Origin of the sequence: Mitsuaria sp. BK037, assembly GCF_014193045.1 — a bacterium.
Classification (GTDB): domain Bacteria; phylum Pseudomonadota; class Gammaproteobacteria; order Burkholderiales; family Burkholderiaceae_C; genus Roseateles.
Genome location: NZ_JACHYS010000001.1, coordinates 2730850 through 2843206 on the forward strand (window position 1 = coordinate 2730850; position 112357 = coordinate 2843206).

The 112357-nt window shown below is 70.6% G+C and carries 103 protein-coding genes and 4 tRNA genes (2 of these 107 running past the window's edge); 47 read left to right on the forward strand and 60 right to left on the reverse strand.

Annotated features, from left to right (window positions below):
- Positions 1–205 carry the 3' end of a GNAT family N-acetyltransferase gene (locus FHT37_RS11410; protein ID WP_183481593.1) on the forward strand. Its footprint begins 368 nt before the window's first position, so the window shows 205 of its 573 coding nt (coding positions 369–573); the start codon falls outside the window, past its left edge; it ends in the stop codon at positions 203–205.
- A 135-nt stretch (positions 206–340) separates the two neighbouring features.
- On the opposite strand, the gene FHT37_RS11415 is transcribed toward FHT37_RS11410, so the two are convergent.
- The gene (locus tag FHT37_RS11415) at positions 341–1147 is read right to left on the reverse strand and encodes a YceI family protein (protein WP_183480862.1); all 807 of its coding nucleotides are present in this window, start codon (positions 1145–1147) and stop codon (positions 341–343) included.
- A gap of 141 nt (positions 1148–1288) precedes the next feature.
- On the opposite strand from FHT37_RS11415, the gene FHT37_RS11420 reads away from it, so the two are divergent.
- Positions 1289–1819, forward strand: a complete 531-nt coding sequence (locus FHT37_RS11420) for a DUF962 domain-containing protein (RefSeq protein ID WP_147241341.1) — start codon at positions 1289–1291, stop codon at positions 1817–1819.
- 154 nt (positions 1820–1973) lie between these two features.
- On the forward strand, positions 1974–2402 hold the full coding sequence (locus FHT37_RS11425) for a CBS domain-containing protein (RefSeq protein ID WP_091733960.1): 429 nt from the start codon (positions 1974–1976) through the stop codon (positions 2400–2402).
- Between the two features lie 32 nt (positions 2403–2434).
- On the opposite strand, the gene FHT37_RS11430 is transcribed toward FHT37_RS11425, so the two are convergent.
- The 12 genes from FHT37_RS11430 to apbC all read right to left on the reverse strand — a co-directional run bounded on the left by FHT37_RS11430 (position 2435) and on the right by apbC (position 17608).
- On the reverse strand, positions 2435–3013 hold the full coding sequence (locus FHT37_RS11430) for a nitroreductase family protein (RefSeq protein ID WP_183480865.1): 579 nt from the start codon (positions 3011–3013) through the stop codon (positions 2435–2437).
- Positions 3014–3081: 68 nt separating this feature from the next.
- Positions 3082–4704, reverse strand: a complete 1623-nt coding sequence (gene phnE, locus FHT37_RS11435; protein ID WP_183480868.1) for a phosphonate ABC transporter, permease protein PhnE — start codon at positions 4702–4704, stop codon at positions 3082–3084.
- 86 nt (positions 4705–4790) lie between these two features.
- The gene (locus FHT37_RS11440) at positions 4791–5606 is read right to left on the reverse strand and encodes a phosphonate ABC transporter ATP-binding protein (protein WP_183480871.1); all 816 of its coding nucleotides are present in this window, start codon (positions 5604–5606) and stop codon (positions 4791–4793) included.
- A 15-nt stretch (positions 5607–5621) separates the two neighbouring features.
- Positions 5622–6512, reverse strand: a complete 891-nt coding sequence (locus tag FHT37_RS11445; protein ID WP_183480873.1) for a putative selenate ABC transporter substrate-binding protein — start codon at positions 6510–6512, stop codon at positions 5622–5624.
- Positions 6513–6762: 250 nt separating this feature from the next.
- Positions 6763–6858 (reverse strand) — tRNA-Sec (locus FHT37_RS11450).
- Positions 6812–8989, reverse strand: coding sequence for a SelB C-terminal domain-containing protein (locus FHT37_RS11455; RefSeq protein WP_183480876.1), 2178 nt, complete (start codon positions 8987–8989; stop codon positions 6812–6814). The genes FHT37_RS11450 and FHT37_RS11455 overlap by 47 nt, the downstream gene beginning before the upstream one ends.
- Positions 8986–10551 carry an L-seryl-tRNA(Sec) selenium transferase gene (selA, locus tag FHT37_RS11460; RefSeq protein ID WP_183480879.1) on the reverse strand — a complete coding sequence of 522 codons (1566 nt, stop codon included), beginning with the start codon at positions 10549–10551 and terminating at the stop codon, positions 8986–8988. Before selA ends, FHT37_RS11455 begins: the two co-directional genes overlap by 4 nt.
- Before the next feature lie 20 nt (positions 10552–10571).
- Positions 10572–11633, reverse strand: a complete 1062-nt coding sequence (gene fdhE, locus FHT37_RS11465) for a formate dehydrogenase accessory protein FdhE (RefSeq protein ID WP_183480882.1) — start codon at positions 11631–11633, stop codon at positions 10572–10574.
- Positions 11630–12250, reverse strand: coding sequence for a formate dehydrogenase subunit gamma (locus tag FHT37_RS11470; protein ID WP_091733976.1), 621 nt, complete (start codon positions 12248–12250; stop codon positions 11630–11632). The genes fdhE and FHT37_RS11470 overlap by 4 nt, the downstream gene beginning before the upstream one ends.
- A 19-nt stretch (positions 12251–12269) precedes the next feature.
- Positions 12270–13226 (reverse strand): formate dehydrogenase subunit beta, encoded by a 957-nt coding sequence (fdxH, locus tag FHT37_RS11475; protein WP_183480885.1) that lies wholly within the window; start codon positions 13224–13226, stop codon positions 12270–12272.
- Between the two features lie 9 nt (positions 13227–13235).
- Positions 13236–16304: a formate dehydrogenase-N subunit alpha gene (fdnG, locus tag FHT37_RS11480; protein WP_183480888.1), complete on the reverse strand. Its 3069-nt coding sequence runs from the start codon at positions 16302–16304 to the stop codon at positions 13236–13238.
- 209 nt (positions 16305–16513) lie between these two features.
- Positions 16514–17608 carry an iron-sulfur cluster carrier protein ApbC gene (gene apbC / locus FHT37_RS11485; RefSeq protein WP_147241946.1) on the reverse strand — a complete coding sequence of 365 codons (1095 nt, stop codon included), beginning with the start codon at positions 17606–17608 and terminating at the stop codon, positions 16514–16516.
- A 281-nt stretch (positions 17609–17889) separates the two neighbouring features.
- Between apbC and FHT37_RS11490 the strand changes: the two genes are divergently transcribed.
- Positions 17890–18840 (forward strand): glycosyltransferase family 32 protein, encoded by a 951-nt coding sequence (locus FHT37_RS11490; RefSeq protein WP_183480891.1) that lies wholly within the window; start codon positions 17890–17892, stop codon positions 18838–18840.
- 140 nt (positions 18841–18980) lie between these two features.
- On the opposite strand, the gene FHT37_RS11495 is transcribed toward FHT37_RS11490, so the two are convergent.
- The 7 genes from FHT37_RS11495 to tolB all read right to left on the reverse strand — a co-directional run bounded on the left by FHT37_RS11495 (position 18981) and on the right by tolB (position 23266).
- Positions 18981–19056: transfer RNA gene (locus FHT37_RS11495), tRNA-Lys, on the reverse strand.
- Positions 19057–19217: 161 nt separating this feature from the next.
- Positions 19218–19293, reverse strand: a tRNA-Lys gene (locus FHT37_RS11500).
- A gap of 23 nt (positions 19294–19316) precedes the next feature.
- Positions 19317–19392: transfer RNA gene (locus FHT37_RS11505), tRNA-Lys, on the reverse strand.
- An 87-nt stretch (positions 19393–19479) separates the two neighbouring features.
- Positions 19480–20292: a ThiF family adenylyltransferase gene (locus FHT37_RS11510; protein WP_183480894.1), complete on the reverse strand. Its 813-nt coding sequence runs from the start codon at positions 20290–20292 to the stop codon at positions 19480–19482.
- Positions 20293–20314: 22 nt separating this feature from the next.
- Positions 20315–21124, reverse strand: a complete 810-nt coding sequence (gene ybgF, locus FHT37_RS11515; RefSeq protein ID WP_254783597.1) for a tol-pal system protein YbgF — start codon at positions 21122–21124, stop codon at positions 20315–20317.
- A gap of 9 nt (positions 21125–21133) precedes the next feature.
- On the reverse strand, positions 21134–21664 hold the full coding sequence (gene pal / locus FHT37_RS11520; RefSeq protein ID WP_183480897.1) for a peptidoglycan-associated lipoprotein Pal: 531 nt from the start codon (positions 21662–21664) through the stop codon (positions 21134–21136).
- Positions 21665–21940: 276 nt separating this feature from the next.
- Complete coding sequence (gene tolB / locus FHT37_RS11525) at positions 21941–23266, reverse strand: Tol-Pal system beta propeller repeat protein TolB (RefSeq protein WP_183480900.1); 1326 nt, start codon at positions 23264–23266, stop codon at positions 21941–21943.
- Between the two features lie 246 nt (positions 23267–23512).
- Here tolB and FHT37_RS11530 point away from each other — a divergent pair, with 246 nt between their 5' ends.
- A complete protein-coding gene (locus tag FHT37_RS11530; protein WP_183480903.1) occupies positions 23513–24115 on the forward strand; it encodes a hypothetical protein in 603 nt (200 codons plus the stop codon).
- Here FHT37_RS11530 and rng read toward each other — a convergent pair.
- The 9 genes from rng to FHT37_RS11575 all read right to left on the reverse strand — a co-directional run bounded on the left by rng (position 24094) and on the right by FHT37_RS11575 (position 31998).
- Entirely contained in the window at positions 24094–25578 is a 1485-nt protein-coding gene (gene rng / locus FHT37_RS11535) for a ribonuclease G (RefSeq protein WP_091733996.1), read from the reverse strand. The genes FHT37_RS11530 and rng overlap by 22 nt on opposite strands.
- A gap of 100 nt (positions 25579–25678) precedes the next feature.
- The gene (locus FHT37_RS11540; protein WP_183480906.1) at positions 25679–26335 is read right to left on the reverse strand and encodes a nucleoside triphosphate pyrophosphatase; all 657 of its coding nucleotides are present in this window, start codon (positions 26333–26335) and stop codon (positions 25679–25681) included.
- A 7-nt stretch (positions 26336–26342) separates the two neighbouring features.
- The gene (gene rlmH, locus FHT37_RS11545) at positions 26343–26813 is read right to left on the reverse strand and encodes a 23S rRNA (pseudouridine(1915)-N(3))-methyltransferase RlmH (protein WP_183480908.1); all 471 of its coding nucleotides are present in this window, start codon (positions 26811–26813) and stop codon (positions 26343–26345) included.
- 4 nt (positions 26814–26817) lie between these two features.
- Positions 26818–27678 (reverse strand): ribosome silencing factor, encoded by an 861-nt coding sequence (gene rsfS / locus FHT37_RS11550; protein WP_147242437.1) that lies wholly within the window; start codon positions 27676–27678, stop codon positions 26818–26820.
- Positions 27679–28305 (reverse strand): nicotinate (nicotinamide) nucleotide adenylyltransferase, encoded by a 627-nt coding sequence (gene nadD / locus FHT37_RS11555; protein WP_091734004.1) that lies wholly within the window; start codon positions 28303–28305, stop codon positions 27679–27681.
- 10 nt (positions 28306–28315) lie between these two features.
- Positions 28316–29251: an oxygen-dependent coproporphyrinogen oxidase gene (gene hemF, locus FHT37_RS11560; protein WP_091734006.1), complete on the reverse strand. Its 936-nt coding sequence runs from the start codon at positions 29249–29251 to the stop codon at positions 28316–28318.
- Positions 29248–29949 (reverse strand): 1-acyl-sn-glycerol-3-phosphate acyltransferase, encoded by a 702-nt coding sequence (locus FHT37_RS11565; RefSeq protein WP_221211001.1) that lies wholly within the window; start codon positions 29947–29949, stop codon positions 29248–29250. The genes hemF and FHT37_RS11565 overlap by 4 nt, the downstream gene beginning before the upstream one ends.
- Before the next feature lie 43 nt (positions 29950–29992).
- A complete protein-coding gene (gene purD / locus FHT37_RS11570; protein ID WP_183480911.1) occupies positions 29993–31276 on the reverse strand; it encodes a phosphoribosylamine--glycine ligase in 1284 nt (427 codons plus the stop codon).
- On the reverse strand, positions 31273–31998 hold the full coding sequence (locus FHT37_RS11575) for a YebC/PmpR family DNA-binding transcriptional regulator (protein WP_183480914.1): 726 nt from the start codon (positions 31996–31998) through the stop codon (positions 31273–31275). The genes purD and FHT37_RS11575 overlap by 4 nt, the downstream gene beginning before the upstream one ends.
- A 103-nt stretch (positions 31999–32101) precedes the next feature.
- Between FHT37_RS11575 and FHT37_RS11580 the strand changes: the two genes are divergently transcribed.
- The 4 genes from FHT37_RS11580 (at position 32102) to FHT37_RS11595 (ending at position 36782) form a co-directional block, all read left to right on the forward strand.
- Positions 32102–33721: a helicase HerA-like C-terminal domain-containing protein gene (locus FHT37_RS11580; protein WP_183480917.1), complete on the forward strand. Its 1620-nt coding sequence runs from the start codon at positions 32102–32104 to the stop codon at positions 33719–33721.
- Positions 33722–34157: 436 nt separating this feature from the next.
- Positions 34158–34676: a DUF6622 family protein gene (locus FHT37_RS11585; protein ID WP_183480920.1), complete on the forward strand. Its 519-nt coding sequence runs from the start codon at positions 34158–34160 to the stop codon at positions 34674–34676.
- A 41-nt stretch (positions 34677–34717) separates the two neighbouring features.
- Entirely contained in the window at positions 34718–35830 is a 1113-nt protein-coding gene (locus FHT37_RS11590) for a sensor histidine kinase (RefSeq protein ID WP_255489542.1), read from the forward strand.
- Between the two features lie 142 nt (positions 35831–35972).
- A complete protein-coding gene (locus FHT37_RS11595) occupies positions 35973–36782 on the forward strand; it encodes a LytTR family DNA-binding domain-containing protein (RefSeq protein ID WP_183480922.1) in 810 nt (269 codons plus the stop codon).
- A gap of 30 nt (positions 36783–36812) precedes the next feature.
- On the opposite strand, the gene FHT37_RS11600 is transcribed toward FHT37_RS11595, so the two are convergent.
- The gene (locus FHT37_RS11600; RefSeq protein ID WP_183480925.1) at positions 36813–41999 is read right to left on the reverse strand and encodes an Ig-like domain-containing protein; all 5187 of its coding nucleotides are present in this window, start codon (positions 41997–41999) and stop codon (positions 36813–36815) included.
- 187 nt (positions 42000–42186) lie between these two features.
- Between FHT37_RS11600 and FHT37_RS11605 the strand changes: the two genes are divergently transcribed.
- Positions 42187–44019 (forward strand): glutamine--tRNA ligase/YqeY domain fusion protein, encoded by a 1833-nt coding sequence (locus FHT37_RS11605; protein ID WP_183480928.1) that lies wholly within the window; start codon positions 42187–42189, stop codon positions 44017–44019.
- Between the two features lie 72 nt (positions 44020–44091).
- Here the strand turns inward: FHT37_RS11605 and FHT37_RS11610 are convergent, their stop codons facing one another.
- Positions 44092–45228: a hypothetical protein gene (locus FHT37_RS11610; protein ID WP_183480931.1), complete on the reverse strand. Its 1137-nt coding sequence runs from the start codon at positions 45226–45228 to the stop codon at positions 44092–44094.
- Between the two features lie 350 nt (positions 45229–45578).
- Between FHT37_RS11610 and FHT37_RS11615 the strand changes: the two genes are divergently transcribed.
- From FHT37_RS11615 to FHT37_RS11645, 7 genes are all read left to right on the forward strand, one after another.
- Entirely contained in the window at positions 45579–46847 is a 1269-nt protein-coding gene (locus FHT37_RS11615) for an efflux RND transporter periplasmic adaptor subunit (protein ID WP_183480934.1), read from the forward strand.
- A gap of 94 nt (positions 46848–46941) precedes the next feature.
- Positions 46942–47679, forward strand: coding sequence for an ABC transporter ATP-binding protein (locus FHT37_RS11620; protein WP_183480937.1), 738 nt, complete (start codon positions 46942–46944; stop codon positions 47677–47679).
- Between the two features lie 2 nt (positions 47680–47681).
- Positions 47682–49091: a TolC family outer membrane protein gene (locus tag FHT37_RS11625; RefSeq protein ID WP_183480941.1), complete on the forward strand. Its 1410-nt coding sequence runs from the start codon at positions 47682–47684 to the stop codon at positions 49089–49091.
- Positions 49092–49109: 18 nt separating this feature from the next.
- A complete protein-coding gene (locus tag FHT37_RS11630) occupies positions 49110–50423 on the forward strand; it encodes an ABC transporter permease (RefSeq protein WP_091734029.1) in 1314 nt (437 codons plus the stop codon).
- A gap of 32 nt (positions 50424–50455) precedes the next feature.
- Positions 50456–51688 carry an ABC transporter permease gene (locus FHT37_RS11635; protein WP_183480944.1) on the forward strand — a complete coding sequence of 411 codons (1233 nt, stop codon included), beginning with the start codon at positions 50456–50458 and terminating at the stop codon, positions 51686–51688.
- 31 nt (positions 51689–51719) lie between these two features.
- Complete coding sequence (locus FHT37_RS11640) at positions 51720–53060, forward strand: sigma-54 dependent transcriptional regulator (protein ID WP_183480947.1); 1341 nt, start codon at positions 51720–51722, stop codon at positions 53058–53060.
- Between the two features lie 111 nt (positions 53061–53171).
- On the forward strand, positions 53172–54560 hold the full coding sequence (locus FHT37_RS11645) for a PAS domain-containing sensor histidine kinase (protein WP_183480950.1): 1389 nt from the start codon (positions 53172–53174) through the stop codon (positions 54558–54560).
- Positions 54561–54572: 12 nt separating this feature from the next.
- On the opposite strand, the gene FHT37_RS11650 is transcribed toward FHT37_RS11645, so the two are convergent.
- Positions 54573–54818, reverse strand: coding sequence for a DUF3297 family protein (locus FHT37_RS11650; RefSeq protein ID WP_091734035.1), 246 nt, complete (start codon positions 54816–54818; stop codon positions 54573–54575).
- A gap of 70 nt (positions 54819–54888) precedes the next feature.
- Between FHT37_RS11650 and FHT37_RS11655 the strand changes: the two genes are divergently transcribed.
- Positions 54889–55485: a DinB family protein gene (locus FHT37_RS11655; RefSeq protein ID WP_183480953.1), complete on the forward strand. Its 597-nt coding sequence runs from the start codon at positions 54889–54891 to the stop codon at positions 55483–55485.
- A 41-nt stretch (positions 55486–55526) separates the two neighbouring features.
- Here FHT37_RS11655 and FHT37_RS11660 read toward each other — a convergent pair whose 3' ends face one another.
- The 6 genes from FHT37_RS11660 to FHT37_RS11685 all read right to left on the reverse strand — a co-directional run bounded on the left by FHT37_RS11660 (position 55527) and on the right by FHT37_RS11685 (position 62316).
- A complete protein-coding gene (locus FHT37_RS11660; RefSeq protein ID WP_091734038.1) occupies positions 55527–55775 on the reverse strand; it encodes a hypothetical protein in 249 nt (82 codons plus the stop codon).
- Positions 55776–55917: 142 nt separating this feature from the next.
- Positions 55918–56262 (reverse strand): translation initiation factor Sui1, encoded by a 345-nt coding sequence (locus tag FHT37_RS11665; RefSeq protein ID WP_091734039.1) that lies wholly within the window; start codon positions 56260–56262, stop codon positions 55918–55920.
- Positions 56263–56309: 47 nt separating this feature from the next.
- Positions 56310–58598 (reverse strand): alpha/beta fold hydrolase, encoded by a 2289-nt coding sequence (locus FHT37_RS11670; RefSeq protein ID WP_183480956.1) that lies wholly within the window; start codon positions 58596–58598, stop codon positions 56310–56312.
- Positions 58595–59710, reverse strand: coding sequence for a tRNA-dihydrouridine synthase (locus FHT37_RS11675; RefSeq protein ID WP_255489543.1), 1116 nt, complete (start codon positions 59708–59710; stop codon positions 58595–58597). Before FHT37_RS11675 ends, FHT37_RS11670 begins: the two co-directional genes overlap by 4 nt.
- Before the next feature lie 127 nt (positions 59711–59837).
- Complete coding sequence (locus tag FHT37_RS11680; RefSeq protein ID WP_254783599.1) at positions 59838–60374, reverse strand: M48 family metallopeptidase; 537 nt, start codon at positions 60372–60374, stop codon at positions 59838–59840.
- Between the two features lie 7 nt (positions 60375–60381).
- On the reverse strand, positions 60382–62316 hold the full coding sequence (locus FHT37_RS11685; protein ID WP_183480959.1) for a M3 family metallopeptidase: 1935 nt from the start codon (positions 62314–62316) through the stop codon (positions 60382–60384).
- Between the two features lie 33 nt (positions 62317–62349).
- Here FHT37_RS11685 and FHT37_RS11690 point away from each other — a divergent pair, with 33 nt between their 5' ends.
- The 8 genes from FHT37_RS11690 (at position 62350) to FHT37_RS11725 (ending at position 69137) form a co-directional block, all read left to right on the forward strand.
- Positions 62350–62724: a 2Fe-2S iron-sulfur cluster-binding protein gene (locus tag FHT37_RS11690; protein WP_091734045.1), complete on the forward strand. Its 375-nt coding sequence runs from the start codon at positions 62350–62352 to the stop codon at positions 62722–62724.
- Between the two features lie 217 nt (positions 62725–62941).
- Positions 62942–64486, forward strand: a complete 1545-nt coding sequence (locus tag FHT37_RS25670) for a methyl-accepting chemotaxis protein (RefSeq protein WP_091734046.1) — start codon at positions 62942–62944, stop codon at positions 64484–64486.
- 126 nt (positions 64487–64612) lie between these two features.
- The gene (locus FHT37_RS11700; RefSeq protein WP_183480962.1) at positions 64613–66136 is read left to right on the forward strand and encodes a YdiU family protein; all 1524 of its coding nucleotides are present in this window, start codon (positions 64613–64615) and stop codon (positions 66134–66136) included.
- Complete coding sequence (gene msrB, locus FHT37_RS11705; protein ID WP_091734049.1) at positions 66133–66588, forward strand: peptide-methionine (R)-S-oxide reductase MsrB; 456 nt, start codon at positions 66133–66135, stop codon at positions 66586–66588. Before FHT37_RS11700 ends, msrB begins: the two co-directional genes overlap by 4 nt.
- A 22-nt stretch (positions 66589–66610) precedes the next feature.
- Positions 66611–67258, forward strand: a complete 648-nt coding sequence (locus FHT37_RS11710) for a septation protein A (RefSeq protein ID WP_091734050.1) — start codon at positions 66611–66613, stop codon at positions 67256–67258.
- Entirely contained in the window at positions 67255–67581 is a 327-nt protein-coding gene (locus tag FHT37_RS11715; RefSeq protein ID WP_183480965.1) for a BolA family transcriptional regulator, read from the forward strand. The genes FHT37_RS11710 and FHT37_RS11715 overlap by 4 nt, the downstream gene beginning before the upstream one ends.
- A gap of 72 nt (positions 67582–67653) precedes the next feature.
- A complete protein-coding gene (locus tag FHT37_RS11720) occupies positions 67654–68451 on the forward strand; it encodes a peptidylprolyl isomerase (protein ID WP_091734053.1) in 798 nt (265 codons plus the stop codon).
- 125 nt (positions 68452–68576) lie between these two features.
- Entirely contained in the window at positions 68577–69137 is a 561-nt protein-coding gene (locus FHT37_RS11725) for a DUF2062 domain-containing protein (protein WP_091734054.1), read from the forward strand.
- Between the two features lie 138 nt (positions 69138–69275).
- On the opposite strand, the gene FHT37_RS11730 is transcribed toward FHT37_RS11725, so the two are convergent.
- Positions 69276–69971, reverse strand: a complete 696-nt coding sequence (locus tag FHT37_RS11730) for an ABC transporter ATP-binding protein (RefSeq protein ID WP_091734056.1) — start codon at positions 69969–69971, stop codon at positions 69276–69278.
- On the opposite strand from FHT37_RS11730, the gene FHT37_RS11735 reads away from it, so the two are divergent.
- The 9 genes from FHT37_RS11735 to FHT37_RS11780 all read left to right on the forward strand — a co-directional run bounded on the left by FHT37_RS11735 (position 69970) and on the right by FHT37_RS11780 (position 79017).
- Entirely contained in the window at positions 69970–70665 is a 696-nt protein-coding gene (locus FHT37_RS11735; RefSeq protein WP_254783600.1) for an arylesterase, read from the forward strand. The two genes, FHT37_RS11730 and FHT37_RS11735, sit on opposite strands and share 2 nt — an antisense overlap.
- Before the next feature lie 117 nt (positions 70666–70782).
- On the forward strand, positions 70783–72414 hold the full coding sequence (locus FHT37_RS11740; RefSeq protein WP_183481561.1) for a phosphoethanolamine transferase: 1632 nt from the start codon (positions 70783–70785) through the stop codon (positions 72412–72414).
- A 245-nt stretch (positions 72415–72659) separates the two neighbouring features.
- Positions 72660–73208 carry a cysteine hydrolase family protein gene (locus FHT37_RS11745; RefSeq protein WP_183480968.1) on the forward strand — a complete coding sequence of 183 codons (549 nt, stop codon included), beginning with the start codon at positions 72660–72662 and terminating at the stop codon, positions 73206–73208.
- A gap of 219 nt (positions 73209–73427) precedes the next feature.
- Positions 73428–73652: a hypothetical protein gene (locus FHT37_RS11750; protein ID WP_183480971.1), complete on the forward strand. Its 225-nt coding sequence runs from the start codon at positions 73428–73430 to the stop codon at positions 73650–73652.
- Positions 73653–73764: 112 nt separating this feature from the next.
- The gene (locus tag FHT37_RS11755; RefSeq protein WP_183480974.1) at positions 73765–75054 is read left to right on the forward strand and encodes an NRAMP family divalent metal transporter; all 1290 of its coding nucleotides are present in this window, start codon (positions 73765–73767) and stop codon (positions 75052–75054) included.
- 9 nt (positions 75055–75063) lie between these two features.
- The gene (locus FHT37_RS25130) at positions 75064–76161 is read left to right on the forward strand and encodes a tetratricopeptide repeat protein (RefSeq protein ID WP_221211002.1); all 1098 of its coding nucleotides are present in this window, start codon (positions 75064–75066) and stop codon (positions 76159–76161) included.
- A 13-nt stretch (positions 76162–76174) separates the two neighbouring features.
- A complete protein-coding gene (locus tag FHT37_RS11770) occupies positions 76175–76660 on the forward strand; it encodes a hypothetical protein (protein ID WP_183480977.1) in 486 nt (161 codons plus the stop codon).
- 58 nt (positions 76661–76718) lie between these two features.
- On the forward strand, positions 76719–77582 hold the full coding sequence (locus FHT37_RS11775; RefSeq protein ID WP_183480980.1) for a LysR family transcriptional regulator: 864 nt from the start codon (positions 76719–76721) through the stop codon (positions 77580–77582).
- A gap of 133 nt (positions 77583–77715) precedes the next feature.
- Complete coding sequence (locus FHT37_RS11780) at positions 77716–79017, forward strand: aspartate aminotransferase family protein (protein WP_183480983.1); 1302 nt, start codon at positions 77716–77718, stop codon at positions 79015–79017.
- Positions 79018–79035: 18 nt separating this feature from the next.
- Here FHT37_RS11780 and FHT37_RS11785 read toward each other — a convergent pair whose 3' ends face one another.
- Positions 79036–79296: a VF530 family DNA-binding protein gene (locus tag FHT37_RS11785; RefSeq protein ID WP_183480987.1), complete on the reverse strand. Its 261-nt coding sequence runs from the start codon at positions 79294–79296 to the stop codon at positions 79036–79038.
- A gap of 37 nt (positions 79297–79333) precedes the next feature.
- Positions 79334–80194 carry an IclR family transcriptional regulator gene (locus FHT37_RS11790; protein WP_183480990.1) on the reverse strand — a complete coding sequence of 287 codons (861 nt, stop codon included), beginning with the start codon at positions 80192–80194 and terminating at the stop codon, positions 79334–79336.
- Positions 80195–80347: 153 nt separating this feature from the next.
- On the opposite strand from FHT37_RS11790, the gene FHT37_RS11795 reads away from it, so the two are divergent.
- From FHT37_RS11795 to fahA, 5 genes are all read left to right on the forward strand, one after another.
- Positions 80348–81310 carry an MBL fold metallo-hydrolase gene (locus FHT37_RS11795; protein WP_183480993.1) on the forward strand — a complete coding sequence of 321 codons (963 nt, stop codon included), beginning with the start codon at positions 80348–80350 and terminating at the stop codon, positions 81308–81310.
- 76 nt (positions 81311–81386) lie between these two features.
- Positions 81387–83171, forward strand: a complete 1785-nt coding sequence (locus tag FHT37_RS11800; RefSeq protein ID WP_183480996.1) for an FAD-dependent oxidoreductase — start codon at positions 81387–81389, stop codon at positions 83169–83171.
- Positions 83162–83410, forward strand: coding sequence for a DUF2783 domain-containing protein (locus FHT37_RS11805; RefSeq protein ID WP_091734073.1), 249 nt, complete (start codon positions 83162–83164; stop codon positions 83408–83410). The genes FHT37_RS11800 and FHT37_RS11805 overlap by 10 nt, the downstream gene beginning before the upstream one ends.
- Positions 83397–84752, forward strand: a complete 1356-nt coding sequence (gene hmgA / locus FHT37_RS11810) for a homogentisate 1,2-dioxygenase (protein WP_183480999.1) — start codon at positions 83397–83399, stop codon at positions 84750–84752. The genes FHT37_RS11805 and hmgA overlap by 14 nt, the downstream gene beginning before the upstream one ends.
- Before the next feature lie 62 nt (positions 84753–84814).
- On the forward strand, positions 84815–86137 hold the full coding sequence (fahA, locus tag FHT37_RS11815; protein ID WP_183481002.1) for a fumarylacetoacetase: 1323 nt from the start codon (positions 84815–84817) through the stop codon (positions 86135–86137).
- Between the two features lie 59 nt (positions 86138–86196).
- Here the strand turns inward: fahA and FHT37_RS11820 are convergent, their stop codons facing one another.
- Positions 86197–87666: a PLP-dependent aminotransferase family protein gene (locus FHT37_RS11820; RefSeq protein ID WP_183481005.1), complete on the reverse strand. Its 1470-nt coding sequence runs from the start codon at positions 87664–87666 to the stop codon at positions 86197–86199.
- A 57-nt stretch (positions 87667–87723) separates the two neighbouring features.
- On the opposite strand from FHT37_RS11820, the gene FHT37_RS11825 reads away from it, so the two are divergent.
- The 3 genes from FHT37_RS11825 (at position 87724) to FHT37_RS11835 (ending at position 89887) form a co-directional block, all read left to right on the forward strand.
- Positions 87724–88533, forward strand: a complete 810-nt coding sequence (locus FHT37_RS11825) for an MBL fold metallo-hydrolase (RefSeq protein WP_183481008.1) — start codon at positions 87724–87726, stop codon at positions 88531–88533.
- Positions 88534–88571: 38 nt separating this feature from the next.
- The gene (locus tag FHT37_RS11830; protein WP_183481011.1) at positions 88572–88973 is read left to right on the forward strand and encodes a tautomerase family protein; all 402 of its coding nucleotides are present in this window, start codon (positions 88572–88574) and stop codon (positions 88971–88973) included.
- Between the two features lie 155 nt (positions 88974–89128).
- A complete protein-coding gene (locus tag FHT37_RS11835) occupies positions 89129–89887 on the forward strand; it encodes a YdiY family protein (protein WP_183481014.1) in 759 nt (252 codons plus the stop codon).
- A gap of 9 nt (positions 89888–89896) precedes the next feature.
- Here the strand turns inward: FHT37_RS11835 and FHT37_RS11840 are convergent, their stop codons facing one another.
- Together FHT37_RS11840 and def are read right to left on the reverse strand one after the other, a co-directional pair.
- On the reverse strand, positions 89897–91963 hold the full coding sequence (locus tag FHT37_RS11840) for a DUF6600 domain-containing protein (RefSeq protein WP_183481017.1): 2067 nt from the start codon (positions 91961–91963) through the stop codon (positions 89897–89899).
- A gap of 172 nt (positions 91964–92135) precedes the next feature.
- Complete coding sequence (def, locus tag FHT37_RS11845; protein WP_183481020.1) at positions 92136–92672, reverse strand: peptide deformylase; 537 nt, start codon at positions 92670–92672, stop codon at positions 92136–92138.
- Positions 92673–92834: 162 nt separating this feature from the next.
- On the opposite strand from def, the gene FHT37_RS11850 reads away from it, so the two are divergent.
- On the forward strand, positions 92835–93845 hold the full coding sequence (locus FHT37_RS11850; protein ID WP_310739740.1) for an MBL fold metallo-hydrolase: 1011 nt from the start codon (positions 92835–92837) through the stop codon (positions 93843–93845).
- On the opposite strand, the gene ntrC is transcribed toward FHT37_RS11850, so the two are convergent.
- From ntrC to FHT37_RS11900, 10 genes are all read right to left on the reverse strand, one after another.
- Positions 93829–95322: a nitrogen regulation protein NR(I) gene (gene ntrC, locus FHT37_RS11855; protein ID WP_183481023.1), complete on the reverse strand. Its 1494-nt coding sequence runs from the start codon at positions 95320–95322 to the stop codon at positions 93829–93831. The two genes, FHT37_RS11850 and ntrC, sit on opposite strands and share 17 nt — an antisense overlap.
- A 42-nt stretch (positions 95323–95364) precedes the next feature.
- The gene (gene glnL / locus FHT37_RS11860; protein WP_091734093.1) at positions 95365–96468 is read right to left on the reverse strand and encodes a nitrogen regulation protein NR(II); all 1104 of its coding nucleotides are present in this window, start codon (positions 96466–96468) and stop codon (positions 95365–95367) included.
- A gap of 72 nt (positions 96469–96540) precedes the next feature.
- A complete protein-coding gene (locus FHT37_RS11865; protein WP_255489544.1) occupies positions 96541–97071 on the reverse strand; it encodes a hypothetical protein in 531 nt (176 codons plus the stop codon).
- 219 nt (positions 97072–97290) lie between these two features.
- Positions 97291–98709, reverse strand: coding sequence for a type I glutamate--ammonia ligase (gene glnA, locus FHT37_RS11870; protein WP_091734095.1), 1419 nt, complete (start codon positions 98707–98709; stop codon positions 97291–97293).
- Between the two features lie 241 nt (positions 98710–98950).
- Positions 98951–99745, reverse strand: a complete 795-nt coding sequence (locus FHT37_RS11875) for a molybdopterin-binding protein (RefSeq protein ID WP_183481026.1) — start codon at positions 99743–99745, stop codon at positions 98951–98953.
- A 79-nt stretch (positions 99746–99824) separates the two neighbouring features.
- Entirely contained in the window at positions 99825–100760 is a 936-nt protein-coding gene (locus FHT37_RS11880; RefSeq protein ID WP_254783602.1) for an EI24 domain-containing protein, read from the reverse strand.
- Entirely contained in the window at positions 100757–101812 is a 1056-nt protein-coding gene (locus tag FHT37_RS11885; RefSeq protein ID WP_183481029.1) for a sterol desaturase family protein, read from the reverse strand. The genes FHT37_RS11880 and FHT37_RS11885 overlap by 4 nt, the downstream gene beginning before the upstream one ends.
- Before the next feature lie 55 nt (positions 101813–101867).
- Positions 101868–102764 carry a polysaccharide deacetylase family protein gene (locus tag FHT37_RS11890; RefSeq protein ID WP_183481570.1) on the reverse strand — a complete coding sequence of 299 codons (897 nt, stop codon included), beginning with the start codon at positions 102762–102764 and terminating at the stop codon, positions 101868–101870.
- 85 nt (positions 102765–102849) lie between these two features.
- Positions 102850–103860, reverse strand: a complete 1011-nt coding sequence (locus FHT37_RS11895; protein ID WP_141225480.1) for a YncE family protein — start codon at positions 103858–103860, stop codon at positions 102850–102852.
- Between the two features lie 296 nt (positions 103861–104156).
- A complete protein-coding gene (locus tag FHT37_RS11900; RefSeq protein ID WP_147241333.1) occupies positions 104157–104969 on the reverse strand; it encodes a TIGR00266 family protein in 813 nt (270 codons plus the stop codon).
- 83 nt (positions 104970–105052) lie between these two features.
- Here FHT37_RS11900 and FHT37_RS11905 point away from each other — a divergent pair, with 83 nt between their 5' ends.
- A complete protein-coding gene (locus FHT37_RS11905) occupies positions 105053–105859 on the forward strand; it encodes an IclR family transcriptional regulator C-terminal domain-containing protein (protein WP_091734193.1) in 807 nt (268 codons plus the stop codon).
- A 43-nt stretch (positions 105860–105902) separates the two neighbouring features.
- Here the strand turns inward: FHT37_RS11905 and phbB are convergent, their stop codons facing one another.
- The 3 genes from phbB to phaC all read right to left on the reverse strand — a co-directional run bounded on the left by phbB (position 105903) and on the right by phaC (position 109768).
- Positions 105903–106640: an acetoacetyl-CoA reductase gene (phbB, locus tag FHT37_RS11910; protein WP_091734104.1), complete on the reverse strand. Its 738-nt coding sequence runs from the start codon at positions 106638–106640 to the stop codon at positions 105903–105905.
- A 97-nt stretch (positions 106641–106737) separates the two neighbouring features.
- A complete protein-coding gene (locus tag FHT37_RS11915) occupies positions 106738–107925 on the reverse strand; it encodes an acetyl-CoA C-acetyltransferase (RefSeq protein WP_091734106.1) in 1188 nt (395 codons plus the stop codon).
- 82 nt (positions 107926–108007) lie between these two features.
- Positions 108008–109768: a class I poly(R)-hydroxyalkanoic acid synthase gene (gene phaC, locus FHT37_RS11920; protein ID WP_183481032.1), complete on the reverse strand. Its 1761-nt coding sequence runs from the start codon at positions 109766–109768 to the stop codon at positions 108008–108010.
- A 6-nt stretch (positions 109769–109774) separates the two neighbouring features.
- Here phaC and FHT37_RS11925 point away from each other — a divergent pair, with 6 nt between their 5' ends.
- A complete protein-coding gene (locus FHT37_RS11925) occupies positions 109775–110254 on the forward strand; it encodes a hypothetical protein (RefSeq protein WP_409072699.1) in 480 nt (159 codons plus the stop codon).
- On the opposite strand, the gene pgeF is transcribed toward FHT37_RS11925, so the two are convergent.
- Both pgeF and maiA read right to left on the reverse strand, forming a co-directional pair.
- A complete protein-coding gene (gene pgeF / locus FHT37_RS11930) occupies positions 110174–111019 on the reverse strand; it encodes a peptidoglycan editing factor PgeF (RefSeq protein WP_255489545.1) in 846 nt (281 codons plus the stop codon). The genes FHT37_RS11925 and pgeF overlap by 81 nt on opposite strands.
- The gene (maiA, locus tag FHT37_RS11935) at positions 111009–111647 is read right to left on the reverse strand and encodes a maleylacetoacetate isomerase (RefSeq protein ID WP_183481578.1); all 639 of its coding nucleotides are present in this window, start codon (positions 111645–111647) and stop codon (positions 111009–111011) included. The genes pgeF and maiA overlap by 11 nt, the downstream gene beginning before the upstream one ends.
- A 53-nt stretch (positions 111648–111700) precedes the next feature.
- On the opposite strand from maiA, the gene FHT37_RS11940 reads away from it, so the two are divergent.
- Positions 111701–112249: an NUDIX hydrolase gene (locus FHT37_RS11940; protein WP_147241244.1), complete on the forward strand. Its 549-nt coding sequence runs from the start codon at positions 111701–111703 to the stop codon at positions 112247–112249.
- On the opposite strand, the gene FHT37_RS11945 is transcribed toward FHT37_RS11940, so the two are convergent.
- Positions 112242–112357, reverse strand: partial view of a hypothetical protein gene (locus FHT37_RS11945; protein ID WP_147241243.1) — the end only. It continues 181 nt past the right edge of the window; 116 of the gene's 297 nt are visible here — the last part of the coding sequence; its start codon lies beyond the right edge, outside the window; its stop codon occupies positions 112242–112244. The genes FHT37_RS11940 and FHT37_RS11945 overlap by 8 nt on opposite strands.

Consider the following 112357-nt stretch of genomic DNA (forward strand, 5'->3'; position numbering starts at 1 on the left):
CCTGCTGCGACAGGCCCTGGCGCTGCTGCGTCGCGAGCCGCGGCTGGAGACGGTCACGCTCAGCGTCACGGCGGGCAACCAGGCGGCGATCGCGCTCTACCGTCAGGCGGGCTTCACCCGCTACGGCCACCTGCCCCGCGCCATCCGTCTCTCCGATGGCCGCTACTACGCCAAGGACCTGATGAGCCTCGACCTGAGGCCTTGATCGCAGCAGACGCCCAGGCCCGCCGCCAGCGAGCGTCGCTGGGGCCGGAATACCGCTTGGGGGTCCAGGAGGGATCCCCCATGCGGTGTGGAGAGCCCGCGCCTGGCGCCCCGCAGTCCTTCCGGCGCAAGGCGCTCAATCACACGCCACCGCGGGCACGGCCGCGACGTCGACGTCCACCGTCAACTCGTCCTGTATCGCGAGCAGCCCTCCGAGGATGGAGAACGGCGTGATGCCGAAGTCGCTCTGACGGAGGACGAGCGCCCCCTGCGTCCTCAGGACCGAGCCCCCCGCATCCCCCGCAGGACGGACCACCCGCACCGGCACGTCGAGCAGGCGGGTCTGGCCGTGCCAGTTGACGGCGAGCTTGAGCGCCAGCACCGGGAAGGCGCCGGCGACAGCGGTGCTGCGCATCGCGATGACCGGGAAGCGCTCGACGTCAACGGCCCGGAGCAGGTTGGCGCGGGTGCCGGCCACGTCGGACGCGGAGGGCGTGCTGGCGAACTCGGGCCCCAGCGGCGCGCGCCACTCGGGTTTGTCGATGGCCAGGTCGTCGAGCCGGAAGGCCAGTTCGACGCCGGCGCCGGCGATGCCGTCGGTGGGAACGAAGACCTGGCCGGTGAGCCGCTCGACGCCGATCACGTGGTTGTGGCCGACCTTGGCAAGGCGTCCGGCGCGAAAGACGTGGATGCGGACCTGCGAGGTGGCGGCGTCGACGCGATAGAGCCGGCCTTCGCCGCGTTGCTGCGCGGCGAGCCATGCCGTGCAGGACGACGGGCCTGGCGACGATGGGGCCTCGCTAGCGCCGGCGCCGGGCGTCGTGACTGTCGTCGCTGTCGGCGTCGTGGCCGGAGGCGCGATGCCGCACCCGGCCAGCGCGCCTCCGAGCAGCAGCGCGGCGATCGCCGACGCGGCCGACCTTCCGGCGCCGCGCCGACGCATGCCTGGAGGCACCTCATTTGCCGGCGTCAACACTTGCATAGGGGTAAACCAAGAGTGGTCAGAACTGCATTCTGAACGGCATAAACAAGCTGGTCGCACTAGCATTGCGACATCATGACGACACCTCGCACGGAGACTGCCATGGCACGCCAAGCCACCGACCTGATGGCGCAGTACGCCGCCTACCACCGCGATCGCCGCAACATCGCCACCCATTTTGTCGGCATCCCGCTGATCGTCTTCGCGATCGGCGTGCTGCTGGCGCGGGCGCAATTCCATGTCGGCGACTGGACGGTTTCCGCCGCCTGGCTGGTCTGGGGCGGCGCGACAGTCTGGTACCTGACGCGGGGCAACTTCGTGCTGGGCCTGTCCACGGCGCTGGTCAACGCGGTGCTGATGGCGCTGGCGCATCCGCTGGCGGACGGCTCCTTCGGCAGCTGGCTGGCCTGGGGCCTGGGCAGCTTCATCGTCGGCTGGATCATCCAGTTCGTCGGCCACTATTACGAGGGCCGCAAGCCCGCCTTCGTCGACGACCTGGTGGGATTGCTGGTCGGTCCGATGTTCGTCGTCGGCGAGGCCCTGTTCGCGATGGGCTGGGGCCGCGACCTGCTCGCCGAGATCGAGCGCCGCGCCGGCCCCACCCATCTGCGCGACCTGACCCACCCGGCCTGATCGGGGGCGGCTGGCGCGGGCCGAGCGGGCCGATCCCGCCCGCGCGACCGCGCGTCACCCCTTGTGGGGGTCGGGTCTTGCAGGGGCTTGCAGCCCCGGTCCAAGGCGCTTATCTTGGACGTCCGAGTTCCGTCAGATGTCGCCAGGAGGCCCCATGAAACCGGTGTCCGAACTGCTGAAGAACCGCGGCCCGAGCGTCTGGCGCGTCGCGCCGGAAGCCACGGTGTTCGATGCGCTGCACCTGCTTGCGCAGCATGATGTCGGCGCCTTGCTGGTGATGGAGGGCGATCGGCTGCTCGGCATCTTCTCGGAGCGCGACTACACGCGGAAGATCGCCTTGCAGGGGCGTGATTCGCGGCACACGCCGGTCAAGGATGTGATGACGCCCAACGTGTTCGTGGTGAAGCCCGACACCGACTGCCGCGAATGCATGAGCCTGATGAGCCAGCGCAAGATCCGCCACCTGCCCGTCGTCCAGGGCAACCAGGTCGTGGGCATGCTCTCGATCCGCGACTTGATGGACAACATCATCGCCGACGACGAAATGACGATTGCCCAACTCCAGAGCTACATCTACGGATAAGGGCGAAGCCCTGCAGGCAAGGCGCGGCGCGGTCAGCCTGGCCAGAATTGAAGCGCACTGTCGGCGCCGGACTTCGGCGGGCGTGCCTTCGGGGGCTTGTCGGGGGATGAGGGAGTGCCCATCGCGATCCAGCCGAGCAAGGTCTCGCCCGGCTCGCAGAACGCGGCGATGAGGCCCGGATCGCGCGCCTTCGCACCGCTGAGCATCTTTCCGCCGAAACCCAGCGCCTGCGCGGCATTCAGGAAATTGGTCAGCGCGCCACCGACGCAGGCCCACTGCTCATGCGCCGGCACCTGCGGATGACCCAGGTCCAGGCGCGCGACCACCGCCACCGTCACCGGCGGGCGCAGCGCGCGCTCCTCGTCCATCGCGATGCCCGTCTCGTCCTTGCCCGCCCGGCGCGCAGCCGCCGCGAACAGCGCGGCCATCGACCGGCGCGCCTCCCCGCGCACGACCTTGAATCGGAACGGCACCAGCGCCGCATGGTCAGGCGCGTGCAGCGCCGCCTCCGTCATCGCGGCCAGCGCCGCATCGTCCGGGCCCGGCTCGATCAAGTACTTCGGACCCACCGATGCGCGCGTGAGCAGCAGCTTCAGGGCTTGGTCGTTCATGGCGCCCCTCCTTCATCCAAGGGCTTGCGGCATCGTGCCGCCGAAGCGGCGACCCACGACGCCGCCAATCAATGATTCAAGCGCCGCCGCGCCGCGTAGGAGCAGGCATCGACGGCCATCACCAGCACCAGCATCGCCAGCAGCACGGTGCAAGTCTCCCGCATCTGGAACAGGCTCAGGTGCAGGCTGAGCATCTGCCCCAGACCTCCCGCACCCACGACGCCCAGCACCGTCGCGGCCCGGATGTTGTTCTCCCATCGGTACAGCGTGTAGCTGAGCAGCTGCGGCGCCGCCTGCGGCAGCGTCGCGAAGGCGAAGACCTGCCAGCGCGACGCGCCCGCCCAGCGCAGCGCCTGGGCGGTCTGCGGCGGCGCGTTCTCGAGCGCCTCGGCCATCAGCCGGCCCAGCACGCCGGTCGTGTGCAGCGCCAGCGCCAAGGTGCCCGGCATCGGCCCCAGTCCCGCCGCCACCAGCAGCAGCGACGCCCAGACCAGCTCCGGCACGCTGCGCAGCGCATTGAGCAGCAACCGCGACGCCCAGCGCAGCGGCCCCGGCGGCCGACTCGCCAGCAACGCCACCGCCAGTCCGGCGATCGCCGCCAGCCCGCTGCCCAGCGCCGACATCGCCAGCGTCTCCAGCGCGCCCTGCCCGACCCGACCGAGGAAGTCCGGCGCGAGTTGCGGTGGGAAGAACTCGGCCAGGAAGCGGCCCATCTCCGCCAACGCGCTGGCGCCGACCAGCTCGCCCCAGCGCAGCGGCAGCGTGACGACGCTCATCACCAGCAGCGCCAGCAGCGCCGCCAGCAACGCCCGCAGCCCCCAGCGCGCGGGCGGTCGGGCGGACAGCGGATGCAGTGACTCGCCGCCCTGCCCCGCGGTGTGTGCCGGCCGCAGCCAGGCGCTGATGCGGTCGGCCATGGCCACCAGCGCGATGAAGATCAGCAGGATGGTCGCCACCTCGGAGCCGGCGAACATCTTGGTCGCGTTGTCCAGTTGCTGGCCCAGCCCGCCGGCGCCGACGAAGCCCAGCACCACCGAGGAGCGGATCGCGCATTCCCAGCGGTAGACGGTGTAGCTGACCAGTTCCTCCGAGCAGCTGGGCAGCGCGCCGAACAGCAGCGCCTGCAGCCGCCCGGCGCCGCCGCGCAGCAGCGCCTGTGTCGGCGCGGCGTCGGCGCTCTCCAGGATCTCGGCGTAGACCTTGCCGAGCATCCCGCCGTAGGACAGCGCGATCGCCAGCACGCCCGCGCCCGGTCCCAGACCGATCACGCGCACCAGCATCAGCGCCCATACGAGTTCCGGCACTGAGCGCAGCACGACCAGCACCGCCCGCACCGCCCAGCGCAGCGCCGCCGGCCCCGCCGCCATGCGGCCGCTCAGCGCCGACACGGACAGCCGCGCCGTCGCCAGCAGCGCCAGCGGCACCGCGATCACCCAGGCGAGCGCCAGCCCGACCGTCGCCATCGCCACGGTGCGCCAGGTGTCGGCGGCGAGCATGGTCAGGAACTCGAGGTCCACGCGCGGCGTCAGGAACTGCCCGGCAAAGCGCATCGTCGCGCGCAGGCTGCGCTCGTCCAGCAACTCCCAGGGTCGGAACTCGCACCAGACCAGCAGCGGCCACAGCACGACCAGCACGGCGACAACAAGCCCGACCCGCTGGGCGGCCGCCGGGTCGCGCCGCCACGGCGCCATGGCCGGCGATGACGACGCGCGGTCGGCGCCACCTCCGCCGCCACGACCGCTTCCTGGGCCGTCGTGCCGTTCGGCGCTGCCGGCGTTCATCGGCACATCGCCTGCGGCGGTGCGGCGGTCATCGGCGCGTCGTCGGGCGTCGAGGGGGATTCATTCAGCAGGTCGGCGTAGATCTCGTCCAGCTGGCGGGCGCCGAGCTCCCGTGGCGGGCCGTCGTAGACGAGCCGGCCCTGGCGCAGCGCGATCACGCGCGGGAACAGGCGGCAGGCGAGATCGACCTGATGCAGGCTGCACACGAGGGTGCGGTCCTGGGCACGGGCGGCTTCCTGCAGGACGGCGAGCACCCGCTGCGCGCGCTGCGGATCGAGGGCCGAGAGCGGCTCGTCGGCGAGCCAGAGCCGCGCCTGGGACACCAGCAGTCGCGCCACGGCCACGCGCTGGCGCTCGCCGCCGGAGAGCTGGTCCACGCGCGACCAGAGCCGGGCGCCGAGCTCCAGCCGTTCCAGCGCGTCGAAGGCCAGCCGAGCCTGGGCCTGGTCGGGGCTGAACAGCATGCGCAAGCTGCGGGCCACCGAGGCACCGGGCAGCCGACCGGCCAGCACGGCGGTCACGACGCGCTGGCGCGGGGGCAGCGGTGGGTGCTGCGGCGCCAGCATCAGCGTGCGGCGCAGCTGGTGGCGTTCGCGGGAGGACAGCGCCCAGCCGTCCTGGCCGCCCAGGCGCAGCGTGCCAGCGGCGGGGCGCGAGGCCAGGGCCAGCGCATGCAGCAGCGAGGTCTTGCCGGCGCCCGAGGCGCCGATCAGCGCGACCTGCTCGCCGGGCTCGATCCGCAGCGACAGCGGCTCGATCAGCGTGCGCGCGCCGGCCTGCAGCCGCAGGCCCTCCAACACCAGCAGGGACATCGCGCTCGTCTCAGCTCACTTCAGCAGGCCGGCGTTCTCGGCGGCCGCCTTGATGCCGGCGTAGTTCTCCGGCTGCGTTGGCACGAACTTCGTCGCGCGCTGCAGCTCGAGGATCTCCTTGCCTTCCGGCGTCGAGGGGCTCAGCTTCAGGAAGGCGGCCTTGAGCTTTTCCTTCGTCGCGGCGGGCAGGTCGGCGTGGACGCTCCAGTTGTAGTCGTAATACGGCGGGGTGGTGAAGAACACCTTCAGGGTGCCGGTGTCGACCTTCTTCTCGGCGACCAGTTTTTCCCAGACGGAGATGTTGAGCGCGCCGGCGTCGACCTTGCCGGACGCGACCGCGGCAACGGTGGCGTCATGCGCGCCGGAGAAGGAGATGCGTTTGAGGTCGGTATCGGGATTGATCTTCGCGGCGAGGAGGAAGGAGCGCGGCATCAGGTGGCCGGAGGTCGACGAGGCCGAGCCGAAGCTGAGCGTCTTGCCTTTGAGGTCCTCGAGCTTGCGGATGCCGGACTGCGTATCGGTGATGAACACCGAGCGGAATTTTTCGTCTTCCTCGCGTTGCACGAGGGGGACGATCTTGCCGCCGGAGCGCACGTTCGCCTGCACGAAGGTGAAGCCCCCGAACCAGGCCAGTTCGACCTTCTTGTTGGCGAGGGCCTCGACGGCGGCGGCGTAGTCGGTGACGGGGGTCCACTCGACCTTCACGCCGAGTTCCTTCTCGAGGTACTTGCCGAGCGGCGCGAACTTGCGCGCCAGTTCGGTTGGTGACTCGTCGGGAATGGCGGTCACGCGGAGGACCGGCGGCGAGGTCTGGGCCTGGGCGGAACCGATGCTGCTCGCGATGATCAGCGAGGCGGTGGCGATCCCCTGCAGCGCACGGCTGACATGGTGGAAGAGGCTGGACATCAGAGAGCTCCTGGGGGTGAGTTATCCGCAGTCAAAGAACTGGCTACCCGAGCGGCGGCCGCATGAGCCAGCGCCAAGAGGACTGCCGGCAGTCAAAGAACTTGCCGCCCTTAGGGCGGCCGCAGTAGCCAGCGACATCGGATGGCCGTTGCGAGCGGCCCGAGGTTGCGCCGAGGAGCGGAGCCGTACTGTCGTACGGCGAGCACCGCAGGCGCAAGATCGGGCCGCGCAGCCGGCCAGCCGATGTCGCTGGCGGAGGGGCGTGGGGGTCGAACCCACCCAACGGCGCATGGCGCCATTCACCGGATTTGAAGTCCGGCCGATCCACCGGGGTCGTTGCCTCTCCGTTGTTGGGGTGTGGGGTGTTCGATGAACAACTGGCAGTCGTTCCGCAGCCGATGGGCGTCGCCCACGCGCCGGAGCAGTCCGACCTTGTCGAAGAACTCCAGCACCTGGATGGCGCGCTTGCGGCCCAGGCCGCTGCGGTCGCGGAACTCCGCGGCCTTCACGTCGCCGTCGGCTGCCGAGTCCCTGGCGATCCGTGCCAGAGCCTGGATCGCCGGGGGCGCATGGTACAGGTCCTTCACCACCTGGAACAGTTCCCCGCGCTGGGCCAGTCGTGCCAGCGTCGTGCGCACCAGCGCCTCGGGCTCGCCGGCCTCCTTGGCCAGGTCGCGGGCCCAGACGCCTTCGAAGCCGGCCGCCAGCAGCCGCGGCAGCACCTTCTGAGCCAGCCGCTCATCCAATGCCGACAGCTGCACCCCATGCGCCGGCAGATGCACGGTCGCCCCGCTGACGACGACGCGCCCTGCCGCGGCCAGCCGCTGCACGAGCGCGCGCCACAGCGGCTCGGCCATGCGCGGCGCGGCCAGCCGGCGCCAGCGCGCGAGGTCGGGCCCGAGTTCTTCCGGCTGCTCCTGGTGATAGCGCTGCAGGCGTTCCTGCGCGGTGTAGGCCCACTGGGCCGTCTGCGCGGCGCCGAGCGCCCACAGCGGCCCGTCGGCGCCCGGCACGACGGTGATGTCGCCCGCCGCCGCGGTGCCGGCGCCGCCCGCCGCCGCGTAGCCCACCGCGTTCCCCGCCCCCACGCTTGCCGCACCGCCCCCGTTCGTCCCCGCTCCACCCACGGCGCCGATCCCCGCCACCAGCGCCGCGCGGGTTCCCCCGGCAATGCCCTGCCCGGCCGCGAAGCGGACCAGGTCCACGCCCATCGGCGCCTGGCCCAGCAGCCCTTCGAGCCGCTGCAGCGGCGTGTCCGCCGTCAGCGCGACCAGTTCCGCGAGCCGCTGCGGCGTGCGTCGATAACGCGCCGGCGCCTGCGGATCCAGCACGACGCCGCCGGCCAGCGCCCGCGTCGCGGAGGCATCGCGCAGCACGATCCGATCGCCGGCCCACGCGCCGATCGGTCGGTGCAGCACCACCTGAACGAAAGCCTCGCCACCGGGCTGCAGCGCCTCGACCGGCCTGCCACCCAGGCCGCCGAGCACCGCCACTGAGCCCGTCACTTGCGCCGCGCCTACATGCACATGCACCGGCGTGCCGCTGCGCAGCGCCCGGGCCTCCTCGGGCCAGAGGCGCAGCCGCGCGTCCAGGCGCTCGGTCCACTGGGCGACTTCCGGCGCGGCCAGCCACTGTCCGTGTCCGACCTCCTCCTTCTCGAGCCCGACCAAGCCGATGGCCACGCGCTGCCCGGCCGAGGCCTTGACCGCCACCGCGTTCTGCGCATGCAGGCTGCGCACTCGCGCGCGCAGCGGCGCCTGGCCCGGCGCGGGCGGCAGCACCACGAGCTCGTCGCCGACGGCCAGCTCGCCCGCATGCGCGGTCCCCGTGCAGACGGTCCCGACGCCCGGCAGGCTGAACACCCGATCGACCGCGAGCCGGAAACCCAGCCCGGCCCCCACGCGCGGCGGCAGCGCCGCGGCTTCGGCGATCAGGTGCTCGCGCAGCGGGCGCACGCCAGCGCCCGTTGTCGCGGCGACCTCGAAGATCGGCGCGCCCGCGAGCGCCGTGTCCGCCACGAGGGCGCGGATCTCGTCATGCCGACGCGCACGGGTGGCGGCGTCCACCCGATCGCATTTGGTCAGCGCGATCGTGGCCCGCTCCAGGCCCAGCAGCGACAGCAGCGCCAGGTGCTCGCGGGTCTGCGGCATGACGCCGTCATCGGCGGCCACCAGCAGCAGCGCATGGTCGATGCCGGTCGCGCCGGAGAGCATCGTGTGCACCAGGCGCTCATGCCCGGGCACGTCGACGAAACCGATGCGCCGGCCGGCACCGTCGCCCCCTCGGCCCCCCTCGCCGCCCACGCCCTGGCCTTCGCCCCGCCCCTGGCCGGGCACAAGGTCCAGATACGCATACCCCAGCGCGATGCTGATGCCACGCCGCTTCTCTTCGGGCAGGCGGTCGGTGTCGACGCCGGTGAGCGCCTTCACCAGCGTCGTCTTGCCATGGTCGATGTGGCCGGCGGTCCCGACGATCACGCGAGCGACTCCTTCAGCAGCGCGAGCTGCTCGATGAACGCCACCTCCTCGCGCGCCTCGTCCAGGCAGCGCAGGTCCAGCCAGAGCTCGTCCGACTGCACCCGCGCGATCACCGGCAGCGGCAGCGCGCGCAGCGCGGTCTGCAGCTCGTCGAGCGCGCGCCCCACGCCGCGCTTGCCCGGCAGTTGCGGCGTCAGCACCAGCCCCGCCGACGGCAGCGTCTCCACCGGCAGCGACCCCGAGCCGATCTGTCCGCGCATCGTGCTCACCCGCACCGCGAAGCGCGGCGCGACCGCGGCCTGGACGCGCGCCAGCAGCCGGTCGGCCTGCGCCTCGATCTGATCGACCGGGCGCGTCAGCAGCCGCAGCGTCGGCAGGTCCTGCGTCAGCCGGTCCGGCCGCAGGTACAGCCGCAAGGTCGCCTCCAGCGCCGCCAGCGGCAGCTTGGACAGCCGCAGCGCGCGCTTCATCGGGAACTTGCGGATCTGCTGGACCAGGTCCTTGCGGCCGACGATCAAACCGGCCTGCGGCCCGCCGAGCAGCTTGTCGCCGCTGAAGGTCACCACGTCGCAGCCGTCCGCCAGCATCTGCTGCGGCAGCGGCTCGGCGGGCAGGCCCCACTGCGCCAGGTCCACCAGCGAGCCGCTGCCCAGGTCCGTCATCAGCGGCACGCCCGCCGCCCGGGCGATCGGTGCCAGCGCCGCTTCGCTGACCGAGGCGGTGAAGCCCTGGATCGCGTAGTTGCTGGTGTGGACCTTCAGCAGCAGCGCGGTCTGCGGGCCGATCGCGGCCTGGTAGTCCCGCGCGTGGGTGCGGTTGGTCGTGCCGACCTCGACCAGCTTCGCGCCCGCCGCCGCCATCACGTCGGGCATGCGGAAGGCGCCGCCGATCTCGACCAGCTCGCCGCGCGACACGATCGCCTCCTTGCCGCCCGCCAGCGCCGCGATGCCCAGCAGGACGGCCGCGGCGTTGTTGTTGACCACCGTCGCCGCCTCGGCGCCGGTGATCTCGCACAGCAGCGACTCGACCAGGCTGTCGCGGTCCCCGCGCTCGCCGCGCGCGAGGTCGAACTCCAGGTTGTTCGGCGATCCCATGCAGGCCAGCACCTGCTGCAGGGCCTCGTCGGCCAGCAGCGCGCGGCCCAGGTTGGTGTGCAGCACCGTGCCGGTCAGGTTGATCACGCGCCGCATCCGGGGCGCCAGCCGCTGTTCGCAGCGCCGCTCGAGCTCGGCGGGCAGGTGTCGCAATTCATGTGCCGCCAGCGTGCCCTCGACCGCGCGGCGACGCCAGGCCTCGAGCAGCCGGCGGGCCTCCCCGGCCACGAAGGCATGGCCGTGGCGCGCCATCAGGTGGGTGACGGCCTCGTCGCGCAGCAGGCGGTCGACGGAAGGCAGGTCCTTCGGCGCGGCGCCGGTCGTCCCGGTGGCCGGGCCGTTGGCGCCGTTAACGCCGTTGACGCCGCTGGTGGCCGTAGCCGCCGCCGCGGCGGTCGCGGCCGTGGTGCCAGGAGTGGAAGGGTCGGAAGCGGCTGCCGGGGAGCCTGCCGTCGGACCATGAACCATGGATGCCTCGGGCGTCATGCTCAGCGCCCTCCGGGATCGGGAGGCGGCGCGCCGGGCCGGCCCGGTGGATCGAGGCCCGCGCCCGGGCCGCCATCCAGCGAGGCCTCGGCCTCGCCCAGGATCAGCATCGGATTGAAGCCCTGGCGCACCAGGCCGAGCTCGCCGACCAGCAGGTCCAGCGTCAGCGTGGCGAGGTCGTCGGCCAGCGGTTCGACCTGCAGGTCCTTCTCCATGTGGACCTGCTTGAGGTAATGCCCGCAGGTCTCGCAGCACTCGGCGGCGACCGCCTCGGCCTTTTTCCCCTCGTCGTCGACCAGCGTCTGGAAGCTGATGCCCTTGGTGCCCTGGCAATGCGTGCACTTGATGCGCACGTAATGCCATTGCGCGCCGCACAGCGAGCAGGCCAGGAAGCGCTGCCCCGACTGCTCGGCCGCGACGCGGGTGATCGAGGCCACCGGCCGCGAGCCGCAGCACGGGCACACCGTGGGGTCGTCGATCATGCCGAAGGGGGCGACGTTCTCGCCCTGGTCGCTGCGCTCGTAGCGCTCCTGCAAGCCGGTGACCAGCCGCGTCCAGTACACCTGCAGCGCCGCGGCGACCAGGGGCGCCGCCGCCGGATCCAGGCCCGGTCCGCCGCCCGCCAGCAGCGCCGCGGCCTGCTGCTCCAGCCAGGCCTCGTCCGCCTGCGCCAGCCGGGCGACCAGCGCCTGCGCCGGTTCCGGGATCGCCGCGCCGCGCATCGCGGTCAACAGCGCCTGGAGCTCTTCGCGCCAGACGGCGTCGCGCGGATGGCTCAGCGCCTCCACCGGCGGCAACCCGCCCACCATCGCGCCATTGATCAGCACCTCGTCCGGCAGCTTCAGCGCGCGGGGCTGCTTCAGCAGCTCATGCTGGCGCTGCGCCAGCTCGGCCACGAACAGCAGGTAGTCGCGCATCGCATGCCCGTCGGCCAACTGGCGCAGCCGCAAGGCGCGCTCGGCGAAGAGGCCGGGTTCCGGCACCTTCACCGGCGCCGCGCGGGCGCCGGCATTGACGGCGATCTCTTCCGGGCTCATCACCCGGATGGGGCTGCTGGGGGTCATGCGGGGGGACGCTCCTTCACTGCCTTGTGCCACAGCGGATGATGGTGCGCGGCCCAGGTGTCGGTGACTGTGCCACGGGTCATCGCCCGGAACGAGCCCTTGACCCAGATCGCGGCGTAGACATGGATGATGATCGTCAGGATCAGGATCGCCGCCGCCGCCGCATGCAGCACCACCGCGACGCGGCGCATCAGGATGTTCCCGTCGGGGAACCAGGCGTGCCAGAACATGAAGCCGGTCACCAGCAGGATCAGCAGCGACACGACCATGATCCAGAACACGATCTTCTGGCCCGCGTTGTACTTGTGCGCCGGCTGCGTGCCGTGCTTGTGGCCGCCGAAGATCATGTCCCCGCTCTGGCGCATCCATTGGCGGTCCGCGTCGGTCCAGCGGTTGTCCCGCCACAGCTGCGCGGCCAGGAACGCGAACGCCACCACCATGCCCAGCCCCATGTAGGGGTGCAGGATGCGCGCCCACGGCCCGCCGCCGAAGAGGTGGCTCAGGAAGAACAGGCTGGGATGGAAGAAGGCCAGGCCCGACAGCCCGGCGCACAGGAACAGCAGCACGATGAGCCAGTGGTTGATCCGCTGGCTGTCGCGATAGCGTTGCAGCAACATGTCGATCTCCCGGTGAAGGTCAGAGACCACCGCCCGCCGGCGGCGCGGCGGGGTCGCGCGGCGCGTCGCCGTGCTTCGCGCGCTCGTAGGCGAGTTCCTCGTCCTCGTCCGGCTCGTCGTGTCCGGTCTTCTGCGGCCCGACCTTCATGTAATGGAAGAAGCCCGCCACCGCCGCGCCGATCATCGCGGCCACCGCCAGCGGCTTGGCCGCGCCCTTCCACAGCGACACCAGCGGACTGATGTGCGGATCCTTGGGCAGGCCGTGATAGAGCTCGGGCTGGTCGGCATGCTGCAGCACGTACATGACGTGCGTGCCGCCCACGCCCTGCGGGTCGTAGACGCCGGCGTTCTGGTAGCCGCGCTCCTTCAGGTCGACGATGCGCTCGGCGGCAAACTCGTGCATGTCCTCCTTCGAGCCGAAACGGATCGCGCCGGTCGGGCAGGCCTTCACGCAGGCGGGCTCCAGGCCCACGCCGACACGGTCGGAGCACAGGCTGCACTTGTAGGCCTTGTTATCGGCCTTGCTGATGCGCGGCACGTCGAACGGGCAGCCCGTCACACAGTTGCCGCAGCCGATGCAGTGCTCGGAGATGAAGTCGACGATGCCGTTCTGGTACTTCACGATCGCGCCGGGCGCGGGACAGCTCTTCAGGCAGCCGGGGTCCTCGCAGTGCATGCAGCCGTCCTTGCGGATCAGCCACTCCAGCTTGTTCTCGACGACCTCGACCTCCGAGAACCGCATCACCGTCCACGACTGCGGCGTCAGGTCACGCGGGTTGTCGTAGGTGCCATGGGTGTCGCCGACGTCGTCGCGCAGGTCGTTCCACTGCATGCACGCCACCTGGCAGGCCTTGCAGCCGATGCAGGACGACACGTCGATCAGCTTGGCGACCTCCGGCGTGGTGCGCCGCGCGTCGGGACTGGGCAGCGTCGTGGCGGAGCGCAGCGCGATGTCCAGGGATTGCAATGAAGACATGGCGGTTCCTCAAGCTTTTTCGATGTTCACGGTGAAGCTCTTGAACTCCGGCGTCTGGGTGTTGGCATCGCCCACGAAGGGGGTCAGCGTGTTCACCAGATAACCGGGCTTGGCCACGCCGACGAAGCCCCAGTGGTTGGGCAGGCCCACCGTGTGGACCCGCTTGCCGCCGACATCCAGCGACGCCACCCGTTTGGTCACCACCGCCACGGCCTTGATGAAGCCGCGGTTGGAACTGACCTTCACCTGGTCGCCATTGGCGATCCCCTTCTCCTTCGCGAGTTCCTCGCCGATCTCCACGAACTGCTGCGGCTGGATCACCGCGCTGGTCCGCACGTTCTTGGTCCAGTAATGGAAGTGCTCGGTGAGCCGGTAGCTGGTCGCCACGTACGGGAACTTGTCCGGCTTGCCGAAGGCCTCGCGGTCGGCCTTGAACACCCGGCCCGCCGGGTTGTTCATCGCCTTGGCGTTGTTCGGGTGCATCGGGTTGACCGTCAGCGGCGACTCGAAGGGCTCGTAATGCTCCGGCAGCGGACCGTCCACCATGCCGCTGGGCGCGAACAGCCGCGCCACGCCCTCGGCGGTCATGATGAAGGGCCGCACCGCGTCCTCGTCGTTGGGATTGGCGTCGGGCCGGATGTCCGGCACGTCCGAGCCGCCCCACTTGTCGGTGAAGGACACCAGCCGCCGCTTCGGATTCCATGGCTTGCCGGTCGGGTCGCAGGAGGCGGCGTTGTAGAGCACGCGCCGGTTCGCCGGCCAGGCCCAGGCCCAGTTCAGCGTCTGGCCGATGCCCCACGGATCGCTGTTGTCGCGCCGCGCCATCTGGTTGCCGGCCTGCGTCCACGAGCCGGTGTAGATCCAGCAGCCGCTGGAGGTCGAGCCATCGTCGCGCAGCAGGCCGAAGCCCGACAGCTGCTCGCCCGCCTTGGCCAGGACCTTGGTCGGGTCCTTCGGATCGGTCACGTCGGCCAGCGCCTTGCCGTTGTATTCCATCGCCAACTCCTCGGCCGAGGGGCTGTGCGGGATCTTGTAGGGCCAGCTCAGGTTGACGATCGGATCGGGGAAGGCGCCGCCGTCCTTCACGTACAGCGCGCGCAGGCGCAGGAAGATCTCGGCGATGATCTCGGCGTCGCCCTTGGCCTCGCCGGGGGGCTCGGCGCCTTTCCAGTGCCACTGCAGCCAGCGGCCGGAGTTGGTCAGCGAGCCCTCCTCCTCCGCGAAGCAGGTGCTCGGGAAGCGGAACACCACCGTCTGGATCTCCTCGCTCTTCACGTCGTTGTGCTCGCCGTAGTTCTTCCAGAACTCGGCGGTCTCCGTGTTGAGCGGGTCGATGATGGCGAGGAACTTCAGCTTGGACAGGCTCTCGACCACCTTCTTCTTGTTGGGGAAGGAGCCCACCGGGTTGAAGCCCTGGCAGATGTAGCCGTTGACCTTGCCCTGGTGCATCAGCTCGAAGGCCTGCAGCACGTCGTAGCCCTTGTCCCACTTGGGCAGGTAGTGGAAGGCCCAGTCGTTCTCCTTGGTCGCGGCCTTGCCCCACCAGGCCTTCTGCTGGCTGACGAAGAACTTGGGGTAGTTCTGCCAGAAGCTCATCTGGTTGGGACGCAGCGGCTTGAGCGCGCGGGTCTTGTAGTAGGTCTCGAGGTCCTGCTCCGAGTCCTTGGCCAGCGACATGTAGCCCGTCAGCGAGGTCGACAGCAGCCCCAGGTCGGTCAGGCCCTGGATGTTGCTGTGGCCGCGCAGCGCGTTCATGCCGCCGCCCGGCTGGCCGATGTTGCCCAGCAGCAGCTGCATCAGCGCGCCGGTGCGGATGATCTGCGAGCCCTGGCTGTGCTGCGTCCAGCCCAGCGCGTACATCACCGTCATCACCTTGCCGGGGACCGAGGTCTCGGCGATCTGCTTGCAGACCTCCAGGAACTTGTCCTTGGGCGTGCCGCAGATCTCGCTCACCTTCTCCGGCGTATAGCGCGCGTAGTGCTGCTTCATGACGTTGAGCACGCAGCGCGGGTGCTGCATCGTCATGTCGACCTTGGCGAAGCCCTTCTCGTCGAGTTCATAGGCCCAGGACGCGTTGTTGTAGGCGCGCTTGGCCTCGTCGTAGCCGGAGAAGAGGCCGTCCTCGAACTTGTAGCCCTCGTTGATCAGGAAGGTCGCGTTCGTGTAATGGCGGACGTATTCCTTCTGGATCCTGTCGTTGCTCAGCAGGTAATTGATGACACCGCCGAGGAAGGCGATGTCAGACCCCGCGCGGATGGGCGCGTAGTAGTCGCTCATCGCCGCCGAGCGCGTGAAGCGCGGGTCGACCACGATCAAGCGGGCCTTGTTGTGGTGCTTGGCCTCGATCACCCACTTGAAACCGCAGGGGTGGGCCTCGGCGGCATTGCCGCCCATGATCAGGACGAGATCGGCGTTCTTGATGTCCACCCAATGGTTGGTCATCGCACCGCGGCCGAACGTCGGGGCCAGACTGGCCACCGTCGGTCCGTGTCAAACGCGGGCCTGGTTGTCGAACGCGAGCATCCCCGTCGAGCGCATCGCCTTGTGGGTGATGTAGCCCGACTCGTTCGAGGACGCGGAGGCGCAGATCATGCCGGTCGAGAGCCAGCGGTTCACCGTCCTGCCATCGGCATTCGTGGCGATGAAGTTGGCATCGCGGTCCGCCTTGAGCAGCTTGACGAAGCGGTCCATCGCCTCGTCCCAGCTGACGCGCTTCCACTCCTTGGACCCGGCCTCGCGGATCTCCGGGTACTTCAGCCGGTTGGGGCTGTGCACGAAGTCCAGCAGGCCCGCGCCCTTGGGGCACAGGGTGCCGCGATTGACCGGGTGGTCCGGGTCGCCCTCGATGTGGATGATCTCCGGGGTGACGTTCTTCGCCTTGTCCCCCAGCGAGTACATGATGATCCCGCAGCCCACCGAGCAGTAGGGACAGGTGTTGCGGGTCTCGGTTGCCCGGGCGAGCTTGAACTGGCGCGTCTCGGCCAGTGCGGCGCTTGGAGAGAACCCCAAGGCCACGAGGCTGGAGCCCATCACGGCCGCCCCGCTCACCCGGAAGAAGTGCCTCCGGTTCATGTCCATCTCGTGTGCCTCCTGGGTTCGACGCCGTTGCCGACCTGGGTGAAATGCACGACCGTCACGCGGTCCGTCCAAGTATTTCGGCACAAAGCCCGGGCTTTGTCCAATACGGACTCACCCTTTGACGAGAGGACGAACCGCAGGACGCACGACCGATGGGAGAGGTTTTTCCTGAGCGCACCGTTGTGCGCTGCAGCAGCCGTCGGCGAGGGTCAGGTGTTTTTCGAGATGGTGATCGTCGGGAATTTCGACGAGTAGTCCTTGGCCTGCCCCGCCAGCTTCACCGCGATCTTGCGGGCGATCTGGCGATAGGCCTGGGCATGCGGGCCGTCGGGCTCGGCCACGACGGTGGGCTTGCCGCTGTCGGCCTGCTCGCGGATGGACAGCGCCAGCGGCAGCGAGCCCAGCAGCTCCTGGCTGTACTGGTCCGCCATGCGCTGCCCGCCACCGCTGCCGAAGATGTGCTCGGCATGGCCGCAGTGGCTGCAGATGTGGATGGCCATGTTCTCGACGATGCCCAGGATCGGCACACCGACCTTCTCGAACATCTTCAGGCCCTTCTTCGCGTCGATCAGCGCGATGTCCTGCGGCGTGGTGACGATCACCGCGCCGCTGACGGGCACGCGCTGCGACAGCGTGAGCTGGATGTCGCCGGTGCCCGGGGGCATGTCGATGACCAGGTAGTCCAGGTCGCGCCAGCGCGTCTGGCGCAGCAGCTGCTCCAGCGCCTGGGTCGCCATCGGGCCGCGCCAGACCATGGCCTGGTCGTCCTCGACCAGGAAGCCGATCGACATCAGCTGCAGCCCATGCGACTCCAGCGGCTCCATCGTCTGGCCGTCGGTGCTCTCCGGCCGGCCGTGGACGCCCAGCATCAGCGGCAGGCTGGGGCCGTAGATGTCGGCGTCCAGCAGGCCGACGGTGGCGCCCTCGGCCGACAGCGCCAGCGCCAGGTTGGCCGCCGTCGTGCTCTTGCCGACACCGCCCTTGCCCGAGGCGACGGCGATGATGTTCTTCACGCCCGGCAGCAGCTGCACGCCGCGCTGCACCGCGTGCGCGATCACCTTGCTGCTCAGCCCGACGCTGACGTTGCCCACGCCGGGCACCGAGCGGGCCGCCGCCACCAGCGCGGCGCGCAAACCGTCGATCTGGCTGGCCGCGGGATAGCCGAGTTCGACGTCGAAGCTGACCGTGTCACCGGCGATCTTCATGTTGCGCAACTGCTTCGTCGAGACGAAGTCGCGACCGGTGTTGGGGTCGATGACCTGTTGCAAGGCCTGGAGCAGCTGGACTTCTGGGATCTGGGACATGGGCGTGCGGCGGAGCGGGTCGCGAGAACCCGGGGGTCGGAAAACGGATGAACGGGCGAACGGCGGGAGCGCCCGCTCGAGCGGGGCGCACGGTCGGCGGACGCTCGGGCCGAGCAGTCTAGCCCAGCCTGAAAAGGCCTCTGGTGGGCGGCGGAACGTCCACACCCGCGGGCCCGCCTGCTCATTGAAGGAAAAGCCGTTCATGCCGAGTCAGAGGGGCGCCCAGGTCGACCGATCGAGGCCATGTCCTGCCGCCGCGCGCTCGCCCAGCATGCAGGCCCATGAAATTCAAGATCTGCGCCGCACTCCTGCAACTGATGCGCCCGGTCGCCGGCAGCCTCCACCGCCTGTGGGCGCGAAGCCCTGGCCGGCGCAAGACCTGGTCCAGCCGAGCGCTCGTCGAGCCGCCCCGACGCCCGGTCCCGCGCCTCATCTGGAGCTACTGGCATGACGCCGCCCTTCCCCCGGTCGTCGCGGCCTGCGTCGCGAACTGGCGACGCCACGCGCCCGGCTACACGATCCGACTGCTGCACCGCGACACGGCGCTGGCGGCGCTCGACGGGCTGCCGCTGCCTCGTGCCTTCGATGCCTGGCCGGCTTATCGGCAAGCGGACTGGTTGCGTGTCGCGCTGGTCGGCCGGCATGGCGGGCTGTGGCTCGATGCCAGCATGTTCCTGACGCGCTCGCCGGACTGGCTGCTCGCGCTGGCCACGCGCCAGCGGGGATTCGCGGGCTTCCACCTGAACGCCGGGGGTGCCGGCGAGCCGGTGGCCTGGCCCTACCTCGAGAACTGGTGCTTCGCGGCACCGCCGGGCGACCGATTCGTGCTGGCCTGGGAGGCCGAGTTGCGGCAAGCGATGCGCCACGGCGAGACCGCCTATCTCGCGCAGCTGGGCAACGCGCGGGATGCCCTGCTGGCAGGCATCGATGGGCCGCACTACCTGGTCATGCATGTGGCGGCTCGCGTCGTGCTGCGACGCGACGGGCCCTTCAACGTGCATCTGCTGCCGGCGGAGGATTCAGCCTTCTTCTACCAGTCCCGCACCGGCTGGCGCCGCTGGCGATTGATGCTGGCCCTGCTCGGGTGGGGGCGCCGCCAGGACACGCCGCTGGTGAAGCTGCGCGGCACGGAGCGGCATCGACTCGGCGCGCAGTGCGCGCACCGGGCTCCGTTGCGGCACAGCCTCGTCGCGACGGAATTGCCGGAGCTCGCAGTGCGCCCCCGCGCTTGAATCGCCAAGCGGCGCAAGCTTCAGGCCAAGCGGAAAAGAAAAAAGGCCGCAGCGGTTGCTGCGGCCTTTTGATGCTTTTTGGCGCCTTGCTGGCGGCTCCGGGATCGATTCAGCGTCGTGATCCGATGTCGGAGCGAATTTGGTGGGCCCTGAAGGATTCGAACCTTCGACCAACGGATTAAGAGTCCGCTGCTCTACCAACTGAGCTAAGAGCCCGAGAATCTTTTCGTTCCGCTGGATTCTCTTGAATCCGGCGAAGCGGCGATTATGTCAGATATTCAGTCCGCTTGGCACCGAATCCTCGCTGACTTCGTTTCGTCGTTCAGGAATCGCACGCGAGTTGCGATTTTCATGTCGACGATCCGACAAGGATCGGTTGGTGGGCCCTGAAGGATTCGAACCTTCGACCAACGGATTAAGAGTCCGCTGCTCTACCAACTGAGCTAAGAGCCCCCAAGAAAACCATCCGAAGTGGGTGGTGGGTCGTGCAGGATTCGAACCTGCGACCAACGGATTAAAAGTCCGCTGCTCTACCGACTGAGCTAACGACCCGAAGCCGCACTTCAAGCAGTGAAGGCCGGGTTGCCCCGACCTCCGCTACGTCGCTTCGAGGTGTTTGCCCCTCAGCAGAGCCTCAGATTATAGGATGGATTTTTGCGGCCGCGCAAGGGCCTTCAAATAACGCCGCACCAACTCCGCCGCCGCGACCATGCCGAAGCCCGCCGTGACCGCCACGCTCGAGCCATAGCCATGGCAATTCAGGTTGGCGTCCAGGTCGCAGGCCGCCACGCCCTCGGGCCGGGTGACCGGCTCGCGCGAGAACACGCAGGTCACGCCGATCTTCCCGGCGCGCGGCGCCGCATGGAACTTGCGCAGCCGCTGACGCAGATTGGCCAGCAGCGGATCGTGCGTGGTCTCGGCCAGGTCCAGGATCTCGACGTCCTGCGGCCGATGCTTGCCGCCGGCCGCGCCGATGCAGACCTGCGGCAGCTGCAGGGCCCTCGCCCAGGCCGCGATCCGCGCCTTGGCGCGCACCTGGTCGCAGGCGTCGACGATGCCGTCCACCTGCACGTCGCCCAGCAGCGCGGGCCAGTTCTGGTCGTCGACGAAATCCTCGATGGTGAGGACCTCGCAACCCGGATGGATGTCGGCGATGCGCTGCTTCAGCGCCTCTGCCTTGGCCATGCCCAGCGTGCTGCCCAGGGCCTGCACCTGGCGGTTGATGTTGGATTCGGCGACATGGTCCAGGTCGACCAGCACCAGGCGGGCCACGCCCATGCGGGCCAGCGCCTCGACCACCCAGGAGCCCACGCCGCCCAGGCCGACGACGCAGAAGCGCGCGGCGCGCAGCCGCGCGTAGTCGCGCTCGCCATGCAGCCGGCGCAGGCCGCCGAAGCGGCGCTCGGCGTCCGCTTCCAGGTCGAGGGGGCCGTGCCCGGTGTCAAGGCTCACGATGGTCGCGCGGGGGCGCGGCTCAGCGCAGGCCGGCCGCGCGTTCCTTGGCGGCCCGGGCCGCCTCGCTGCCGGGATAGGCCTTCTGCAGGTCGTCCAGCGTCTTGCGGGCGCTCTTGGTGTCCTTGAGCTCGATCTGGCAGTTGGCGATCGCCAGCAGGCTCTCCGCGGCGCGCGGGTGATCCGGATTGGCGGCGACGAAGGCCTTGAAGGTCGCGATCGCGCCCTTGTAGTCGCGCTTGCCGTATTGGGCATTGCCCAGCCAGAAGCGCACCGAATCGGAATAGCCGCTCGCCGGGAACCGGGTCAGGAAGGTGGTGAAGGCGGACACCGCCTCATTGAAGTCGCCGCGGCGGATCAGGCCCATCGCGGCATCGAACTGGCGCTTCTCTTCCGGATCGGCCTGGAATTCCTTGCCGTCCAGCGACACCTTCTGCGGCTCCAGCGGGCGCAGCCGGTTGTCGAGCGTGGCCGACTGGTCGGCCACCTTGCGCTGGGTATCGGACAGGTCGCGCGCCAGCTGCTCGTTCTGGCCGCGCATGCGGGCCAGGTCCGACTTCAGCGCCTCGATCTGGCCGGAGAGGTCCAGCAGGCCGCGCCGGGCGGTCTCGAGCTGGTTCTGCAAATCCGAGATCCGGGCACGCTGCGACTCCTCGTTCTGCGCCATCTTGGTCCGCAGGTCGAGGATGGCCTTGCGGGCCTCGTCGTCCTCGAACAGCGCGGCCCGGGCGGGACCGGCGGCGCTCAGCGCCAGCAGCACGCCGAGCAGCGCGGCACGCGCCACGGCCGTCGGCGAAGAGGGGAAGGAACGGAGGGGTCGCAGCATGCTCATGTCACCGGATTACTTGTCGCGCAGCTCGACGCGGCGGTTCTTGGCCCAGGCTTCCTCGTTGTGGCCGGTGTCGGCCGGACGCTCCTTGCCGAAGCTCACCGGCTCGACCTGGTTGGCGGCCACGCCCAGCAGCGTCAGCGACTTGGCGACGGCTTCAGCGCGCTTCTGGCCCAGGGCCAGGTTGTACTCGCGGCCGCCGCGCTCGTCGGCATGGCCTTCCAGGCTCAGCGCCAGCGTCTTCTTGTTGTTCAGGCGCTTGGCGTGGTTCTCGATCAGCGAGCGGTATTCATCCTTGACGACGAAGCTGTCGAAGTCGAAATACACGACGCGCTGGTTGGACACGGCGGCGTCCAACTGGGCGCCCAGGTCCACGGTCTGCACCGGACGCTGACCGGCGTTGTCGGTGGTCGGCGGGGTCGGGGCGGTGGTTTGCGTCGGGGTCTTGTTCTCGACCGGGGCCGGCTCGTCCAGCTTGGTCGAGCTGCAGGCGGTCAGGGCTGCCGCGGCCACCAGGCCAAGCATCAGTTTTTCGATTTTCATGGGCATACGCTCCTATGGGTCAAAGCGGGCGGGGGTTACGGGCAGGACATGGCGGTAGGACTACGCCGCCGGTGAAGCCGCAGGAAACAGCAATTGTGAAGCATCGGCCGACAGGTCCGCGAGGCAGGCCCGCGCGGGCGGCCAGTCGTCCGACACGTCGCGCTCATGGCTCGCACGCGGCGGGCGAAGCGCGACGCCAACGTAGGCAATCCATGTGCCCGGCGTTGCGAAAGCCTCGGGATTCTCGACAGGACGCAAGGCCGGCACCTGTGCCGCTCAGTTCCCGAACGGGCCCCAGGCGGGCTCTCGGATGTCGGAAACCCCGGGCGTGGCGAGCTTGGCTTTGACCTTGCCGTCGAGCGTGGTGGTCATCAGCACGTCGCGGCCGCCGGAGCGGGTCGCGTAGACGATCAGCTTGCCGTTGGGCGCGAAACTCGGGCTCTCGTCGTCGCTGGTGTCGGTGATTTGCTGCACCTGGCCGCCGGCCAGGTCCATCACGCACAGCTTGAAGGTGCCGCCGCCGACGCGGGTCACGTAGGCCAGCGTGCGGCCGTCCGGGCTGATCGACGGGCTGATGTTGTAGTTGCCGCTGAAGGTCACTCGCTCCGCGCTGCCGCCGCCGGCGGGCATGCGGTAGATCTGCGGGGCCCCGCCGCGGTCGCTGACGAAATAGATCTGCGCGCCGTCCGGCGAGAAGGTCGCTTCCGTGTCGATGGCCGAGGTCTGCGTCAGGCGCTTGGCGCCGGAGCCATCCTTGTTGATCAGGTACAGCTGGGAGCCGCCCTCGCGGGAGAGCGTCACCACCAGTTGCTGGCCGTTGGGCGAGAATGCCGGCGCGCTGTTGGTGCCGCGGAAGTCGGCGACCTTGCGACGGCGGCCGCTGCGCAGGTCCTGGATCCACACCACCGCCTTGCGCGACTCGAAGCTGACGTAGGCCACCTCGTTGCCGTCCGGCGACCAGGCCGGCGAGATGATCGCCTCCGGGCTGTTGAGCACGGTCTGCTCGCCCTCGCCGTCAGCGTCGGAGACCCGCAGCGAATAACGCGGGCCGGCCTTGTTCACGTAGACCAGGCGGGTCGCGAAGACGCCTCGCTCGCCGGTGAGCTTCTGATAAATGGCGTCGGCGATCTTGTGGGCCGCCAGGCGCAGGTCCGCGGCGACCACCGGCACGCTCTCGCTGCCCAGCTCGGTGCCCTTGACGACGTCCCACAGCCGGTAGCGCACGTCGAAGCGGCCGTCGGCGAGCCGCGTCGCGGAACCCGCGGCCAGCGCGTCGGCGGCGCGCGCGCGCCAGTCGACGAACTGGGGCTGGGAGGTCTCGGTCATGCCGGCCTGGCCGGGCACGATGCTGAACTGGCCGCTGCGCTCCAGGTCGGCGCGGATGATCGCCGCCAGCGGCTGGCCAGTGGCCGACTCGTTGTTGAAATCGCTGATCGCGATCGGCAGCCGGGTGGCGCCGACACCGGCGATCTCCACCCGGAACTGGGCCAGCGAAGGCATTGCCACTCCGGCGGCCAGGCCACCGAGCAGTCCGCGGCGCGTCAGCGCGCCCATGCCTTGAGGAAGAAGAGCGGAGGGGGAGGCAATCGTCTTGGTGCTCATCGGCTTGCGGAACGAATGGAGGCCCGATTGTGCCCGAGGCCTGTGAGGTTGTTACGAATCGGCGAGGTTACAAAGGGCAAAGCGGTCGGCAAGCGGCGCGCCAGCCCATGCAGGTCGGTGTCCCCCTCCGATGCGGGTGGCTCGAAGCCGCCGGCCCCAACTTCGGCCATGGCTGGCCCGGGGACAACTCCCCAGACTTCGCGGTTCGCCACCTTCCCCGCCCTTGCCGTCGACACGAACCGCCCGATGACCAGCACCGCCTACAAGCATTTCATCGCCGCCTCGGCCCACCTCCACCGCCTGGTCCGGGCGCAGCTCGTCGGGGACGACGGCCTGGCTCACGCGCCAACGCAGATCCTCGGCGCCGCGCGCCTGGCGGGGCTGCTGATGTTCCGCGGCTTCCGCGTCGACAGCAGCGCCCTGGCGCCCGGCATGCGGATGCTGTCCGATGAAGCCCGCCACGGCGGCCTGCGCCTGCGCGACGCGCTGTTCGCGACCTTGCGACAGCTGGGCCACCCGCTGGTCTCCGACGACCTGGACCCGCACTGCATGACACCGGCGCTGTCGCGGCTGGCCTTCGTCGAGGTCCATGAGCGCCTCACCCCGTCGACGCTGGCCTATCTGGAGCAGTCGCCGATGGGCGTGCGCAATGCGGCGCTCGCGGCGGCGGCGGCCTGCGCCGGACTGGTCCACGACCACGCCGCCGCCCTGCCCGCGCACCAGGCGGCGGCCCTGGCCTGCTGCGGTTTCGACGAAGGCCTCACCACCGTGCCCTGGCCCCTGCGGCCGGCCCAGCTCCTGGCAATGCGCGGCTGGGCCGCGACGGCTCACATCAGGACGATGTCGTAATGCTCGGTCTGGTTGGTCGGCTCGGCCGTCAGTGAGATCGGCTTGCCGATGAAGTCCGACAGCCCGGCCAGGTGCTGGCTTTCCTCGTCGAGCAGCATCTCCACCACGTTGGCCGCCGCGACCACGCGGAACTCCCTGGGATTGAACTGCCGCGATTCGCGCAGGATCTCCCGCATGATCTCGTAGCAGATGCTGCGCGCGGTCTTGACCTGGCCGCGGGCCTCGCAGGTGGGGCAAGGCTCGCAGAGCATGCGGGCCAGCGATTCGCGGGTGCGCTTGCGCGTCAGCTCGACCAGGCCCAGCTGCGTGAAGCCGCCCACCGTCACCTTGGTGCGGTCGCGGTTGAGCTGCTTGCGGAACTCCTGCAGCACCGCGGTCTTGTGTTCCTCGCGCGTCATGTCGATGAAGTCGACGATGATGATGCCGCCCAGGTTGCGCAGGCGCAGCTGCCGCGCGATCGCGCCGGCCGCCTCGAGGTTGGTCTTGAAGATCGTGTCGTCGAAGTTGCGCGCGCCGACGAAGCCGCCGGTGTTCACGTCGATCGTCGTCATCGCCTCGGTCTGGTCGATGATCAGGTAGCCGCCGGACTTCAGGTCCACCCGCCGCGCCAGCGCCCGGGCGATCTCCGCGTCGATGTTGTTCAGGTCGAAGATCGGCCGCTCGCCCCGGTACAGCTCCAGCTTCGCCGTGGCGGCCGGCATGTAGGTCTCGCCGAACTGGCGCACCACGTCGTACTGCAGCTTGGCGTCGATGCGGATCGAGTTGGTCCGCTCGCTCGCCAGGTCGCGCAGCACGCGCTCGACCAGGCTCAGGTCCTGGAACAGCAGGCTGCCGGGCGGCAGGCGCAGCGACTTCTCGCGGATCGACGCCCAGGTCTTGCGCAGGTAGGCGATGTCGGCGCCGAGCTCCTCATCGCTCGCCTCCTCGGCGTTGGTGCGCAGGATGAAGCCGCCGGTGTTGCCGTCCTGGACCCCGGCCGAGACCAGCGTCTGCATGCGCGCGCGCAGCGCGTCGCGCGCCTCGGGCGAACCGATCTTCTGGGAGATGCCGATGTGATTGTCCTGCGGCAGGTGCACCAGCAGCCGGCCCGCGATGGAGATCTGCGTCGACAGCCGGGCGCCCTTGGTGCCGATCGGGTCCTTGATGACCTGCACGGTCAAGGCCTGGCCCTCGTAGACGAGGCGCTCGATCGGGGTCGCCTGGCCACTCTCGCCGTGATGGCCGCGCGGGCTCACGCCGTTGAGGTGCAGGTCGGCCACGTGCAGGAAGGCCGCCCGCTCCAGGCCGATGTCGATGAAGGCGGACTGCATGCCGGGCAGCACCCGCGCCACCTTGCCGAGATAGACGTTGCCGACGAGGCCGCGTTCCAGCGTGCGCTCGATGTGCAGTTCCTGCACGGCCCCGTTCTCGACCACGGCCACCCGCGTCTCCTGCGGGGTCCAGTTGATCAGGATGTCTTCCATGTTCTTGTGCTCCAGCGCTCTCGTCAGCCTCGGGGCTGGCGGCAACGCTCGAGTCGCCTTCCGGATCGCCTGCCTGGGGTCTCCGGTCCTCGCGTCGGCCTCAGACCTCGAAGCCGCCCTCCCGCAACAACCGGGCCGTTTCGAACAACGGCAGGCCCATGATGCCCGAATAACTGCCGGCGATGTGTTCGATCCAGGCCGCGGCCTGACTTTGTATCGCATAGGCGCCGGCCTTGCCCATCGGCTCGCCCGAGGCCACGTAGGCCCGCAGCCGGTCCTGGCCGATCTCGGCGAAGCGCACCTGCGACACGTTGACGTCGCTGAGCACGCGCCCGTCCGGCAGACCCAGCGCGACGGCGGTCAGCACCCGGTGCGTCCGGCCGGAGAGGCGGGCGAGCATCGCCGCCGCATGGTCCGCGTCGTCCGGCTTGCCCAGGATGAGCTCGCCCAGCGCGACCGTCGTGTCGGAGCACAGCACCGGCGCGGGCGGCAGGCCGCGCGACGCGCGGCGGCGCAGCGCCGCCTGCAGCTTCGCGGCGGTGACGCGGGTCACGTAGTCGTCCGGCGATTCGCCATCGACCACCGCCTCCAGCGCCTCCGCGTCCTCGTCGGCGCCGGGCAGCAGCAGCTCGTGACGCACGCCGATCTGCTCTAGCAGCTGACGGCGGCGCGGGCTCTGGGACGCGAGGTAGAGAAAGTCGAAGGCAGCGGCGGAGGCGGCGGATGCAACCGAGGTGGCGGAAGTGGGATCGGACATGGGCGATTCACTCGCGGTGATACGGATGCCCTTCCATCACGGACCAGGCGCGGTAGAGGCATTCGGCCAGCAGCACGCGCACGAACGCGTGCGGCAGGGTCAGGTCGGAGAGGCGCAGCTTCTCGTCGGCGCGCGACTTGATGCTGTCGTCCAGGCCGTCGGGGCCGCCGATGAAGATCGCCACATCGCGGCCGTCGCCGCGCCAGGTCTCCAGCCGCTGCGCGAGCTGCTTGCTGGTGACCCGCTCGCCGCGCTCGTCGAGCACCACGCGCCGCGCCCCTTTCGGGCAGGCGGCGTCCAGGCGCTGGGCCTCGGCCGCCATCAGCTGCTCGGTCGACTTGCCGGTGGTGCGCGGTTCCGCCTTCACCGCCTTGAGCTCCAGCCGCATCTCCGGCGGGAAACGCTTGGCGAAATCCTCGTAGGCCTCATCGGCCCAGGCCGGCATCTTCTGGCCGACCGCGCACAGCACCAGCCGCACGGGGTCAGGCCTTGGCCTTGGACTTCGTGCCGGTCTTCACCGTCGTCTTCTTGGCCGCGGGCTTGGCGGCCGCCTTCTTGGCCGCCGGTCTGGCGGCCGGCTTGGCGGCGGCGACCTTGGGCGACAGCTTCTTCACCGCCGGCTTCTTGCTGCCGACCTTCACCGTCTCGACCACTTCCTTCTTCGCCGCGGGCTTGCGCGCGGTCTTGGCGGCGGTCGCGCCGGTCGTCGTCTTCTTCGCCGGCGCCTTGGCGGCGGTCTTGGTCGCGGCGGCCTTCGCGGCGGGGGCCTTCTTCGCCGCGGTCTTGGCGGCGGTCTTCGCGCCCGTGGTCTTGGCCGCGGCGGACTTGGTGCCGGTGGCGCGCGTGGGCGCCTTCTTCGACGCGGTCGCCACGGCCTCGCCATCGGCGGACTTGGCCTTGGCCGGCTTCTTCGCCGACTTGGCGGCCTTCTTCGCCTTGGGCGCGTCCTCGTCCTCGTCGTCCATCGGCTCGGAGGCCTTCACCAGCTTCGTGCCGCTGTTGCCCAGCTTGAGCTTGACCGGCTTGCCGCCCCAGATTTCCTCGAGGTGGTAGTACTGGCGGATCGCCGGCTGCATCAGGTGCACGACGGCCGCGCCGCAGTCCACGATGATCCATTCGCCGTTGTCCTCGCCCTCGGTGCGCATCACCTGCATGCCGCGCTTCTTGACCGTCTCACGCACGCTGGACGCCAGCGCCTTGGTCTGCCGGTTGCTCGTGCCCGACGCGATGATCACGCGCTCGAACAGGGGCGACAGGCGCTCGGTGTCGAAGACCAGGATGTCCTGCGCCTTCACATCCTCCAGACCATCGACGATGGCACGTTCCAGTTTCTTGATGTCCATTCAGTTCTCACTGTAGAGACGGTGCCGGGCAATATACCCCGCCACCTCGTCGCCCACCACGGGCCTCACGTCAGCGCCCTCGGCCGCCAGTCGGCGGGCCTCGGTGGATGACCATTGCAGCGCCGGCATCACCAGCCGGACCAGCCGATGCGGCCGCTCCAGCAGCGCCGCCGGCGCCCTCACCTCGTCCTGCGCGCGGGCGGCCACCGCCAGCCCCATGCGCTCGACCAGTTCCTCCCAGCCGTTCCAGCTCGGGAAGCCGGCCAGCTGGTCCTGTCCCAGGATCAGCCAGAGCGCGTCGCCCGGCCGTTCCTGCTGATACTCGCGCACCGAGTCGAGCGTGTAGCTCGGCCCGGCGCGCCGGATCTCGCGATCGTCGAGGACGAAACGCGGATCGCCGCCCTCGCCCGCGATCGTCAACCGGACCATCTCGGCCCGGTGCGCCGCGCCCGCCATCCGGCGGCCCGACTTCTGCCACGGCTGCCCGGCGACGATCCAGCGCACCTCGTCCAGCGCGAGCTGGTCCAGCGCCGCGTGCGCCAGCGCCAGGTGGGCGCGATGCACCGGATCGAACGACCCGCCGAACCATCCGACCTGTCGCGCGCGGTTCGAATGGCTGCTGCTCACTCGGGACCCTTCAGAACCAGAGGTGCGTCGGCACCTCGTCGGCCCAGTCGCGCGGGCGGAGGAAGTCGGTGTAGAGCCGGGCCTCGGGCGAGCCGTCCTCGGGCTGCCAGTCGTAGCGCCAGCGCGCCACCGGCGGCATCGACATCAGGATCGATTCGGTGCGCCCGCCCGACTGCAGCCCGAACAGCGTGCCCCGGTCGAAGACGAGATTGAACTCGACATAACGACCGCGGCGATAGGCCTGGAAGTCACGCTCGCGCTCGCCATAGGCCAAGCCGTGGCGGCGCTCGACGATGGGCTCGTAGGCCGGCAGGAAGGCATCGCCCACCGACTGCAGCAGGCCGAAGGCGTTGTCGATGCCGCCCTCGGCGAAGTCGTCGAAGAAGATGCCGCCGACGCCGCGCGGCTCGTTGCGGTGCTTCAGGTGGAAGTACTCGTCGCACCACTGCTTGAAGCGCGGATAGAGGTCCTGGCCATGCGGCTCCAGCGCGGCGCGGCAGGTGCGGTGGAAGTGCTGCGCATCGCGCTCGAAGCCGTAGTACGGCGTCAGGTCCATGCCGCCGCCGAACCAGACGACCGGATCGCGGTCGGCCGGCAGCGCCGCGAACATGCGCACGTTCATGTGGACCGTCGGCACGAACGGGTTGTGCGGGTGCATCACCAGCGAGACGCCCATCGCCTCGAACGGCGATCCGGCCAGCTCGGGTCGGTGGGCCGTCGCCGACGGTGGCAGCACCCGGCCGCGCACATGCGAGAAATTGACGCCGCCGCGCTCGAACACCGCGCCGTTCTCGATCAGGCGCACCAGGCCGTCGCCCTCCAGGCGGCCGCCGGGCTCGCGTTGCCAGGCATCGCTGATGAAGGCCTGGCCGTCCAGGCGCTCCAGCGTCGTGACGATCCGCTGCTGCAGGCCGAGCAGGTAGTCGCGCACCAACTGCGTGTTCATCGGGAATCTCCGTCCTGGCGCGCCCGGGGCGCGCCCTCATTGGGCTTGAAGCGGATCAGGCCGGCCTGGTCGGGCCGCTTGCCTTGGCGCCCCTGCAGCACCTGCGCGAACAGCGCCAGGTCCCGCGCGGGATCGCCGCTGAGCTCGACGAAGTCGGTGAAGATCACCTGCTTCGTCGCGAAGTCGAACGACGCCAGCCCCACCGGCACGCCGGCCTGCACGGCCACGTGATACGCGCCCGACTTCCAGTGGTCGACGTAGCCGCGCGTGCCCTCGGGCGCGACGATCAGCCAGAACGACTCGCCGCGCGACTTGGCGTCGAGCATCTGGCGCACGGTGTCGCCGACCAGCCCGTTGGCCGAGCGCCGGTTCACCGCCACGCCGCCGATCGCGCGCATCCAGTGACCGACCAGCGGCAGCTTGAACAGGCTGTCCTTGGCCCAGAACCGGAGCTCGAAACCCAGGCTCCACTTCGTCAGCACGCCGACCGGGAAATCCCAGTTGGAGGTGTGCGGGTACACCATCACCACGCCCTGCCGCGCCGGCAGGCCCTGGCAGACGATGCGCCAGCCGAAGAGCCGCAGCACCGCCCGCGCCAGCGCGCTGCCGCGCGGCATCGGCGTCAGCGCGCCGGTCCAGCGGCGCGGCAGGGCGCGCGCCTCGCCGTCCGCGGGGCGGGCGTCGAGGGTCTGCGGCAAGTCGAGGCTCAAGATGGGCAGCGGCGAGAGCAGTCGACCGGCTTCAGCGCTTGATGGCGCGGTAGCCGATGTCCTGGCGGTACTGCTTGCCGTCGAACTGGATCGACTGCGCGGTCTGATAGGCCAGCTGCTGGGCATGGCGCACCGCCTCGCCCAGCGCGGTCACGCACAGCACGCGGCCGCCGCTGGTAACGAGCTGGCCGTCCTCGCGCAGCGTCGTGCCGGCGTGGAAGACCATCGCGTCCTCGCCGTCCTCGGGCAGGCCGGTGATCGCATCGCCCTTGCGCGGCGACAGCGGATAACCGCTGGCGGCCATCACGACGCCCAGCGCCGCGCGGCGGTCCCACTGCAGCTCGACCTGGTCCAGCGTGCCGTCGGTCGCGTGCATCAGGACCTCGAACAGGTCGCTCTTGAGCCGCATCATGATCGGCTGGGTCTCGGGGTCGCCCATGCGGGTGTTGAATTCGACGGTGCGCGGCTGGCCGTGCGCGTCGATCATCAGGCCGGCGTAGAGGAAACCGGTGAACGGGGTGCCGTCGCGGGCCATGCCCTGGATCGTCGGCATGACGATCTCGTGCATCACCTTGGCGTGGACGTTGGGCGTCACCACCGGCGCCGGCGAGTACGCGCCCATGCCGCCGGTGTTGGGGCCCTGGTCGGCGTCGAGCAGGCGCTTGTGGTCCTGGCTGGTGGCCAGCGGCAGGACGTTGCGGCCGTCGCACAGCACGATGAAGCTGGCTTCCTCGCCTTCGAGGAACTGCTCGATGACGACGCGCGCGCCGCCCTCGTTGTGGACCACGCCGAGCTTGTTGTCGGCCAGGATCCAGTCGATCGCCTCATGCGCCTCGGCCAGCGTCATCGCCACGACGACGCCCTTGCCCGCCGCCAGGCCGTCGGCCTTGATGACGATGGGCGCGCCCTGCGCGTCGACGTAGGCATGGGCCAGCGCGGCGTCGCTGAAGGTTTCGTAGGCGGCGGTCGGGATGCCGTGGCGCTTCATGAACTCCTTGGCGAAGGCCTTGGAGCTCTCCAGCTGTGCAGCCGCCTTGGTGGGGCCGAAGATGCGCAGGCCGCGGGCGCGGAACTCGTCGACGACGCCCGCCGCCAGGAAGGCCTCGGGGCCGACCACCGTCAGCGCGATCTTCTGCTCGATCGCGAAGTCGGCCAGCGCCTTCACGTCGGTGATCGGGACGTTCTTCAGCAGCGGATCGCGCGCGGTGCCGCCGTTGCCGGGCGCCACGAACACCTGCGTGACGCGCTCACCCTGCGCCAGCCGCCAGGCCAGCGCGTGCTCGCGGCCACCATTGCCAAGGACCAGGACCTTCATTCGGACAGGCTCGCGTTGTGATAGACCTCCTGGACGTCGTCCAGGTCCTCGATGACGTCGAGCAGCTTCTGCATGCGCGCGGCGTCGTCGCCGGCCAGGTCGATGGTGTTCTCGGCCCGCATGGTGACCTCGGCGATCTCGGGCTTGAGGCCGGCGGCCTCCAGCGCGTTCTTCACCGCTTCATAGTCGCCGGGGGCGGTCAGCACCTCGATGGCGCCGTCGTCGTCGGTCAGGACGTCCTCGGCGCCGGCTTCCAGCGCCACCTCCATGACCTTCTCCTCGGACGTGCCGGGCGCGAAGACCAGCTGGCCGCAGTGCTTGAACTGGAAGGCCACCGAGCCTTCGGTGCCCAGGTTGCCGCCGTACTTGCTGAAGGCGTGACGGACCTCGGCGACAGTGCGCACGCGGTTGTCGGTCATGCAGTCGACGATGATCGCAGCGCCGCCGATGCCGTAGCCTTCGTAGCGGATTTCCTCGTAGGTCACGCCGTCGAGGTTGCCGGTGGCCTTGTCGACGTTGCGCTTGATGTTGTCGGCCGGCATGTTGGCGGCCTTGGCCTTCTCGATCGCCAGGCGCAGGCGGGGGTTCATGGTGATGTCGCCGCCGCCGGTGCGCGCGGCGACGATGATTTCACGGGTCAGACGGGTCCAGACCTTGCCGCGCTTCTCGTCCTGGCGGCCCTTGCGGTGCTGGATGTTGGCCCATTTGGAATGCCCTGCCATGTCCTCGTTCTCCTATGAACGACGGCCCGGAAAAACTCCGGGCCGGCGCTGTTGATGCTTCGTTAGACTGCGATTTTAGCTTTTTGCCTCTGGAGACTTCCGCATGGCCGACCCGATCCTGCTGGCCCGCCACGGCGACACCGAATGCCAGCTGCTTCCGGCGCTGGCCAACCGGCACGGCCTGATCACCGGCGCGACCGGCACCGGCAAGACGATCAGCCTGCAGAAACTGGCCGAATCCTTCAGCCAGATGGGGGTGCCGGTCTTCATGGCGGACGTCAAGGGCGACCTGACCGGCATCTCCCAGGCGGGCGCGCCGTCGACCAAGCTGCTGGCGGTGCTGAAGGAACGCGGCATCTCGCCGCCGGCCCCGATCGCCTGCCCGACCACGCTGTGGGACGTCTTCGGCGAGCAGGGCCATCCGGTGCGGGCGACCGTCTCCGACATGGGGCCGCTGCTGCTGTCGCGGATGCTGGGCCTGAACGAGACCCAGGCCGGCGTGATGCAGATGGTTTTCAAGATCGCCGACGACCACGGCCTGGCGCTGCTGGACCTGAAGGACCTGCGCGCGATGCTGCAGCATGTCGGGGAGAACGCCAGCGAGTTCACGACCCAGTACGGCAACGTCTCGGCCGCCAGCGTCGGCGCGATCCAGCGCGGCCTGCTGCAGATCGAGGCCCAGGGCGGCGACAAGTTCTTCGGCGAGCCGATGCTCGACATCCACGATTTCATGCAGACCTCGGATGGATTGGGCGTCATCAACATCCTGGCCGCCGACAAGCTGATGGCCGCGCCGCGGCTGTACGCGACCTTCCTGCTGTGGATGCTGTCGGAACTGTTCGAGACGCTGCCGGAGGTGGGCGACCTGGACAAGCCCAAGCTGGTGTTCTTCTTCGACGAGGCCCACCTGCTGTTCAAGGACGCGCCGGCGGCGCTGGTCGAGCGCATCGAGCTGGTCGTGCGGCTGGTGCGGTCCAAGGGCGTCGGCGTGTACTTCGTGACGCAGAACCCGCTGGACATTCCGGACACGGTGCTGGGCCAGCTCGGCAACCGGGTGCAGCACGCGCTGCGCGCGTTCACGCCACGCGACCAGAAGGCGGTCAAGGCGGCGGCGGACACGATGCGGCCCAAGCCGGGGCTGGACATCGCGATGGCGATCACCGAACTGGGCGTCGGCGAGGCGCTGGTCAGCCTGCTCGACGAGAAAGGCAGGCCCTGCGTCACCGAGCGGGTCTTCGTGCTGCCGCCCGGCAGCCAGATCGGCCCGATCACGCCGGAGCAGCGCAAGGCGCTGCTGGCCGGGTCGCTGGTGGCGGGGGTCTATGAGAAGCAGGTCGACCGCGAGTCGGCCTACGAGAAACTGACTGGCCGGGCCGCCGCGACGGCGGACGCGGCGCAGCAGCCGTCGCAGTCCGGCGCGCCGCGCGGCAGCGCCGGCGCCGGCTCGATGGCCGACGAAGCGGACCAGGCCCTGCGCCGCGCGCCGACGACCGGCCGCGGCGGCGCCCCCGCGCCCGCGCCCGCCGAGGACGACGGCGGCATGCTCGGCGGCCTCAAGGACGTGCTGTTCGGCAGCACCGGGCCGCGCGGCGGTCGCCGCGAAGGGTTGGCCGAGGCCGCGGCCAAGTCGGCGCTGCGGTCGATCGGGTCCTCGGTCGGACGGGAGATCGTCCGCGGCGTGCTGGGCAGCTTGCTCGGCGGGGCGACCAAGCGGCGCCGCTGAGCGGTTTGCGCCGCAAGGCTTCCCTCGGGAGAGCCCCCTCACCCTAGCCCTCTCCCCCTCTCGGGGGCGAGGGGATGGCTCGCTGGCAAGGGGCAGCGCTGTGGGCTCCCTCTCCCACTTGCGGGAGAGGGCGGGGGTGAGGGTCTTCGAACGCTCGCCCGGCCCCTCTCCGCCTGACAAGGCTCAGGCGTTGGCCGCCGGAGCATGGGGCCAAAGGCGGCAAGCGCCTGAACCCCATGCTCCGCCGTCCCCAACCACCGTCGCACGTCGACGAGTTCCCCGGCGAGGCTCGAGCGGAGACCGTGCGCGACCCGGATGGCGAACGGCGGCGACAACTCGCGCCGCTGGGCAGCGCTTCGTCGCAGGCCGCTGGGCGCGGCGGCGCCCGTCCGCAACAGTCGCGTCCATCGACCACGACCCACCACCGGAGCCCGCCATGCACCCCACCCCGCTCGACATCCTCACCCACGTGCCCAAGTACGTCTGGGTCATCCTGCTGGTGATCACGATCATCGGCCTGCGGCAGTGCCGCGAGACCGCGATGCGGTCCCGCCGCCTGGTGATCCTGCCGGCCCTGTGGCTGGTCTTCGGCGCCTGGGGCGTGGAGAAGAGCTTCGGCCTGGACGGCCTGCCGGGCCTGGCCTGGCTCGTGGGCATCGGGCTCGGCGCAGGCACGGTCCGCGCGCTGCGCTGGCCCGGACAGGCGCGTTTCGACGCCACCACCCGCCGCTTCATCGTCCCGGGCAGCTGGGTGCCGCTCGCGCTGATGCTGGGCATCTTCGCGCTGAAGTTCGCCTCCGGTATGAGCCTGGCCCTGCACCCAGACCAGGCCACCCACCTCGGCATCGCAATGGCCTCCAGCGCCGCGTTCGGCCTGTTCAGCGGCGCCTTCCTCGGACGGGCGATCAACATCCTGGCCGTGCGGCCGCGCAGCGGCGGCCCGGTGGTGGCCTGACCGCGGCCCGGACGAGGCCGGATCGCCGACACTCCCTGCCCATGCGCCCCCTGCCCCTCCCCCCGCCGCTGCACTGGTTCCTGCGCCACGTGCTGCTGGTGCTGTTGTTGACGGTGGTCGTGTCGGTCGCCCTGGTGGTGGTGTTCAACCAGTCGCCGGGACCGACGCTGGTCTACTGCTTCTTCATCTCGCTGTTCTGCGCGACCTGCATCAACCTGCTGCGCTTCGGGCTGGGCTGGCTGCGCTGGCAGACCCTGCAGCGTCTCGGTCGCGCGCCGCGCGATGCGTTCGACTGGCCCGGCTGGCCGCTCATGACGGTGTGCCTGGTCCTGGGCACCGGCCTGGGCTACAGCATCGGCCTGGAGGTGGGCAACTTCGTGACCGGCTTCCAGGAGCGCAGCCTGCTGGCGAGCCCGCTGCGCCGGGTGATGGCCGTGATGGTGATTTCGCTGATCCCGGGCTTCGCCGCCACCTTCTTTCTGCTGTACCGCCACCGGATGGCAAGCGCCGAGGCCCATGCCGAGACGCTGCGCCGCCAGGCCGCCGAGACGCAGCTGCGGCTGCTCGAGTCGCAACTCGAGCCGCACATGCTGTTCAACACGCTGGCCAACCTGCGGGTGCTGATCGGCCTGGACGCCGAGCGCGCGCAGGCGATGCTGGACCACCTCATCGCCTTCCTGCGGGCGACGCTGTCCGCCTCCCGCGTGGAGCGCCACCCCCTCAAGGACGAATTCGCCCGGTTGGCCGACTATCTGGCGCTGATGCAGGTGCGAATGGGTACGCGGCTGCGCTTCGAGTTCGAGCTGCCGGAGACGCTGCGCGAGCTGCCGGTGCCGCCGCTGCTGCTGCAGCCGCTGGTGGAGAACGCGATCAAGCATGGTCTGGAGCCGCATGTGGGCGGTGGCACGCTGCGGGTGGTCGCGACGGCCGCGGACGGTCAGCTGTGGCTGGACGTGGAGGACGACGGTGCCGGTTTCGATCCGGCACGGCCGGCGACACCCGACGGCGGCTTCGGCACGGTGCAGGTCCGCGAGCGGCTCGCCGTGGCCTTCGGCCCGCGCGCGGCGCTGGAACTGTCGCGCCTGGACCTGTCCCGCCCGACCGGCGGCGGCACCCGCGCGCGGATCCGACTGCCGCTGCCGGCTCCGGCCTGATCAAGCGCTGCCCGCAAGCCTCGCTCTTCCGACTGCCGCACGCTCGTGCCCGTCGCCCGCGCCGTTCAAGCTGCCCCCTTCATTCCCGCTTCATTCCCCTCTTCAATCCCTCTTGAATCCCTCTTCACATGGAGACGCCCGCATGCCCACCGCCCTGATCGCCGAAGACGAGGACCTGCTGGCCGCCCACCTGCGCCAGGAACTGAAGGCGCTGTGGCCGGCGCTGGACATCGTCGCGATGGCGACGCACGGTGAGGAGGCGGTGACGCTGGCGCTCCGGCACCAGCCCGAGGTCTGCTTCCTGGACATCCGCATGCCGGGCATGACGGGACTCGAGGCGGCGGCGCAGCTGGCCGACGAGTGGCCGGACGGGACACCGTTCCCGTTGCTGGTCTTCGTCACCGCCTATGACCAGTTCGCGCTCCAGGCCTTCGAGCGCGCCGCGGTGGACTACCTGCTCAAGCCGGTGCAGCGGGAGCGCCTGGCGCAGACGGTGACCCGGCTGCAAGCCGCGCTCGCGCAGCGGCAGGCGCCGCCCGCGACCCTGGCCTCGGCGATCGATCAGCTGCGTGGGTTGCTGGGCGTGCAGGCCGCGAGCGCGAAGCCGGCGGGCGGCAGCCCCGTCGCGCCGCTGCGGCACCTGCAGGTCGGCGTCGGCGACGCCATCGTGCTGGTGCCGCTGGACGAGGTCGTCTACCTGGAAGCGGCGGACAAGTACGTCCGCGTGATGACGGCGGACCAGGAATACCTGGTGCGGATCTCGCTGCGCGAGCTGCTCCCGCAGCTCGATGCGCAGCGCTTCTGGCAGGTGCACCGCGGACACATCGTGCATGTCGACGCCATCGACCGCGTGCATCGCGATGACACCGGCAAGCTGACCCTGCGGCTGCGCCACCGGCCGGAGAAGCTGGCGGTGAGCCGGATGTACGGGCATCTGTTCAAGGCGATGTGAGGCGGCAGCCGGACTGCCGCCTCCCTCTCGTCAGATGACGGCCATGCCGGAGGCGGTCTTCACGGACAGCAAGGCATCGCCATCGAGCGCCGTGACCAGGATCGACAACCCGTAGATCCCGCGCCCGCCCTCGCTCGTGACCGTCAGCGCGATCGTGCCGTCCTTGAGCACCTCCTTGAAGAAGAAGTCGTCGCGCGTCGCTTCGGTATAGCCAGCGGTCAACGCGCTCAGGTCGAGCACGTCGCCCTCGCTGCGCTTGTAGTCGAGGACGAGGTCCACGCCGGTCTGCCCCTTGAACCATCGGAAGGTGTCGGCGCCGGCCCCGCCGGTGAAGAAGTCACTGTCCGGGGACGCGTTCAGCACGTCGTTGCCCGCCGTACCGCGTTCCTCATGGTTCAACGCCCATTTGCCGCCTGAGGACTCGTCCAGTCGCATGACCAGCGCAGGCTGGAGGCTCGCCGGCTCCGAGCTCATCTTCACCGGCACCTCCATGGCATTGCCCGCGCTGTCGATGGCGTAGAGCCGCAGAGCGCCATGCATGTTGCTGCGAACACTTCGGCTGCCGGCAGCAAACATCATGAGCTGGCCGCTGCTCACCGCACCGGGTTGCCAATCCTGAACATTCACGAGGCTCTTGCCGTAGCTCACGAACACCAGCTCGACATCTTCCTGCGAGGTCACCGTCAAGCTGCCATCCTTGCCACGATCCGCGACCACCGTGGGCGCGGTGGTGTCGTAGTCGAACTCCAGGCGCCGGATCCCGCTCTCGTTGCCCGCGATGTCGACCTGCCGGACCTGCAATTCATGGCGCCCCGGCGACAGCTGCGCTGGCGGCTTGAAGTTGCTGCCGGCGCCGCTCCACCAATCCTGCCCCCCATTGAGGCTGTAGAGCCACTGGCTGCCCGACTCCAGGCCCACGTCGATGGATCCGTTGGCATTGAGCGCCTTGCTGGCCAGGTAGAACTGCTCCACTTCCGGAAAATTGCCTGGCCGGTTTGCCCAGTAAGTCCGGGCCGCGGAATTGAAGGTCAAGGTCGGCGCTTCGGCCTTGGTGTCCAAGCTGAACTTCAGCTCGGTCGCGGCGCTGATATTGCCGGCGAGATCGACCTGCCGCACCAGCACCCGCTTGTCCCCATCGCCGGAGAACTCGCTCGCGGCGATGGACGTCCCGGTGCCGGTGGTCCAACTGAGGCCGTCGCGGCTGTACTGCCACCCGGCGTCGTCCTCCAGGCCCTGCACGTTGACCGTCGCCATCGAGGTGATCCCGTCGGTGGCGCTGACACCGGTGTCCTGCGCCAGGCTCAGCGTCGGCGCGCCCACGACCCGGTCGAGCGTGAAGTTCAGCGTCGCGCCGCTGACGTTGCCGGCAACGTCGGCCTGGCGAACCTCGACGGTGTAGGTGGTGTCGATGTGGAACTCGCTGGCGGCGATGCGGTCGCCGCTGCCGGTTCTCCAGGCGCTGCCGCCGATGCGGTATTCCCAGCGATGGCCCGGCTCGAGGCCGGTCACGACGATGCCGGCCTCGTTGGTGACACGGTCGCCGGCAGTGCCCGAGTCCTTCACCAAAGCGAGCGCGAGCGGAGGGCCCTGCCGATCCAGCGTGAAATCCAGCGTCGCGGTGCTCACATTGCCCGCGACGTCGATCTGCCGGACCTCGAGGGACTTGGTGCCATCGGCGCCGAACTCGCTGGCGGCAATGCGGTCGCCGCTGCCGGTCGTCCAGGCGCCGCCACCGATGCGGTACTCCCAGCGGTTGCCCAGTTCGACACCGGTCACGGCGATGGTGGCGTCGTTGGTGATGCGATCGTCTGCGGTGCCCGAGTCGTTCACGAGCGCGGCCGTGATCGGGCTGACCTGCCGGTCCAGCGTGAAGTCGAGCGTCGCCGAACTCACGTTGCCCGCGACGTCGATCTGCCGGACCTCCAGCGTCTTGCTGCCGTCCGCGCCGAACTCGCTGGCCGCGATGCGGTCGCCATTGCCGGTCTTCCAGGCACCGCCGTCGATGCGGTACTCCCAGCGGTTGCCCAGCTCGACGCCGGTCACGGCGATGGTGGCATCGTTGGTGACGCGGTCGCCGGCGGTGCCGGAATCGTTCAGCAGCGCGATTGCGATCTGGCTGACCTGCCGGTCGAGCGTGAAGTCCAGCGTCGCCGAACTTACGTTGCCCGCGACGTCGATCTGCCGGACCTCGAGGGACTTGGTGCCGTCCGCGCCGAACTCGCTGGCCGCGATGCGGTCGCCGCTGCCGGTCTTCCAGGCACCGCCGCCGATGCGGTACTCCCAGCGGTTGCCCAGCTCGACGCCGGTCACGGCGATGGTGGCGGCGTTGGTGACGCGGTCGCCAGCAGTGCCGGAGTCGTTCTGCAGCGCGACCGCGATCGGGTCGACCTGCCGGTCCAGCGTGAAGTCGAGCGTCGCCGAACTTACGTTGCCCGTGCTGTTGGCCTGCCGCACCTCAACGGTGTAGGGACCGTCCTTGGCGAACTCGGTGGCCGGGATGCGGTCGCCACTGCCGGTCTGCCAGGCGCCGCTGCCGATGCGGTACTCCCAGGGCCTGCTCGCGTCCAGGCCACCCACGGCGATGGCGGCATCGTTGGTGATCCGATCGCCGGCCGTTCCGGAATCGTTCACCAGCGCCGCCGACAAGGCGCCGGCTTGCCGGTCCAGCGTGAAATCGAAGGTGGAGGCACTCTTGTTGCCGGCCGGGTCGGTCTGGCGCAGCTCGACGGTGTAGCGACCGTCGGCGCCGAACTCGCTGGCCGCGATGCGGTCGCCGCTGCCCGCCTTCCAGGCACCGCCGCCGATGCGGTATTCCCAGCGGTTGCCCGGCTCGACGCCGGTCACGGCGATGGTGGCGTCGTTGGTGATGCGGTCGCCGACGACGCCGGAGTCGTTCACCAGCGCGGCCTCGATCGGGCCGACGTGCCGGTCCAGCGTGAAGTCCAGCGTCGCGGTGCTCACGTTGCCCGCGATGTCGATCTGGCGCACCTCGATCTTGTGGGCGCCGTCGGCGCCGAACTCGCTCGCCGCGATGCGGCTGTCGACGCCAGCCTGCCACGCACCGCCGTCGATGCGGTACTCCCAGCGGCAGTCCGGCTCGAGACCACCGACGATCACCGTGCCGTCGCGGGTGAGCCGGTCGTCCGCCACGCCGGTGTCATTGGCCAGCGCGACGCTCGGCGGCGGCGCGACGCGGTCGAGCTGGAACTCGTACACCGTCGACGCCTGGTTGCCCACCGCGTCCAGATGCCGGACCTCCACGCGCTGCCAGCCGTCCGTGGCGCGATCGAATTCCCGCCCATCGATGAGAACGCCGGACCCGGTCTTCCATTCCCCGCCGTTGATGCGGTAGTCCCAACTGCCGCCCCATTCGATGCCGAGCACCCGCAGCGTGCCGTCGCGGGTGATCCGGTCGTCGGCCGTTCCGGTGTCGTTCACCAGGGTCACCGTCGGCGCGGCGGCCTGGCGGCGCAGGTCGAAGGCGAGGGTCGAACCGGCTTCATTGCCTGCCGCGTCGATCTGCCGCACCCGGACCAGTTGGTAGCCGTCCGCCACGCCGTCGAAGGCGGCCTTGTCGATGCGATCCCCGTGACCGCGCCGCCATTCGCCGCCGTTGATCTGGTAATCCCAGATCGCGAGGCTCTCCAGACCGCTGACCAGCACGGTGGGGTCGTTGGTCCGCTTGTCCCCGGACACGCCGGAGTCGACCGCCAACTGGACGCCCGGCGACACGGTGTGGGTGTCCAGGACGAAGTCGAGCGCGGCCGTGCCGCGATTGCCGGCGCCGTCGACATGCCGCACCTCGACCCGGCGCTCGCCCGCCGTCGTGCCGAACTCCGACGCCGCGATCGTGTCGCCGGTCCCGGTCACCCACGGACCGTCATCGATCCGGTACTCCCAGCGCAAGCCGGACTCCAGGCCGTTCACCTTCACCGTCGCGTCGCGCGTGATGCCGTCGGACGCCGACAGGCCGGTGTCCATCGCGAGCGCGATCGTCAGCTCCGCCGCGCGGGTGTCGAGAAGGAGGCTCAGGGTGGTGACCGGGCCCTCGTTGCCTGCGGGATCCACCTGCCGGACGCGGATGTCCTTGGCGCCGTCGGCACCGAGTTGCGCGGTGGACAGCGTCGAGTCCGTCCCGTTCCACCAGGTCGCGCCGCCGTCCACGCTGTACTGCCAGCGCGCGTCCGGCTCCAGGCCGTCGATGCGGATGCGGCCGTCGTTCGTCCAGCCATCGGTCGCGGAACTGCCGGTGTCCGATACCAGCGTCAGGCCGGGACCGGGCGGCGCGATGGTGTCCATGTCGAACTTCAAGCTGCCCACCGGGCTGCGGTGGCCTTCCGCGCTGATCTGCACCACCTGCAGCGACTTGCTGCCGTCCGTGCCCAGGGCCGACGGGGCGATCACCGAGCCGCTGCCGGCATGCCAGGTCTTGCCCTCGTCGAGCGAGTATTCCCAGCGCCCGTCCGCCTCGAGCGCGCCGATGCGGATCTCCCCGGCGCTACCGAGCAGGCCTTCCCGCTGGGCGCCCGGCGAGTGCAAGGCCGGCTGCGGCGCCGGCGGCACGCGCACGGCGGGATCGGGATTCGGATTGGGGTTGGGGTCCGGCTTCGGACCGGGATCCGGGTTCGGGTCCGGCTTGGGACCCGGGTCCGGATTGGGATTGGGATTGGGATTGGGATTGGGATTGGGATTGGGATTGGGATTGGGATCGGGTTTCGGATCCGGTTGGGGATTCGGATTCGGATTCGGATTCGGATTCGGATTCGGATTCGGATTCGGATCCGGCTTCGGGCCCGGGTCGGGCTGGGGCGAGGGCTCACCCTCCGGCTTCGCGTCCGCGCCGCCATTGCCCGAACCTCCCGACAGGGCCACGGCGGACCCCGCTGAGAGCGCCGCCCCCAGCAGCCAGGTCACCATCGCGGCGACGGATTTCTCCGTGGACTTCTCATCCTTGCCGTTCGATCCTTGGACCGCCTCGCCGTTCTCGGTGGGGCTGTCGGGCGGGACGCCGCTCGCGGCCGGGTCCTGCGCGGCGGGCACCGTCTCGGTCTGCTGAGGCTCCCCAGCGGGCGCAGACGCGGCGCTGGATTCCCCTTGCTCCTCTTCTTCCTCCGCCAGTCGCCGCGGACGCGCCGCCACCTCGGACGGTGGAGCGCCGGCGTCGGCGGGCGCGTGGACTCGGGAAGCACGGTGGGCGGGCGTCGTCGGAAGTTGCATGGCTGCTGCCTTGGAAGGTCGAATGAAAAGTTGGGCAGTATCAAAAGCACCCCGGCGTGTGCGCCATGCCTGCTCCACGTCAGATCCTTCGACCGGTCTGACGGATTTGCTGGGGTCGCTCCCTCAGACAGGAGGGGTACCCCACCCCACGTAGAATCTGCGGCCTCCTTCGAGCATCCATTCATCGATGTCCAGCCACGACAAGACTGCCGGCGCTCCGGCGCCCGACAAGACGGACGCCACCGCCGTCAAGCCCAGCAACTTCCTGCGCGCCATCATCGAGCGCGACCTGGAACAGGGCTTCCAGCCGGCGCGCCACTTCGCCGGCAGCCCGGGCGACGCGGCCCACCATGCCGCCGGTCCGCTGGACCCGGCCCGCATCCGCACCCGCTTCCCGCCCGAGCCCAACGGCTACCTGCACATCGGCCATGCCAAGTCGATCTGCCTGAACTTCGGCCTGGCGCGCGATTACGGCGGCATCTGCCACCTGCGCTTCGACGACACCAATCCGGAGAAGGAAGAGCAGGAATACGTCGACGCGATCAAGGAGATGGTGGCGTGGCTGGGCTGGACCTGGGACGCCAAGGACGGCGCCGGCCGCGAGGTGGACCACCTCTTCTATGCCAGCAACTACTTCGACTTCATGTACCGCGCGGCGGAGTACCTGGTGTCGCAGGGGCTGGCCTATGTCGACGAGCAGACGCCCGAGGAAATGCGCGCCAACCGCGGCGACTTCGGCACGCCGGGCAAGAACAGCCCCTTCCGCGACCGCTCGCCCGAGGAGAACCTGATCCGCCTGCGCGAGATGCGCGACGGCAAGCACCCGGACGGCTCCATGGTGCTGCGCGCCAAGATCGACATGGCGTCGCCCAACATCAACCTGCGCGATCCGGCGCTGTACCGCATCCGCCGGGCGACCCATCACAACACCGGCGACCAGTGGTGCATCTACCCGATGTACACCTACGCCCACCCGATCGAGGACGCGCTGGAGTGCATCACCCACAGCGTCTGCACCCTGGAGTTCGAGGACCAGCGGCCGTTCTACGACTGGCTCGTCGAGCACCTGGCCCAGGGCGGCCTGCTCGCCCGCCCGCTGCCGCACCAGTACGAGTTCGGCCGGCTCAACCTGACCTACGTCGTCACCAGCAAGCGCAAGCTGCGCCAGCTGGTCGAGGAGAAACACGTCGACGGCTGGGACGATCCCCGCATGCCCACGCTGGTCGGCATGCGCCGCCGCGGCTACACGCCCGAGGCCATCCGCGCGATGGTCGAAAGCACCGGCGCGTCCAAGACCAACGCCTGGATCGAGTACTCGGTGCTGGACGGCTACCTGCGCGCCGACCTCGAGGGCAAGGCCGCCCGCGCGATGGCGGTGCTGGATCCGGTCAAGCTCAAGCTCGAGAACTACGCGGAGATCTTCGGCTCGCTCGATCATCGCGAAGCCTGCTCGGCCCCGGCCCATCCGCATGTGCCGGAACTGGGCACGCGCCAGTTCAGCCTCGGCCCCGAGCTGTGGATCGAGCGCGAGGACTTCATGGAGACCCCGCCCAAGGGCTACCACCGCCTGTTCCCGGGCAACAAGGCGCGGCTGAAGTACGGCTACGTGATCGAGTGCACCGGCTGCGAGAAGGACGCCGACGGCACCATCACCGCGGTGCTGGCCCGGCTGGTGCCCGACACCAAGAGCGGCACGCCGGGCGCCGACGCGGTCAAGGTCAAGGGCGTGATCACCTGGGTCGGCGCGCACGAGGGCATCGCCACCGAGCTGCGCCTGTACGACCGCTTGTTCACCGAAGCCCAGCCCGACGCCGGCGAACGCAACTTCCTGGAGCTGCTGAACCCCGATGCCAAGCGTGTCGTGCGCGGCTACCTGGAGCCGTCGCTGCGCGCGGTCGCGCCCGATGCCAAGGTCCAGTTCGAGCGCCACGGCTACTTCGTCGCCGACCGCGTTGACCATCGCGCCGATGCGCCGGTGTTCAACAAGATCACCGGACTGAAGGACAGCTTCGGCAAGTGAGCCGGCGTGGACGGGGTGCGCGGGACGCGCGCCCGGTCCTCCACTGACCGCAACCGGGCGCCTGGCCCCGCCTCAGCCGGCAAGGACTGCCCCCGAGTCCGGCGTGGACGCCAGCACCAGTTGCGGCGCCAGCGGCGCCGTGGTGTCGAGCCAGAAGTCCAGCGTCGCGGACGCGCTGTTGCCCGCCGCATCGACCTGGGTGGCGACGACCCGGCACAAGCCCTCCAGGCCTGCGAAACGCGACGCCGGGATTTCGGCCGCCTGCCACTCGAACGGGGGCTCGTCCAGGATGGCCACCGTCAGCGTCGCCGTGGGATCCAGGCCCAGGATCTCGATCGTCGGATCGGAGGTCCAGCGATCGGTCGCGCTGCTCCCTGTGTCGTGCTTGAGCCGCAGCGTCGGTACCTCGGGCGGGGTCTGGTCCAACTCGAACACCAGCGACGCTTGCGGGCTGTCGTTGCCCGCGAGGTCGGTCTGGTAGACCAGCACTGACTTGCGACCGTCGCCACCGGCCTTCGCCGCCTCGCTGCCGGGGATGCGGTCCAGGTCGCCCGGATGCCAGGTCGCGCCGCCGTCGAAGCTGTAGGACCAGCGCGCATCGGGCTCCAGGCCATGGACCCGCACGGTGCCGTCGCGGGTCAGGGGCGTGCCGTCTGGCATCGTGCCCGCGGCGAAAACCTGCAGGCCCATGACGGCCTCGGCGGGGCGGTGGCCCGTCCCGCCCGCGCCGCCGCCGGACGGCGAAGTCGATGGATCGCCGCCCGGTCCCGAGGGCCAGCCGTCGAGGGTGGGCCGCGTCGCTCCACCGCCAGCGGCGATGGCCCCCAGGGCCGAGCCACTGCCGCCACCGCCCGCGGCGCCGACGCCCAGCGCGCCAAGGCCCAGCCCGCCCAGCAGCAGGGGCAGCGGCATCAGCGAACGATCGTCGTCGCCCTGGGGCGGCGTCCGGTCCGGCGTGGAGGCCGCGCCGGGCTCCATCGCGGTCGACTGGGCATCGACGGCGGCAGGCGGGCTCGGATCCGCGGTGGCGTCGTCGTTCAGGACGTTGGTCGAGGCGTCGTTCGGCGCGTCAGTCGGGGCATCACTCGGGACGTCAGTCGGGTCGGTGGCTCGCGACCGGCCGCGGCGGGTGTCGTCCCGGGCGGTGGGCACGCCATCCGCATCGAAGTCAAGGGCAGCGGCAGGCGTCGGCAAGGAAGAGCGGGTCATGTCGAATCCAAGAGGGTGAGAGGAGCCGCCAGTGTTGGCCCGCCGGCCCGCGGGCGCATCTGCCCGGACCAGTAGCGCATCGGCCTCCGGGCCCGGACACCAGTAGGTCGACCGACTCGTTGCCGTCGTCCGGCCCGTCGCCCTGCCCGTTGTCCCCCGCTGTCCCCCCTGTCCGTCGCCATCCGTCGCTGTCCGACCGCTGTCCGTGCGAGTGTCCGCGGACACCCCAGCGCCACCGGGCCGGTGGGACAAGTCGTTGATCCGATTGAGGATTTCCACCTTGGCGCAGATGGCACGCGCCTTGCGATCCGGTGTGGCATCGATCACATGGACCACCCTCGGACACCTTCATGATTCGCGACACCTCCGGACAGGACGTTCCCCTCGCCCGCCCCCAGGGACGGCGCCGGCTGTGGCTGGCGCTGGCGGGCGCCGGGCTGTTGGCCGCCGCGTTCGCCGCCGCGCCGGCGGTGCAGCGGATGATGGGCAGCGGCAACTCGGTCAGCCTGCAGCGCCTGTCGGTGGCGACGGCCGAGATCGGCCCGCTGGTGCGCGACATCGCCGGCGAGGGCAAGGTGGTCGCCGCGATGAGCCCCACCGTCTATGCGCTGCACGGCGGCAACCTGGTGCTCAAGGTCAAGGCCGGCGACAAGGTCGCCAAGGACCAGCTGCTGGGCGTCATCGACAGCCCCGACCTGCGCGCCCGGCTCGCCCAGGAGCAGAGCAACGCCGACGCTCTGCGCACCGAGGCGCTGCGCGCCGAGGTCGACGGCCGCGAGCAGCGCGCCGCCCTGCGCTCGAGCTACGAGAACGCCGCCATCGACCTGCAGACCGCCCGCAACGACCTGGAGCGCCAGACCAAGGCCTACGAGGCCGGCGCGGTCGCCGGCATGCAGGTCGAGAAGGCCCGCGACGCGCTGGAGAAGGCGCGCATCACCGCCGCCCACGCCAAGGACGGGCTGGGCCTGAAGGACGACAGCCTCAAGTTCGAGCTCCAGGCCAAGCAGCAGGCGCTGCAACGCCAGCAGCTGCTGGTGAAGGACCTGCAGCGCCAGGTCGCCGAGCTCGAGCTGCGCTCGCCGGTGGACGGCCAGGTCGGCCAGCTGCTGGTGGCCGAGCGCGCCAACGTGAACGCGGGGACCGGCCTGCTCACCGTCGTGGACCTGAGCGCGCTCGAGGTCCAGATGCAGGTGCCGGAGAGCTTCGCCCGCGACCTGGCCATCGGCATGCCCGGCGAGATCGCCGGCAACGGCCGCCAGTGGAAGGGCCTGGTCAGCAGCGTCTCGCCGGAGGTCGTCAACAACGAGGTCGCCGCGCGGCTGCGCTTCGACGGCGCCACGCCCGACCAGCTGCGCCAGAACCAGCGCCTGTCGGTGCGCGTGCTGCTGGACCGCCGCGAGAAGGTGCTGACCGTCGCGCGCGGCAGCTTCGTCGAAGACGGCGGCGGTCGCTTCGCCTACGTCGTGCAGGACGGCCAGGCCGTCAAGCGCCCGATCCGGCTGGGCGCGCAGAGCCTGTCCAAGGTCGAGGTGCTGGAGGGCCTGCAGCCCGGCGAGCGGGTCGTCGTCTCCGGCGCGCAGGCCTTCGAAGGCGCCGAGCGGGTGACGCTCAGTCCCTGAGCGCCGCACGCGCCCTCCCCACCGGCCCCGACCACCGACGTCATCGCCCCTCCCCCGCCCCATTTATCGCCCACCACCGCCCGCGAGGAACCCCATGCTGAAAATGCAATCGCTGTCCAAGGTCTACCGCACCGAGATGATCGAGACCTACGCCCTGCGCGAGTTCAACCTGGACGTGCGCGAAGGCGAGTTCGTCGCCGTCACCGGCCCGTCGGGCTCGGGCAAGACGACCTTCCTGACCATCGCCGGCCTGCTGGAGGCCTTCACCGGCGGCCGCTACGAGCTGGACGGCGTCGACGTCAGCCGCATGGACGACACCCAGCGCTCGCGCATGCGCAACGAAAAGATCGGCTTCATCTTCCAGGCCTTCAACCTGATCCCCGACCTCAACGTGCTGGACAACATCGAGGTCCCGCTGCGCTACCGCGGCATGAAGTCGGCCGAGCGCCAGCAGCGCGCCCGCGACGCGCTGGCCCGGGTCGGGCTGTCGGCGCGCGAGCGTCACTACCCGGCCGAGCTGTCCGGCGGCCAGCAGCAGCGCGTGGCGATCGCCCGCGCGCTGGCCGGCTCGCCGCGCCTGCTGCTGGCCGACGAGCCGACCGGCAACCTCGACAGCGCGATGGCCCGCAGCGTGATGGACCTGCTGGAGGAACTGCACCGCGACGGCGCCACCATCGTGATGGTCACGCACGATCCGCAGCTCGCCGCGCGCGCGCAGCGCAACGTGCATGTGATCGACGGCCAGGTCGTCGACATCGCGGCCGAGCTGCACATGGACCCGGCGCTGCTGCGCGCCGCGGCGGCCCCGTCCAAGACGCCCACCTCGGCCTGACCATGCGCGCACGTTTCCCTTCCCGGCCGGCGGCGCTCGCGGCGGTCGTGGTGGCCGCGCTGTGCGCGGGCTGCTGCCTGCCGGCCGCCGCCGAGGACCTGCTCGAGGTCTACGCCCAGGCGCGCGGCGCCGACCCGGTGCTGTCGGGCGCGCGCGCGGTCCGCGGCGAGCAGCAGGAGCTGGCCGTCCAGGCCCGGGCCCAGCTGCTGCCGCAGTGGTCCGCCCAGTTGAGCGAGTCGCACCAGCGCGACGACGGCCGCCAGCACCAGCTCACCCACAGCCTCAGCCAGGTGCTGGTCGACCTGAGCCGGCTGCGCAGCTGGGATGCCGCCAGGACGCTGGTCAGCGCCGAGGACGCCCGCGTGCGCGCCGCCGAGGCCGACCTCTGCGCCCGCGTCGCCCGCGCCTATTTCGGCGTGCTGACGGCGCAGGCCGCGCTGGCCACCGCACAGGCGATCGAGGACGTCTACGGCCAGCAGGTGGCGCAGGCGCAGTCGCGCTTCGAGGCCAGGCTGTCCGCGTCGCTGGACGTCGAGCAGGCGCGCGCCTATTACGAGCTGGCGCGCGGCACCACCGCGCAGGCGCGCGAGGAACTGCTCGACGCCCGCCAGGCGCTGGCGCAGATCACCGGACGCATGCCGGGCGAGCTGCAGCCGCTCGCGCCCGAGCTGGCGATGCTGATGCCCGAGCCGGCCGACCCGCAGGCCTGGGTGACGCAGGCGCTGCGCGACAACCCGGCGCTGCAGGCCGCGGCGCTGGCCGTGACCGCGGGCGACCAGCGCGTGGCCGCCGCGCGCGCCGCCCACCTGCCGACGCTGAGCGCGGGCCTCGACGGGCAGCGCCTGTCCGGGCCGGCCGTCGCGCCGCAGGACACCGGCCGCTACACGACGACGATCGGGCTGAAGCTCACCATCCCGCTGTTCGCCGGCGGCGCGACCGAGTCGCAGAAGCGCCAGGCGATCTACCAGCGCGAGCAGCTGCGCGACGACCTGGAGGGCGCGCGCCGCGCGATGACCCGAGAGACGCAGGCGCAGTACCAGGCGGTGCTGTCGGCGCTCAGCCAGATGCGCACCGCCGGCGCCGCGGTGCAGGCGGCGGAGAAGGCGCTGGCCTCCACCCGCAGCGGCCTGGACCTGGGCGCACGCACGATGACCGACCTGCTGCTGGCCATCCAGACGCAGAGCAACGCCCGCAACGCCTGGGAGCAGGCGCGCCACCGCTACGTGCTGTCCAAGCTGCTGCTGCAGCAGGCGGCCGGCGCGCTCGGCGAGCCCGAGCTGGCCGCCGTCAACACGCTGCTCGGTCCGGCGCCGGTCCCGGCCCCGGTCACCACGCCTTCGACCGGGCATGCGCCCGGGACCGTGCCGGCGACCGCGTCCGTGACCACCCCTGCCGCGCTCGCGGCGCGATGAGCTGAGAGAGGACCTCCGATGCTGACCTACTACCTCGAACTGGCCCTGCGCGCCTTCCGCAGCCATCGCGGCCTGACGGTGCTGATGCTGCTGTCGATCGCGATGGGCGTGGCCGCCTGCATGACGACGCTGACGGTCTTCCACGTCCTGTCGGGCGACCCGATCCCGCACAAGAGCGACCGGCTCTTCAACGTCCAGCTCGACGCCGAGACCCGGCGCGACTGGAAGCCCGGCGACGAGCCCGAACTGCAGCTCACCCGCTTCGATGCCGAGCAGCTGCTGCGCGCCAGACGCGGCGTGCATCAAGTGATGATGACCGGCGCCTTCATCGCGATCGACCCGGCCGGTTCGGGCGACGCCGCGCAGCCGCCGTTCTTCACCGGCGGCCGCTGGACCTCGGCCGACTTCTTCACCATGTTCGACGCGCCCTTCCGCTACGGCAACGGCTGGACCGCCGCCGACGACGGCGCCGAGGCGCGCGTCGCGGTGCTCTCGGCCGAGCTCAACGACAAGCTCTTCGGCGGCCAGGACAGCCGCGGCAAGACGGTGCGGCTGCGCGACAAGGACTTCACCGTCGTCGGCGTGCTCCAGCCGTGGCGGCCGGCGCCGCACTACTTCGACCTGACGCTGGGCTCCTACGCCAAGCCGGCGGACGTCTACATCCCGCTGTCGACCTCGCTGACGCTGCGCTTCGGCGGCGCCGGCAACATGAACTGCTGGGGCCGCTCGGACGGCATCGATCCGCGCTCGCTCAACGCGCCCTGCGCCTGGCTGCAGTACTGGGTGCAGCTGGACACGCCCCAGCAGGTCGCCGACTACCGGACCTACCTGACGCAGTATTCCGACCAGCAGCGCGAGGCCGGCCGCTTCGAGCGGCCCGCCAATCCGCGGCTGACGGGCGTCATGGCGTGGCTGAGCCAGCGCAAGGTCGTGCCCAGCGACATCCAGCTGCAGGTGTGGCTGGCCTTCGGTTTCCTGGCCGTGTGCCTGACCAACACCGTGGGTCTGCTGCTGGCCAAGTGCCTGCGCCGCAGCGGCGAGATCGGCGTGCGCCGCGCGCTGGGCGCGCCGCGGCGGCAGATCTTCCTGCAGTTCCTGGTCGAGGCCGGCACGCTCGGCCTCGTGGGAGGCGTGCTGGGCCTGGCGCTGACCTGGATCGGGTTGTGGGTGGTGCGGCAGAACCCGTCGGACTACGCCCAGCTCGCGCGGCTGGACTGGCAGATGCTGGCCACGACGCTGGGCGTCTCGCTGGCGGCCAGCGTGCTGGCGGGGCTGCTGCCGGCCTGGCGCGCCTGCCAGATCACGCCCGCCATCCAGCTCAAGACGCAATGACCCGCTGACCCCGAGTCAAGGAGAACGCCGACATGGACATCCTGCCCATCCTCTCGACGCTCAAGCGTCACAAGACCGCCGCCGGGCTGATCGTGCTGCAGATCGCGCTGACCTGCGCGATCGTGTGCAACGCGCTCTTCCTGATCTTCCAGCGCATCGAGCGCATCAACGCCGACACCGGCGCCGACGAGCAGGCGCTGGTGACCTTCTCGCTGGCCAGCATGGCGCGCGTCGAGAACCCCGAGCCGCAGACGCAGGCCGACCTGGCCGCGCTGCGGCAGGTGCCGGGCGTGGCCTCGGTGACGCTGACCAACCAGTACCCGTACGGCCGCAGCTCCAACAACTCCGGCGTGCGGCTGACGCCGGACACGACGCAGTCCAGCCGCGTCGTCGCCAGCCACTACACGACCGGTCCCGGCTTCATCGGCACGATGGGGCTGAAGCTGGTCGAGGGCCGCGACTTCGAGCCCAACGAGTTCGTGCCCGGATCGACGCTGGACGCCAATCCCGATCCGCGCGTGCCGGCGGTGATCATCAACAAGACCATGGCCGAGCGGCTGTGGCCCGGCGAATCGGCGCTGGGCAAGGCGATCTACGTCTACGGCAACGAGCCGCAGCGCGTCGTCGGCGTGGTGCGCGACCTGCCCTCGCCCAACCCGGGCTCGGAGGACGAGAACGCGCTCAACACGATGATGTTCCCGGTGCAGCCGAGCTTCCGCGGCGGCGGCTTCATGATTCGCGTCGCACCGGGCGCCGATCGCGAGGCGGTGCTCAAGGCGGCCACGGCCAAGCTGCTGGCCAACAGCCCGGGGCTGCGCCGCGTGATCCGGGACCAGAACACGCTGGTCAAGCTGCGCGCGGACTACTACCGCCAGGACCGCTCGATGATCCAGCTGCTGGCCGGCGTGTGCGTCGGGCTGCTGGTGGTGACGGCCTTCGGCATCGTCGGCCTGGCCAGCTTCTGGGTGCAGCAGCGCACGCGGATGATCGGCACGCGACGGGCGCTGGGCGCCACGCGCGGCCAGATCCTGCGCTACTTCCAGACCGAGAACCTGCTGCTGTCCAGCGCCGGCATCGTGCTGGGCATGATCGGCGCCTACGGCATCAGCCTGCTGCTGATGAAGAACTACGAGCTGCCGCGCCTGCCCTGGATCTACCTGCCGATCGGCGCGCTGGTGCTGTGGACCCTGGGCCAGATCGCGGTGTTCGCGCCGGCGCGGCGGGCCGCGGCACTGCCCCCGGTGGCGGCCCTGCGCGGCGGCTGAGCGCCGGCCCCCTTGCTATGCTGCGCCACCCATGAGAACCGTCCTGATCATCGATGACCACGCCGGTGTCGGCGAGGCGCTGTCGCTGCTGCTCTCGCTGCACGACATCGAGGCGCTGTACGCGGCCTCGCCGGCCGAGGGCCTGGCCGTGCTGGCGCGGCGGCGCGTGGACCTGGTGATCCAGGACATGAACTTCAGCGCGGACACGACCTCGGGCGAGGAAGGCCGCGCGCTGTTCCAGCAGCTGCGCGAGCGTCATCCGGACCTGCCCATCATCCTGCTGACCGCCTGGACGCAGCTGGAGCAGGCGGTGGCGCTGGTCAAGGCCGGCGCGGCGGACTACCTGGCCAAGCCCTGGGACGACGCCAAGCTGCTGGCGACGGTCGAGAACCTGCTGGAGCTGGCCGAGAACGGCCGCGCGCTGCGCGAGAGCCGGCACGAGCAGCGCCAGCGCCGCGAGGAGCTGCGCCGCCGCTACCGGCTCGACGGCCTGGTCTTCGAATCCCCGGCGCTGCTGCGCTGCCTGGAGCTGGCCTGCCAGGTCGCCCGCTCGGCGGCGCCGGTGCTGGTCACCGGACCGAACGGCAGCGGCAAGGAGCGCATCGCGGCGATCGTGCATGCCAACTCGGCGGTCGCTGGCGGGCCCTTCGTGGCGATCAACTGCGGCGCGCTGCCGGGCGAGCTGATCGAGGCCGAACTCTTCGGCGCCGAGAGCGGTGCCTACACCGGTGCGGCGCGGGCGCGCGAGGGCCGCTTCGAGACCGCCGATGGCGGCACGCTGTTCCTCGACGAGATCGGCAACCTGCCGCTGGCCGGCCAGGTCAAGCTGCTGCGGGTGCTGGAGACGGGCCGCTTCGAGCGGCTGGGCTCGAGCCGCACGCGCCAGACCACGGTGCGGGTGATCTCGGCCACCAACGCCGACCTGCGCGCGATGGTGCGCGCCGGCACCTTCCGCGAGGACCTGTACTACCGGCTCAACGTCATCGAGGTCGCGCTGCCCGGCCTGGCCGAGCGGCCACAGGACATCCTGCCGCTGGCCGAGCACTTCCTGGCGGGCCGGGCCACGCTCAGCGACGGCGCCCGGGAAGCGCTGATGGCGCATCCCTGGCCCGGCAACGTGCGGGAGCTGAAGAACGCCATCGAGCGCGCGGCGCTGCTGGCGCCGGGCCATGTCGTCGGCGAGCAGGACCTGGCGCTGCCGGCCGCCGCGCCGCTGGCCTCGCGCAACCTGGACGAGCCCAGCCGCGAGGCCGTCGTCGCCGCGCTGGACGCCGCGGCCGGCGTCGTCAGCCGGGCGGCGCAGTCTCTGGGGCTGTCGCGCCAGGCGCTGTACCGGCGCATGGAGCGCTACGGGCTGAGCGCCGATGCGTGAGGCTCGCGTGGCTTGTGAGGCTTGCGCGGTGCGTCAGGCTCGCGAGGTTCGCGAGAAACGTGGGTGAGGCTCGCTCCGAGCGCCGCGGCCCGAGGCCGATGCGGAGACCGCATGCGCGAGCCTGACCCACCGCGGCGCGCGCGCTGGCACCGCTCGTTGCGGCTGCGCCTGGCGCTGTGCCTGATCGCCGCGGCGGTCGCGGCCCTGTCCATCCACCTGACGCTGACCTGGTGGCCGGTGCCGCGGCTGATGGCGGCGCTCGGACACGAGGCGCTGGCGCCCTGGAGCGCGACCGCGCTGGCGCTGACCGGCGCGCTGATGCTGCCGATCGCCTGGGGACTGGCCAGCCTGCTGCTGATGCCGCTGACGCGGCTGCTGCGCGCGCTGGAAAGCACGGTGCTGAGCTACCGCGATGGCGAGTTCGGCAGCGCGATCGCGGCCGATCCGCCAGGCGGTCTCTCGGAGCTGTCCAGCCTGATGCGGCTGCACAGCGAGCTCGGCCAGGCCCTGCGCGAGCAGCGCCAGCACCTGGCGCAGCGCGAGCTGCTGCTCGACACGGTGGTGCAGAACACGCCGGTCGCGCTGGTGCTGACCGACGCGCGCGAGCGCATCGCCTACGCCAACATCGCCGCGCGCCAGCTGATGGACCGCGGCCGGGGCCTGGCCGGCCGCGACCTGGACGAGGTGCTGTCGCAGGCGCCGGACGACCTGCGGCAGGCCTTCGCCGGCACGCAGGACGGGCTGTTCAGCGTCGTGCTCGACGGCGAGGAGGAGCGCTTCCACCTGTCGCTGCGCGACTTCCGGCTGCAGGGCCAGCCGCATCGGCTGCGGCTGCTGCGGGGGATGACGCGCGAGCTGTCGCGCCAGGAGGTCGCGAGCTGGAAGCGGGTGATCCGGGTGATCAGCCATGAGCTCAACAACTCGCTGGCGCCGATCTCGTCGCTGGCGCACAGCGGCGCGGAGCTGGCGCGGCGCGGCATGCACGAGCGGGTGCCTGGCGTCTTCGCCAGCATCGGCGACCGTGCGCAGCACCTGCACCAGTTCCTGGCCGGCTATGCGAGCTTCGCGAAGCTGCCCGCGCCGGTGCTGGCGCCGGTCGAGTGGGCGCCGTTCATCGAATCGCTGGGCGCGCATTACCCGTTCACGCTGGGCGGCGCACTGCCGGCGGCGCCGGGGCGCTTCGACGCCGCGCAGATGGCGCAGGCGCTGATCAACCTGCTGAAGAACGCGCACGAGTCCGGCAGCGCGCCGGAGGGCGTCAGCCTGAGCGTGGGCGCGCCGCGCGAGGACTGGCGCATCGAGGTCGGCGACCGCGGTCCCGGCATGACCGAGACGCAGCTGTCGCAGGCGCTGCTGCCGTTCTACTCGACCAAGCGCAGCGGCAGCGGCCTGGGTCTGGCGCTGGCGCGCGAGATCGCCGAGGCGCACGGCGGCCGGATCGCGATGGGCAACCGCGACGGCGGCGGGCTGTGGGTGGCGATCAGCTGGCCGCGGTCATGACCGCGGGCGATCTCACTTGTAGAAGGCTTCGACCTTGCCCTTGAGCTTGATCATCAGCGGCTGGCCCTTGCGGTCCAGCGTGCGGCCGGCGGGCACCTTGATCCAGCCTTCGGAGATGCAGTACTCCTCGACGTCCTTGCGTTCCTTGCCGTTGAAGAGGATGCCGATGTCGTGCTCGAACACGGCGGCGACGTAATGCTTGCTGCGCGGGTCGATGGACAGGTGGTCGGGCAGTTCGGGGCGGGTGGTGTCGCTCATGGCGGGGTCATGCAGGGGGAAACCGAAAACGCGGCATTGTCCCGCAGACGGACGCCCTAACATCGGCCGCATGCCCACCATCGACAACTCCCGCTCATCGAGCGCCCCGAGCGCATCGATCGCGCCGACCTCGTCGGTCGCCTCCCCCTTCCCCGCATCCGCCGTCGACGCGGTGACCCTGGCGGCGCTGGCGGCCTTCCCGGCCCAGCTGGCCGCGCATTTCGCGCTGTTCCCCGCCGAGGCGCGGCACTGGGCGCCGCCGTCGTGGGACGGCGTGCCGAGCGAGCCGCTGACGGCGATCGAGCAGCTGTGCCATGTGCGGGACATCGAGATCGACGGCTACCAGCAGCGCATCCGTCGCACGCTGGGCGAGGACGATCCGCTGCTGCCCTCGCTGGACACCGACGCGCTGGCGCGGGAGCGCCGCTACGGCGAGGACGATCCGGCCGCCGCGCTGGCGGCTTTCGCCGCGGCGCGCCGGAAGACGCTGGCGATGCTGGCCGAGATCACGCCGGAGCAGCTGCGGCGCCGCGCTCGCTTCGAGGGCTACGGGCCGCTGACCTTCAAGTCGCTGATCCATTACCTGTGCAGCCACGACCAGCAGCACCTCGCGGGGCTGCAGTGGGTGCTGGGGCAGTACGACGCGGCGCAAGGCGCGGCGCGCTGACGCGGTTCAACGGTGGCCGGTCCGCGGGGACCGGCCGCGGGTCATTCGTCGCAGCGCTGGACCACCGGGGTCGCGTACTCGTGGCCGACGACGGCGCGGGCGAACAGGTAGTTCTCGCGCGCCTGCTCGCTGAGCTGGTCCAGCGTGACCTGGCCGCGCTCATCGCAGGGGAAGCAAAGACCGCGACCCGCGTGGAACAGCGATTCGAAGCGCAGCAGGTAGCGGCCCTGGCCGACACCGCCGCGGACGGAGGACTGGCGCTGGAGCGCGCCGAACTGGGAGGGACTCATGGACGGACTCCGTGGCCCGCGGGGAGGATCGGGCCGGACGATCCAACCTTAGGCCCCCCAGCCCCGGCCCGCGCGTGCATACGTCGCGAATGGCGCGATTGTTTCGGATGTTCCCCGCGGTCGCGTGCTGTCCTGCGCTCGCCTACCCGCCCGCCTTCTTCGGCGCGAACCCCGCCTGCGTCAGCCAGGCCATCACCTTCTCCAGGTGATCCCCCTGGATCTCGATCGTGCCGTCCTTGACGGTGCCGCCGCTGCCGCACGCCGCCTTGAGCTTCTTCGCCGTCTCGGTCAGCTCCGCCGCCGTCATCGGCAGGCCCAGCACCACCGTCACGCCCTTGCCCTTGCGGCCTGCCGTCTCGCGTCGCACCCGCACCTTGCCGTCGCCCAGCACGGCCGAGGCCGCCTGCGCCTTGCAGCGGCAGTCCGCCTGCGCCTGCCGGCATTGCGGGCAGATCCGCCCGCTCTCCGTTGAATAGACCAGCGCCATCGCCTGCTCCCAAGTCCTTGTCCGTTGCCTCGTCCCGCGCCCGGCGCTCAGCGTGCCAGCGTCCGCGCGAAGAAGGCGTCGATCGTCCGGTACAGGTGCAGCTTCGCGCTGCGACCGGCGATGCCGTGCGCCTTGCCCGGATAGATCATCAGCTCGAAGGGCCGCGCCTCGTTCTGCAGCGCCTCGGTCAGGCGCAGCGTGTGCTCGAACAGCACGTTGTCGTCCGCCGTGCCGTGCACGATCAGCAGCGGCTTGGTCAGCAGCTTCGCGCGGTCCACCAGGTTGGCCTGCCGGTACGGCGCCGTCTGGCCGCCCTTGCCGTCCTGCGGCATGCCCAGGTAGCGCTCGGTGTAGGCGGTGTCGTAGAGCGTCCAGTCGGTCGGCGGCGCGACCGCCACCGCCGCCGCCAGCGGCGTGTCGGCGTCCAGCATCGCGCGCTCGGCCAGGAAGCCGCCGTAGGACCAGCCGAAGAAGCCGATCCTCTTCGCATCCACGCCCGCCACCTGCTTCGGCAGCTGGCGCACCGCCGCGAACAGGTCGCCGACGTCCACCTCGCCGAACGCATGCCGGTGCGCGCGCGTGAACTCGCGGTCGCGGTTCTGCATGCCGCGCGTGTCCAGCGTGAACACGCCGTAGCCGCGACGCTGCCAATAGGCGATCAGCGCGGTGTCGCGATTCCAGTTCCAGTTGGTCGTCGAGGTGCCCGGGCCGCCGTAGGCCATCGCGATCACCGGGTGCGGACCGGCCCGGCCGTCCAGCGGCGCGAAGTACAGCGCGTTCAGCGGCGTGCGTCCGTCGGCGGCGGTGATGTCCACCACCTGGGGCGCCGGCACGATGCGCGCCAGCAGCGGATCCGGCGCGTCGCCCGGCAGCGCCACCGGCTGCGCGCCGGGCCGCACCGCCTGCAGCGACAGCGCCGGCGGCTCACCCCAGGCGCCGCGCGTGACCAGCAGCTGGCCGCAGGCGCCGTCGCCGCGCGCATCGCGCCACTGGCGTGGCTGAGCGCCGTCCAGCGCGCGGCGGGTGCCGTCCAGGTCGATCGCGAACAGCTCGCGCGAGCGGCCCCGGTCGCGGGCCGCCGCGTAGACCACCGTCTTGCCGTCGCTGCACACGCGATGCGCGACCGGCTCCGGCTCGTTCGTCAGCGGGCGGCGCTCGCCGGTGCGGCGGTCCACCAGCACCAGCTGCCGTCGACCGGAAGCCTCGCTCGACCACAGCAGCGCCGGCTGGCCGGACAGCGTCAGGCCGTCGATCTCCAGCAGGTCGTCGTGGACCTCGACCCAGGCTGGATCGCGCTCGTCGATCACCGTGCGGCCGGGGCCGGCACTGTTGGCGTATTCGGTCAGCGCCAGCTTGCGCTGGTCGCGCGTGAGCGTCTGCAGCCACGGCGTGCCGTCGCCGAACCAGCCAGCCCGCGCCACGTATTCCGCATCCATCGGCAGCGGCAGCGGCGTCATGCGGCCGTCCGCCACCTGCAGCGTCCATGCGGTCACGCGGGCGTTGTGCTCGCCCGCGCCGGGGTAGCGCTGCTGCGTCATCGTCGTCCGGTCGGCGAAGATCTGCGCCCGTGTCTTCACCGGCACCGCGCTTTCGTCGACGTTCAGCGCCAGCAGCTGCTTCCCGTCCGGCGACCACCAGTAGCCGCGCTGGCGGCTCAACTCCTCCGCCGCGATGAACTCGGCCAGGCCCCAGAAGCGGGTCTCGGTCGCGCCCTTCGTCAGCGCGCGCGCGTCGCCGCCATCCAGCGGCTGCACCCACAGCTCGCCGCCCTTGACGTAGGCGATGCGGCTGCCGTCGGGCGAGCAGGTGGGGTCCTGCTCCGGCACCTGCTCGTCGGCCGTCAGGCGCTGGGCCTTCGGTCCCTGGTCGGTGAGGCGCACCAGGTACAGGTCGCCCGACAGCGGGAACAGCAGCGCCTTGCCCGACGGCCCGCACCACTGGTAACCGGTGATGCCGCCCTGCGAGATGCGCTTGCGCTCCAGCGCCATGCGCTCCGCCTCGGTCAGCTGCTGGCTGCGGCCGCCGAGCACCTCCGCCGCCGACACCAGCTTGCGCGGCGCGCCGCCGGCCGTCGGCTGCGCCCACAGCTCGAGCTGGTCGCTGTCGGTCTCCGACGGACGCAGGTAGCTGACCCAGGCGCCATCGGGCGAGATCTCGGCCTGGCGCACCAGCCGGCCCTGCAGCGGCGGATCGCCGAAGACGCGTTCGAGCGTGAGCGGCGTGACGCCCTTGTCCTTCGCCGTCGCGGCGGGCGCGGTGGAGGCGGCATCGGCGAACACCGGCGCCAATGCGGCGGCGAGCGCCAGCAGGCGCGTGGTCAGCAGGGAAGCGGTCATGCGGCGATCAGCGTGTCGCTGTCTTGTCGTTGATCGGAATCGGTGGGGCGGTCGAACGCGTCGTCGGCCTCGCAGGCGGTGGAGGCGTCGACCAGGTCGTCCTCGTCGCCGCCCTCGGGCGGTGCCTGGGGATCGAGCGCGTCGCCGAAGAGCGTCAGCGCCAGCAGATCCGGCGCGTTGATCGTGCGCACGCGCTGGTAGGTGGCCTCGGCCTCGGGATAGCGGCGGCGCAGGTAGTGCAGCCACTGCTTGAGCCGGCCGGCCTGGTGGCGCGTCGCGACCTTGCGGCGCACCTGCGCGAAGAAGCCCGCCATCAGCGGCAGCATCTCGGCCCACGGCAGCGCGCCGACCGTCGCGGCGCCCTCCACGCCGGACGTGCCGGACGCGCTGGTCCCGAGCGCGGCGCGCAGCGCCAGCGCCAGGCCCGGATCGGCCACCATGCCGCGACCGAGCATCAGCGAATGGCACCCCGATTCGCGCAGGCAGCGCAGCGCGTCCTCGACGGTCCACACCTCGCCGTTGGCCACGACGTCGATCGCGACGGCCTCGCGCACGACGGCGATCTGGTCCCAGTAGGCGGGCGGCTTGTAGCCGTCGCGCTTGGTGCGGCCATGGACGACCAGTTCCGACGCGCCGGCCGCCTCGATCGCGCGGGCGCAATCGAGCATGCGCTCGCGATCCTCGTTGCCGAGCCGCATCTTGGCCGACACCGGCAGATGCGCCGGCACCGCGCGACGCACCGCGGCGACGATCTCGCCGACGAGTTCGGGCTCGTCCAGCAGCACCGCGCCGCCGCGATGACGGTTCACCGTCTTGGCGGGGCAGCCGAAGTTCAGGTCGATGCCTTCCGGATCCAGCTCGGCCAGCCGCGCGGCGTTCTCGGCCAGGCACTGGGGATCGGAGCCCAGCAGCTGCGCCCGCACCGGCACGCCGGCGCGCGTGCGCCCGCCGTCCAGCAGCTCGGGCACGATGCGCGTGAACACGCGGCGCGGCAGCAGCTGATCGGTGACGCGGATGAACTCGGAGACGCAGCGGTCCACGCCGCCGACACGGGTCAGCGTGTCGCGCAGCATGTGGTCCAGCAAGCCCTCCATGGGCGCCAGCAGAATCATGGGAAGCGAGGGGATCCGCCGTGCTCGTGGCGCCGCGGACCGGGGTCTGGAAAGGCCGAGAGCATAGCGGAAGCGCCTGTTCCAGGGCCTCGGCGCGGCCGCGCGGGAGCGCCCACCGGGGCGGACGTCACGGGCCGTCCGCGTCGCCGCCGGTGCCGGTCTTCCCGCGCTTGGCCAGCGCCTCGTCGTGGTCGCGTACGCTCAGCCACAGCCGCACGTCGAATTCCAGCTGCGCGTAGCCCGGCTCCATGTGGTGGCACAGCGCGTAGAAGGCCTTGTCGTGCTCGAGCTCCTTCAGGTGCGCCAGCTCGTGCACGACGATCATCCGCAGGAACTCCGCCGGCGCCTCGCGGAACAGCGTCGCCACACGGATCTCGCGGCGCGTCTTGAGCCGGTTGCCCTGCACCACCGCCTGGCGCGTGTGCGTGCCCAGCGCATGCTGGATGACCTTGAGCCGGGCGTCGTAGGCCACCAGCGCCAGCGGCCCGGCGTTGCGCATGAAGCGTTGCTTCAGCGCCTGCGTGTAGTCGAACAGTGCCTTGTCGCTGCGGACCTCATGCGGCTCCGGATACTTGCGCGCCAGCAGCGGGCCAAGTTCGCCCGCGTCCAGCAACTGCCGCGCCTGCGCCACCAGCGCCGGCGAATAACCCTGCAGGTACTTCACCGCGCCGTCACTGCAGCGCCGCGGCCGGCGCGCCGTAGTGCGCGCCGATCCACTGCTCGAAGCGCTCGAACATCGCGCGCTCCGCCGCGTCGCCGCCATCGCCGTTATCGGCCAGCAGCTCCGCGCCGTGGACCACCATCACCCGCGCTTGCAGCGGCGGGCCGTCGTCGGTGCGCGCGCCTCGGCGCTCGGCCGCTTCCAGCTGGTCGAGCGCCGTCGCCCACGCCTGCTCCACCGTCTCGTCGCAGGCCTGGGCCAGGTAGCGCGCCGAGAAGCCCTCGCCGGTCAGCCGGCGCAGCGTCTGGTCATGGCTGAGGCTGTTGCCCGGCGCCCAGTAGGCGTCGGCCAGCGCGGGGCCGATCGCGGGGTTGTCGGTCAGGTAGCCGTCGCGGCGCAGGAAGAAGGCGCGCGTCTGGTAGACGGCCATGTGCGCGAGCAGGTAGCCCTGGTAGGACGCGGCGGACTCCTGGTTGAGCAGGTGCGGGATCGCCAGGATCGGCCGCGGCGCCCGGTCCACGCCCTGGATGCGCCGCTCCATCGCGCGCGCCAGCGCCAGCACCGCCTCGGGCGTGCGCTCGGCATCGGGCATCGCGTACAGCGCCGCCTCGAAGTAGGCCACCACCGCGATGGCGCGCTCGTCGAAGGCGCGCATCGGCTGCGTCGCGGCGATGCGCTCGCGGATCAGCTCGTCGGGGATCGTCGAGCCATCGACCGTGCGCGCGTAGCGCTTGAGCCAGTCCGCGTCGCCCAGCAGGCTGTCGCAGAACATCGACTGCGTCTCGGCATAGGCCATCGAGGTCGGCGCAAACTCCTGCGAGAAGCACGGCGCGTTCTGCGTCACGTTGGCGAAGTGCGCCGCATGGCCGCCTTCATGGAACAGCGTCACCAGCCCACGCGCGCCGCTGCCGACCTGGTCGGGCTTGGCCTCGGCGGTGAAGTTGATCTCGCCGGCGTGCCAGCGGCCCTGCTCGTCGAACCAGGTCGGCAGCGGGCCATGGCAGAAGCCGTTCTGGTACTTGCCCGGCCGCTGCAGCAGGTCCAGCCGCAGGGTCGCGCCGCGGTACTGGATGCCCAACCGGCGGAAGCTCTGCACCCAGCGGCGCAGCGCCGGGCCGAACGGCAGGTAGGGGTCCAGGCGCCGGGTCACGTCGCCGGCGCTGTGGAAGCGCAGGTTCCAGGGCTCCAGCGCCGAGGGGCCATGGCGCGCCACCAGCGCGTCGAGCGCGCGCCGCTGCGCGGCCTCGGTCCGCGCGACGAAGTCGTCCAGGATGCCGAACAGCTCCGCCTTGGTCATGCGCTCGTTCTTGCGCAGCTTCATCTCGAAGTAGTCGCTGAAGCCCAGTGCGCGGGCCAGCCGGTTGCGCAGCGCGACGATCTCCAGGAAGCCGTTGTCCAGCACCCAGCGCTCCACCGCCGCCAGCCCGTCGTAGGAGCTGCGCCGGCGCGACTCGTCGGGATTGGTCGACGCGTTGGTCGACAGCATGGTCAGCGTCGCGGCCTCGGTCTCGCCGCGATCGTTGACATGGGTGGGCGCGAAGTCCTTGCGCCGGGCGAAGAGGAGGCGCTCGGCCTCGATCAGCTCGGCCATCAGGCGCCGGCCCTCGTCGTTGTCGATGATGTTGGCCTCGAACACGCCCAGCCAGCCCCGCAGGCCGTGCGCCAGCGCCTTCACCGCGTCGGTGGCGAGCGTCGTCGCCTCGGCCGCCGCATCGACCGCCGCCAGGTGCGCGCGCGTGGCGGCCAGGCGGTCGGGGTCGGCGATGAAGGCCTTGTAGTCGGTCTCCGCGCGGCCGAAGCCTTCGTGGTCGTCGCTGGTGGCCATGTAGGTGGCCCAGAACAGGTCTTCCTTGCGCTTGTGCACCGCCACGTAGTCGTGGTTGAGCTGGTCGAAGAAGGCCTGGGCGGCCTGCACGGCCGGCGTGGGGAGCGAGGTGTCGGGCATCGGCGCAGCTTAGCGCAGGGCATCATGGCGCCCATGAGTCACGCCCCTGATGCCGCCGGGGACTCCGGCGACCGCCCCGAGACCGCGCCGGCCGTTCACGCCGTCGAGCTCCAGCCCCAGGGCTGGCGCTTCGACGCGCCCGAGGACCAGACCCTGCTGCTGGCCGCGCTGGACCACGGCCTGCGCCTGCCGCATTCCTGCCGCAACGGCACTTGCCGCGCCTGCATCGCCCGGCTGGTGGCGGGGCGCATCGACTACCGCATCGAATGGCCCGGCCTGTCCCGCGAGGAGAAGGACGAGGGCTGGATCCTGCCCTGCGTCGCCTGCGCGCGCTCGGACCTGGTGCTGGACCAGCCGCAGGCGATCAACCTGTTCGACGTCCCGCCGCCGCCCAGCGCCCGCGGGTGACGCCCCTCGCACGCGGCGCCGGAGCGGCGCCGACGCGAAAACCCGACACCCCCCCGCGCGGCCGCCGGTTCCGCGCTTTTGTTCACACGACACCCCGCATATCCATCGATCAGGGGCAACCCTGACAAGGCAGCATCGCGTCCGTCTCACGGAAACACCACGACGCCATCACCACGCCCACGGGGCCGGTCGGGGCGCGCAGAAGAAGGACCTCCGAATGCTGAACTTGAATCGATGGCGGCTGCGCAGCCGCGTGCTGGCCGGCTTCGCGCTGGTGATCGTGCTGATGGCGGTGGCCTCGGCGGTGGGGGTGATCCGCGTGTCGATGCTGCACCAGCGCATCGAACGCCTGGTCGAGGTCGACATGCACGCGCTGGAGCTGTCGCGCCAGTGGTCCGGCCTGACCGAGGGCAACATCCAGCGCCGCATCGTGCAGCTGGTCGTCGATGACGAGACCTTCGTCAAGGCCTTCACCGCGCGCTCCAAGGAGCTGTCGGCCCGCATCGACAAGATCCAGAAGGAGCTCGACGAGAACGTCACCGACCCGGTGGGCAGCAAGCTGATCGACGAGATCGGCGCGGCGCGCAAGAAGTACCAGGACGCGCGCGATGCCACGGTCAAGGCCAAGGAAGGCGGCGAGGACGTCAAGCCGGTGGCCGCGACGCAGCTGATCCCGGCGATGAACGACTACCTCGCGGCGATCGACAAGTTCGCCGAGCACACCCGCGACCTGCTGCAGGACGCCCGCAAGGAGGCGCAGGCCGAAGCCACGAGCACCCGCCACCTGGTCGTCACGCTGATGGTGGTGGCGATCGCGCTGGGCGTGGGCATCGCGCTGGTGATCACGCGCTCGGTGACCGAGCCGCTGGCCCAGGCCCAGGCGCTGAGCCGCGCCATCGCCGACGGCGACCTGAGCCGCCGGGGCGGCGAGGTCGACGGCACCGACGAAGTCGCCGCGCTGCGCCGCTCGCTGCAGGAGATGCAGCGCCGGCTGGCCGACACGATCGCTGGCGTGCGCTCCGCCGCGGACCAGGTCCGCCACGCGTCGTCCGAGATCGCCACCGGCAACGCCGACCTGTCCAACCGGACCGAGCAGGCCGCCAGCAGCCTGGAGGAAACCGGCGCCGCGATGGCGCAGCTCGGCGAGGGCGTGAAGCTCAATGCCGAGTCCGCCCGCGAGGCCGATGCGCTCGCGCAGACCGCCTCCCAGGTCGCCGGCCGCGGCGGCGCGATGGTGGAGCAGGTCGTGGCGACGATGAACGAGATCCAGCAGTCGTCCAACAAGATCGCCGACATCATCGGCGTCATCGACGGCATCGCGTTCCAGACCAACATCCTGGCCCTCAATGCCGCGGTCGAGGCCGCGCGCGCGGGCGAGCAGGGGCGCGGTTTCGCGGTGGTGGCCGGCGAGGTGCGCTCGCTGGCGCGCCGCAGCGCGGAGGCGGCCAAGGAGATCAAGTCGCTGATCTCGGCCTCGGTCGAACGCGTCGACGGCGGCTCCCGCCTGGTCGGCGAGACCGGCTCGACGATGCGCGAGATCGTCAGCAGCGTCGAGCGCGTGACGCGCATCATCGGCGAGATCTCGGCCTCCAGCGCGGCGCAGTCGCTGACGCTGGGCGAGATCGGCCAGGCCGTGCGACAGCTCGACCAGATGACGCAGCAGAACGCGGCGCTGGTCGAGGAATCGGCCGCGGCGGCGGAGTCGCTGAAGGACCAGTCGGCGCAGTTGGTCGACGCGGTGGCGAGCTTCAAGCTGGGCTGACCGGGCACGGCCGCTGGCCCTCACCCCCCGCCCTCCCGCAAGCGGGCGAGGGAGCCAGTGGCAGCGCGCCGACCGAGAGCATCCCCCTCTGCGAAGGGGCCAAGGGGTGCTCTGTAAACTGCCCCGATGAATGCGCCAATGCAAGGGGCCGGGCTGGCCCGCTGGACCCATCGATACGCGAGTCTGGGGCCGGATTTCTACACCGAGCTGCCCGGCACCGGCCTCCCCGACCCGCACTGGGTCGCCACCAGCCCCGATTGCGCCGCCCTGCTGGGCTGGCCCGCCGACTGGTGGACTCGCCCGGAGATGCTCCCGGCCTTCAGCGGCAACGCGCCGCTGCCCGGCATGAAGCCGCTGGCCACCGTGTACAGCGGCCATCAGTTCGGCGTCTGGGCCGGCCAGCTCGGCGACGGCCGCGCGCTGCTGCTGGGCGGCGTCGACGGCCCGAACGGCCATTTCGAACTGCAGCTCAAGGGCGCCGGCCTGACGCCCTACTCGCGTCGCGGCGACGGCCGCGCGGTGCTGCGCTCGTCGATCCGCGAGTTCCTCTGCTCCGAGGCGATGGCCGCGCTCGGCATCCCGACCACCCGCGCGCTGGCCATCACCGGCTCGACCACGCTGAAGGTGCAGCGCGAGCGCGTCGAGACCGGCGCCGTCGTCACCCGCGTTGCCCCGAGCTTCCTGCGCTTCGGCCACTTCGAGCACTTCACCCACCACGGGATGGAGGCCCGCACGCGCGAGCTCTTCGACTTCTTCATCCGCCACCACGCGCCGGAATGCGCGACCGCGCCCAATCCCGTCATTGCTGCGCTGGCCAAGGTCGCCGCGCAGACCGCGGAACTCGTCGCGCAGTGGCAGGCCGTGGGCTTCATGCATGGCGTGATGAACACCGACAACATGTCGATGCTGGGCCTGACCATCGACTACGGCCCCTTCGGTTTCATGGACGGCTTCGACCCCGGCCACATCTGCAATCACTCGGACCACCAGGGTCGTTACGCCTTCGCGCGCCAGCCGCAGGTGGCGTTCTGGAACCTGCATGCGCTGGCCCAGGCGCTGCTGCCGCTGATGCCGGGCGTCGACACCGACGCCGAGGCGGCCGGCGATGCGCTGATCGAGTCGCTGGAGATCTACCGCGAGCGCTTCGGCACCGCGCTGCTCGGCGCGATGCGCGCGAAGCTGGGCTTGAGCGCGGAGGTCGACGAGCGCGGCGAGGACGGCCCGCTGATCGACGACTGGCTGCGGCTGCTCGCCACCCATCGCACCGACTACACGATCGCGCACCGGCGCCTGTCGGGCTTCGATCCGGCGCAGCCGGTCGAGGCGGCGGCCAATGCGGTCCTGCGCGACCTGTTCCTGGACCGCGCGGCCTTCGATGCCTGGGCCGGGCGTTACGCGGCGCGCTTGAAGATCGAGCCGGCGGACGCACATGCGACCCGTGCCGCTCGCATGGACGCGGTCAATCCGGCGGTGGTGCTGCGCAATCACCTGGCCGAGACGGCGATCCAGCGGGCCGAGGCCGGCGACTTCGACGAGGTGCGCCGGCTGCTGGAGGTGCTGCGCCGCCCGTTCGACGCGCCCGCCCAGGCGTCCGACGCCGACTTCCCGCCCGACTGGGCGCAAACGCTGGAGGTTTCCTGTTCATCATGAGCCGCTACGACAAGTTCACCGAGAACGCCACCGAGGTCGACCGCGACCGCGACACCGCCTACCCCGTCCGGAAGACCGATGCCCAGTGGCGCGAGCAGCTCGACCCGACGCAGTACCAGGTCGCCCGCCACGCCGCCACCGAGCGCGCCTTCACCGGCAAGTACTGGGACCACTGGGAGGCCGGCCGCTACAACTGCGTCGGCTGCGGCACGCCGCTCTTCCAGGCCGACACCAAGTTCGACGCCGGCTGCGGCTGGCCCAGCTACTACGAGCCGATCAACGCCGAGGTCATCGAGCGCGTCGTCGACAAGACGCATGGCATGGTGCGCGTCGAGGTGCGCTGCAACCGCTGCGGCACCCACCTGGGCCACGTCTTTCCCGATGGCCCGGAACCGACGGGCGAGCGCTTCTGCATCAATTCGGCCGCGATAGACTTCGAGCCCCAGCGCTGAGCGCTGCCGAACTGGTCCCTGAATGAAGCTGTTGCTCGATTTCCTGCCGCTCCTGCTGTTCTTCGTCACGTTCAAGTACGCCGATGGGCAGCCGGAGTGGGCAGCGGCCTTCGCGACCGAGCACCTGGGTTTCCTGGTGTCCGGCGGCAAGGTCGGCCCCACCGAGGCGCCGGTGCTGCTGGCCACCCTGGTCGTGATGTTCGCCACCATCGCCCAGGTGCTCTACCTGAAGCTGCGCCGCCGCAAGGTCGACCTGATGCTGTGGGTCAGCCTGGGGCTGGTGATGACGCTGGGCGCGGCCACCGTCTACTTCCACAACGAGACCTTCATCAAGTGGAAGCCGACGATGCTGTACTGGGCGTTCTCCGCGGCCTTCCTGGTCAGCCATCTCTTCCTCGGCAAGAACCTGCTGCGCAAGATGCTGGGCGCCGAGCTGCACCTGCCGGATCCGGTCTGGGCGCGCCTGAACTGGGCCTGGGTGACCTTCTTCGCCGCGATGGGTTTTGCGAATCTTTACGTCGCTTACTCGTACAGCACCGAGGCCTGGGCCAACTTCAAGGCCTTCGGGTCGACGGGGCTGATCCTGCTGTTCACGCTCGGCCAGGGCGTCTACATGAGCCGGCACCTGCCGCAGGAGAGCGAGGCCCCGGCCGAGGAGACCAAGCCATGAGCGGCGGCGCGGGACCTTCCCCTTCGTCGGCGCCGAACCCGGCGGCGACGCCGTCGGTCGAGATCGAGGCCCGGCTGCGGGCCGCGCTGGCGCCGGTCTCGCTCTCGCTGCGGGACGACAGCGCCCACCACGCCGGCCACGCCGGCGCCCGCGAGGGCGGCCACTACTACCTCGAAATCGTGAGCCCGCGCTTTGCCGGTTTACCCAGGGTGGCGCGGCATCGGCTCGTATATCATGCGCTCGCCGATCTGATGCAGAAGGGCATACACGCGCTGGCCATCGATGCCCGCGCGCCCGACGAACAGCAGAAACCAGGTCCCTAGTAGCGCCGCCTGCCGGCGCTTTGTTTTGGAGCGTTCGCGCTCACCCGGGAGTCGAAAGGCCCTTTACCCATCATGAAGAAGTTTGTGCTTGCCGCCACCGTGGCGGCCATCGGCGCCGTGACCCTGCCGGCCATGGCCCAGAACATCGCGATCGTGAACGGCAAGCCCGTGCCCAAGGCCCGCGCCGACGTGCTGATCAGCCAGATCACGAAGGCCGGCCAGCCGCGCAGCCCGGAAATGGAATCGAAGGTGAAGGACGAGGTCGTCCTGCGCGAGATCTTCCTGCAGGAAGCCGAGAAGCGCGGCCTGAACAAGACCGACGACTACAAGAACCAGATGGAACTGGCGCGCCAGTCCCTGCTGATCCGCGAGCTGTTCTCGGACTACGCCAAGAAGAACCCGGTCAGCGAAGCCGACGCCAAGGTCGAGTACGAGAAGTTCAAGGCCCAGGCCACCGGCACCGAATTCCACGCCCGCCACATCCTGGTGGAGAAGGAAGAAGACGCCAAGGCGCTGATCAAGCAGCTCAACGGCGGCGCGAAGTTCGAGGACGTCGCGACCAAGAACTCCAAGGACACCGGCTCCGCCCAGAACGGCGGCGACCTGGGCTGGTCCGCCCCGGACGCCTACGTGCCCGAGTTCAGCGCCGCGATGGCCAAGCTCAAGGCCGGCGAGATGACGCAGGAGCCGGTCAAGTCGCAGTTCGGCTTCCACATCATCAAGCTGGAAGAGACGCGCCAGGCGCAGTTCCCGGCCTTCGACGACGTCAAGGGCCAGATCATCCAGCGCATGCAGCAGCAGAAGGTCGCGGAGTTCCAGGAAGAACTGCGCACCAAGGCCAAGACCGACTACAAGTTCTCCGCGAACTGATCGTCGTTCCGACCGGTCTTTGCTGTACCGTTCGAAGCCCGCGCCGCTGCCTGGCAGCCGCGCGGGCTTTTCACATCTGACGTTCCCCATGTCCGCGGGCATCGCGCCCCTCTGAGCTCTCCTCCATGACGGCCTCCCGACTTGCCCGCCGCCTGCTGCCTTCGCCGGAGTCCCTGGAACAGACCAAGGGACTGAAGTGGCTCGGCCATTACCTGCGCGAGCGGCCCTGGCTGTGGGTGGCGCACCGCCGGCGCGTGGCGCTGGGGGCGGCGCTGGGGCTGGCGGTGGGCGTGATCCCGCTGCCGACGCAGATGCTGCTGGCGGCCGTCGTGGCGATCGTGTGCCGCGCCAACGTGGCGGCGGCGATTGCCGCCACCTGGCTGACGAATCCGCTGACCTTGGTGCCGATCTGGACGCTGGCGATCTTCCTGGGCCGCCAGGTGCTGGGCATCCACGGTCCGATTTCCGCGCCGAGGGAACTGGCGCTCAATTGGGGCGATCCAGCCAGTTGGTGGCCGGCCATCGGCCAGTGGCTGTCGGAGCTCGGCGCGCCGCTGCTGGCGGGCCTGCCCCTGGCGGGCCTGCTGCTGGGCGCGACGCTCTACGTCGTGGTCTACGTCGGCTGGTGGGCCGTCATCCGCCTCGAGCGCCGGCGGCGCCTGCGCGAACGCGCGCTGCGCCTCTGATCCTCCCCCGCCGTCCTCGGTCTCAAAACCGCCGAAGGACACCGCTGGTTGGGGACGGTGGGCCTTGGGGTTCCGGCGCTTGCCGCCGGGGCCCCATGGCCCAGCGGCCAACGCACCGGTCTCAGCAGGCCGACAGCCTCACGCCGGCAGATCCGCCATCGTGATGTCCTGCAGATGCCCTGCCGAGATCCTCAGCTGCCGCTCGCAGCGCGCCGCGATGGCCTGGTCATGGGTGACCATCACCAGCGTCGTTCCCAGTTCCCGGTTGAGTTCGAACATCAGCGCCATCACCTGCTCGCCGGTCGCGTAGTCGAGGCTGCCGGTCGGCTCGTCCGCCAGCAGCAACGCCGGCTGCTGCACGAAGGCCCGCGCCAGCGCCACGCGCTGCTGCTCGCCCCCCGACAGCACCCGCGGATAGTGCGACAGCCGCTGCCCCAGCCCGACGCGCTCGAGCATCTGCCGCGCCTGCGCGCGGGCATCGCGCTCGCCGCGCAGCTCCAGCGGCAGCATCACGTTCTCCAGCGCCGTCAGGTGGGCCAGCAGCTGGAAGCTCTGGAACACGAAGCCCAGGTGCGCGCCGCGCAGCGCGGCGCGGCCGTCCTCGTCGAGCGCGAACATGTCCTGCCCACGCAGCCGCACCGTGCCTTCGGACGGCGTGTCCAGGCCCGCGAGGATGGACAGCAGCGTGCTCTTGCCCGAGCCCGAGGCGCCGACGATGGCGACCGACTCCCTGGCCTGCAGCTGGAAATTGATGTCATGCAGAATGGTCAGCACGCCGTCGGCATCCTGGACCGACTTGCTGACGTGATCGACTTCGAGGATGTTCTGAGCCATGAATCAACCGCAGATGCGCCGCCGTGAATGGATGTTGCACTGTAGCGCCTGTGTCGCGACCCTCGCCGTGGCGGGGGCCCTGCCCGGGCCTGTCGCGGCGCAAGGCCGCACCGAAGGCGGCGCGGCCGCGGCGCGGGCACCGCGTCGCATCCTGGTGCTGGGCGACAGCCTGTCGGCCGAGTACGGCCTGGCCCGCGGCAGCGGCTGGGTGGCGCTGCTGGAGGCGCGGCTGAAGGCGCAGAAGCTGGGCGCCGAGGTGATCAACGCCAGCATCAGCGGCGACACCACCTCGGGCGGGCGCTCGCGGCTGCCGGCGCTGCTCCAGCAGCATCGGCCAACCCACCTGATCGTGGAGCTCGGCGGCAACGACGCGCTGCGCGGGCTGCCGCTCAAGATGACGCGCGAGAACCTCGCCGCGATGGTCCAGGCCGGCAAGGCCGCCGGCGCGAAGGTGATGCTGGTCGGGATGCAGATCCCGCCGAACATGGGCGCGAGTTATGCGCGCGATTTCGAGAACAGCTTCAAGACGGTCGCGCAGGCGGAGAAGGTGCCGCTGCAGCCCTTCCTGCTGGCCGGTGTGGCCGACCGGGCCGACGCGGCGGACTGGTTCCAGGGCGACCGCATCCACCCGCTGGCCAAGGCGCATCCGGTGATGCTCGACAACGTCTGGCAAGTCCTGCGACCGATGCTTTGACGAAACGCATCGGCCGCGCCGCTGCACCGGGAAATGCGAGGGCCGTCGGCGGGATCGCCGGCTGATGCATGCGAGAGATCTCCTAGACTCGCGCCCGCTCGCCTTCGACCCGTGCCGATGTCCCCCTTCAAGACCTTCCCCGTCGGGATCCGTGCCTGGATCCCGGTCCTGTTCCTGTGCGCCGCCTGCGCGGCCGCGATCGCCGCCGGCCATGACGGGCGCCGTGCCTGGCAGATGATGCTGCTCGCCCTGCCGGTGCTGCTGTGGCTGTGCTGGCCGGTCGCCGGCCCGGCCTGGCGGCGGCTGCGCGCGGTGGTCGCCTTCGCGGCGCTGGCCGGCTTCCTGATCGACGGCGCGCTGCGGGCCTTCCTCCAGCACCAGTACCAGGCCGCACCGGACAGCACGCTGGTGCTGGGGGCGATCGCGAACACCTCGCCGCGTGAATCGCTCGAATACCTGAGCTCGCAATTGCCCGCGATGACCGCGGCGCTGCTCGCACTGCTGACCGCGCTGACGCTGACCGGCGTCGCGATCCATCGCGCGGCGCGGGCGCCCGTCGCGCAGTCCCGGCCCGCGCGCCTCGTGCTGGTCGGACTGCTGGCGCTGTGCGCCCTCGCCCACCTCAGCAAGCCGTGGCGGCGGCACCATCCGCTGCTGTTCTGGCCGACCTGGACGCAGCAGGTCCTCGACCTGCGCGTCGCGTGGGGCGACCAGCAGCTGCAGCGCGCGCGGCTGATGCGCAACGCGCAGGCCGCGTCGCCCGCGGTGGCGACGGACGCGCCGTCGACCGTGGTGCTGGTGCTCGGCGAGAGCGTCAACCGCGACAACATGAGCCTCTACGGCTATGCCCGGCCGACGACGCCGGAGCTGATCGCGCTGAGCGCGGAGGAACGCGCCCGGCTGCTCACGCTGCGGCACGCGTGGTCGACGCAGGCGACGACGGTGGCCTCGCTCGCCGGCCTGTTCAGCTTCGGCGAGCGCGACGAGGACGATCCGGCCGGCGACACGCAGCACCTGCTCGCGCTGGCGCGCGGCGCCGGCTACAAGGTCTGGTGGGTCAGCAATCACGATGACGTGGCGGTCGACCAGCAGCATGCGCGGCTGGCCGACGCGGTGGAGATGATCAACCGGCAGCCGGGACGCTCGTCGGGCTCGCTGGACGGCGAGCTGCTGGACGAGGTCGAGCAGGCGCTGGCCGACCCCGCGCCGCGCAAGCTGGTCGTGGTGCACCTGCTGGGCGCGCATCCGCATTACCGGCTGCGGATGCCGCCGGGCGAGCATCCGTTCGACGGCGGCGGGGACGCGGTCGATGCCGCGATGACGCGCGACGGCCGCGCCGCCTGGGTCCGCGAGTTCCGCCAGGACTACGACGCGGCCATCCGCTATCACGACCGCATCGTGGCCGAGACGCTGCGGATGACGCGCCGTCACCTGCCCGCCAGCGGCCAGGCCGCGTGGATGTTCTTGTCGGACCACGGCCAGGAAGTGGGCCACACGCTGGACCACGCGGGACACAGCCCGGGCACGGCGTCGGGCTACCGCATCCCGGCGCTGCTGTGGCGCAGCGACGCGGCGTTCGACGCGCCCACCGCCGCCCGCCCCTTCCGCGCCGACTGGGCCGGCTGGACGCTCGCCGATCTGATGCGGCTGCGTTGGACCGGCATGCGCGACGAGCGCAACGTGCTCCACGCCGCCTACGCCTGGGAGCCGCCCGCGTTGCCGGTGAAGGACATCGCGTTCGAGCGCTAGCCGGCCCGCGGCGGTCGCGGCGCACGCCGCGCGTCAGCGTCCACCGGCCCCTACGGCATCCCAAGGCGCCACGGCCTTGCCGCGTCACGCGGGCATTCCGCTTGCCGTTTCCTTCCCAGCAAGGAGCACGGCATGAAGCGATCCGCGAGCGCCCCCCTCACCGTCGCCGACCCGTTGGCGGGCCCCGAGCGCCGAGCCAATCGCCGCGTCTCACGCGGTCGGTCGACTTCGAGCGGGGGGGCGTGATGGCCGCCGCCTCGCGAAAAGTCCTGCTGCTGGTCGATTTCATCAACCCGCTGCAATTCGACGGCGCGGAGGACCTCGCGCCGGCGGCGATCGAGGCCGCCACCGCCGCCGCCGCGCTGAAGCGGCGCTACCGCCGCGACGGCTTCTGCACGCTCTACGTCAACGACAACTTCGGCCAATGGCGCTCGGACTTCCGCACACTGCTGCGCGAATGCCGGCGCGGTGGCGGCGCGGCCGCGAAGCTGGCGCGCCTGCTGGCGCCGGACGAGGAGGACCTGATGGTGCTCAAGCCGCGGCATTCCGGCTTCCACGCCACGCCGCTGGAACTGCTGCTGGCGCAGCTGGGCGCGCGCGAACTCGCCATCACCGGCCTGGCGACCGACTACTGCGTCCAGTGCACGGCGATGGATGCCTACGTGCGTGGCTACCGCGTCTGGGTGCCGGCCGACTGCACGGCTGCTGAAAGCCCGGAGCGCAAGCACGCGGCGCTCGACTGGATCCGGCAGGCGCTGAAGGCCAGCATCGCGCCGTCGACGCGGCGCGCCTGAGCCGGCGGGCCGCTGATCCGCCTGCCACTCGTTTCGGTGGGCGGCCTCACGACACCAGTCGGACCTGACCGGAAGTCCACCAGCCGGAGTCATGGCCGCTCGGCGCTCCGGGTCCGAGGATGAAGACCTCCGCATCGCTCGCGTGGCAGGTGTGAATCACCTTGCCGGACAGGGCCTCGGAAAACTTCGACCCCATCCTCAATCCAACAAGGTGGACCCATGCGAGAGCTGACTCCGGAACGGGCGCCATGGCTGATCCTCTTCCTATCGGCCATCGCGGCCAGCCTCATCAATCAGCGGCTGCCCCATCCCTTCGGCGACGGCTTCTGGGCTCAAGCGGCAATGCAGGGTGCGACGCAGTTGGCGATCATGGGGCTGCTCCACGGACTGCGCCGCCTGCTGCGCCGCGACCCCGCTCGGCGCGGGAGATGCGCAGGCCGTTGAACACACCGACCCGCCTGCGCCCAGCAATACCGGAACCTCTCATGTGGCGCGCCGAGCCCGCCGGGCACCATGCTTGCCCGGTGGCTCCCGTCGTTGTCGCGGGAGATGCCGGTTGCCGAAGGACCCGATCCGTCGCCCCTGGTGGGCCCAGCTTGGCCCCGGCCTGATCACCGGCGCCGCCGACGACGACCCGAGCGGCATCGCGACCTACTCGCAGGCCGGCGCGCAGTACGGCTACACCGTCGGCTGGACCATCCTGGTGACCTTCCCGCTGATGGTGGGCATCCAGCTCGCCAGCGCGCGCATCGGCCGGATCACCGGCAAGGGCCTGACCGAGAATTTCGCCAAGCTGTGCCCGCGCTGGCTGGTGATGGCGCTGGTCGGGCTGCTGGTCGTCGCCAACGTGATCAACCTCGGCGCCGACCTCAGCGCGATGGGCGACGCGATGAGCCTGGCCGTCGGCGGTCCGCCGGGCGCCTACATCGTCGCCTTCGCGCTGCTGTCGCTGCTGTTGCAGGTCCTATTGCCCTATGAGCGCTACGTGCGGCTGCTCAAGTGGCTGACGCTGTCGCTGCTGGCCTATGTCGGCGTGGGATTCGCCGCGCAGGCGGACTGGGCGCTCGCGCTGCGCTCGCTCGTGCTGCCCGCGATGCACTGGGACCGCGAGTCCACGACCATGGTCGTGGCGATCCTGGGCACGACGATCAGCCCCTATCTCTTCTTCTGGCAGGCCGGCCAGGAAGCCGAGGAGATCCGCCGCATCGACGCCGACCGCCCGCTCGCCGTCGCGCCCGAGCAGGCGAAGCGGCAGTTCCGGCGGCTGCGGACCGACACCCTGGTCGGCATGGGTTTCTCCAACCTGATCGCGTTCTTCATGATCGTCGCGACCGCCGCGGCGCTGCACGCCCGCGGCGTCAGCGACATCCAGACCACCGCCCAGGCCGCCCAGGCGCTGCGCCCGGTCGCGGGCGATTTCGCCTTCGTGCTCTTCGCCGCCGGCATCGTGGGCACCGGCTTCCTGGCGCTGCCGGTGCTGGCCGGCTCGGCGGCCTACGCGGTCGCCACGCTGGCCGGCGTGCGGCGCGGGCTCGACCGCCCGCCAGGGACCGCCAAGGCCTTCTACGCCATCCTGGGCGGCGCCATGCTGCTGGGCCTGACGCTGAGCCTGGCCGGCTTCAACCCGATCAAGGCGCTCTACTGGTCGGCGGTGATCAACGCCGTCATCTCGGTGCCGATCATGGTGACGGTGATGATCGCCGCCTCCCATCCGTCCATCGTCGGCGCGCTGCGCATGCCGCCGCTGTGGCGCACGCTGGGCTGGCTCGCCACCGCCGCGATGGCGCTGGCGACGCTCGCGATGATCGTCCTGCAGACTTCCAGCACCCTCGGGGCCGGTCGCTAGACTGGCCCGATGAGCACCCCCACCGCCCCGCTGCACGACGCCTGGACCCTGCGCCTGGACGAGGTCTGGCGCCGCGCGCCCGCCCTGTCCGGCGCGCAACTGGTCGCCGAGATCGACGCGCTCGCCGCCGAGCGCCCCGCCGACGACGGTCGCGCCCTGTTCGAACGCGCCTGCGCGCGCGACACCGCCGGCCTCGAAGCGCAAGCCGAGCCGCTGTACCGCGCCGCGCTCGAGAGCGGCCAGCTCGATCCCTACCGGCGCACCCGCGCGGTGATCCAGCTGGGCAGCACCTTGCGCTGGCTCCAGCGGCTGGACGAGAGCGAGGCGCTGCTCGCCGGCGAGCTCGCCCACCACATGCAGCCCGGCCACGACCGTCCGCTGCATGACGAGGCCCGCGCGCTGCTCGCGCTTACCTATGCCGCCCAGGGCCGCGGCGCCGAGGCCGCCGGGCTCGCGCTGGCCACGCTGGCGCCGCGCCTGTCGCGCTACAACCGCTCGCTGCTGGCCTGCGCCCGGCAGCTTGCCGGCGAGGTCTGGGACGACGGCGACGCCGCGCCCACCGGTCCCGCGCCGGTCGAGCTCGTCGAGGGTCGTTTCCTGCTGCGCCCCTATCGGCCCGGCGACCTGCCGGACTTGGTCGCCGCGGTGCGTGAGTCCCACGTGTCCATCGGCCGCTGGATGGCCTGGGCCCACGCGGACTTCTCCACCAGCGACGGCGCCGCATGGCTGGACCATTGCGCGCGCGGCTGGCAGTCGGGCACCGCCTTCGAGTTCGGCATCTTCGACCGCGACACCGGCGCCTTCATCGGCGCCGGCGGGCTCAACTCGCTGCATCCGGTGCATCCGTTCTGCAACCTCGGCTACTGGGTGCGCAGCGCCTGCCAGGGCCAGGGCGCGGCGTCGGCCGCGGTGCGGGCGCTCAGCCGCCATGCCTTCGAGCGCCTGAAGCTCGCCCGCGTGGAGATCGTCGTGGCCGACGGCAACGCGGCCAGCCTGGCGGTCGCGCGCCGCTGCGGCGCCCATTACGAGGGCCTGCTGCGCCAGCGCATCCGCGGCACCGACGGCTCGGCGTGGGACGCGCACATGTTTTCGCTGACGGCGGCGTGATACCTTCGTCCGGATGAGCACGCATCTCCCCGACGACACCACCACCCCGATCCAGGAACCCCGCCTGTGGCGCGACGAGCGCTGGACCGCGCAGGTGATCAAGAACGAAGACGACGAAGGCTGGGCCGTGGCGATGACGCTGGCCGGCGAGTCCGAACCCGCGCTGGTCGGCCCCTGGACCATGGGCCGCGACAAGAAGAACCCCAAGCCGCTGGACGCGGCGGCCTTCCACACGCTGGTGAAGACCGCCTCCGAGGTCCTGCGCCGCCATGAGCAGCAGCTGCATGCCCAGCTGCACAAGAGCCTCAAGCTGGACACCGGGTCCGGACGGCTGCACATCCTGCTGGACATCGTCCCGGACGAGGACAACCCCTATGCGCTGCTGAGCGCCCGCGACGAGCAGGACGAGCTGGTCGCCCAGGTGCGCGTCGCGGCCAACTTCCGCCTCACCGAGGCGAGCGCCGCCGCCTGGGTCGAGAACGACTTCCTCAAGCCCTGAAGCGCTGGCCCTGGCGCTGGCGCGCCACGGCGCCGCTCCGATCGCGACCTTCCCTGCCGTGACCACCTTCCTGGACTTCGACCTGCTGCGCAGCCTGCTGGCCGTGGCCGAGACCGGCTCGCTGGGCAAGGCCGGCTCGCGGGTGGGCCGGACGCAGTCCGCGATCAGCATGCAGATGCAGCGGCTGGAGGAGGTCGCCGGCCAGCCGCTGCTGCACCGGGGGGCGCGCGGCGTGACGCTGACGGCCGCCGGCGAGCGCCTGGTGGTCCACGCCGGCGAGCTGCTGCGCCGGCACGACGAGGCGCTGGCCGAGCTGCGCGGCGCGCGCATGTCCGGCGTGCTGCGCTTCTGCTGCCCGGAGGACTACGCGGTCGCCCTGCTGCCGCACCTGCTGCAGGGTTTCGCGAGCCTGCATCCGCAGGTGCAGATGGAGGTCGTGTGCGCGCCCACGCCGCGCCTGCTGGAGCTGCTGGCGCGACATGCCGCCGACCTGGCGCTGGTGTCGATCCAGGACGGCGCCGAGGGCGTCGGTGGCGAGGTCATCCGACGCGAGCCGCTGGTCTGGGTGGCGCGGCGCGGCGCCGCGGTGGCCGGCCTGACGCCGCTGCCGCTGGCTCTGGGCGCGCCCGACGCGCTGGACCACGTGCTGGCGAAGCGCGCGCTGGAGGCGCAGGGCCGGGCGTTCCGGATCGCGCATGCGAGCAGCAGCCTGGCCGGGCTCGTCGGCATGGCGCGCTCGGGACAGGCGGTGACGGTGCTGACCCGCACCGCCGTGCCCGACGACCTGGAGATCCTCGACGAGGCCCACGGCCTGCCGCCGCTGCCCGCGGTCGCGCTGACGCTGGCCTTCGACCGGGAGCGGCCGACGCCGCTGACCGCCGCGTTCGCGGCGCACGTGCGGAAGTTTCTGCCCACCGCCTGACCCACGCGCCGTTCGTCGCCGAGCCGGGTCGCCGCTCCCCTGCGCCGCTGATGGGTCGCATCAAAACAATTGGCTTCCGTGGCGAAGGCCCGCTCCGTACGCTCGCCGGGTTCATCGTTGATGGGAGGACCCGATGTCACGCAATGCCGACCCGAGCTTCTGGGCGCGTTCACGCCAGCACCTGATCCGTTACGGCGGCAGCTTCGAGCCGCTGATCATCGAGCGCGCCCGCGGCAGCTTCGTCTACGACGCCGACGGCCGCGCGATCCTGGACTTCACTTCCGGCCAGATGAGCGCGCTGCTCGGCCACGGGCACGCGGAGATCGCCACGGTCATCGCCGAGCATGCCGCCGGGCTGGACCACCTCTTCAGCGGCATGCTGAGCCGCCCGGTGGTCGACCTGGCGACCCGCCTGGCGGAGGTCGCGCCGGCGGGGCTCGAGCGGGCGATGCTGCTGAGCACCGGCGCCGAATCGAACGAGGCGGCGATCAAGCTGGCCAAGCTCTACACCGGCCGCTACGAGGTGGTGGGTTTCGCGCAGTCCTGGCACGGCATGACCGGCGCGGCGGCGTCGGCGACCTACTGCGCCGGCCGCAAGGGCTACGGCCCGGCGGCGGTCGGTTCCTTCGCGATTCCCGCGCCCAATCCCTACCGGCCGCGCTTCGGCGGCCTCGGCGCCGAGGCCTGGGAGGCCGAGCTGGACTACGCCTTCGACCTGATCGACCGGCAGTCCAGCGGCAACCTGGCGGCCTTCATCGCCGAGCCGATCCTGAGCTCGGGCGGCCTGATCGACCTGCCGCCCGGCTACCTGCGCGCGCTGCAGCAGAAATGCCGCGAGCGGGAGATGCTGCTCATCGTCGACGAGGCGCAGACCGGCATCGGGCGCACCGGGATGATGTTCGCGTGCGAGCGCGACGGCGTGACGCCGGACATCCTGACGCTGTCCAAGACGCTGGGCGCGGGCATTCCGCTGGCGGCGGTGCTCACCACCGCCGAGATCGAGGAGCGCTGCCATGAGCGCGGCTTCCTCTTCTACACGACCCATGTCTCCGACCCGCTGCCGGCGGCGGTCGGCCTGAAGGTGCTGGAGATCGTGGCGCGGGACGGGCTGGTGGCGCGGGCGCGGGTCGCCGGCGCGCGGCTGGAGGCGGGCCTGCGCGCGCTGCAGCGCGAGTTCGACTGCATCGGCGACGTGCGGGGCCGCGGGCTGCTGCTGGGGGTGGAGATCGTCCGCAGCCAGGCCGGCAAGGAGGCCGCGCCGGAGCTGGGCGCCGCCATCACCCGGGCCTGCATGGCGCGGGGATTGAGCATGAACATCGTGCAGCTGCCGATGATGGGCGGCGTCTTTCGCATCGCGCCGCCGCTGACGGTCAGCGACGAGGAAATCGACCTGGGCCTGTCGCTGCTCAAGCGCGCGATCGAGGATGTGATCTGAAGCCGGTGCGGCGCGTTCTCACGGACGCGCGTTGCGCCGCTGCTCCCGCAGCATGAACAGGTAGAGCCCCTCCACTTTCTCCCGCGCCCAGGGCGTCTTGCGCAGGAACTTCAGGCTGGACTTGATGCTCGGCTCGAAGGCGAAGCAGCGCAGCGGGATGCGTTGGTCGAGACCGTCCCAGCCATAGGCCTCGACCAGCGCGGTCAGCAGCGCTTCCAGCGTCACGCCATGCAGCGGATTGCGGGGTTGGGCGGGGGGAGTCGGGACGGGGTCGGTCATCCGGCGATTGTCGTCGGGGCGGCCTCGATCGGCAGGGTCAGCCGGACGCCACCACGGGGAAGCGTCCGCCGATCTCGCGCATCAGCTCGGTCGCGGTGGCGGTGAGGCCGCGCGCGACGGCGCCATCCCAGGCCGCGTCGAACGCGCCCGACGGGCCGATCACCGTCAGCGCCAGGGCCATCTGCGCGTCGCTGTCGAAGACCGGCACGGCCAGCGCGCTCACGCCTTCGACGATGCCGCCGACGGAGCGGTGCATCGCCCGCGTGCGGATCTCCTCCAGCGTCCGAGCGAAGGCAGCCCACGGCGGCACCTCCTGCGGCCGGTCGTGGCGGCCGACGCGGGCCAGGTCCGCGGGCCCCTTGCGGCGCGCCTCGGCCAGCATCGCCTTGATCTCGACCTCCGGCCGGTAGGCCGCGAACAACGGCCCCGACGCGGTGTCCGACAGCGACACCACCGTCCCGTGCCGCATCGTCACATGCACCGCCGCGGGCGACGCGGCGGTTCGCACGATCGTCGCGCCCTGCGAGCCCCACACCGCGATGGCCGCGGTGTGGCCGATCTCCTCGGCCAGCGCGTCCAGTCGCGCCGTCGCCAGCCGGACCGGATCGATCTGCTGGATGCCGATCAGCCCCATCTCCATCGCCAGCGGACCCAGGCCGTAGTAGCCGGTCGCCGGGTCCTGCCGCATCAGCCCGAGCTTGCAGAAGCTCACCAGATAGGGATGCGCCTTGGCCGGGCTCATCCCGGCGGCCTGGGACAGCGCCTTCAGCGGCAGCGGCTGGCCGCGCGCCGCGGCGGCCTTCAGCAGCCGGCCGCCGACCTCGATGCTCTGGATGCCGCGCCGGTCCTCGCGGTCCTCGCGCTCATCTCGGTCGTCGGCAGTGTCTTCGGTGCTCATGCTTGTCTCGGTCAAGGGCGGGGCGCAGTATCCATCGCGGCCGCGCCCGCCGCGATTCAGCATTGTTGAACACATTCAGCCAACCGGCTATATTCGCGATCAACAAATCAATTCTGCTTTGCTGAATTTCGCAAGCAGACGCCAGGAGACCTCATGACCCAGCCGACCAAGCAGTTCGCCAGCCACGCCGACGTCGAGGAGAAGCAGGTCTCCTTCGTCAAGCTCAGCGACAACGCCTACGCTTACACGGCCGAGGGCGATCCCAACACCGGGATCATCATTGGCGACGACGCGGTGATGGTCATCGACACCCAGGCCACGCCGGTGATGGCGCAGGACGTCATCCGCCGCATCCGCGAGGTCACCGACAAGCCGATCAAGTACGTGGTGCTCAGCCACTACCACGCGGTCCGGGTGCTGGGTGCCTCCGCCTATGCGCCGGAGCAGGTGATCGCCAGCCGCGACACCTACGACCTCATCGTCGAGCGCGGCGAGCAGGACAAGGCCAGCGAGATCGGCCGCTTCCCGCGCCTGTTCCGCAATGTCGAATCGGTGCCCGCCGGGCTGACCTGGCCCACGATCACCTTCCAGGGCGCGATGAGTATCTGGCTGGGCCGGCTGGAGGTGCAACTGCTGCAGCTCGGCCGCGGGCACACGAAGGGCGACACCGTCGCCTGGCTGCCGGAGCAGAAGATCCTCTTCTCCGGCGACCTGGTCGAGTTCGACGCCACGCCGTATGCCGGCGATGCGTATTTCGCGGACTGGCCGCAGACGCTGGACAACATCGCCCGGCTGGAGCCGCGGGCGCTCGTTCCGGGGCGTGGCGCGGCGCTGACGACGCCAGAGTCGGTCGCGCAGGGGCTGGCGGGGACCCGGGCCTTCATCGCCGACCTGCATGCGTCGGTGAAGGCCGGCGTGGCGGCAGGCAAGGACCTGAACGCCGTCTACAAGGACACCTTCGCGGTCATGAAGCAGAAGTACGGGCACTGGGTCATCTTTGATCACTGCATGCCCTTCGATGTGACGCGCTGCTATGACGAGGTGACGCAGTTCCGCGATCCGAGGGTCTGGACCGCGGAGCGGGATCAGGAAATGTGGAGGACCTTGGAAGGCTGATGGCCCTCACCCCCACCCTCTCCCGCAAGCGGGAGAGGGAGTCCGACCGGCTGACTGCTGGCCTGGGAACACCTCGATGAATGCCAACCCGACCGTGGTGTCGCCTGAGGTCGACTACCAGCGCATCGTCTATCCGTACCGTCGCAGCGCGGACCAGTACGCGCATGCGCGCGGCGACGTGGCGCGGCATCCGGTCGTCGTCGTGGGCGCGGGGCCGGTGGGGCTGTGCGCGGCGATCGACCTCGCGCTGCAGGGTGTGCCGGTCGTGCTGCTGAACAACGACGGCCGGCTGTCGGTCGGCTCGCGCGCGCTGTGCTTCGCCAAACGGACACTGGAGATCCTCGACCGCCTGGGTTGCGGCCAGCGGCTCGTCGACAAGGGCGTCTCCTGGGGCGTGGGCCGGGTGTTCTTCCGCGACGCGCAGGTCTACCAGTTCGACCTCCTGGCCGAGTCCGGCCACCAGCGCCCCGCCTTCGTCAACCTGCAGCAGTACTACGTCGAGGGCTTCCTCGTCGAGCGCGCGCTCGAACTGCCGCTGCTGGACCTGCGCTGGCACCACGGCGTCACCGGCGTCGAGGCGCGCGACGACCACGTCGCATTGACCCTCGAGACGCCGGACGGCCCCTACACGCTGCTGGCCGATCATGTCGTCGCCTGTGACGGCGCGCGCTCGACGGTCCGCCGCCTGATCGGCCAGGAGAGCCACGGGCGCACCTTCCAGGATCGCTTCCTCATCGCCGACGTGCGCATGAACGCGCCCTTCCCGGCCGAGCGCTGGTTCTGGTTCGACCCGCCCTTCCACCCCGGCCAGAGCGCGCTGCTGCACCGCCAGCCCGATGGTGTCTGGCGCATCGACTTCCAGCTCGGCTGGGATGCCGATCCAGAGTTGGAGAAGCGGCCCGAGCGCATCCTGCCGCGGGTGCGCACGCTGATGAGGGAGGCCTCGCGCGCCGCGGGCGGCGACGGCGCGGTGCCGGACATCGAGCTTGTCTGGGCCAGCGTCTACACCTTCGCCTGCATGCGCATGGACAGCTTCCGCCATGGCCGCATCCTTTTCGCCGGCGACGCCGCGCATGGTGTCTCGCCCTTCGGCGCGCGCGGCGCCAATTCCGGCATCCAGGACGCGGACAACCTCGCGTGGAAGCTGGCGGCCGTCGTGCAGGGCCGCGCCCCGCTCGCGCTGCTCGACGGCTACGCCCGCGAGCGTGAGCTCGCGGCGGACGAGAACCTCCTGCACTCCACGCGCTCCACCGACTTCATCACGCCCAAGAGCGAGATCAGCCGCGTCTTCCGAGACGCCACGCTGACCTTGGCCAAGGATTTCGACTTCGCCCGCCGCCTGGTCAACAGCGGCCGCCTGTCGGTGCCAACGACGCAATACGGCCAACCCGCACCAGACGCACCGATCCGCATCGATGGCCATGACGACTGGCTGCTGCGCCAGATGCGTCCGGGCCGCTTCACCGCCCTGGTCTTCGACACCCCGCCCCCCACGAAGGGCGGACAGCGAGTCTCACTGGGGCCGGAATGGGGCTTGGGGGTCCAGGAGGGATCCCCCATGCCCCGTGGAGAGCCCGCGCCTGGCCTCCCGCAGGTAGACGTGGCAGTCCGCCCACTGCCGGACCTGCCCCACCTCCCGCACGAGGACGTGCCTGTGCTCCTGCGCATCAACGACGCGTCCGACCCTCACGGCCTGGTCCGCGCTCGCTACGACGCCGAGCCGGGCCTTGTGGTTCTGCTGCGTCCGGACCAGCACGTCTGCGCCCGTCTCCACCACCCGACCGCGGCCGAACTCCAATCGGCCCTGCGCCGTGCGCTGGCGCAGGATGCCGCCCTCGAGGAGACGCCCGCATGCCGCTGATCACCTCGCCCAATTTCGACGCCGGCGACGACTTCTACGAAGCCTTGCTCGCCGCGCATCAAGGTCTCGAACCCGCGCAGAGCCACGCCTTCAACGCGCGGCTGATCCTGCTGCTTGCCAACCACATCGGCCGTCAGGACGTGCTGCTTGAAGCGCTGTCCGCGGCCGCCCGTTCCACTTCCAGCGATGCCCCGCCCGCGGGCGCCGCTTCCCACGAGGACCCGCATGAACGCACCTGAGCCCCTTCGCACGGCCGAGCCCGGCGCCGCCGCGCCGAACGCGCCCCGCTACCAGAGCGGCTTCGGCAACCAGTTCGAGACCGAGGCGATCCCCGGCGCCCTGCCGCGCGGCCGCAACAGCCCGCAGCGCGCGCCGATGGACCTCTACCCGGAGCTGCTCTCGGGCAGCGCCTTCACCGCGCCCCGGGTCGAGAACCGCCGCACCTGGTTGTACCGCCGGCAGCCGTCGGTGGTGACCGGCGCCTTCCATGCCTATGAGCAGCCGTTCTGGACCAGCGGCGCCGCCGGCGGTGTCGCGGCGCCGCCCGACCCGCTGCGCTGGCATCCGTTCCCGATGCCGGACGATCAGCCGGGCGCGACCAGCGTCGACTTCATCGACAGCCTCAAGACCATCGTCAGCAACGGCGACCCCGATGCGCAGACCGGCATGGCCGCGCTGATCTACGCCTTCAACCGTCCGATGATGCGCCGCGCGCTGATGAATGCCGACGGCGAGATGCTGATCGTCCCGCAGCAGGGCGGGCTGCGGCTCACGACGGAGATGGGCGTGCTGGACGTCGTGCCCGGCGAGATCGCGCTGATCCCGCGCGGCGTGACCTTCCGGGTCGAGGCGCACGACGGCGCGGCCCGCGGGTATGTCTGCGAGAACTACGGCGCCGCGTTCCGGCTGCCGGAGCTCGGCCCGATCGGCTCCAACGGCCTGGCCAATCCGCGCGACTTCCTCGCGCCCGTGGCCGCGCACGAGCCCGAGGGTGCGCCTTACGAGGTCATCCGCAAGACCGGCGGCGCGCTGTGGCGCAACGCGCAGGCGGTGACGCCGTTCAACGTGGTCGCCTGGCACGGCAACCTGACGCCGCTGAAGTACGACACCGCGCACTTCATGACGATCGGCTCGATCAGTTTCGACCATCCCGATCCGTCGATCTTCACCGTGCTGACCTCGCCCAGCGACACGCCCGGCACCGCCAACTGCGACTTCGTGATTTTTCCGCCGCGCTGGCTGGTGCAGGAGGACACCTTCCGTCCGCCCTGGTACCACCGCAACGTGATGAGCGAGTTCATGGGCCTCATCCACGGCCAGTACGACGCCAAGCCCGAGGGCTTCCGCCCCGGCGGCGCCAGCCTGCACAACTGCCTGGTGCCGCACGGCCCGGATGCCGATGCCTTCGAGGCGGCGAGCACGCGGACGCTCACGCCGCAGAAGCTCGATCACACGCTGGCCTTCATGTTCGAGAGCCGCTGGCGCTTCCGCCCGTCCGAATGGGCGCTGCGCGGCGGCGCGCTCGACGCCGACTATGCCGCCTGCTGGGGCGGGCTGAAGGACAAGTTCAAGCCGGCGTGAGCCGTCGCCGCTCGCGCTCCGGGAGCGCTCTCAAGCACACGAACAACGAAAGACCTGATCCGATGACCGACCTCGACCACACCCACGACCCGGCGCTGCGCAGCTGGGTCGCGTCTGCGAATGCCGCGGACACCGACTTCCCGATCCAGAACCTGCCGCTGGGCATGGCCCGCGCCACCGGCTCGACCGGCGCCTTCCGCCCGGTGACGGCGATCGGCGACCAGGTGCTGGACCTGATCGCCGCGGCCGAGCTGGGCGCGCTGTCGGACGCGCTCGGCGCGGTCCTGCGCACCTGCGAGGGCCTCGGCCTGAATCCGCTGATGGCGATCGGGCCCGGCCTGCGCCGGCAGCTGCGGCATGAGCTCGTCGCGGCGCTCCAGGACGATGCCGGGCCGAAGCAGGCCGCCCTGCTGGCGCCGGCGCTCAAGCCGATGAGCGAGGTCGAGATGACGCTGCCCTGCCGCATCGGCGACTACACCGACTTCTACGCCGGCATCCATCATGCGACGGCGGTGGGCAAGCTCTTCCGCCCCGACAACCCGCTGCTGCCCAACTACAAGTGGGTGCCGATCGGGTACCACGGGCGCGTGTCGTCGATCGGCGTCAGCGGGCAGACCTTCCGCCGCCCGCTGGGCCAGACCAAGGCGCCCGAGGCCGAAGCGCCGGGCTTCGGGCCGGTCAAGCGGCTGGACTATGAGCTGGAGGTCGGCGCGCTGGTGGCCACCGGCAACGAGCCGGGCCGTCCGGTCCCGATCGACGAGGCGGAGCAGCACCTGTTCGGCCTGGTGCTGCTGAACGACTGGTCCGCCCGCGACCTGCAGGCCTGGGAGTACCAGCCGCTGGGTCCGTTCCTGGCGAAGAGCTTCGCGACGACGATCTCGCCGTGGGTGATCACGATGGAGGCGCTGGCGCCGTTCCGGCGCGCCTTCACGCGGCCCAACGGCGATCCGCGGCCGCTGCCCTACCTGGACGGCGCCGCCAACCGCGAGCGCGGCGCCATCGGCATCCGTCTGGAGGTCCACCTGCAGACGCGCGCGATGCGCGACGCGGGCCAGGCACCCGCGAAGCTGATGGCCTCGGACTTCGCCGATGCCTACTGGACGGTCGCGCAGATGCTGACGCACCACGCGAGCAACGGCTGCAACCTGCAGCCGGGCGATCTCTTCGGCTCGGGGACGATGTCCGGTCCCGCGGCCGACCAGGGCGGCTCGTTGCTGGAACTCACCCAGGGCGGCAAGCAGGCGATCACGCTGCCCGGCGGCGAGCAGCGCACCTTCCTGCAGGACGGCGACAGCGTGGCGCTGGTCGGCCGCTGCGAGGCGCCGGGGCGGCGCGCGATCGGCTTCGGGCCGTGCGTGGGCACGGTGATGCCGGCGGTGGCCTGAGGGGTCGTCGGGTCGCCGGGCCGCCGGGCCGCCGGGCCGCCGGGCCGCCGGGCAGCGTCTCAGGGCATGGCGCGCGCGAGCGCCTGCCCCGCCGCCCGCACCGCCTGCACGATCTGCTCGACCTCGACGCAGCCGTAGCCCATGCACAGCCCGTGCACCGAGGGCTTGCCCAGCGCGTACGCGGACAGCGGCAGGACGCCCGGCATGTGCTGCTGGACCGTGTCCAGCAGCACCGGCATCGCCGCAGGCCGGCGGGCCCGCACGCTCAGGTGCAGGCCGGCCGCGCCGGGCAGCACCTCCACCCAGCGGCCCAGCGCCGCGTCCAGTCCCTTGACCAGCGCTTCCCGGCGTTGCCGGTAGATCGGCCGCATGCGGCGGATGTGGCGCGCCAGATGCCCGTCCGCGATGAAGGCGGCCAGCGTCGCCTGGGTCACCGCGTCGCCGTGTGAATCGCTCGTGCGCCGGATGTCCACCAGGGCATCGCGCGCCCAGGGCGGCGTCACCACGAAACCCTTGCGCAGCGACGGGAACAGGCTCTTCGAGAACGTGCCGACGTAGAAGACCCGCCCCTCGCGATCGAGCGTCTGCAGCGCGTCCTGCGCATGGGGCTCGAACTGGAACTCGCCGTCGTAGTCGTCCTCCACGATCACCGCGCCCAGCTCGCGCGCGCGGGCCAGCAGCGCCTGGCGCCGCGCCGCGGACATCACCGCGCCGGTGGGCATCTGGTGCGACGGCGTCACGCAGATCACCTTCACGCCGTCGGGCAGGCGGTCCACGCGCAGACCCTCCGCATCGACCGGCACTCCGACCAGCCGTGCGCCGGCCGCGGCGAAGGCCGCGCGTGCCGGCATGTAGCCGGGGTTCTCGAGCGCCACCATCGTGCGCCCCGGCGTCACGAGCAGCCGGGCCAGCAGGTCGAAGGCCTGCTGCGCGCCGGAGGTGATGAGCAGGTCCCCGGGCTCGCAGACCACCGCGCGGACGAAGGCCACATGGCCGGCGATGGCCTCGCGCAGCGCCGGCAGCCCTTCCGCCGGCCCGTACAGGAAGGACGATCGAGCCAGGGTCCGCAGTGCCCGCGCCGTCAGTCGTCGCCAGGTGTCGTGCTCGAAGCCGCGGTCCTCGGGGACGCCGGTGCGGAACGAGCGCGCCGGCAGCGGCCGCGCGTGCGCGATGCGCGGCGCGGGCTGTCGCCAGGCGGGAGCGATGCGGACGTCCTCCGCGCGGCTCACCGTCGACACCCCGCCCCGTGCCGCCGCGCGTCGCGCCGGCTCGGCGGGCGCGATCACCCGCGGCCGCGCGCCGGCGCGCGCCTGGGCGTGGCCTTCCGCCACCAGCAGGTCGTAGGCGGCGACCACCGTGTTGCGGCCGACGCCCAGCACCTCGGCCAGGCGCCGCGTGGACGGCAGCGCGAAGCCCGCCGGCAGTTGCCGCTCCAGGATCGCCGCCCGCAGCTGGCGATGCAGCGAGCGGGTCAGCCCGCCGTTGCGGACGTCGTCCAGGTCCAGTTCAAAGGGCAGAACTGGTTCCATGAGATTGCTCGAAACTGGCGCTTTCATCGGGCCAGCGTATCCGTAGAGTACCGACTCATGCAACACCACCTCTGCGACACCTGCGGCACGCAATTCGCGCTCAGCGACGCGCCGCCACGCGCTTGCCCGATCTGCCAGGACGACCGTCAGTACGTCGGCTGGAGCGGCCAGCACTGGACCACCCATGAGGCGCTGGCCGCGCGCTTCAAGCTGCGCATCGGCGAGGACGATGGCCTGCTGGCCTTCGCGGTGGCGGGCAGCTTCGCCATCCCGCAGCGCGTGCTGCTGCTGCCCACCGAAGCCGGCAATGTCCTGTGGGAATCGCTGAGCCTGGTCACCGACGAGGCCGTCGCCGCGCTGCGCGAACGCGGCGGCGTCGACCGGATCGTGATCTCGCATCCCCACTTCTATTCGTCGATGGTGCAGTGGAGCGAGGCCCTGGGCGGCGTGCCCATCCTGCTGCATCACAACGACCGCGCCTGGGTGCAGCGGCCCGCGCGCTGCATCGAGCACTGGCAGGGCGACCGGCTGAGCCTGGGCGCCGGCATCACGCTGGTGCGCACCGGCGGCCACTTCCCCGGCAGCACGGCGCTGCACTGGGCGACCGGGCCGCGCGGCGGCGGCGCGCTGTTCGTCGGCGATTCGCCGCAGGTCGCATCGAACCGGCGCAGCGTCAGCTTCCTGTACAGCTCGCCGAACTTCGTGCCGCTCGGGCCGCGCGAGGTGATGGCGATGCGCGAGCGCCTCGCCGGCCTGGCCTATGACGATGTGTATGGCTACAGCTGGGGGCGCAACATCATCGGCGGCGCGCAAGCCGCGGTGGAGGCCTCGTTCGACCGCCACCTCCAGATCATGACCACGGCCTGAACCGGCCTGAATCTGCCTGAACCGAAGAAGGAGCCTCCATGCCACTCGTCCGCATCTCCCTGCTCAAGGGCAAGTCCCGCGAGCATGTGCGCGCGATCGCCGACAGCGTCCACCAGGGCCTGATCGACGCTTACAAGATCCCGCCCGACGACCGCTTCCAGCTGATCCACCAGCATGACCCGGAGGACTTCATCTTCGATGCCGGCTACCTCGGCATCCATCGCAGCAGCGACGTGGTGTTCATCCACCTGGTGGCCGGCAACTGGCGCGACACGGCGCAGAAGCAGGCGCTCTACCAGGCCATCGCCGACCGGCTGGCCATCAGCCCCGGCCTGCGGCGCGAGGACGTGCAGATCGTGCTGAGTTCCAACCAGCGCGACGAGTGGTCCTTCGGCAACGGCGTGGCCTCCTACGTGAAGGCGGACGGCAGCGGTCCATGAGCGGCGAGCCCGCCGCCATTTCGTTTCCCTGGCGGCACGGATGTAAGCCCTTGTGATCAGCGGGCGGCCAGATGCAAGCAAACGCGCGCGCAGCGCGCGCCGGGACCGGAGGTTGCCGCGTCCAGCGCATGTTTTCTCCTCTGAAAGGACCCGACATGCCGCCGACGCGACTCCTTGCCACCGCCTGCCTCGCCGCCGCGCCGCTGCTTTCCTTCGCCCAGGTCACCGTCAAGAACGACGGCCAGTGGCGCGCCCTGTTCACCGCCGGCGCGAGCGTCTCCTCCGGCAACAGCGACTCGACCACCGTCAACCTGAGCGGCGAAGCCGTCAAGGCGAGCACCACCGACAAGCTCTCGCTCAACGGCCGTGCGATGTACCTCAAGGACGATGACTCGGACGCCGAGCAGCGCTACGCCTTCGGCGCGCATTACCAGCGCGATCTCACCGATCGCATCTTCGGTTTCGGCCAGTTCGACGCGCTCAAGGACGAGCCGGCCAACCTGTCCTCGCGGCTGTCGGTGGGCGGCGGCGCCGGTTACCACCTGATCAAGCGCGACGACCTGACCTGGGATGTCTCCGGCGGCCTCGGCTACACGCACGAGCGCTACGTCGCGCCCGCCATCGTCGATGGCGTCACCCGCAGCCGCTACGGCAACCTCGAGGTGCTGCTGGCCGAGGAGTCCAACCACAAGGTCTCCGACAACACGACGCTCAAGCAGCGGCTCGCCTACCTGCCCGACCTGCGCAACAGCGGCGAGTACCGCGCGACCTTCGACGGCGGCCTCTCGGTCGCGATGACCAAGCGCCTGAGCCTGACCGCCACCGTCCAGCACCGCTACGACAGCAATCCCGGCGAAGGCCTCAAGAAGAACGACACGCTGTTCATCACCGGCGTGTCGTTCAGGATCGACTGAGCCCGGCGCTCAACGTTCCATCTGGCGCGGGCCGGGTTCGCCGCGGCCGCGCGGCGGTTCCGCACGCGGCGCCGGCGCCGGTGCCGGACGGGATGGCTCGGCGCGCGGTGCCGGCGCAGGCGCTGCCGGGCGGGGGGCCTCCATGCGCGGTTGCGGCTGCGGCATCGGACGCGGCGCTTCCACCCGCGGCTGCTCCATGCGCGGTTGTTCCATCCGCGGCTGCGGACGCTCGGAGCGAGGCTGCTCGGCGCGCGGTGGCTCGAAGCGCGGGGACTCCACGCGCGGTTGCTCGATCCGCGCCGGCGGCGCCACGCGCACCGGATCCTGGCGTTCGGGCCCTTGCCAGTCGCGGCCACGGTGGCCCCAGTCGCCCCGGCCGTTGCCGCGATCGTTACCGCGATCGTTGCCATGGTCGTTGCGCTCGGCGCCGTCCTGGCCGCGCGGACGCCACGGATCCCGGTCACCTTCACGTCGCTCGGATGGACGCTGGACGTCCGGACCACGCTGCGGCACCACCGTCTGTGCTGCCGGTGACGGCGCGGCCGTGGGCAGTTGGGGTCGGACGGTGGCCGCGTCGGGCTCCGGTCGGATCACGCCGCGCACTGGCCGGCTGTCGCCGGGGCGTGCGTCGCCGATGTTGTCCGGACGGCCATCGCCATTGCGGTCGAGGTAGGGCCGACCTTCGCGGCCATCCGGGCGGCCATCGGGGCGGCCGTCACGGTCGCGGTCGATGAACGGCCGGCCGTCCGGGCGGCTGTCGGCCTGCCCGCCCGGCCGCGGCGGCCAGGAGCGCTGCGGCTGCAGCGCCGTGGCGGGCAGCGGCGCGGCCACCGGCCGTTGCGTGAACAGGGCGCCATGCTCGCGTTCATGGCGGTAGTACGGCGGGCGTTCGCCCGGCCGCACGACGGTCGCGGGATTCGGCCCCGGATTGACCCGGCGCCAATAGGCCTGGCTGTAGCGGTAGGACGGCGTCCACGCCTCGCGCGGCGCCAGCGGCACCCAGCCACCGTAGCGCGGCGGCGGCGGACGGCGTCCGCCCCCGACGACCACGCCGACCGAGATCCCCGGCCCCACCCAGCCCACCAGCGCCGGCGCGTAGGCCGGCCGGCGCACGTAGGGCCCCGGCACCCAGCACCAGCGGTCGCGCCAGTAGGCCCAGCGGCCGTAGTGGAAGGGCGCGAAGCCCCAGGGCATGTCGTCGACCCAGGTGTAGCCCCAGCGCGCGCTCCACACCCAGCGGCCGTAGCGGTACGGCGCCCAGTCGGCCACCACCACCGTCGGCACCCACACCGCGCCGTAGTCGGGGCTCTGCTCCCAGGCGCCGTAGCGCGCCAGGTCCTCGGCGCCGGTCATCTCGGGCGAGACATAGGGCACGGGCGTGCCGCTACCCACCAGCGGCTGCGCGCCGAGGTCACGGTTGTCCTCGAGGATCAGCCGCGCGAAGCCATCCTGCTGCAGCGGCTGGCGCTCGGTGCGCGGGCCGTTGTCCCACCAGAACTCCGCCTGCTCGTTCGTGCCCAGCCAGACCGGTTGCGCGTCGGTCGCGCGCGAGTCGAAACGCAGCTTGCCCTGCCAGGCCTGCGCCTCGCTGCCGCGGTCCAGCTGCGAGACGCGGTACAGGCCCTCGCGCTCGAAGCCGAAGCGGCCCTCCAGCGTGCGCAGCGTCCATTCATCCGCCGACTCCTGGCCGCGCACGCGCAGCCCCACGCCGCCCTTGACGATCTGCACCGCGATGCGGGAATCGGCGAGCGCGTTGAACTCGATCTCGCTGCGCTGGTCCATCCACAGCGTCGCCGTCCCGATCGTCACCGTGGCGCCGCTGCCGTCGTCGGCGCGCAGGCGATCGCCCTCGCCGACGGTCTGGTTGCGGTGCATCTGCACCCATTCGCGCTCTTCGGCGTCGTACAGCCAGACGGTGCCGGTCATCTCGGCCAGTCGTCCGGCGCGGGACGGAGCATCCGCCCAGGCCGGCCCATGCGCCAGCGCCGCGGCCAGCGCGAGCAGCAGCATCGCCAGGGTCATCGGCCAACGCGCCCTCGGCACGCCGGCCGGCCATCGATTCAGGGACTCAGTCATGACCAGTAGCCTCCCCCGGAGGACGCCGGGGCTGCGGGACGCGGAGTTCCGCGATCGTTTCTTAACGCGGCGACGACAAGCCGGTGCACGGATGCTTACAACTTGTCGCCCTGTTGCCGAACCGTCAATCGGGCAGCGTACACCTGCGCCCGGCGCCGAGCGCCGGCCTGCCTCAATCGTCGGTGCTCGGGTCCAGGCCCGGGAACAGGATCTCGGTGAAGCCGAAGCGGCTGAAGTCCTTGATCCGCATCGGATAGAGCGTGCCCACCAGGTGGTCGCATTCATGCTGGACGACGCGGGCATGGAAGCCCTCGGCCTCGCGATCGATCAGGCCGCCGAAGGCGTCGAAGCCGCGATAGCGGATGCGGCTCAGCCGCGGCACCACGCCGCGCAGGCCCGGCACCGACAGGCAGCCTTCCCAACCCTCCTCGGTCTCGTCGGTCAGCGGCTCGATCGTCGGATTGATCAGCACCGTCATCGGCACCGGCGGCGCCTCCGGATAGCGCTCGTTGCGCTGGAAGCCGAACACGACCACCTGCAGGTCCACGCCGATCTGCGGCGCGGCCAGGCCGGCGCCGTTGGCGGCCTTCATCGTGTCGAACATGTCCTCGAGCAGCGCGCGCAGCTCCGGCGTGTCGAAGGCCTCGACCGGCTGGGCATGGCGCAGCAGGCGGGGATCGCCCATCTTCAGGATCTCTCGAACGGCCATGGCGGGGTCCTCAATGCGGTGGGCTTCTGGGGAAGCGTGGGAACGGGCGAACGGGGAACGGGAGCAGGAGCGCGGAAAGAGCGCGTCCTGCGCGCGACGGCGCCCAAGGGCGGCATCGCGTAACCTGCGGGCCATTCTAAGAACCCGACCCGGAGACCTCCCGTGAGCGACAACACCGCCCTGCCCCCGGCCCCGGCATCGCTGCCGGCCTACCTGGAACCGCTCGGCCCCGGCCTCTATGCCGTGGACACCGCCTTCCAGCGCGACCACTTCGATGCCGCCTTCCTGGTCGTGGACGGCGGCCGGGCAGCCTTCATCGACACCGGCACGCGCCATGCGCTGCCGCGGCTGCTCGGCGCGCTGGAGGCGCTGGGCCTGCCGCGCGAGGCGGTGGACTGGGTGATCCCGACGCACGTGCACCTGGACCACGCCGGCGGCGTCGGGCCGCTGATGGCGGCGCTGCCGTCGGCCACGATGCTGGTGCACCCACGGGGGCTGCGGCACATGGTCGATCCCTCGGCGCTGTGGGCCGGCGCGCTGGCCGTCTACGGCGAGGAAGAGATGCGCCGCTCCTACGGCGAGCTGGTCGGCGTGCCGGAGTCGCGCGCCCAGGCCAGCAGCGACGAACAGCGCATCGCCGTGGGCGCGCGCACGCTGCGGCTGATCGACACGCCGGGGCATGCGCGGCACCACCACTGCCTGTGGGACGAGGCCAGCGGCGGCTGGTTCACCGGCGACACCTTCGGCCTGTCCTACCGCGAATTCGACGATCCCGAGCGGGGCGCCTGGATCCTGCCGACCAGCACGCCGGTGCAGTTCGAACCCGACGCGCTGCGCGACTCCATCCGCCGGATGATGGCGACGCGGCCGTCACGCATGTACCTGACGCACTACAGCGCCGTCGGCCGCGATGCGGCGGACGTCGAGCGCCTGGCGGCGCTGCTGCTGTCGCAGATCGACGAGATGGTCGCGATCGCGAGCGGCCTGAAGGACGCGCCCGATCGGCATGCCGCGCTCAAGCGCGAACTGCTCGCGATGTTCCAGCGCCGGGTGCGCGAGCACCTCGGCGACCGGATGGCGCCCACGCGCGTGGCCGCGCTGCTGGCGATGGACGTCGAGCTCAACGCCCAGGGACTGGGCGTGTGGCTGGACCGCCTCACGCGTCGAGGTTGAGCTCCTGGATCTTGCGCGTGATGGTGTTGCGGCCGATGCCCAGCTTCTGCGCAGCCTCGATGCGGCGGCCCCGGGTCAGGTCCAGCGCGGTCAGGATCAGGCTGGCCTCGAAGCGGCGGGTCAGCACGTCCCAGACGTTGGGCTCGCCGGCCGCGAGCAGCCGGCGCGCCTCACGCGCCATCTCGGCGATCCAGGCGTCGGGCGACGGCGGGATCGGGACCGCCGGCAAGGGCAGCGGTGCCGCCGCGCCGGCGCCGGTCAGGCCGCTCGCGAGCGGCACCACCTCGGCCGAGAGCCCGCCCGATGGCGCCGCGTGCGCGCCCGGCGCCGCCAGCAGCTCCTGCGGCAGATCCTTGGCCTCGACCACCAGGCTGGGCGCCATCACGCTCAGCCAGTGGCAGATGTTTTCCAGCTGCCGCACGTTGCCCGGGAAATCGAAACCGACCAGGCGCTGCAGCGCCGCCTCGGACAGCCGCTTCGGCTCGACGCCGAGCTCGCCCGCGCTGCGCTGCAGGAAGTAGCGCGCCAGCAGCGGCACGTCCTCGCGGCGCTCGCGCAGCGGTGGCAGCCGCAGGCGGATCACGTTCAGGCGATGGAACAGGTCCTCGCGGAAGCGGCCTTCCTTGACCAGCGTCTCCAGGTTCTGGTGCGTCGCCGCGACGACGCGCACATTGGCCTTCTGCGGGCTGTGGCCGCCGACGCGATAGAACTGGCCGTCGGACAGCACGCGCAGCAATCGCGTCTGCAGGTCCAGCGGCATGTCGCCGATCTCGTCCAGGAACAGCGTGCCGCCTTCGGCCTGCTCGAAGCGGCCTCTGCGCGTCGCCTGCGCGCCGGTGAACGCGCCGCGCTCATGGCCGAAGAGTTCCGACTCCAGCAGGTCCTTGGGGATCGCCGCGGTGTTGATCGCGACGAACGGCCCTTCCGCGCGCGGGCTGTGCTTGTGCAGCGCGCGCGCCACCAGCTCCTTGCCCGAGCCCGACTCGCCGGTGATCAGCACCGTCACATGGCTCTGGCTCAGGCGGCCGATCGCGCGGAAGACATCCTGCATCGCCGGCGCCTGGCCCAGCATCTCGGGCATCTGCACCTGCTCGGCCTCGCCGACCGCCTCGCGCTGGCTCTCCTCCTGCGCGCGCCGGATCAGTTCGACCGCGCGCGGCAGGTCGAAGGGCTTGGGCAGGTATTCGAAGGCCCCGCCCTGGAAGGCGCTGACCGCGCTGTCCAGGTCCGAGTAGGCCGTCATGATGATCACCGGCAGACCCGGCAGCTGCTTCTTGACCGTGGTCAGCAGCTCCAGGCCGGAGCCGCCCGGCATGCGGATGTCCGACACCAGCACTTGCGGCGTGTCGTCCTCCAGCGCCGCCAGCACGTCGCGCGTCTGGCTGAAGCTGCGCACCGGCAGCCCTTCGCGCGTCAGCGCCTTCTCGAGAACAAAACGGATCGAATGGTCGTCGTCAACAATCCAGATCGACTTCATCTATGGCTCCCCTTTTCCCCGTTGTCGACTTGTGGCCGCGGCTCAGGGCAAAGGCAGGGTGATTCGGAAATCGGTCCGGCCCGGCTGGCTGTCGCAGTCGATCATCCCCTGGTGCTGTTGGGCGATCGTCTGCGCCAGCGTCAACCCGAGACCGGAACCGCCATCCCTCCCTGAAACCAGCGGAAAGAAGATGCGGTCCTTGATCTCCTCGGGCACGCCCGGGCCGTTGTCCTCGACATGCAATTCCAATGCCAAGCGCCAGCGCTGCTTGCCGATCGTCACCTGCCGGGCCACCCGCGTGCGCAGGGCGATGACCGCGTCGCCGGCGGCGATGCGCTCGTGCAGCGCCTGCGCCGCGTTCTGGACGATGTTGAGCACCGCCTGGATCAGCTGCTCGCGGTCGCCGCGGAAGTCGGGCAGCGAGATGTCGTAGTCGCGCTGCAGCGTCAGCCCGCGCGGGTACTGCGCCAGCACCAGCGAGCGCACCCGCTCGCAGATCTCGTGGATGTTGACATCGCCCACCACCTGCGCGCGCCGGTGCGGCGCCAGCAGCCGGTCCACCAGCGACTGCAGCCGGTCGGCCTCGTGGATGATGACCTCGGTGTATTCCTCGAGCTCGCCCCACAGGTCGGTGGGCTGCAGCTCCAGCGCCAGCAGCTGCGCCGCGCCGCGGATGCCGCCCAGCGGGTTCTTGATCTCGTGCGCGAGGTTGCGCGTCAGCTCCTTGATCGAGTGGACCTGATCGAGGTTGCGCTCCTCGCGGTCCTGGCGCGTCTGCTGCGCGTTCTCGATCAGCTCGATCACCAGCCGCTGCGGATCGTCCGTCTGGCTGACGATGACGTGCACGGGCAGCAGGTCGTCATGGGTGCGCGGCCCGCGGCGGATGGTCGCGTCGAAGCGCGAGCTGGAGAAGGCGTTGCGGCTGACTTCCTCCAGCGCCTCGACCAGACGGCCGGTGTCGGTGAACCACTCCAGCAGGTTGCTGCCCTGCACCGCGCGGCGCGGCAGGTTGAACAGCGTCTCGACCGCGGTGTTGGCGAACTCGCAGGTGCCGTCGGGACGGACCACGGCGACCAGCGTCGCCAGGAGATCGAAGCACGCGAACGGCTCGTCGGGTGAAACGGGGGTAACGGGTTTGGGATTCATGCGGTGTCGCCCTCGTCGCCGTCGTCGCCAATGACGCGCGACACCGCGGCGGTGCTCCCCGCCGATCCCCGTTCAGAGGTTGGGCGGCGGCAGCTTCGCGAGCTCGCGCTTGATGGCCTGGACGTCGGCCTCCTGGCGCGAGACGGAGGCCTTGAGCTCGGTCGTGCGGTCCAGGTACTTCTGATAGTTGCGCTCGTCGCCACGGCGCTCGGGCTGGCCGTTGTTGTACTCCTGCTGGAGCTTGGCGAGCTTGCCTTCGGCCTCGCGCAGTTCCTGCTCGAGGATGCGGCGGCGATCGTCGTCGCGCACGCGCTGGTTCTTGGCATCGACCTTGAGGTCACCTTGCGTCCCCGAGGCCGACACCGTCGGCGTACGCGGCTTGACCGGCGCGATCACCGAGATCGGCGTGCCCTCGATGCTGCGGCAGCCCTTCTCGGCGGCCTCCTTCGCGGACAGCGCGTCGGTGTACAGCACCGGCGGTCCGGGGCAACGGTACACCACGCCCTGCGCCCCGGCAGGCCCGGCGGCCATGGCCGCCATCGCGACCAGCACCAGCGCCGGCCATTCCCGTCCCACCCGCTTCTTCTGCAGCGTCATCTGCATTCCCTGCTTCCAACTGACCAGAGCCGGGAGGCATTGTGACGCAATCGGTCGCCGATGGGCATGACGCCATGCGGAAGCGCTGTTGCCAGGTGTAGGGCTGTGGAGCGTCGGACACGCCGCGGCAAAGCAAAAGGGACGGCCATGGCCGTCCCTGCGCGCGGTGGCAAGCGTGCGGAGCGGGCCGTGCCTGGGCGGTCATGGCGCGCTCCGCGCTTGCGATCACAGCGAGTAGTACATGTCGAACTCGACCGGGTGGGTGGTCATGCGGAAGCGCTGGACTTCCTGCATCTTCAGCTCGATGTAGGCATCGATGAAGCTGTCGGTGAACACGCCGCCCTTGGTCAGGAACGCGCGGTCCTTGTCCAGATACTCCAGCGCCTGGTCCAGCGAGTGGCAGACGGTCGGGATCTTCGCGTCTTCTTCCGGCGGCAGGTGGTACAGGTCCTTCGTGGCGGCTTCGCCCGGATGGATCTTGTTCTCGACGCCGTCCAGGCCCGCCATCAGCAGCGCGGCGAAGCACAGGTAGGGGTTGGCCGAGGGATCCGGGAAGCGCGCCTCGATGCGGCGGCCCTTCGGGTTGGCGACGTAGGGGATGCGGATCGAGGCCGAGCGGTTCTTGGCCGAGTAGGCCAGCTTCACCGGGGCTTCGAAGCCGGGCACCAGGCGCTTGTACGAGTTGGTGCCGGGGTTGGTGATGGCATTGAGCGCGCGGGCGTGCTTGATGATGCCGCCGATGTAGTACAGCGCGAAGTCGCTCAGGCCCGCGTAGCCGTCGCCGGCGAACAGGTTCTTGCCGTCCTTCCAGACCGACTGGTGCACGTGCATGCCCGAGCCGTTGTCGCCGACGATGGGCTTCGGCATGAAGGTGGCCGTCTTGCCGTAGGCGTGCGCGACGTTCTGGATGATGTACTTCTGCAACTGCAGCCAGTCGGCGCGTTGCACCAGCGAGCTGAACTTGGTGCCGATCTCCATCTGGCCGGCGTTGGCGACCTCGTGGTGGTGGACTTCGACGGGGATGCCCATCTGTTCCAGGATCAGGCACATCTCCGAGCGCATGTCCTGGCCGCTGTCGACCGGGGGCACCGGGAAGTAGCCGCCCTTGACGGTGGGACGGTAGCCGCTGTTGCCGTGCTCGTAGTCCTTGCCGGTGTTCCAGGCGGCTTCTTCCGATTCGATCTTCACGAACGAGCCGGACATGTCCACGTTCCAGCGCACGCTGTCGAAGATGAAGAACTCGGGTTCCGGACCGAAGTAGGCGGTGTCGCCCAGGCCGGAGGACTTCAGGTAGGCCTCGGCGCGACGGGCCAGCGAGCGCGGGTCGCGCTCATAGGCCTTGCCGTCGGTCGGGTCGATGACGTCGCAGGACAGGATCAGCGTCGGCTCTTCGAAGAAGGGGTCGATGTTGGCCGTGTTCGGATCCGGGATCAGCAGCATGTCCGAGGCTTCGATGCCCTTCCAGCCGGCGATCGAGGAGCCGTCGAAGGCATGGCCCGACTGGAACTTGTCCTCGTCGAAATGGGAGACGGGCACGGTCACGTGCTGCTCTTTGCCGCGGGTGTCGGTGAAGCGGAAGTCGACGAACTTGACTTCGTGCTCCTTCACCATGTTCATCACGTCGGCGACGGTCTTGGTGGCCATCAATCACTCCTAGGGGGGCTGGATGAGAAAGAAAGAGTCGTGGGGCTTCGGCCCAGCGCGGACGATTTAGCAGTTTGCATGCCAGCGGATGGCAATCCGGTGACAGCCAGGCGCCAGACCGGTGCATGAGGCGCAAGCCCTTGATGCCGAACGCGCCACCCGAGGGCAATGCCCGTCGTTCAGAGCGCAGCGGCGCCTGGGCGATCTGCGCCTGATCCGGACCGAAGCCCGAATCGGTGCATCATCGCACCAACTCGGTGCTGATGACAGCACCAAATTGGACAACGCCCGCGCGCAGGGCCTCGTAGGCGGCATCCATGGCCGCCGCATCGCCCTTGACGCCCAGTTCGATGTGGCGACCCCACTGCGGGTGATCGACGCTGGGCAGCGAGAACACCTTGATGCCGGGGAAGTCGGATTCGATCCGCTCCATCAGCGGGGTCAGGCTGGCTTCCATCGCGCCCTGGACGATCAGCGAGCGCTCGCGCGTGCCGACCGCGCGGTGCAGCTCGGCATGGCGGTGGTCCAGGACCCACTCGATCATCGGATGGGCCATCACCGGGAAGCCGGGGACGAAGTAGGCCGTGCCGACCGAGAAGCCGGGGATCCTGTTGTACGGATTCGGAATGATGGCCGCGCCTTGCGGGAACACGCCCATCTCCATGCGACGCAGGGTGTCGGGGTGCTCGCGCTCGGGCGTCGTGCCCTGCTCCGCCGCCATCTGCTGGACGCGTTGCCAGATCAGCTCGGCCGCTTCCGGATGCAGCTCGAGCGGCCGCCCCAGCGCCGCGGCGGCGGCCTGACGCGTGTGGTCGTCCGGCGTCGCGCCGATGCCGCCGCAGCTGAAGAAGAGATCGCCGCTGGCGAAGGCGGCCCGGTACTCGCGCACCAGTTGCTCCCGGTCATCGCCCAGGTACTTCGCCCAGGCCAGCGACAGGCCGCGCGCGCCCAGCAACTCGATCACCTTGGACAGGTGCTTGTCCTGGCGCTTCCCGGACAGGATCTCGTCGCCAATGATGAAGAGGCCGATGTTCATGCGGGTTCCTGCGAAAACGTGAGAGCGAAGAAGGCGATGAAGACGAAGGCGATCGCGGCGCTCGCCGCGTCGGCCGGCTTCAGAGCGGCGACGGCCGGTTCTCGATCGCGGGCGGCGGCGTCGGGTCCTCGGCATCCAGGGGCGGCGCCGTCGCATAGTTGGCGGGCAGCGCGTCCATCACCGGATCGGGCGCGCGTTCGGCGCGGGTGTCGGCGCGGCGCATCTCCTGCAGCGCGGCCAGCGCGTAATGCGAGAACCACAGCGAGCTGAAGGCGAACACCAGCGTGTAGAGCCAGACCGACACCAGGATCAGCACCGGCGCGAAGGCGATCGTCAACGCGCCCATCGCCCAGATCGCCGCGGGCGCCGCGCCGAGGTAGCCGGTCGCCAGGCCCAGCAGCAGCAGCGGCAGCCGGTGCTCGGCCAGCAGGCGGCGGCGCTCGGGCGCGGACGCGTGCTCGGCCAGCACGTCGAAGGTGAACACGCGATACCCCAGCCAGCCCCAGATCAGCGGCGGCAGGATCAGCGCCAGCGGCGGGATCAGCCAGAACGGCAGCGACGCCACCAGCAGCACGACGCACAGCAGCGTGTGGCCCAGCGACCAGCTCAGGCTGGCCACGAAGCCGGCGCCGCGCTTGCGCTCCAGCCCCGCGAAACGGCGCTGCGCGACCAGGTCCACCATCGACGGCGTCATCAGCAGCGCCACCAGCAGCAGGCTCAGCACGACCAGCGCCGGCACGGCCATCGCCAGCACGATGATCGGCGCGAGCACCGTGCGGAAGGACGCGGCGCCGAGGCTGTCCAGCCACTTGAGCAGGCCGTCGATCAGGCTCCAGGACTCGAGCGTCGCGCGCACGCCGGCGACGGCGGCTTCCCAGAAGAAGTAGCCGAGCCCGAACGCGAGCGCCGCCGACACGATCAGCGGCAGCAGCGACAGGCCGATCACCCGCGGATGCAGGCAGTACGCGGCCGCCCGCCAGAACGCGTCCGCGATGCGGCTCATCGGCTTGATCATCCCTGGTTCCCTCCAGCCGGCGCCTGGCCGGCGATGTCCATCGTCGCGCCGCCGGGCGGCAGGGCGCCGCCTCCGGGCGCGGCCGCGATCTTGTCACGTCCGGCGAGGCGCTTCAGCCCCAGCCATTGCTGGGCCCAGAAGCCGCGGCCATAGTCGCGGCCGCCCTCTTCCGGCAACTGGTCGCGCACGCCGGTCGGGTCCCAGCGGTCCTCGAAGTTGGCGGTGCGGAACAGCACGTCCCAGATCGGGAACATGACCGCGAAGTTGTGGCCGCCCAGCGTGCCGCGGCCGAAGCCTTCATGGCCGATGCCGATCGAGTGATGCAGGCGGTGGAAACGCGGGCTCACCAGCAGGCGCTCGCCGATCGCGCCGAAGCTCAGCCGCAGGTTGGCATGCTGCAGGTTCTCCAGCAGCTGCGAGATCGCGACCAGCGCGACGAACTGGCCGGGCCCGACGCCGATCAGCACCGCGGTCAGCGCGACCGCGCTGTCGATCAGCAGGTCGTCCAGCAGGTGGTTGCGGCTGTCGCTCCACATCGTCATCTGGCGCTGGCTGTGATGCAGCGCATGCAGCGCCCACCACCAGTGCCACGAATGCTGCGCGCGATGCAGCCAGTACTGCAGCAGGTCGAAGGCCACCAGGTACAGCACGAAGCTGACCCAGGCCTGGTCGGTGACGCCAGGCCAGATCGCGTCGAGCTGGAAGGACGGCAGGCCGAGCATGCGCATCTCGCCGACCAGGCTGTCGACCACCGGATCCAGCGAGAAGAACATCGCCAGCCGGAACACGCCCAGCCGCTGGATCAGCGTGTAGACGATGTCGATGCGGATCGCATGGCGATCGGTGACCGCCTCGGCGGGGCGCCAGCGCTGCAGCGAACCGATCACCGCCAGCATCACGGCGATCTGGACCAGGCCGACCAGCAGCCAGCCGGTCGCGTCGAACGCGTCCTCCAGCAGGTTGCCGTAGCCCAGGTGGAAGACGACCGGTTGAATGACGCTCTCGAACAGCGCCTGCTGCGCCTGTGCGAACAGATCGGTGAGCCAGTCCATCACGCTGTCGGTCCTTCCATGAATCGGTGGATCGCGTCCGTGCCGCCCGCGCGCCTCAGCGCTTCAGGGCGTCCTTCGGCCCCGCGGGCCCGGGGGTGGCCGGCACGGCCGGCAGGCCCGCCGGAACGCCAACCGGCACGCCGCTCGCGGCCGCCTTCGCGACCGCTTCCTGCGGCCGGCGCATCCAGGCGACGTAATCCGGATGATCGCGCAAGGGCGCGAAGCACATGCCCCGGGATTTCAAGCCTTGCAGCAGCGGCTCCAGCACCGCCGGCGCCCACGGGTCCTGGCGCGACCAGATGCCCAGGTGCGCCATCAGGATGTCGCCCGGCTTGACGCGCCGCAGCGCCTGGTCGAGCAGCGCGGGGTTGGGGTACTTGTCGCTGGGCAGTTCGTCGCCGAGGAAGCCGGAGGCGCTCCAGCCCACGTGCCGGAATCCGCAGGCCTGCGCCGCCGCGAGCAGCGCCGGCGAGGTGCGTCCGGCCGGCGCGCGGAAGATCATCGACATCGGCCGGCCGGTCATCTCGAGGAAGCGGCGCGCGGGGCGCTTGAGTTCCTCGCAGTACTCGGCCGCGCTCAGCACGACGTTCTGCGGCACCTGCTCGCCGGCGGCGCGCTTGAAGCGGAACCGGCCGTCGGGCAGGTCCGCCGACCAGGCGTCGTGGTACCAGGTGTGCGAGCCGAAATCATGGCCCTGCGCCGCGAGCTGCTTCCACCACGGCGCCCACTTGTCGTCGAGCGTCTGCCCGCCGTCCATGGTCGGTTCCTGGGCGAGGAAGAAGGTCGCCTTCGCGTCGAAGCGCCGCAGCGTGTCGACGATCAGCGGCGCCACGCCCATGTGGCCGGTGTCGAAGGTGAGGTAGACGGGCTTGTCGCAAGGGACCGGCGCCGGGGCCGAAGCGCCCTGTGGCTGCGCCTGCGCCACCACCGTCAGGCCGAGCGCGAACGCCACGACCGGACGCGCCAGGCGACCAGGGCGCGCCGGACCACACGGGACGAACGGGATCTTCACGGCCAGGGCCCTCGTCAGCCGACGCTCACTGGCGCGGCATCTGGTCGAGCGTCCAGACGCCGTGCGGCGACTTGCCGACCTTGACCTGCTGCAGGATCTGCTTGGTCTGCAGGTCCATCACGGTGAGCTTGCGCGCCCAGCGCGAGGTGAACATCAGCGTGCGGCCGTCGGTCAGGATCTCCATGTCGTCCGGACCGCCGGGCGCCTTGAAGGTGTCGACCACCTTGAAGTCCGCCAGCGCGATCTTGCTGATCGTGTTGGCCGCGCGGTTGCTCACCAGCACATGCTTGCGGTCGCCCAGCGCGCGGAACGAATGCGCGCCGTCGCCGGTCTCGAGCTTCTTGACCAGCCGCGGCTGCGCGCCGCCGACGTCGTAGACCTCGACGCTGCGCTCGCCGGTCAGCGCCACCAGCAGGTACTTGTCGTCGGGCGTCAGGTAGAGGTCGGCCGGCAGCTTGCCGACGGGGATCTTCCAGCGCGGCGCCATCGTGTTCAGGTCGATGGCCAGCAGCTCCGAGCTGTCCTGCAGGCTGGCGTAGACAACGCTGCTCTTCGTGTCGATGGACAGGTGGCTCGGCGTCTTGGGCGCGGAGAAGCGCTTGAACAGCGCCAGCGGCTGCGCCGCGTTCTGCGGCTGCCACTTGTAGATGTCGACGTGATCCAGGCGGTTGCCGGCCAGCACCAGCCACTTCATGTCGGGCGAGAAGCGCAGGTGATAGGGGTCGGGGATGCCGTGGACGGTGCGCTGCACCTCGGCCGTGACCGGGTCCAGGAAGGTCAGCGAGTCGCCCAGCGCGTTGGCCACGACCATGGTCTTGCGGTCGGGCGTCAGGTAGAGGTGGTGCGGCTCCTTGCCGGTCGGAATGCGCTTGACCTGGCGGAAGTCCTTCGGATCGATCACGCTGACGTCGGCGTCCAACGAGTTCAGCACGAAGATGGGACTGCCGGTGGTGGCCAGCGCCGACGGCGCCGCGATCGACGCGCTCAGCGCCACGGCCAGGGCGGCCAGCAGCGGCCGCGCGAGGGAAGACAGCATGGAGATCCTCAACAGGGAGATGCCCGGCGAGCCAGGCGGCACGCAGCCCTCAAGTGTAGGCGGGTTCTCCCTAGGTCCGACCCGGAACAGCGCCGCCAAGGTCCGCCTGATGCGGGTTTCGGGCGGGTTTTGGGGCGGACCTGGGCGTCAGGCAGGCGGCGTCGAAGCGGCGCGTTCACGCGCGGACGCGGCGGGCGTCGGAGCGGGTGGAGCGCACCGCCGCCGTTGCATCCCGTTGCGGAAGACTTGCCGCCAGGGTTGCGGCAAGTCTGCGCATCGCGAACTTCTTGGGCCGGTTACTCGTCGTCGCCGCCGAGCAGGCCGCCCAGCAAGCCACCGGTGGCGAAGCCGCCCAGCATCGAGCCCTCCTCGCGTGCGCCGCCGCGCTGCGGGGCCGCGGCGAAGACGCGCGACGCCAGGCGCGAGAACGGCAGGCTCTGCAGCCAGACTTCGCCCGGGCCGGTCATCTTGGCCAGGAACAGGCCCTCGCCGCCGAACAGGGCGGTCTTGATCTTGCCCACGTACTGGATCTCGAAACTCACGCTCGGCGTGTAGGCGACGACGCAGCCGGTGTCCACCAGCAGCGTCTGGCCCGGTTGCAGCGTGCGACGAACCACGGTTCCGCCCGCATGCACGAACGCCAGCCCATCACCCTCGAGCTTCTGCATGATGAAACCTTCACCACCGAAGAAGCCAGTCGACAGCCGCTGCTGCAACGCGATGCCCAGAGACACGCCGCGAGCCGCGCACAGGAACGCGTCCTTCTGGCAGATCAGCGTGCCGCCGAGCTTGCCCAGCTCCATCGGCAGGATCTTGCCGGGGTACGGCGCCGCGAAGGCGACGCGCTGCTTGCCATGAGCCTGGTTCGTGTAGACCGTGGTGAACAGCGATTCACCGGTCACCAGCCGCTTGCCGGCACCGAGCAACTTTCCGAAGAACCCGCCCTGGTTGGCGGAACCATCGCCGAACACCGTGTCCATGCCGATGCCGGCATCCATGAACATCATGCTGCCGGCCTCGCCGATGGCAGCTTCGCCGGGGTCGAGTTCGACCTCCACGAACTGCATCTCGGCACCCTTGATTTCGTAGTCGACAACGTCCATCGCCATGGTGTTCACCCTCTGTCACATCACAAAGAAACGGGCGCGATATTAACGTTTCGCGGCCTTTCTATACTGCGGTCATGACGCCCATGTCCCCTGACGAAAGCGCACCCCTCACTCCCCTGAAACCCGGCGACAGCTACGTGCAATCCTTCGCGCGCGGCCTGTCGGTGATCCGGACCTTCGACAGCCACCACGCCCGGCAGACCCTGACCGAGGTGGCCAAGCGCTGCGGCCTGACGCGCGCCGGCGCGCGCCGCATCCTGCTGACGCTCCAGACGCTGGGCTACGTCCGTTCCGAGGGGCGGATGTTCGAGTTGACGCCGAAGATCCTGGACCTCGGCTTCGCCTATCTGTCCTCGCAGCCGCTGTGGCGCTTCGCCGAGCCGATCGCGATGCAGCTGGCCAACGACGTGCGGGAATCGGTCTCCATCGCGGTGCTCGACGGCGACGACGCCGTCTTCGTGCTGCGCGTGCCGATGCGCAAGGTGCTGTCGGACCCGATGGGCGTGGGCAGCCGGCTGCCAGCGTGGGCCACGGCGACCGGCCGCGTGCTGCTGGCGGCACTTCCCGTCGAGGAACGCGAAGCCCGCTTGGCGCAGGTGCAGCTGGCGCGTCGCGCGGTCAACACCGTGCGCACGCCGGAGGAACTGCGCGCCGCGGTCGAGCAGGCCCGGCGCCAGCATTGGTGCCTGGTGGACCAGGAGCTCGAGGACGGCGTGCTGACCGTGGCCGCGCCGATCGCCGGCCGCGATGGCAAGGTCGTCGCGGCGATCAACATCAGCACCCATGCGTCGCGGACGCCGCCGCAGGTGCTGCTCGAGCAGGGACTGCCCAAGTTGCAGGCGGCGGCGCAGAGCCTGTCGCAGCTGCTGGTGTTGATGAAGAAGGACTGATCGCTGGGGAGCCTAGTCCGCGGGACTGGGCTCGGTCCCCTTTTCACCCCATGTGCAGGCCGCCGTTGCAGCTGAAGTCCGCCCCGGTGGTGAACCCGGACGACTCGCCCGCCAGCCAGCCGACGATGGAGGCGATCTCATCCGGCTCACCCAGGCGCTTGACCGGGATGCCGGCGACGATCTTCTCCAGCACGTCCGGGCGCACCGCCCTGACCATGTCGGTGCCGATGTAGCCCGGGCTGACCGTGTTCACCGTGACGCCCTTGGCGGCGAGTTCCTGCGCCAGCGCCATCGTGAAGCCATGCATGCCGGCCTTGGCCGCCGAGTAGTTGGTCTGGCCCGCCTGCCCCTTCTCGCCGTTGACCGACGAGATGTTGATGATGCGGCCCCATCCCTTGTCCACCATGCCGGGCACCACCTGCTTGGTGACGTTGAACATGCTGTTCAGGTTGGTGTCGATGACGGTGTCCCACTCGTCGCGGGTCATCTTCAGGAACATGCGGTCCTTGGTCACGCCCGCGTTGTTGACCAGCACATCGATCTTGCCGTGCTCGGCGATCGCGCGGTCGAAGGCCGCGACGGTCGAGTCCCAGTCGGCGACGTTGCCGACCGACGCATGGAAGGTGTAACCCAGCGCGGACTGCTCCGCCAACCACTTGGCATGGTCGCGGCTGGGGCCGCAACCGGCGATGACCTTGAAGCCATCCTTGTGGAGGCGCTGGCAGATGGCGGTGCCGATGCCGCCCATCCCGCCGGTGACGTATGCAACTTTCTGACTCATCTTGCTTGCCTCCTGAGGGGCCCGCCGGGCCACCGCGTCCGCGGCCGGGGTGCCTGGAATGTCGGAACGGATACGACGCGCGAAAGGGAATCCGCGCTCAGCGCTCGACGCACAGGGCCACGCCCATGCCGCCGCCGATGCACAGGCTGGCGATGCCCTTCCTGGCATCGCGCTTGATCATCTCGTGCAGCAGCGTCACCAGGATCCGGGCGCCGGACGCGCCGATCGGATGGCCCAGCGCGATCGCGCCGCCGTTGACGTTGACCTTGCTCAGGTCCCAGCCCATCTCCTGATGGACGGCGCAGGCCTGTGCGGCGAAGGCCTCGTTGATCTCGAGCAGGTCCAGGTCCTTGGCCTGCCAGCCGGCGCGCTCCAGCGCCTTGCGCGACGCCGGCACCGGGCCCATGCCCATGGTCTTGGGATCCACGCCGGCGCTCGCGTAGGACGCGATCCGCGCCAGCGGCGTCAGTCCCAGTGCCTTCGCCTTCGCATCGGTCATCAGCACCAGGCCGGCCGCGCCGTCGTTCAGGCCCGACGCGTTGCCGGCGGTCACCGAGCCCGCCTTGTCGAAGGCCGGCTTCAGGCCCGCGAGCGCCTCGGCGGTCGACTTGCGGTTGATGAACTCGTCCGCCGCGAAGACGACCGGATCGCCCTTCTTCTGCGGAATGGTCACCGGCACGATCTCGGCGGTGAAGCGGCCGGCGTCCTGCGCCGCCGCGGCCTTCTGCTGGCTGGCCAGCGCCAGTTCGTCCTGCTGCGCGCGGCTGACGTGGTACTCCTTGGCCACGTTCTCGGCGGTGATGCCCATGTGGTACTGGTTGTACACATCCCACAGGCCGTCGACGATCATCGTGTCCACGAGCTTCCAGTCGCCCATGCGCTGGCCGTCGCGCGAGCCCGGCAGCACGTGCGGTGCCAGGCTCATGCTCTCCTGGCCGCCGGCGATGACGATCTCGGAGTCGCCGTCGCGGATCGCCTGCGCCGCCAGCATCACGGCCTTCAGGCCGGAGCCGCAGACCTTGTTGATCGTCAGCGCGGGCACGGTGACCGGCAGGCCCGCCTTGATCACCGCCTGGCGCGCGGGGTTCTGGCCCACGCCCGCGGTCAGCACCTGGCCGAGGATGACCTCGTTGATCTGCTCGCCCTGCAGGCCGCTGCGGCGCAGCAGTTCCTGGATCACGATCGCACCCAACTCGCTGGCTGGCGTCTTCGACAGCGTCCCTCCGAACTTGCCGATCGGCGTGCGTGCCGCGGCGACGATGACGATGTCTTGCGGTGAACTCATGACTCGCTCCTCTTTCGAAACTGCTGAACTGCGGATGTCAGCGGGATGAAGGTGATGACTCCTGGACGCGGCGCGGGCGGTCTCACGCGCGCTGCTTCACATAACGGCCCGGCGCCGGCTCGATCGCCGCATGGCCGCGGCCGCCCGGCGCGCGCGGTGCCGCCTTCAGCGGGCCCGCGTGGCCGGCCAACCACTGCGACCAGTCGGGCCACCAGCTGCCGGGATGCTCGGTGGCGTTCTGCAGCCATTGCTGAGGGTCGGCCGGCAGCGCCGTGCCCTTGCCGATCCAGTGGCTGCGCTTCTTCTTCTCCGGCGGATTGATGACGCCGGCGATGTGCCCGGACGCGCCGAGCACGAAACGCCGCTTGCCCTTGAAGACCTGCGTGCTGCGGTAGGCGGCCTCCCAGGGGACGATGTGGTCCTCGCGCGAGCCGTAGATGTAGACCGGGGCCTGGATCCGGCCGAGGTCGATCGCCTCGCCGCAGACGGTCAGGCGGCCGGGGATGCGCAGCTCGTTCTGCAGGTAGGTGTGGCGCAGGTACCAGCAGTACATCGGGCCCGGCAGGTTGGTCGCATCGCCGTTCCAGTACAGCAGGTCGAAGGCCGGCGGCGCGTCGCCCTTGAGGTAGTTGCCGACGACGTAGTTCCACACCAGGTCGTTCGGGCGCAGGAAGCTGAAGGTCGTCGCCAGCTCCTGGCCCTTGAGCAGGCCGGGGCCGCTCACCGCCTGGTCGCCCAGCGTCATCTCGCGCAGCTTCACCGCCTGCTCGTCGATGAACAGGTCCAGCACGCCGTTGCTGCTGAAGTCGATCAGCGTGGTCAGCAGCGTGACGCTCTCGGCGGGCTGCTGGCCTCTGGCGGCCAGCACCGCCAGCGCGGTCGCCAGGATGGTGCCGCCGACGCAGAAACCCAGCGTGTTGATCGTCTCGGTCGCGGCGATCTCGCGCACCACCTCGATGGCCTTGATCGCGGCCTGGCCGATGTAGTCGTCCCAGGTCCAGTGCACGCAGTCCGCATCCGGGTTGCGCCAGCTCACCACGAAGGTGCGGTGGCCCTGCGCGACCGCATGGCGGATCAGCGAGTTCTCCGGCTGCAGGTCGAGGATGTAGTACTTGTTGATGCAGGGCGGCACCATCAGCAGCGGCCGGGCATGCACCTTCGTGGTGAGCGGCTTGTACTCGAGCAGCTGGAAGAAGTCGTTCTCGAAGACCACGCTGCCTTCTGTCGTCGCGACGTTGCGGCCGACCTCGAAGGCCGATTCGTCGGTCTGCGACACGTGCCCGCGCCGCACATCGGCCATCAGCAGCTGCAGGCCGCGGGCGAGGCTCTCGCCCTGCGTGTTCAGCGCGCGCTGCTGGGCCTCGGGATTGAGGGCGAGGAAGTTGCTCGGCGAGGCCGCGTCGATGAACTGCTGCACGGCGAAGCGCACGCGGGCGCGGGTCTTGTCGTCGCCCTGCACCTGCTCGGCCATGCGCTGCAGCGTCTTCGCATTGAGCAGGTAGAGCTGCGCGGTGAAGTGGGCCAGGCGGTTGTCGTTCCAGGAGGCATCGGCGAAGCGGCGGTCCTTCAGCGCGGCGCCGGAGGCCGGTGCGCCATCGCTCGCGTGGGACTCGGCAAGCGCCGCGTTCCAGAGCTCGCCGGCTTGGCGGAGATAGTCCGATTGCAGCTGCGACCAGGCGTCGGGCGCGACCTGCATGGCCTGCAGCTGCTTGAAGGCGTCGCCGAATCCATGCGACAGGCCGGCCGCGGCCTGCTGCGCCTGCTGGGCCCACTGCTCGAAACCGGGGAACGTTGCGCCGGGGAATCCGGCCGCGGCGTTATTCGCGCTCATGTGTCTCCTCATGCCGACTTGAGCAAGAAGCTTGCCACAGCCGATCACGAGGATCACCGAGGTCGCTTCGCATATGCTCAGGCGCTTTGTAGCCCGTTCAGCTTACCCCCGCGTGACGATGATGTCGCCGATGACCCGAGGAATTTGCTGATGTATCTGGTGGCCATCGCCTGGATGTATGTGGTGCTGATGATGGCCGTGGCCGAGGCCTTCAGCCCGCAAGGCACGGTGCTCGGCGCGCTGGTCACGCTGGTGTTCTACGGCCTGCTGCCGCTCTCGATCGTGATGTACCTGATGGGCACGCCACGGCGGCGCGCCGCGCGCCAGCGGGCCGAGGCCGACGACGCGGCGCAAGCGGCTCGAGCGACGAAAGCGGATCAAGCCGACGAAGCCGCCACTGCGGCCCGCGCGCCGGCCTCACCGCAGCCGGATGACGGCGGCCATGCGGCCGCTGCGCAGCCCATCGACACGTTCGTGGCGGAACGAAAAGAATCGTGACGGCTCGCTCAAGGTGCACCAGCCGCCGCCGCTGATCGCGCCCAGGCCCAGCGCCGTCAGCCTGCGCCGCGCCAGTCCGTAGAGATCGGCGCGCCAGCGCGGCTCGCCCTGCGCATTGGGCTCGAAGCGGAACAGCGGCTGGTCGGCGTGCACCGGCTCGGCACCGAAGGCCGTCAGCACGTCGGCGCCGACCTCGAAGCGCGCCGCGCCGATGCCCGCGCCCATCCAGGCCCGGATCTCGCGGGCGTCGCAGCCGGTCGCCTCGCGCATGGCGGCGACCGTGTTCTCCAGCACCCCACCGGCCAGGCCGCGCCAGCCCGCGTGCGCGGCGCCGACCACGCCCGGTCCGGCGAACAGCACCGGCAGGCAGTCCGCCACCATGACCGCGCAGGCCAGCGCGGGGTCGGTGCTGACGGCGGCGTCGGCGGGCTCGGGATCGGCGTCCGGCGCCGCATGCATGGCGCGCAGCCGCAACACCGTGGTCCCGTGAACCTGCTTCAAGAAGACCGGCTGACCGCCGATCGCGGCGGCGACGCGACGCCGGTTCTCGGCGACATGCGCCGGGTCGTCGCCCACCGACCGGCCCAGGTTCAGGCTCGCGAGGCCGCGCCGCTCGGCCGGTCCCGCCGCGCCACCGCTGACGCCGCCCGCGCGCGTGGTCATGAACGCGACGACCTCCGGCGCGGCCCAGTCGGGCCGCAGCCAGTCGGGATGCGGCGCGCTGACGAAGTCCATCGGCCCGTCGCCCACAGGCTCACTCCGCATCGGGACAGGCGCTGGGCTGCGTCTGGCGGAAGGCCTCCTGCGACATGCAGTGCTCGAAGATGGCCATGACCGTGGGCACGTGGTCGAGGCGGCAGTCGAAGCGCTGGGCGTTGAAGATCTGCGGCACCAGCACGCAATCGGCCATCGTGGGCGCATCGCCGAAGCAGAAGCGGCCGGCGCGGCCCTCCGCCTTCAGGCGCTGCTCGACCACGGCCAGCCCGCTTTCCACCCAGTGCTGGTACCAGCGGGCCTTGTTGTCGTCGCCGACGCCGAGTTCCTTCACCAGGTAGCGCAGCACCCGCAGGTTGTTGAGCGGATGGATCTCGCAGGCGATGTCCTGCGACAGCGCGCGGATGTAGGCGCGGCACAGCGCGTCGCCGGGCAGCAGCGGGGGCTCGGGATGGACTTCGTCGAGGTACTCGATGATGGCCATCGACTGCGTGACGACGGCATCGCCGTCCTTGAGCAGCGGCACCAGGCGCGAGGCCGACACGGCCGAGTACGACTCGTTGAACTGCTCGTTCTTCGCGAGGTGCACCGACTTGTAGTCGAAGTCCAGGCCCTTGAGCGCCAGCGCGATGCGGACGCGGTAGGACGCCGACGAGCGGAAGTAGTTGTAGAGCTCCATGGCCGGCGATGATGCCACGGGGGCCCGCGATGGAGGCCGCTACACTGCGCCCCATGTTCCAAGCGCGGCGCTACCAGCATTGCCCCACCTGCGGCGGCCAGATCGAATACCGCGTCCCGGCCGACGACAACCGGGAGCGGGCCACCTGCACGCAGTGCGGCGCGATCCATTACGAGAACCCGCTGAACGTCGTGGGCACCTTGCCGGTCTGGGGCGAACAGGTGCTGCTGTGCAAGCGCGCGATCGAACCGCGACTGGGCAAGTGGACCTTGCCGGCCGGCTTCATGGAGCTGGGCGAGACGCTGGCCGAGGGCGCGCAGCGCGAGACGGTCGAGGAGGCCGGCGCGCGGATCGAGCTCGAGAACCTGTATTGCGTGATGAACGTGGTGCGCGTCGGGCAGGTCCACCTGTTCTACCGCGCCCGGCTGCTGAGCCCCGACTTCGATCCGGGCCCGGAGACGCTCGAGGCCCGGCTGTTCCACGAACACGAGATCCCCTGGGACGAGATCGCGTTCCACACCATCCGCGAAACGCTGCAGCGCTTCTTCGACGACCGCCGCAGCGGCCGCGGTTATCCGCTGCACACCGCGGACATCAGCTGAGCCCTTGGCGCCGACGCGCTTCGGCCAACATGGCGTCCCGTTCGGCGGCGAGCTCCTCGCGTGGGACGACGTCGCCGCGCAACGCGGCCTTGACGCCATTGTCTTCCT

Bases quoted from the DNA above. Each gene is read 5' to 3' on its own strand.
- ybgF (WP_254783597.1), bottom strand. From the start codon at position 21,124: ATGAGCATGCTGCGACCCCTCCGTTCCTTCCCCTCTTCGCCGACGGCC.
- pal (WP_183480897.1), bottom strand. From the start codon at position 21,664: ATGAAAATCGAAAAACTGATGCTTGGCCTGGTGGCCGCGGCAGCCCTG.
- ntrC (WP_183481023.1), bottom strand. From the start codon at position 95,322: ATGAAGTCGATCTGGATTGTTGACGACGACCATTCGATCCGTTTTGTT.
- fahA (WP_183481002.1), top strand. From the start codon at position 84,815: ATGACCGACCTCGACCACACCCACGACCCGGCGCTGCGCAGCTGGGTC.
- FHT37_RS11780 (WP_183480983.1), top strand. From the start codon at position 77,716: ATGTCACGCAATGCCGACCCGAGCTTCTGGGCGCGTTCACGCCAGCAC.
- FHT37_RS11895 (WP_141225480.1), bottom strand. From the start codon at position 103,860: ATGCTGTCTTCCCTCGCGCGGCCGCTGCTGGCCGCCCTGGCCGTGGCG.
- FHT37_RS11885 (WP_183481029.1), bottom strand. From the start codon at position 101,812: ATGGACTGGCTCACCGATCTGTTCGCACAGGCGCAGCAGGCGCTGTTC.
- FHT37_RS11665 (WP_091734039.1), bottom strand. From the start codon at position 56,262: ATGGCGCTGGTCTATTCAACGGAGAGCGGGCGGATCTGCCCGCAATGC.
- FHT37_RS11770 (WP_183480977.1), top strand. From the start codon at position 76,175: ATGAGCACGCATCTCCCCGACGACACCACCACCCCGATCCAGGAACCC.
- FHT37_RS11725 (WP_091734054.1), top strand. From the start codon at position 68,577: ATGACGGCCTCCCGACTTGCCCGCCGCCTGCTGCCTTCGCCGGAGTCC.
- FHT37_RS11590 (WP_255489542.1), top strand. From the start codon at position 34,718: ATGCGCCCCCTGCCCCTCCCCCCGCCGCTGCACTGGTTCCTGCGCCAC.
- FHT37_RS11700 (WP_183480962.1), top strand. From the start codon at position 64,613: ATGAATGCGCCAATGCAAGGGGCCGGGCTGGCCCGCTGGACCCATCGA.
- FHT37_RS11830 (WP_183481011.1), top strand. From the start codon at position 88,572: ATGCCACTCGTCCGCATCTCCCTGCTCAAGGGCAAGTCCCGCGAGCAT.
- FHT37_RS11600 (WP_183480925.1), bottom strand. From the start codon at position 41,999: ATGCAACTTCCGACGACGCCCGCCCACCGTGCTTCCCGAGTCCACGCG.
- purD (WP_183480911.1), bottom strand. From the start codon at position 31,276: ATGAAGGTCCTGGTCCTTGGCAATGGTGGCCGCGAGCACGCGCTGGCC.
- FHT37_RS11875 (WP_183481026.1), bottom strand. From the start codon at position 99,745: ATGAACATCGGCCTCTTCATCATTGGCGACGAGATCCTGTCCGGGAAG.
- glnA (WP_091734095.1), bottom strand. From the start codon at position 98,709: ATGGCCACCAAGACCGTCGCCGACGTGATGAACATGGTGAAGGAGCAC.
- FHT37_RS11530 (WP_183480903.1), top strand. From the start codon at position 23,513: ATGACCAGCACCGCCTACAAGCATTTCATCGCCGCCTCGGCCCACCTC.
- FHT37_RS11630 (WP_091734029.1), top strand. From the start codon at position 49,110: ATGCTGACCTACTACCTCGAACTGGCCCTGCGCGCCTTCCGCAGCCAT.
- FHT37_RS25130 (WP_221211002.1), top strand. From the start codon at position 75,064: ATGAGCACCCCCACCGCCCCGCTGCACGACGCCTGGACCCTGCGCCTG.
- FHT37_RS11940 (WP_147241244.1), top strand. From the start codon at position 111,701: ATGTTCCAAGCGCGGCGCTACCAGCATTGCCCCACCTGCGGCGGCCAG.
- FHT37_RS11900 (WP_147241333.1), bottom strand. From the start codon at position 104,969: ATGGCGATGGACGTTGTCGACTACGAAATCAAGGGTGCCGAGATGCAG.
- FHT37_RS11740 (WP_183481561.1), top strand. From the start codon at position 70,783: ATGTCCCCCTTCAAGACCTTCCCCGTCGGGATCCGTGCCTGGATCCCG.
- maiA (WP_183481578.1), bottom strand. From the start codon at position 111,647: ATGGAGCTCTACAACTACTTCCGCTCGTCGGCGTCCTACCGCGTCCGC.
- hemF (WP_091734006.1), bottom strand. From the start codon at position 29,251: ATGAACACGCAGTTGGTGCGCGACTACCTGCTCGGCCTGCAGCAGCGG.
- FHT37_RS11575 (WP_183480914.1), bottom strand. From the start codon at position 31,998: ATGGCAGGGCATTCCAAATGGGCCAACATCCAGCACCGCAAGGGCCGC.
- FHT37_RS11750 (WP_183480971.1), top strand. From the start codon at position 73,428: ATGCGAGAGCTGACTCCGGAACGGGCGCCATGGCTGATCCTCTTCCTA.
- phaC (WP_183481032.1), bottom strand. From the start codon at position 109,768: ATGAGGAGACACATGAGCGCGAATAACGCCGCGGCCGGATTCCCCGGC.
- phbB (WP_091734104.1), bottom strand. From the start codon at position 106,640: ATGAGTCAGAAAGTTGCATACGTCACCGGCGGGATGGGCGGCATCGGC.
- fdhE (WP_183480882.1), bottom strand. From the start codon at position 11,633: ATGACCCCCAGCAGCCCCATCCGGGTGATGAGCCCGGAAGAGATCGCC.
- FHT37_RS11720 (WP_091734053.1), top strand. From the start codon at position 67,654: ATGAAGAAGTTTGTGCTTGCCGCCACCGTGGCGGCCATCGGCGCCGTG.
- FHT37_RS11640 (WP_183480947.1), top strand. From the start codon at position 51,720: ATGAGAACCGTCCTGATCATCGATGACCACGCCGGTGTCGGCGAGGCG.
- FHT37_RS11710 (WP_091734050.1), top strand. From the start codon at position 66,611: ATGAAGCTGTTGCTCGATTTCCTGCCGCTCCTGCTGTTCTTCGTCACG.
- FHT37_RS11735 (WP_254783600.1), top strand. From the start codon at position 69,970: ATGAATCAACCGCAGATGCGCCGCCGTGAATGGATGTTGCACTGTAGC.
- FHT37_RS11615 (WP_183480934.1), top strand. From the start codon at position 45,579: ATGATTCGCGACACCTCCGGACAGGACGTTCCCCTCGCCCGCCCCCAG.
- phnE (WP_183480868.1), bottom strand. From the start codon at position 4,704: ATGGCGCCGTGGCGGCGCGACCCGGCGGCCGCCCAGCGGGTCGGGCTT.
- FHT37_RS11675 (WP_255489543.1), bottom strand. From the start codon at position 59,710: ATGATTCTGCTGGCGCCCATGGAGGGCTTGCTGGACCACATGCTGCGC.
- FHT37_RS11795 (WP_183480993.1), top strand. From the start codon at position 80,348: ATGACCCAGCCGACCAAGCAGTTCGCCAGCCACGCCGACGTCGAGGAG.
- FHT37_RS11445 (WP_183480873.1), bottom strand. From the start codon at position 6,512: ATGTCCAGCCTCTTCCACCATGTCAGCCGTGCGCTGCAGGGGATCGCC.
- FHT37_RS11540 (WP_183480906.1), bottom strand. From the start codon at position 26,335: ATGTCCGATCCCACTTCCGCCACCTCGGTTGCATCCGCCGCCTCCGCC.
- FHT37_RS11730 (WP_091734056.1), bottom strand. From the start codon at position 69,971: ATGGCTCAGAACATCCTCGAAGTCGATCACGTCAGCAAGTCGGTCCAG.
- FHT37_RS11840 (WP_183481017.1), bottom strand. From the start codon at position 91,963: ATGACTGAGTCCCTGAATCGATGGCCGGCCGGCGTGCCGAGGGCGCGT.
- FHT37_RS11660 (WP_091734038.1), bottom strand. From the start codon at position 55,775: ATGAGTCCCTCCCAGTTCGGCGCGCTCCAGCGCCAGTCCTCCGTCCGC.
- rng (WP_091733996.1), bottom strand. From the start codon at position 25,578: ATGGAAGACATCCTGATCAACTGGACCCCGCAGGAGACGCGGGTGGCC.
- FHT37_RS11690 (WP_091734045.1), top strand. From the start codon at position 62,350: ATGAGTCACGCCCCTGATGCCGCCGGGGACTCCGGCGACCGCCCCGAG.
- FHT37_RS11915 (WP_091734106.1), bottom strand. From the start codon at position 107,925: ATGAGTTCACCGCAAGACATCGTCATCGTCGCCGCGGCACGCACGCCG.
- FHT37_RS11825 (WP_183481008.1), top strand. From the start codon at position 87,724: ATGCAACACCACCTCTGCGACACCTGCGGCACGCAATTCGCGCTCAGC.
- fdxH (WP_183480885.1), bottom strand. From the start codon at position 13,226: ATGTCTTCATTGCAATCCCTGGACATCGCGCTGCGCTCCGCCACGACG.
- FHT37_RS25670 (WP_091734046.1), top strand. From the start codon at position 62,942: ATGCTGAACTTGAATCGATGGCGGCTGCGCAGCCGCGTGCTGGCCGGC.
- pgeF (WP_255489545.1), bottom strand. From the start codon at position 111,019: ATGCGGAGTGAGCCTGTGGGCGACGGGCCGATGGACTTCGTCAGCGCG.
- rsfS (WP_147242437.1), bottom strand. From the start codon at position 27,678: ATGGACATCAAGAAACTGGAACGTGCCATCGTCGATGGTCTGGAGGAT.
- FHT37_RS11685 (WP_183480959.1), bottom strand. From the start codon at position 62,316: ATGCCCGACACCTCGCTCCCCACGCCGGCCGTGCAGGCCGCCCAGGCC.
- FHT37_RS11620 (WP_183480937.1), top strand. From the start codon at position 46,942: ATGCTGAAAATGCAATCGCTGTCCAAGGTCTACCGCACCGAGATGATC.
- FHT37_RS11490 (WP_183480891.1), top strand. From the start codon at position 17,890: ATGAAATTCAAGATCTGCGCCGCACTCCTGCAACTGATGCGCCCGGTC.
- def (WP_183481020.1), bottom strand. From the start codon at position 92,672: ATGGCCGTTCGAGAGATCCTGAAGATGGGCGATCCCCGCCTGCTGCGC.
- FHT37_RS11670 (WP_183480956.1), bottom strand. From the start codon at position 58,598: ATGACCGCTTCCCTGCTGACCACGCGCCTGCTGGCGCTCGCCGCCGCA.
- FHT37_RS11605 (WP_183480928.1), top strand. From the start codon at position 42,187: ATGTCCAGCCACGACAAGACTGCCGGCGCTCCGGCGCCCGACAAGACG.
- FHT37_RS11595 (WP_183480922.1), top strand. From the start codon at position 35,973: ATGCCCACCGCCCTGATCGCCGAAGACGAGGACCTGCTGGCCGCCCAC.
- FHT37_RS11655 (WP_183480953.1), top strand. From the start codon at position 54,889: ATGCCCACCATCGACAACTCCCGCTCATCGAGCGCCCCGAGCGCATCG.
- msrB (WP_091734049.1), top strand. From the start codon at position 66,133: ATGAGCCGCTACGACAAGTTCACCGAGAACGCCACCGAGGTCGACCGC.
- FHT37_RS11645 (WP_183480950.1), top strand. From the start codon at position 53,172: ATGCGCGAGCCTGACCCACCGCGGCGCGCGCGCTGGCACCGCTCGTTG.
- selA (WP_183480879.1), bottom strand. From the start codon at position 10,551: ATGGTTCATGGTCCGACGGCAGGCTCCCCGGCAGCCGCTTCCGACCCT.
- FHT37_RS11585 (WP_183480920.1), top strand. From the start codon at position 34,158: ATGCACCCCACCCCGCTCGACATCCTCACCCACGTGCCCAAGTACGTC.
- FHT37_RS11430 (WP_183480865.1), bottom strand. From the start codon at position 3,013: ATGAACGACCAAGCCCTGAAGCTGCTGCTCACGCGCGCATCGGTGGGT.
- FHT37_RS11425 (WP_091733960.1), top strand. From the start codon at position 1,974: ATGAAACCGGTGTCCGAACTGCTGAAGAACCGCGGCCCGAGCGTCTGG.
- FHT37_RS11835 (WP_183481014.1), top strand. From the start codon at position 89,129: ATGCCGCCGACGCGACTCCTTGCCACCGCCTGCCTCGCCGCCGCGCCG.
- FHT37_RS11785 (WP_183480987.1), bottom strand. From the start codon at position 79,296: ATGACCGACCCCGTCCCGACTCCCCCCGCCCAACCCCGCAATCCGCTG.
- FHT37_RS11905 (WP_091734193.1), top strand. From the start codon at position 105,053: ATGTCCCCTGACGAAAGCGCACCCCTCACTCCCCTGAAACCCGGCGAC.
- FHT37_RS11805 (WP_091734073.1), top strand. From the start codon at position 83,162: ATGCCGCTGATCACCTCGCCCAATTTCGACGCCGGCGACGACTTCTAC.
- FHT37_RS11820 (WP_183481005.1), bottom strand. From the start codon at position 87,666: ATGGAACCAGTTCTGCCCTTTGAACTGGACCTGGACGACGTCCGCAAC.
- glnL (WP_091734093.1), bottom strand. From the start codon at position 96,468: ATGAATCCCAAACCCGTTACCCCCGTTTCACCCGACGAGCCGTTCGCG.
- FHT37_RS11865 (WP_255489544.1), bottom strand. From the start codon at position 97,071: ATGCAGATGACGCTGCAGAAGAAGCGGGTGGGACGGGAATGGCCGGCG.
- FHT37_RS11415 (WP_183480862.1), bottom strand. From the start codon at position 1,147: ATGCGTCGGCGCGGCGCCGGAAGGTCGGCCGCGTCGGCGATCGCCGCG.
- FHT37_RS11650 (WP_091734035.1), bottom strand. From the start codon at position 54,818: ATGAGCGACACCACCCGCCCCGAACTGCCCGACCACCTGTCCATCGAC.
- FHT37_RS11580 (WP_183480917.1), top strand. From the start codon at position 32,102: ATGGCCGACCCGATCCTGCTGGCCCGCCACGGCGACACCGAATGCCAG.
- FHT37_RS11880 (WP_254783602.1), bottom strand. From the start codon at position 100,760: ATGATCAAGCCGATGAGCCGCATCGCGGACGCGTTCTGGCGGGCGGCC.
- FHT37_RS11745 (WP_183480968.1), top strand. From the start codon at position 72,660: ATGGCCGCCGCCTCGCGAAAAGTCCTGCTGCTGGTCGATTTCATCAAC.
- FHT37_RS11610 (WP_183480931.1), bottom strand. From the start codon at position 45,228: ATGACCCGCTCTTCCTTGCCGACGCCTGCCGCTGCCCTTGACTTCGAT.
- tolB (WP_183480900.1), bottom strand. From the start codon at position 23,266: ATGAGCACCAAGACGATTGCCTCCCCCTCCGCTCTTCTTCCTCAAGGC.
- FHT37_RS11470 (WP_091733976.1), bottom strand. From the start codon at position 12,250: ATGTTGCTGCAACGCTATCGCGACAGCCAGCGGATCAACCACTGGCTC.
- FHT37_RS11635 (WP_183480944.1), top strand. From the start codon at position 50,456: ATGGACATCCTGCCCATCCTCTCGACGCTCAAGCGTCACAAGACCGCC.
- hmgA (WP_183480999.1), top strand. From the start codon at position 83,397: ATGAACGCACCTGAGCCCCTTCGCACGGCCGAGCCCGGCGCCGCCGCG.
- apbC (WP_147241946.1), bottom strand. From the start codon at position 17,608: ATGTCCCAGATCCCAGAAGTCCAGCTGCTCCAGGCCTTGCAACAGGTC.
- FHT37_RS11625 (WP_183480941.1), top strand. From the start codon at position 47,682: ATGCGCGCACGTTTCCCTTCCCGGCCGGCGGCGCTCGCGGCGGTCGTG.
- FHT37_RS11800 (WP_183480996.1), top strand. From the start codon at position 81,387: ATGAATGCCAACCCGACCGTGGTGTCGCCTGAGGTCGACTACCAGCGC.
- FHT37_RS11420 (WP_147241341.1), top strand. From the start codon at position 1,289: ATGGCACGCCAAGCCACCGACCTGATGGCGCAGTACGCCGCCTACCAC.
- FHT37_RS11715 (WP_183480965.1), top strand. From the start codon at position 67,255: ATGAGCGGCGGCGCGGGACCTTCCCCTTCGTCGGCGCCGAACCCGGCG.
- FHT37_RS11440 (WP_183480871.1), bottom strand. From the start codon at position 5,606: ATGTCCCTGCTGGTGTTGGAGGGCCTGCGGCTGCAGGCCGGCGCGCGC.
- FHT37_RS11790 (WP_183480990.1), bottom strand. From the start codon at position 80,194: ATGAGCACCGAAGACACTGCCGACGACCGAGATGAGCGCGAGGACCGC.